The sequence below is a fragment of the Faecalimonas nexilis genome, from assembly GCF_059731825.1.
In genome coordinates this window covers 1,499,460-1,614,802 of record NZ_AP029189.1, presented here as the reverse complement: position 1 = coordinate 1,614,802, position 115,343 = coordinate 1,499,460, and the positions used below count along the sequence as shown (strand labels likewise).

At 40.9% G+C, this 115,343-nt stretch carries 115 protein-coding genes and 1 tRNA gene (2 of these 116 cut by a window edge); 15 read left to right on the top strand and 101 right to left on the bottom strand.

Annotation, left to right across the window (positions count from 1 at the left end; genetic code table 11):
• The 3 genes in view from aroC to aroA are tightly spaced (at most 19 nt apart) and all read left to right on the top strand, a layout consistent with a single transcriptional unit that may run on beyond the window.
• A protein-coding gene (aroC, locus tag AC6I5B_RS08100; protein WP_004613834.1) for a chorismate synthase crosses the window boundary here: on the top strand, window positions 1-1,007 show its 3' portion. 115 nt of this gene lie to the left of the window's left edge; the window shows 1,007 of its 1,122 coding nt (coding positions 116-1,122); its start codon lies beyond the left edge, outside the window; it ends in the stop codon at window positions 1,005-1,007.
• Window positions 1,008-1,026: 19 nt separating this feature from the next.
• Window positions 1,027-2,052, top strand: a complete 1,026-nt coding sequence (aroF, locus tag AC6I5B_RS08095) for a 3-deoxy-7-phosphoheptulonate synthase (protein ID WP_004613835.1) — start codon at window positions 1,027-1,029, stop codon at window positions 2,050-2,052.
• The gene (gene aroA, locus AC6I5B_RS08090) at window positions 2,042-3,310 is read left to right on the top strand and encodes a 3-phosphoshikimate 1-carboxyvinyltransferase (RefSeq protein ID WP_004613836.1); all 1,269 of its coding nucleotides are present in this window, start codon (window positions 2,042-2,044) and stop codon (window positions 3,308-3,310) included. Before aroF ends, aroA begins: the two co-directional genes overlap by 11 nt.
• Window positions 3,311-3,345: 35 nt before the next feature.
• Here aroA and AC6I5B_RS08085 read toward each other — a convergent pair whose 3' ends face one another.
• The 31 genes from AC6I5B_RS08085 to AC6I5B_RS07935 all read right to left on the bottom strand — a co-directional run bounded on the left by AC6I5B_RS08085 (window position 3,346) and on the right by AC6I5B_RS07935 (window position 36,735).
• On the bottom strand, window positions 3,346-6,966 hold the full coding sequence (locus tag AC6I5B_RS08085) for a LamG-like jellyroll fold domain-containing protein (protein WP_497773727.1): 3,621 nt from the start codon (window positions 6,964-6,966) through the stop codon (window positions 3,346-3,348).
• A gap of 206 nt (window positions 6,967-7,172) precedes the next feature.
• On the bottom strand, window positions 7,173-7,301 hold the full coding sequence (locus AC6I5B_RS08080; RefSeq protein WP_270651081.1) for a hypothetical protein: 129 nt from the start codon (window positions 7,299-7,301) through the stop codon (window positions 7,173-7,175).
• Between the two features lie 81 nt (window positions 7,302-7,382).
• Window positions 7,383-8,891 (bottom strand): 4Fe-4S dicluster domain-containing protein, encoded by a 1,509-nt coding sequence (locus AC6I5B_RS08075; protein ID WP_004613839.1) that lies wholly within the window; start codon window positions 8,889-8,891, stop codon window positions 7,383-7,385.
• 52 nt (window positions 8,892-8,943) lie between these two features.
• Window positions 8,944-11,337: a homocysteine S-methyltransferase family protein gene (locus AC6I5B_RS08070; protein ID WP_004613840.1), complete on the bottom strand. Its 2,394-nt coding sequence runs from the start codon at window positions 11,335-11,337 to the stop codon at window positions 8,944-8,946.
• A gap of 1 nt (window position 11,338) precedes the next feature.
• Window positions 11,339-11,983, bottom strand: a complete 645-nt coding sequence (locus AC6I5B_RS08065) for a vitamin B12 dependent-methionine synthase activation domain-containing protein (protein WP_004613841.1) — start codon at window positions 11,981-11,983, stop codon at window positions 11,339-11,341.
• An 18-nt stretch (window positions 11,984-12,001) separates the two neighbouring features.
• Window positions 12,002-12,868, bottom strand: coding sequence for a methylenetetrahydrofolate reductase [NAD(P)H] (gene metF / locus AC6I5B_RS08060; protein ID WP_004613842.1), 867 nt, complete (start codon window positions 12,866-12,868; stop codon window positions 12,002-12,004).
• Between the two features lie 29 nt (window positions 12,869-12,897).
• Window positions 12,898-14,334 carry a glycogen synthase GlgA gene (gene glgA, locus AC6I5B_RS08055; RefSeq protein ID WP_044987726.1) on the bottom strand — a complete coding sequence of 479 codons (1,437 nt, stop codon included), beginning with the start codon at window positions 14,332-14,334 and terminating at the stop codon, window positions 12,898-12,900.
• Window positions 14,335-14,418: 84 nt separating this feature from the next.
• Window positions 14,419-15,210 (bottom strand): sporulation transcription factor Spo0A, encoded by a 792-nt coding sequence (spo0A, locus tag AC6I5B_RS08050; protein WP_022250941.1) that lies wholly within the window; start codon window positions 15,208-15,210, stop codon window positions 14,419-14,421.
• A gap of 112 nt (window positions 15,211-15,322) precedes the next feature.
• The gene (spoIVB, locus tag AC6I5B_RS08045) at window positions 15,323-16,387 is read right to left on the bottom strand and encodes a SpoIVB peptidase (protein WP_004613845.1); all 1,065 of its coding nucleotides are present in this window, start codon (window positions 16,385-16,387) and stop codon (window positions 15,323-15,325) included.
• Window positions 16,388-16,468: 81 nt separating this feature from the next.
• Window positions 16,469-18,145 (bottom strand): DNA repair protein RecN, encoded by a 1,677-nt coding sequence (recN, locus tag AC6I5B_RS08040; protein ID WP_117787197.1) that lies wholly within the window; start codon window positions 18,143-18,145, stop codon window positions 16,469-16,471.
• A gap of 37 nt (window positions 18,146-18,182) precedes the next feature.
• The gene (gene argR / locus AC6I5B_RS08035) at window positions 18,183-18,632 is read right to left on the bottom strand and encodes an arginine repressor (RefSeq protein ID WP_004613847.1); all 450 of its coding nucleotides are present in this window, start codon (window positions 18,630-18,632) and stop codon (window positions 18,183-18,185) included.
• Between the two features lie 4 nt (window positions 18,633-18,636).
• Window positions 18,637-19,449 carry an NAD(+)/NADH kinase gene (locus AC6I5B_RS08030; protein ID WP_144166741.1) on the bottom strand — a complete coding sequence of 271 codons (813 nt, stop codon included), beginning with the start codon at window positions 19,447-19,449 and terminating at the stop codon, window positions 18,637-18,639.
• A 16-nt stretch (window positions 19,450-19,465) separates the two neighbouring features.
• The gene (locus tag AC6I5B_RS08025; protein ID WP_004613849.1) at window positions 19,466-20,275 is read right to left on the bottom strand and encodes a TlyA family RNA methyltransferase; all 810 of its coding nucleotides are present in this window, start codon (window positions 20,273-20,275) and stop codon (window positions 19,466-19,468) included.
• Window positions 20,276-20,294: 19 nt separating this feature from the next.
• Window positions 20,295-22,163 carry a 1-deoxy-D-xylulose-5-phosphate synthase gene (dxs, locus tag AC6I5B_RS08020; RefSeq protein ID WP_118208357.1) on the bottom strand — a complete coding sequence of 623 codons (1,869 nt, stop codon included), beginning with the start codon at window positions 22,161-22,163 and terminating at the stop codon, window positions 20,295-20,297.
• A 13-nt stretch (window positions 22,164-22,176) separates the two neighbouring features.
• Complete coding sequence (locus tag AC6I5B_RS08015) at window positions 22,177-23,067, bottom strand: polyprenyl synthetase family protein (protein ID WP_004613851.1); 891 nt, start codon at window positions 23,065-23,067, stop codon at window positions 22,177-22,179.
• Window positions 23,057-23,275: an exodeoxyribonuclease VII small subunit gene (gene xseB, locus AC6I5B_RS08010; protein WP_004613852.1), complete on the bottom strand. Its 219-nt coding sequence runs from the start codon at window positions 23,273-23,275 to the stop codon at window positions 23,057-23,059. The genes AC6I5B_RS08015 and xseB overlap by 11 nt, the downstream gene beginning before the upstream one ends.
• Window positions 23,259-24,479, bottom strand: a complete 1,221-nt coding sequence (gene xseA / locus AC6I5B_RS08005) for an exodeoxyribonuclease VII large subunit (RefSeq protein ID WP_044987730.1) — start codon at window positions 24,477-24,479, stop codon at window positions 23,259-23,261. The genes xseB and xseA overlap by 17 nt, the downstream gene beginning before the upstream one ends.
• 9 nt (window positions 24,480-24,488) lie before the next feature.
• On the bottom strand, window positions 24,489-24,887 hold the full coding sequence (gene nusB / locus AC6I5B_RS08000) for a transcription antitermination factor NusB (protein WP_004613854.1): 399 nt from the start codon (window positions 24,885-24,887) through the stop codon (window positions 24,489-24,491).
• A 135-nt stretch (window positions 24,888-25,022) separates the two neighbouring features.
• On the bottom strand, window positions 25,023-25,400 hold the full coding sequence (locus tag AC6I5B_RS07995; RefSeq protein WP_004613855.1) for an Asp23/Gls24 family envelope stress response protein: 378 nt from the start codon (window positions 25,398-25,400) through the stop codon (window positions 25,023-25,025).
• Between the two features lie 106 nt (window positions 25,401-25,506).
• Window positions 25,507-27,096, bottom strand: a complete 1,590-nt coding sequence (locus AC6I5B_RS07990) for a peptide chain release factor 3 (protein WP_004613856.1) — start codon at window positions 27,094-27,096, stop codon at window positions 25,507-25,509.
• Between the two features lie 77 nt (window positions 27,097-27,173).
• Window positions 27,174-27,845 (bottom strand): SpoIIIAH-like family protein, encoded by a 672-nt coding sequence (locus AC6I5B_RS07985; protein ID WP_004613857.1) that lies wholly within the window; start codon window positions 27,843-27,845, stop codon window positions 27,174-27,176.
• Window positions 27,846-27,858: 13 nt separating this feature from the next.
• Window positions 27,859-28,416 (bottom strand): SpoIIIAG-related protein, encoded by a 558-nt coding sequence (locus AC6I5B_RS07980; RefSeq protein ID WP_004613858.1) that lies wholly within the window; start codon window positions 28,414-28,416, stop codon window positions 27,859-27,861.
• The gene (locus AC6I5B_RS07975; protein ID WP_004613859.1) at window positions 28,406-28,735 is read right to left on the bottom strand and encodes a stage III sporulation protein AF; all 330 of its coding nucleotides are present in this window, start codon (window positions 28,733-28,735) and stop codon (window positions 28,406-28,408) included. Before AC6I5B_RS07975 ends, AC6I5B_RS07980 begins: the two co-directional genes overlap by 11 nt.
• Window positions 28,736-28,745: 10 nt before the next feature.
• The gene (locus AC6I5B_RS07970) at window positions 28,746-29,921 is read right to left on the bottom strand and encodes a stage III sporulation protein AE (protein ID WP_173690940.1); all 1,176 of its coding nucleotides are present in this window, start codon (window positions 29,919-29,921) and stop codon (window positions 28,746-28,748) included.
• Window positions 29,918-30,304, bottom strand: a complete 387-nt coding sequence (spoIIIAD, locus tag AC6I5B_RS07965; protein ID WP_004613861.1) for a stage III sporulation protein AD — start codon at window positions 30,302-30,304, stop codon at window positions 29,918-29,920. The genes AC6I5B_RS07970 and spoIIIAD overlap by 4 nt, the downstream gene beginning before the upstream one ends.
• 11 nt (window positions 30,305-30,315) lie before the next feature.
• Complete coding sequence (gene spoIIIAC / locus AC6I5B_RS07960) at window positions 30,316-30,510, bottom strand: stage III sporulation protein AC (RefSeq protein ID WP_022250933.1); 195 nt, start codon at window positions 30,508-30,510, stop codon at window positions 30,316-30,318.
• A 12-nt stretch (window positions 30,511-30,522) separates the two neighbouring features.
• Window positions 30,523-31,041, bottom strand: coding sequence for a stage III sporulation protein AB (locus tag AC6I5B_RS07955; protein ID WP_227038921.1), 519 nt, complete (start codon window positions 31,039-31,041; stop codon window positions 30,523-30,525).
• 20 nt (window positions 31,042-31,061) lie between these two features.
• Window positions 31,062-32,015, bottom strand: a complete 954-nt coding sequence (gene spoIIIAA, locus AC6I5B_RS07950) for a stage III sporulation protein AA (protein ID WP_022250931.1) — start codon at window positions 32,013-32,015, stop codon at window positions 31,062-31,064.
• A gap of 92 nt (window positions 32,016-32,107) precedes the next feature.
• Entirely contained in the window at window positions 32,108-34,198 is a 2,091-nt protein-coding gene (locus AC6I5B_RS07945; RefSeq protein WP_071144264.1) for a polyribonucleotide nucleotidyltransferase, read from the bottom strand.
• A 208-nt stretch (window positions 34,199-34,406) separates the two neighbouring features.
• Window positions 34,407-35,843 (bottom strand): pyruvate kinase, encoded by a 1,437-nt coding sequence (gene pyk, locus AC6I5B_RS07940; protein WP_118208356.1) that lies wholly within the window; start codon window positions 35,841-35,843, stop codon window positions 34,407-34,409.
• A gap of 25 nt (window positions 35,844-35,868) precedes the next feature.
• On the bottom strand, window positions 35,869-36,735 hold the full coding sequence (locus AC6I5B_RS07935; protein ID WP_004613867.1) for a rhomboid family intramembrane serine protease: 867 nt from the start codon (window positions 36,733-36,735) through the stop codon (window positions 35,869-35,871).
• Window positions 36,736-36,992: 257 nt separating this feature from the next.
• Here AC6I5B_RS07935 and AC6I5B_RS07930 point away from each other — a divergent pair, with 257 nt between their 5' ends.
• The gene (locus tag AC6I5B_RS07930; RefSeq protein ID WP_117787206.1) at window positions 36,993-41,240 is read left to right on the top strand and encodes a 2-hydroxyacyl-CoA dehydratase; all 4,248 of its coding nucleotides are present in this window, start codon (window positions 36,993-36,995) and stop codon (window positions 41,238-41,240) included.
• 86 nt (window positions 41,241-41,326) lie between these two features.
• Here the strand turns inward: AC6I5B_RS07930 and gpmI are convergent, their stop codons facing one another.
• From gpmI to AC6I5B_RS07880, 10 genes are all read right to left on the bottom strand, one after another.
• On the bottom strand, window positions 41,327-42,865 hold the full coding sequence (gene gpmI / locus AC6I5B_RS07925; RefSeq protein WP_004613869.1) for a 2,3-bisphosphoglycerate-independent phosphoglycerate mutase: 1,539 nt from the start codon (window positions 42,863-42,865) through the stop codon (window positions 41,327-41,329).
• Between the two features lie 103 nt (window positions 42,866-42,968).
• A complete protein-coding gene (locus AC6I5B_RS07920) occupies window positions 42,969-43,598 on the bottom strand; it encodes an NUDIX hydrolase (protein ID WP_044987823.1) in 630 nt (209 codons plus the stop codon).
• Window positions 43,599-43,707: 109 nt separating this feature from the next.
• On the bottom strand, window positions 43,708-44,457 hold the full coding sequence (gene tpiA / locus AC6I5B_RS07915) for a triose-phosphate isomerase (RefSeq protein ID WP_004613871.1): 750 nt from the start codon (window positions 44,455-44,457) through the stop codon (window positions 43,708-43,710).
• Window positions 44,458-44,576: 119 nt separating this feature from the next.
• The gene (locus AC6I5B_RS07910; protein WP_004613872.1) at window positions 44,577-45,770 is read right to left on the bottom strand and encodes a phosphoglycerate kinase; all 1,194 of its coding nucleotides are present in this window, start codon (window positions 45,768-45,770) and stop codon (window positions 44,577-44,579) included.
• A gap of 139 nt (window positions 45,771-45,909) precedes the next feature.
• On the bottom strand, window positions 45,910-46,923 hold the full coding sequence (gene gap / locus AC6I5B_RS07905; protein ID WP_004613873.1) for a type I glyceraldehyde-3-phosphate dehydrogenase: 1,014 nt from the start codon (window positions 46,921-46,923) through the stop codon (window positions 45,910-45,912).
• A gap of 143 nt (window positions 46,924-47,066) precedes the next feature.
• Window positions 47,067-47,867 carry a histidinol-phosphatase HisJ family protein gene (locus AC6I5B_RS07900; protein WP_497773726.1) on the bottom strand — a complete coding sequence of 267 codons (801 nt, stop codon included), beginning with the start codon at window positions 47,865-47,867 and terminating at the stop codon, window positions 47,067-47,069.
• 3 nt (window positions 47,868-47,870) lie between these two features.
• On the bottom strand, window positions 47,871-48,959 hold the full coding sequence (mnmA, locus tag AC6I5B_RS07895; protein WP_004613875.1) for a tRNA 2-thiouridine(34) synthase MnmA: 1,089 nt from the start codon (window positions 48,957-48,959) through the stop codon (window positions 47,871-47,873).
• A 22-nt stretch (window positions 48,960-48,981) separates the two neighbouring features.
• Window positions 48,982-49,422, bottom strand: a complete 441-nt coding sequence (gene nifU, locus AC6I5B_RS07890; RefSeq protein WP_004613876.1) for a Fe-S cluster assembly scaffold protein NifU — start codon at window positions 49,420-49,422, stop codon at window positions 48,982-48,984.
• Between the two features lie 31 nt (window positions 49,423-49,453).
• Window positions 49,454-50,635: a cysteine desulfurase NifS gene (nifS, locus tag AC6I5B_RS07885; RefSeq protein WP_004613877.1), complete on the bottom strand. Its 1,182-nt coding sequence runs from the start codon at window positions 50,633-50,635 to the stop codon at window positions 49,454-49,456.
• 11 nt (window positions 50,636-50,646) lie between these two features.
• Window positions 50,647-51,102, bottom strand: coding sequence for an RrF2 family transcriptional regulator (locus AC6I5B_RS07880; protein ID WP_004613878.1), 456 nt, complete (start codon window positions 51,100-51,102; stop codon window positions 50,647-50,649).
• A gap of 136 nt (window positions 51,103-51,238) precedes the next feature.
• Between AC6I5B_RS07880 and AC6I5B_RS07875 the strand changes: the two genes are divergently transcribed.
• Window positions 51,239-52,570, top strand: coding sequence for a putative polysaccharide biosynthesis protein (locus tag AC6I5B_RS07875; RefSeq protein WP_044987736.1), 1,332 nt, complete (start codon window positions 51,239-51,241; stop codon window positions 52,568-52,570).
• A gap of 14 nt (window positions 52,571-52,584) precedes the next feature.
• Here the strand turns inward: AC6I5B_RS07875 and AC6I5B_RS07870 are convergent, their stop codons facing one another.
• The 14 genes from AC6I5B_RS07870 to AC6I5B_RS07805 form a co-directional block, all read right to left on the bottom strand.
• Window positions 52,585-53,127, bottom strand: a complete 543-nt coding sequence (locus AC6I5B_RS07870; RefSeq protein WP_022250922.1) for a hypothetical protein — start codon at window positions 53,125-53,127, stop codon at window positions 52,585-52,587.
• A gap of 64 nt (window positions 53,128-53,191) precedes the next feature.
• Window positions 53,192-53,728, bottom strand: coding sequence for an NUDIX hydrolase (locus AC6I5B_RS07865; RefSeq protein WP_004613881.1), 537 nt, complete (start codon window positions 53,726-53,728; stop codon window positions 53,192-53,194).
• A 73-nt stretch (window positions 53,729-53,801) separates the two neighbouring features.
• The gene (gene rny, locus AC6I5B_RS07860) at window positions 53,802-55,355 is read right to left on the bottom strand and encodes a ribonuclease Y (protein ID WP_004613882.1); all 1,554 of its coding nucleotides are present in this window, start codon (window positions 55,353-55,355) and stop codon (window positions 53,802-53,804) included.
• 72 nt (window positions 55,356-55,427) lie between these two features.
• Complete coding sequence (locus AC6I5B_RS07855; RefSeq protein WP_004613883.1) at window positions 55,428-56,042, bottom strand: regulatory protein RecX; 615 nt, start codon at window positions 56,040-56,042, stop codon at window positions 55,428-55,430.
• Window position 56,043: 1 nt separating this feature from the next.
• Entirely contained in the window at window positions 56,044-57,066 is a 1,023-nt protein-coding gene (recA, locus tag AC6I5B_RS07850; RefSeq protein ID WP_022250921.1) for a recombinase RecA, read from the bottom strand.
• Between the two features lie 232 nt (window positions 57,067-57,298).
• Entirely contained in the window at window positions 57,299-58,849 is a 1,551-nt protein-coding gene (locus tag AC6I5B_RS07845; protein WP_004613885.1) for a sodium:solute symporter family protein, read from the bottom strand.
• Window positions 58,850-58,959: 110 nt separating this feature from the next.
• Window positions 58,960-59,439 (bottom strand): methylglyoxal synthase, encoded by a 480-nt coding sequence (locus tag AC6I5B_RS07840; protein ID WP_004613886.1) that lies wholly within the window; start codon window positions 59,437-59,439, stop codon window positions 58,960-58,962.
• 18 nt (window positions 59,440-59,457) lie between these two features.
• Entirely contained in the window at window positions 59,458-61,026 is a 1,569-nt protein-coding gene (locus tag AC6I5B_RS07835; protein ID WP_117787208.1) for a putative ABC exporter domain-containing protein, read from the bottom strand.
• Window positions 61,026-61,721: an ABC transporter ATP-binding protein gene (locus tag AC6I5B_RS07830; RefSeq protein ID WP_022250919.1), complete on the bottom strand. Its 696-nt coding sequence runs from the start codon at window positions 61,719-61,721 to the stop codon at window positions 61,026-61,028. Before AC6I5B_RS07830 ends, AC6I5B_RS07835 begins: the two co-directional genes overlap by 1 nt.
• A gap of 88 nt (window positions 61,722-61,809) precedes the next feature.
• Window positions 61,810-62,481, bottom strand: coding sequence for an acyltransferase (locus tag AC6I5B_RS07825; protein WP_004613889.1), 672 nt, complete (start codon window positions 62,479-62,481; stop codon window positions 61,810-61,812).
• Between the two features lie 6 nt (window positions 62,482-62,487).
• Entirely contained in the window at window positions 62,488-64,488 is a 2,001-nt protein-coding gene (topB, locus tag AC6I5B_RS07820) for a DNA topoisomerase III (RefSeq protein ID WP_022250918.1), read from the bottom strand.
• A gap of 96 nt (window positions 64,489-64,584) precedes the next feature.
• Window positions 64,585-65,670, bottom strand: coding sequence for an aspartate-semialdehyde dehydrogenase (asd, locus tag AC6I5B_RS07815; protein WP_497773725.1), 1,086 nt, complete (start codon window positions 65,668-65,670; stop codon window positions 64,585-64,587).
• A gap of 79 nt (window positions 65,671-65,749) precedes the next feature.
• The gene (gene argH, locus AC6I5B_RS07810) at window positions 65,750-67,144 is read right to left on the bottom strand and encodes an argininosuccinate lyase (RefSeq protein WP_004613894.1); all 1,395 of its coding nucleotides are present in this window, start codon (window positions 67,142-67,144) and stop codon (window positions 65,750-65,752) included.
• An 18-nt stretch (window positions 67,145-67,162) separates the two neighbouring features.
• Window positions 67,163-67,798: an epoxyqueuosine reductase QueH gene (locus AC6I5B_RS07805; RefSeq protein ID WP_044987825.1), complete on the bottom strand. Its 636-nt coding sequence runs from the start codon at window positions 67,796-67,798 to the stop codon at window positions 67,163-67,165.
• Between the two features lie 118 nt (window positions 67,799-67,916).
• On the opposite strand from AC6I5B_RS07805, the gene AC6I5B_RS07800 reads away from it, so the two are divergent.
• Both AC6I5B_RS07800 and AC6I5B_RS07795 read left to right on the top strand, forming a co-directional pair.
• The gene (locus tag AC6I5B_RS07800; protein WP_022250915.1) at window positions 67,917-68,684 is read left to right on the top strand and encodes an ABC transporter ATP-binding protein; all 768 of its coding nucleotides are present in this window, start codon (window positions 67,917-67,919) and stop codon (window positions 68,682-68,684) included.
• Window positions 68,677-69,474: an ABC transporter permease gene (locus AC6I5B_RS07795; protein ID WP_004613897.1), complete on the top strand. Its 798-nt coding sequence runs from the start codon at window positions 68,677-68,679 to the stop codon at window positions 69,472-69,474. Before AC6I5B_RS07800 ends, AC6I5B_RS07795 begins: the two co-directional genes overlap by 8 nt.
• 65 nt (window positions 69,475-69,539) lie before the next feature.
• On the opposite strand, the gene AC6I5B_RS07790 is transcribed toward AC6I5B_RS07795, so the two are convergent.
• The 18 genes from AC6I5B_RS07790 to AC6I5B_RS07705 form a co-directional block, all read right to left on the bottom strand.
• Window positions 69,540-70,331: an HAD family hydrolase gene (locus AC6I5B_RS07790; protein WP_497773724.1), complete on the bottom strand. Its 792-nt coding sequence runs from the start codon at window positions 70,329-70,331 to the stop codon at window positions 69,540-69,542.
• A 105-nt stretch (window positions 70,332-70,436) separates the two neighbouring features.
• Window positions 70,437-70,509: transfer RNA gene (locus AC6I5B_RS07785), tRNA-Thr, on the bottom strand.
• Window positions 70,510-70,580: 71 nt separating this feature from the next.
• Window positions 70,581-71,495, bottom strand: a complete 915-nt coding sequence (locus AC6I5B_RS07780; protein WP_004613899.1) for a mechanosensitive ion channel family protein — start codon at window positions 71,493-71,495, stop codon at window positions 70,581-70,583.
• A gap of 9 nt (window positions 71,496-71,504) precedes the next feature.
• The gene (pgeF, locus tag AC6I5B_RS07775) at window positions 71,505-72,356 is read right to left on the bottom strand and encodes a peptidoglycan editing factor PgeF (protein WP_004613900.1); all 852 of its coding nucleotides are present in this window, start codon (window positions 72,354-72,356) and stop codon (window positions 71,505-71,507) included.
• A gap of 10 nt (window positions 72,357-72,366) precedes the next feature.
• Window positions 72,367-72,720 carry a YraN family protein gene (locus AC6I5B_RS07770; RefSeq protein ID WP_004613901.1) on the bottom strand — a complete coding sequence of 118 codons (354 nt, stop codon included), beginning with the start codon at window positions 72,718-72,720 and terminating at the stop codon, window positions 72,367-72,369.
• A gap of 36 nt (window positions 72,721-72,756) precedes the next feature.
• Window positions 72,757-73,515 (bottom strand): ribonuclease HII, encoded by a 759-nt coding sequence (gene rnhB / locus AC6I5B_RS07765; RefSeq protein WP_004613902.1) that lies wholly within the window; start codon window positions 73,513-73,515, stop codon window positions 72,757-72,759.
• Window positions 73,508-74,053, bottom strand: coding sequence for a signal peptidase I (gene lepB / locus AC6I5B_RS07760; protein WP_004613903.1), 546 nt, complete (start codon window positions 74,051-74,053; stop codon window positions 73,508-73,510). The genes rnhB and lepB (AC6I5B_RS07760) overlap by 8 nt, the downstream gene beginning before the upstream one ends.
• A 25-nt stretch (window positions 74,054-74,078) precedes the next feature.
• Entirely contained in the window at window positions 74,079-74,930 is an 852-nt protein-coding gene (gene ylqF, locus AC6I5B_RS07755) for a ribosome biogenesis GTPase YlqF (RefSeq protein ID WP_004613904.1), read from the bottom strand.
• Window positions 74,931-74,941: 11 nt separating this feature from the next.
• Entirely contained in the window at window positions 74,942-75,514 is a 573-nt protein-coding gene (gene lepB, locus AC6I5B_RS07750) for a signal peptidase I (protein WP_004613905.1), read from the bottom strand.
• Between the two features lie 64 nt (window positions 75,515-75,578).
• Window positions 75,579-75,926 carry a 50S ribosomal protein L19 gene (gene rplS / locus AC6I5B_RS07745; RefSeq protein ID WP_004613906.1) on the bottom strand — a complete coding sequence of 116 codons (348 nt, stop codon included), beginning with the start codon at window positions 75,924-75,926 and terminating at the stop codon, window positions 75,579-75,581.
• A 96-nt stretch (window positions 75,927-76,022) separates the two neighbouring features.
• Window positions 76,023-76,757, bottom strand: coding sequence for a tRNA (guanosine(37)-N1)-methyltransferase TrmD (trmD, locus tag AC6I5B_RS07740; protein WP_004613907.1), 735 nt, complete (start codon window positions 76,755-76,757; stop codon window positions 76,023-76,025).
• A gap of 3 nt (window positions 76,758-76,760) precedes the next feature.
• Window positions 76,761-77,267 (bottom strand): ribosome maturation factor RimM, encoded by a 507-nt coding sequence (rimM, locus tag AC6I5B_RS07735; protein WP_004613908.1) that lies wholly within the window; start codon window positions 77,265-77,267, stop codon window positions 76,761-76,763.
• A gap of 48 nt (window positions 77,268-77,315) precedes the next feature.
• A complete protein-coding gene (locus tag AC6I5B_RS07730; protein WP_004613909.1) occupies window positions 77,316-77,543 on the bottom strand; it encodes a KH domain-containing protein in 228 nt (75 codons plus the stop codon).
• Between the two features lie 23 nt (window positions 77,544-77,566).
• Entirely contained in the window at window positions 77,567-77,812 is a 246-nt protein-coding gene (gene rpsP, locus AC6I5B_RS07725) for a 30S ribosomal protein S16 (protein WP_004613910.1), read from the bottom strand.
• Window positions 77,813-77,860: 48 nt separating this feature from the next.
• Window positions 77,861-79,210 (bottom strand): signal recognition particle protein, encoded by a 1,350-nt coding sequence (gene ffh / locus AC6I5B_RS07720; protein ID WP_004613911.1) that lies wholly within the window; start codon window positions 79,208-79,210, stop codon window positions 77,861-77,863.
• A 1-nt stretch (window position 79,211) separates the two neighbouring features.
• On the bottom strand, window positions 79,212-79,562 hold the full coding sequence (gene ylxM / locus AC6I5B_RS07715; RefSeq protein ID WP_022250909.1) for a YlxM family DNA-binding protein: 351 nt from the start codon (window positions 79,560-79,562) through the stop codon (window positions 79,212-79,214).
• A 71-nt stretch (window positions 79,563-79,633) separates the two neighbouring features.
• Window positions 79,634-80,209, bottom strand: coding sequence for a xanthine phosphoribosyltransferase (locus tag AC6I5B_RS07710; RefSeq protein WP_004613913.1), 576 nt, complete (start codon window positions 80,207-80,209; stop codon window positions 79,634-79,636).
• Between the two features lie 102 nt (window positions 80,210-80,311).
• The gene (locus AC6I5B_RS07705; protein ID WP_117787212.1) at window positions 80,312-81,223 is read right to left on the bottom strand and encodes a S8 family peptidase; all 912 of its coding nucleotides are present in this window, start codon (window positions 81,221-81,223) and stop codon (window positions 80,312-80,314) included.
• Window positions 81,224-81,372: 149 nt separating this feature from the next.
• On the opposite strand from AC6I5B_RS07705, the gene AC6I5B_RS07700 reads away from it, so the two are divergent.
• The gene (locus tag AC6I5B_RS07700) at window positions 81,373-81,633 is read left to right on the top strand and encodes a chorion class high-cysteine HCB protein 13 (protein WP_083382817.1); all 261 of its coding nucleotides are present in this window, start codon (window positions 81,373-81,375) and stop codon (window positions 81,631-81,633) included.
• A 42-nt stretch (window positions 81,634-81,675) separates the two neighbouring features.
• Here AC6I5B_RS07700 and AC6I5B_RS07695 read toward each other — a convergent pair whose 3' ends face one another.
• Entirely contained in the window at window positions 81,676-81,801 is a 126-nt protein-coding gene (locus AC6I5B_RS07695; protein ID WP_004613916.1) for a hypothetical protein, read from the bottom strand.
• Between the two features lie 100 nt (window positions 81,802-81,901).
• Between AC6I5B_RS07695 and AC6I5B_RS07690 the strand changes: the two genes are divergently transcribed.
• Both AC6I5B_RS07690 and AC6I5B_RS07685 read left to right on the top strand, forming a co-directional pair.
• The gene (locus tag AC6I5B_RS07690; protein ID WP_004613917.1) at window positions 81,902-82,426 is read left to right on the top strand and encodes a hypothetical protein; all 525 of its coding nucleotides are present in this window, start codon (window positions 81,902-81,904) and stop codon (window positions 82,424-82,426) included.
• Complete coding sequence (locus tag AC6I5B_RS07685) at window positions 82,419-82,703, top strand: hypothetical protein (RefSeq protein ID WP_004613918.1); 285 nt, start codon at window positions 82,419-82,421, stop codon at window positions 82,701-82,703. The genes AC6I5B_RS07690 and AC6I5B_RS07685 overlap by 8 nt, the downstream gene beginning before the upstream one ends.
• A gap of 54 nt (window positions 82,704-82,757) precedes the next feature.
• Here the strand turns inward: AC6I5B_RS07685 and AC6I5B_RS07680 are convergent, their stop codons facing one another.
• On the bottom strand, window positions 82,758-83,234 hold the full coding sequence (locus tag AC6I5B_RS07680) for an acyl-CoA thioesterase (RefSeq protein ID WP_004613919.1): 477 nt from the start codon (window positions 83,232-83,234) through the stop codon (window positions 82,758-82,760).
• Window positions 83,235-83,320: 86 nt separating this feature from the next.
• Here AC6I5B_RS07680 and truA point away from each other — a divergent pair, with 86 nt between their 5' ends.
• Window positions 83,321-84,064, top strand: coding sequence for a tRNA pseudouridine(38-40) synthase TruA (truA, locus tag AC6I5B_RS07675; RefSeq protein ID WP_022250905.1), 744 nt, complete (start codon window positions 83,321-83,323; stop codon window positions 84,062-84,064).
• A 51-nt stretch (window positions 84,065-84,115) separates the two neighbouring features.
• Here truA and AC6I5B_RS07670 read toward each other — a convergent pair whose 3' ends face one another.
• Window positions 84,116-84,973: a patatin-like phospholipase family protein gene (locus AC6I5B_RS07670; protein ID WP_004613921.1), complete on the bottom strand. Its 858-nt coding sequence runs from the start codon at window positions 84,971-84,973 to the stop codon at window positions 84,116-84,118.
• Window positions 84,974-85,140: 167 nt separating this feature from the next.
• Between AC6I5B_RS07670 and AC6I5B_RS07665 the strand changes: the two genes are divergently transcribed.
• Window positions 85,141-86,778 carry an ABC-F family ATP-binding cassette domain-containing protein gene (locus AC6I5B_RS07665; protein WP_004613922.1) on the top strand — a complete coding sequence of 546 codons (1,638 nt, stop codon included), beginning with the start codon at window positions 85,141-85,143 and terminating at the stop codon, window positions 86,776-86,778.
• Window positions 86,779-86,850: 72 nt separating this feature from the next.
• Here the strand turns inward: AC6I5B_RS07665 and AC6I5B_RS07660 are convergent, their stop codons facing one another.
• From AC6I5B_RS07660 to AC6I5B_RS07650, 3 genes are all read right to left on the bottom strand, one after another.
• The gene (locus AC6I5B_RS07660) at window positions 86,851-88,161 is read right to left on the bottom strand and encodes a hemolysin family protein (RefSeq protein ID WP_022250904.1); all 1,311 of its coding nucleotides are present in this window, start codon (window positions 88,159-88,161) and stop codon (window positions 86,851-86,853) included.
• Between the two features lie 103 nt (window positions 88,162-88,264).
• Window positions 88,265-89,269 carry a tryptophan--tRNA ligase gene (gene trpS / locus AC6I5B_RS07655; RefSeq protein ID WP_004613925.1) on the bottom strand — a complete coding sequence of 335 codons (1,005 nt, stop codon included), beginning with the start codon at window positions 89,267-89,269 and terminating at the stop codon, window positions 88,265-88,267.
• 81 nt (window positions 89,270-89,350) lie between these two features.
• Complete coding sequence (locus AC6I5B_RS07650; RefSeq protein WP_004613926.1) at window positions 89,351-89,974, bottom strand: histidine phosphatase family protein; 624 nt, start codon at window positions 89,972-89,974, stop codon at window positions 89,351-89,353.
• A 96-nt stretch (window positions 89,975-90,070) separates the two neighbouring features.
• Here AC6I5B_RS07650 and AC6I5B_RS07645 point away from each other — a divergent pair, with 96 nt between their 5' ends.
• A complete protein-coding gene (locus AC6I5B_RS07645; RefSeq protein WP_004613927.1) occupies window positions 90,071-90,550 on the top strand; it encodes an S-ribosylhomocysteine lyase in 480 nt (159 codons plus the stop codon).
• A gap of 25 nt (window positions 90,551-90,575) precedes the next feature.
• Here the strand turns inward: AC6I5B_RS07645 and AC6I5B_RS07640 are convergent, their stop codons facing one another.
• Genes AC6I5B_RS07640 through AC6I5B_RS07625 form a run of 4 tightly spaced genes read right to left on the bottom strand, consistent with a single transcriptional unit; the run spans window position 90,576 to window position 94,477 of the window.
• Window positions 90,576-91,106: a DUF5662 family protein gene (locus tag AC6I5B_RS07640; RefSeq protein WP_004613928.1), complete on the bottom strand. Its 531-nt coding sequence runs from the start codon at window positions 91,104-91,106 to the stop codon at window positions 90,576-90,578.
• A 16-nt stretch (window positions 91,107-91,122) separates the two neighbouring features.
• Complete coding sequence (locus tag AC6I5B_RS07635) at window positions 91,123-91,785, bottom strand: TraX family protein (protein WP_004613929.1); 663 nt, start codon at window positions 91,783-91,785, stop codon at window positions 91,123-91,125.
• Between the two features lie 3 nt (window positions 91,786-91,788).
• A complete protein-coding gene (locus AC6I5B_RS07630) occupies window positions 91,789-93,456 on the bottom strand; it encodes an alpha-amylase family glycosyl hydrolase (RefSeq protein ID WP_004613930.1) in 1,668 nt (555 codons plus the stop codon).
• Between the two features lie 28 nt (window positions 93,457-93,484).
• On the bottom strand, window positions 93,485-94,477 hold the full coding sequence (locus tag AC6I5B_RS07625) for a sugar ABC transporter substrate-binding protein (protein ID WP_004613931.1): 993 nt from the start codon (window positions 94,475-94,477) through the stop codon (window positions 93,485-93,487).
• Between the two features lie 143 nt (window positions 94,478-94,620).
• Here AC6I5B_RS07625 and AC6I5B_RS07620 point away from each other — a divergent pair, with 143 nt between their 5' ends.
• Window positions 94,621-94,956, top strand: coding sequence for a DUF1292 domain-containing protein (locus tag AC6I5B_RS07620; RefSeq protein ID WP_004613932.1), 336 nt, complete (start codon window positions 94,621-94,623; stop codon window positions 94,954-94,956).
• 72 nt (window positions 94,957-95,028) lie between these two features.
• On the opposite strand, the gene AC6I5B_RS07615 is transcribed toward AC6I5B_RS07620, so the two are convergent.
• From AC6I5B_RS07615 to AC6I5B_RS07540, 16 genes are all read right to left on the bottom strand, one after another.
• Window positions 95,029-96,861: an ATP-dependent helicase gene (locus tag AC6I5B_RS07615; protein ID WP_004613933.1), complete on the bottom strand. Its 1,833-nt coding sequence runs from the start codon at window positions 96,859-96,861 to the stop codon at window positions 95,029-95,031.
• Window positions 96,862-96,916: 55 nt separating this feature from the next.
• Window positions 96,917-98,374, bottom strand: coding sequence for a glutamate--tRNA ligase (gltX, locus tag AC6I5B_RS07610; RefSeq protein ID WP_004613934.1), 1,458 nt, complete (start codon window positions 98,372-98,374; stop codon window positions 96,917-96,919).
• A 72-nt stretch (window positions 98,375-98,446) separates the two neighbouring features.
• Entirely contained in the window at window positions 98,447-98,887 is a 441-nt protein-coding gene (locus AC6I5B_RS07605; protein WP_004613935.1) for a threonine/serine exporter family protein, read from the bottom strand.
• Entirely contained in the window at window positions 98,884-99,705 is an 822-nt protein-coding gene (locus tag AC6I5B_RS07600) for a threonine/serine exporter family protein (protein ID WP_022250900.1), read from the bottom strand. The genes AC6I5B_RS07605 and AC6I5B_RS07600 overlap by 4 nt, the downstream gene beginning before the upstream one ends.
• Before the next feature lie 66 nt (window positions 99,706-99,771).
• Window positions 99,772-100,464: an LrgB family protein gene (locus AC6I5B_RS07595; RefSeq protein WP_004613937.1), complete on the bottom strand. Its 693-nt coding sequence runs from the start codon at window positions 100,462-100,464 to the stop codon at window positions 99,772-99,774.
• Window positions 100,445-100,828 (bottom strand): CidA/LrgA family protein, encoded by a 384-nt coding sequence (locus AC6I5B_RS07590; RefSeq protein WP_004613938.1) that lies wholly within the window; start codon window positions 100,826-100,828, stop codon window positions 100,445-100,447. Before AC6I5B_RS07590 ends, AC6I5B_RS07595 begins: the two co-directional genes overlap by 20 nt.
• Window positions 100,829-100,893: 65 nt before the next feature.
• Window positions 100,894-102,186, bottom strand: coding sequence for an aspartate aminotransferase type Ic (locus AC6I5B_RS07585; protein WP_004613939.1), 1,293 nt, complete (start codon window positions 102,184-102,186; stop codon window positions 100,894-100,896).
• A gap of 129 nt (window positions 102,187-102,315) precedes the next feature.
• A complete protein-coding gene (locus tag AC6I5B_RS07580; RefSeq protein WP_004613940.1) occupies window positions 102,316-102,786 on the bottom strand; it encodes a threonine/serine exporter family protein in 471 nt (156 codons plus the stop codon).
• Window positions 102,783-103,559, bottom strand: a complete 777-nt coding sequence (locus tag AC6I5B_RS07575) for a threonine/serine exporter family protein (protein WP_004613941.1) — start codon at window positions 103,557-103,559, stop codon at window positions 102,783-102,785. The genes AC6I5B_RS07580 and AC6I5B_RS07575 overlap by 4 nt, the downstream gene beginning before the upstream one ends.
• Window positions 103,549-104,313, bottom strand: a complete 765-nt coding sequence (locus AC6I5B_RS07570) for an amino acid ABC transporter ATP-binding protein (RefSeq protein ID WP_004613942.1) — start codon at window positions 104,311-104,313, stop codon at window positions 103,549-103,551. The genes AC6I5B_RS07575 and AC6I5B_RS07570 overlap by 11 nt, the downstream gene beginning before the upstream one ends.
• A 12-nt stretch (window positions 104,314-104,325) precedes the next feature.
• Window positions 104,326-104,976 (bottom strand): amino acid ABC transporter permease, encoded by a 651-nt coding sequence (locus tag AC6I5B_RS07565; protein WP_004613943.1) that lies wholly within the window; start codon window positions 104,974-104,976, stop codon window positions 104,326-104,328.
• Window positions 104,977-105,055: 79 nt separating this feature from the next.
• Window positions 105,056-105,862 carry an amino acid ABC transporter substrate-binding protein gene (locus AC6I5B_RS07560; protein WP_004613944.1) on the bottom strand — a complete coding sequence of 269 codons (807 nt, stop codon included), beginning with the start codon at window positions 105,860-105,862 and terminating at the stop codon, window positions 105,056-105,058.
• A gap of 312 nt (window positions 105,863-106,174) precedes the next feature.
• Window positions 106,175-107,476: an IS4 family transposase gene (locus AC6I5B_RS07555; protein WP_497773723.1), complete on the bottom strand. Its 1,302-nt coding sequence runs from the start codon at window positions 107,474-107,476 to the stop codon at window positions 106,175-106,177.
• 153 nt (window positions 107,477-107,629) lie between these two features.
• Window positions 107,630-108,406 carry a hypothetical protein gene (locus tag AC6I5B_RS07550; RefSeq protein ID WP_022250898.1) on the bottom strand — a complete coding sequence of 259 codons (777 nt, stop codon included), beginning with the start codon at window positions 108,404-108,406 and terminating at the stop codon, window positions 107,630-107,632.
• On the bottom strand, window positions 108,381-109,676 hold the full coding sequence (locus AC6I5B_RS07545) for a DUF5716 family protein (RefSeq protein WP_004613946.1): 1,296 nt from the start codon (window positions 109,674-109,676) through the stop codon (window positions 108,381-108,383). The genes AC6I5B_RS07550 and AC6I5B_RS07545 overlap by 26 nt, the downstream gene beginning before the upstream one ends.
• Window positions 109,677-112,967, bottom strand: coding sequence for a DUF5717 family protein (locus tag AC6I5B_RS07540; protein ID WP_004613947.1), 3,291 nt, complete (start codon window positions 112,965-112,967; stop codon window positions 109,677-109,679).
• A gap of 108 nt (window positions 112,968-113,075) precedes the next feature.
• On the opposite strand from AC6I5B_RS07540, the gene AC6I5B_RS07535 reads away from it, so the two are divergent.
• Entirely contained in the window at window positions 113,076-114,176 is a 1,101-nt protein-coding gene (locus AC6I5B_RS07535; RefSeq protein ID WP_497773722.1) for a pyridoxal phosphate-dependent aminotransferase, read from the top strand.
• 64 nt (window positions 114,177-114,240) lie between these two features.
• Here the strand turns inward: AC6I5B_RS07535 and AC6I5B_RS07530 are convergent, their stop codons facing one another.
• Together AC6I5B_RS07530 and AC6I5B_RS07525 are read right to left on the bottom strand one after the other, a co-directional pair.
• On the bottom strand, window positions 114,241-114,585 hold the full coding sequence (locus tag AC6I5B_RS07530; RefSeq protein WP_022250894.1) for a cupin domain-containing protein: 345 nt from the start codon (window positions 114,583-114,585) through the stop codon (window positions 114,241-114,243).
• 124 nt (window positions 114,586-114,709) lie between these two features.
• Window positions 114,710-115,343, bottom strand: partial view of an FtsX-like permease family protein gene (locus AC6I5B_RS07525; RefSeq protein ID WP_497773721.1) — the 3' portion only. It continues 1,343 nt past the right edge of the window; the window shows 634 of its 1,977 coding nt (coding positions 1,344-1,977); its start codon lies off the right edge, out of view — the gene reads right to left on this strand; it ends in the stop codon at window positions 114,710-114,712.

Below are 115,343 nucleotides of genomic sequence, written 5' to 3'. Positions count from 1 at the left end.
TTATCAAAAAACAGCTGGACAAGCGGAAACCAAAGGGAAAGATTTCTACAGCACGTGTCGAGAGTGACCGGGTTCAAATTATAAGCGGCGTCTTTGAAGACTATTCCTGCGGAACACCGATCTGCCTTCTGATTCAAAATCAGAACCAGCACTCTAAAGATTACAGCAAAACAAAAGCGCTCGCCCGCCCATCTCATGCAGACTACAGTGGAGATTGCAAATACCTCGGATTTCAGGATTACCGCGGAGGAGGACATTTCTCCGGAAGGCTGACGACACCGCTTGTCGCGGTCGGCGCCATCTGCCTTGATATGCTTGCAAGCAAGGGTATTTATGTTGCCTCCCATTTAAAAAGCATTAAGGATATCGAAGATGTTTCTTTTTCTTCCGATGAAGAACTGCTGAAACAACAGATGGACAAAGTCAACGACGAATATTTTGCAACGATTGATGATGCCGTCAAAGAACCGATGAATCGAGTGATTGAAGATGCCTTTCACAGTCTGGACTCTGTCGGCGGCACGATTGAGACGGCAATTATCAATATGCCTGCCGGCGTAGGTGAGCCGTATTTTGACTCCGTTGAGAGTATTCTCTCCCACGCACTCTATTCTGTAGGTGCCGTAAAGGGAGTTCAATTTGGAACCGGATTCCCAATCAGCCGGATGTACGGCTCAGAGGCGAATGACAGCTTCCGCATGAAAGATGGGAAAGTCATCACTTCAACTAACCACAATGGCGGTATCAACGGCGGTATTACGAACGGAATGCCAATTATCATCACAACGGCAATCAAACCAACGCCTTCTATTTATCAAAAGCAGGATACCATCAATTTCCGTGAACGTTCCGATGAGGAGATCTGTATCGAGGGAAGACATGATCCTTGTATCGCTCACCGTGCGCGTGTAGTCATCGACAGCGTGGTAGCAATTGGACTGGTCGATCTTCTTCTGACCAGATACGGACAACTCTATTTCCAGAGCGAACCAAAAGAAAATTTTTAATAGAAAGTAGGGAAAGACAATGATTATTACACTGAAAAAAAACACACCAAATCAAGAAGTAGACCACTTAATTCAGCAATTTGAATCACAAAACCTGAAAGTAAGCCTGATTACCGGAGAAAATTACAATGTATTTGGTTTGGTCGGCGACACTGCACAATTAGATGAAAGAAGAATCCTTGCAAATGAATGGGTAGAAAATGTACAGAGAATCGCTGCTCCATATAAGATGGCAAACAGAATGTTTCATCATGAAGATTCTATTATTGATGTGGGCGGCATCAAAGTCGGCGGACAGGAACCGATTGTCATCATCGGTGGACCATGCTCTGTGGAAGGCAGAGAAATGATGGAAGAAATTGCAGTCGATGTCAAAAACGCCGGTGGCTCTATGCTCCGCGGCGGCGCTTACAAACCCAGAACATCTCCTTATGCTTTTCAGGGAATGGGATATGACGGAATCATGTGCATGGTAAATGCCCGCAGCAAAACCGGACTTCCGATTGTCTCTGAGCTTATGAGCGCAGACAAAATCGAAGAATTTGAAGAACACGTAGATCTGGTTCAGATTGGCGCACGCAATATGCAAAACTTTGATCTGTTAAAAGCAGTTGGTAAAATGTCAAAACCAATCTTATTAAAACGCGGTTTGAGTGCAACAATCGAAGAATGGATCATGTCAGCAGAATACATTATGGCAAGCGGAAACCCAAATGTCATCTTCTGCGAACGTGGTATCCGTACTTTTGAAAAATATACGAGAAATACTTTGGATTTGAGTGTGATTCCTATTCTGAAAGAAAAAACTCACCTTCCGGTGATCATCGATCCATCCCACGCAACCGGAGACTGGAAACTTGTAGAATCTATGTCTCTTGCCGCAATCGCAGCAGGCGCCGACGGTCTTATCATCGAAGTACACAATAATCCAGAATGTGCATGGAGCGACGGCATGCAGTCTCTAAAACCAGAGAAATTCAAGAATGTAATTGAGAAAGCCAAGCTGGTTGCCCAGTCTGTAGGAAGAAGTGTCTATGAGGGCTAGAATCACCCCTGCAAAGATAGACTCAGGAAATATCACTATTCCGCCGAGCAAGTCTTTGGCGCACCGTGCAATTATCTGCGCCTGCCTTGCTCCTGGCAGAAGTGTAATCTCCAACATTGATTATAGCGTAGATATTCGGGCAACCATAGAGGGCATGCGCCATCTTGGTGCCAGTATCAAAGAAGACAAAGATACGCTTTTCATCGACGGCATTGAGACATTCCAATATGATGGAGACGTTGTAAATTGCCATGAATCCGGCTCCACACTTCGCTTCTTCCTTCCGCTCTTCTCTCTAACCGGAAAGAGAGCAACTTTTTCAGGGAGCAAACGTCTCATCGAACGCCCGCAAAACGTCTACGAGATGTTATTTCAAGAACAGGGGATTGACTTTGTACGGACATATCCCAATATTATAATCGACGGGAGACTAAAACCGGGAGAGCTGACTTTAAAAGGAAATGTTTCTTCGCAATTTATAACAGGACTTTTATTTGCCCTCCCACTTTTGGAAGCAGACTCAAAAATTCATATTGAGCCGCCATTTGAATCTCGCTCTTATGTTGATCTTACTATCCAAATGTTGAAACGTTTCCAAATTATTGTGGAATACGAAGATGCATACACATTAGCGATCAAAGGAAACCAACAGTACCAGCCGACAGATGTACTTGTAGAAGGAGACTACTCTCAGCTTGTATTCTGGGCATCTCTCGGCGTTTTGAACCATTCTGTCGAGACACATGGATTAGATTTACATTCCCTGCAGGGTGACAAAAAAACAATCGACATCTTCCAAAGCATGAACGCCGGCATTAAAGTTTTAGATGACGGATATCAGTTCTGTCCTGGCACATTAAATGGCACAGTCATCGACCTCAATGACTGTCCGGACCTCGGACCGATGCTTTTTGCACTTGCAACACAGGCAAATGGAAAAACGACTTTCCAAAATGCCGGAAGACTCCGCATCAAAGAATCTGATCGGATAGAGGCAATGGAAACAGAACTCAAAAAACTTGGCTGCTCCATCTCTTCTACCTTTGGCACAGTCACAATAACCGGTCCTGTCAAACTTCAAGGAAATGTAACACTTCACGGACACAACGATCACCGGATTGTAATGGCTCTTTCTATACTTGCCACAATTGCTGACGAACCAATAACAATTGATGACGCACAGGCAATCAGCAAAAGTTATCCGGGATTTTTTAAAGATTTAGCTTCCTGTGGAATCTTTATAGAATTTGCAAATTAAAAACGGAGAAGATTTTTCATCTTCTCCGCCTTTTTTTATGAATTTCTTCTTCTCTTCTTATCTGCGATTAAAATAGTACCGCCTGATACAACTACCAACATGATCATCAATAAAATCATTGTTCCGTCTCCTGTTGTAACACTATTGTTAGGTTTGTTATCAGGAGTTGGCTGCACGTTGGCTTTCTTTTTCAAATTATCAATTGCCTTTTGGATTGCTTCAGCCATCTTATCTACTTCTGCCTGCTTTGTAATATCCAAATCACGTACAACTGCTTCTTTTGCTTCTTCTAATTTCGCCACAGATTCTTTTGTGTAAATGCTTAAGTCTTTTGGAATATTTCCAAGTGCTGCATCTACTTTGCTGTAATCTGCTTTTTTCAGCTGAAGAGCTTCGATTGCATTCTGGATCGCTTCTGCCATCTTGTCTACTTCTGCCTGTTTTGTAATATCCAAATCACGTACAACTGCATCTTTCGCTGCATTTAAGTTTGCTACAGACTCTTCTGTGTAAACGCTTAAGTCTTTTGGAATATTTCCAAGTGCTGCATCTACTTTACTGTAATCTGCTTTTTTCAACTGAAGAGCTTTGATTGCATTCTGGATCGCTTCTGCCATCTTGTCTACTTCTGCCTGTTTTGTGATATCTAAATCACGTATAACTGCTTCTTTTGCTGCATTTAAGTTTGCTACAGACTCTTCTGTGTAAATACTTAAGTCGCTTGGAATTGCTGAAATTGCCGCATCTACTTTACTGTAATCTGCCTTTTCCACTACCTGTTCTTCAGTTAAAATCTTAACAATAGCAAAAGAATGTTTTTTCAAGTTGATAATCTGTCCTTTTGGCATCTTTGTTTTCTCTGTCTGAACAGTTACTTTATTTGGTGTTTCTAATGTATTTTCATCTGTAATCGCTTCAGACTCTAATCTCTGAATCTCAATATCTCGTCCGCTTACATCTACACCTTTTACATCTAACATTACATTTTGATCTTTTTCACGATCCACATTCACAATGGCAACATACATATTTCCCTTTTTATCTACACTTGCAAGTGATGATAATGTTTTTACCCCATTGCTCATTGCAGGCTCTTTCTCAAATGTTGCTTCTACAACATTTTCTCCAAATCCCGCATTCAACATTTGGAATACACGTGCGGATGGTGTTGAGAAAAATGCAAAGTTTCCTTCTCCCGTTGTTGTGTCTGCACCATTTTGTTTTACAACCTGTATCACAGCCTGCTGTGTTGGTCCCAAAGAGTCTGCACCTGCACTGTACCAGTCAGATAAACAGTGTTTCTGGATATATGGGCTTCCAAGTTTTACATATTCCATGATTACTTTCGCAATGTAAAGCGCATGTGTCTGAGAACGCACCTGAGATTCTGTATTTCTAAAAATACCATACTCGCTGATGACCGGAACTTTTCCTTCCGGCAATTGTTCTACATATTCTCTCACTTTCTGAATCCCAACATTCTCCGCTTTCTTCATTGCATCATCATAAAATGTATCTGCATTCGTTCCGCCGCTCACACTTCCTGAATACGGATGAATGGTCATGCCATCATACCATTTATTTGCATCAAGATCACTCATTCGTTTAATAAATCCGCTTGATTCAAAACTCGTGTATACATTTGCTTCGTAATTTGTCTTCTCTATTTCATTGATTTTCTCTGTTGTCTGCTTAATTGCTTTTGATACATCAATAAATCCTTCTCTGTCTACTGTGTAAGTTGCATAAATATTTTTTCCTTTTTCTGGAATCATGCCATGTATCCCATCACCAAAAGTAATGCTTCCTGTACTATAGTCAACTACACAATGTTTGTCAGTTGCTTTTGAGTTTTCAAAATCAGATACCACTGTCCATTCGTCTAACTTTCCATCTGTACCAACATACACTTTTACACCATCATTAACTGCTTTATAACTTGGATCTTCTACAATTTTTCCATCAACCAGTTTTCCTGGATTTTGGTTCGCATAGCGCAAATAACGCACTAAGTTCGGCTTTCCATCACTCTGCGATGCCTTCTTATTCCAGTCTTCTTCTGCTACAGCATATTTCTGTACGAATTTTGCCTGTCCACCTTCTGTGTATGCTTTCTCTGCACCAGCGTCACCATCCACATATGTTGTCCAATAGCCTTGAGAAGCTGTACCATCAGAACCTCCCCATGCCTGTTGCATCTCATTTCCGATTTCAAAATATCTTACATGATAAGGCTCTTTATGTCCGTTATCCGCACGAACTTGTGCCCAATCAATTCCGCCATTTGGATTCGTTCCAACTTTTGCATTCAGAAATTCCACCAAATCTGCTGCGTCTTGTGCATTTCCACGTCCAAGGCTATACACATACACGATTTCTGAATCTACCTGATCTGCAAAATCTGCAATTTCTTTAATTCCAAAATTAGGCTCAATACCTCCTTGTCCATCATTATTATAGAAACCATGAATTTGTTTTTTTCTATCCTTTTTATCTCCCAATGTTGTCTTCCAGTTAAACAAATTAGAAATCGTTCCTCCCGGATAGCGTATAGAACCAAATCCTGCTTTTTCATACAACGCTGTGAAATCATCTTTCATCTTCATCTCTTTTGAATCAAATGTGCCATATCCATTGAATGCATAGCGATGATTAATTCCGAAAATAGAATCCGGTTCGATTGTTTGTATTGTTTTCTCGGTATCTATCGATAGTTTTACTGGAACTTCTGCTTCATACTCTGCAATTGCTTTTTCAAGAGCCGTATACGCTGCTTTCATTTCATCTAAAGTCGTAGCATCCTCTGCTTTTTTGAGTGCTTCTTTTAATTGTTTTGCTTTTTCATTATCTTCCGGAAGTTTCTGATTCTCTATAACCTCTTTTCCTTCTTTAACCAGTTTTTTCAATTCCTGATTGTACAACTCAGTAGCTTTATCTTCGTAGATTGCTTTCGCCTCATCTGCTGTCAATGCCTTTTCATACACATAAAATTCATCTACATCTCCGCGCATTGGGTGTGGATCTGTATTTCCGGCTGTCTTATGAGCTCCAAGACGAAGAGATAATTTTTTATTTACTTTTGAAGTTCCCATATTTTTTGTGCTGTCCAATTCTCCATTGATATAATAGGTTACTTCATTTTTTGCCTGGTCAAACACTACCGTAACATGCTGCCAGTCACCTTTTTGAACCGCCTTGTTACTAGCCACATTCTGTGCATTAATATAAGTATTATATTGTCCACTTGCCTGCAATGTAAGCAACGAACGTCCATCGTCTTCATGTTGAAGCAATACTGCTGACTTATCAGCTCCATCTCCTGTAATTTTTGTGTCGTAACGATACCACATAGAGAATGAAGTCGCATCCTTACCGGTATTGATATAATTTTCCAGTTTCAAATATTTGTCTGTTCCGCCTCCAAAACTTAAAACATTTCCGAATACCGGATTTTTGCTGTCGACAATACTAATACCATTTAATGTAGCTGTCGTCTTTTCACCCTGATCGCTTTGTAATGAATCAAAATTCCAATGATCTTTCATGTCGGTCTTCCAACTCGGCTCTTCTGCCGCCCGCACTGGATCGATAACAGATGCCAGCATCACGGCGGACATGATCGAGCATAACGCCATTTTTAATGTTTTCTTTTTCATTTTCCCCATCCTTTTTGTTTATTTTTACAATATGTATATTGACACTTTATCATTGTTTTGTTTTTTTTGCAACATTAATCGGTTTAATCTTTTCAATTCTTAGTTTAAAATACGATATTTTTCCGATACTAATTGATTGAACATTGTATCAACCTTTCTTTTCAGAACAAAAATGAGGTAAGATTCTTCATCTTACCCCACTACTTCTAGGCATTCGCCTCTTTATCATCTTTTCGTTTTCGCAAATAACGTCCAAACTTAATTCCGCCAAACGCAAATGCACCGACAATCACCATCTTTATAATCGTTTGAACAAATGCTGCAAAAAATCCCATATACATACCTCCGCACACATATTCTTTTATCTTAGCTTATAGTACATCATATCATAGAATTTATGTATCGTAAAGGTAGCATTATTTTAATTCAATCTCTTCTAATTCTTTTGGCGGCAGCATCTTTGAAGAATGTGCCACAAAATCCTTCAATTCTTTCTGTGCTTTTTGAATCGGGATATTCGTTCCGGCTCCGGCAATACAACCTCCCGGGCATCCCATCCCCTCAATCAGGCATCCATTTTTCTTTCCAATCTTCGCAAGTGTCAGCATCTTCTTACATTCCGCAAGACCTTCCGCATGCTCAATCTTCACTTCCACATCCGGATAATATTCATTGACACATTTTTCGATGGCATTCGCAACACCGCCTGCCGCAGCATATCCACGCCCTGCACCGGTTGCGTCATGGAACGATGACTCAGCCTCATATTCTGTCAGATCGATCTCTCTGGCATCAAACATTGCCTGTAATTCTTCAAACGTAATGACAAAATCTACATCACTTCTCACAGTTCTTCTGGAAGCTTCCAGCTTTTTCGATGCACATGGTCCGATAAATACCACTTTTGCATTCGGATGCTCTAATTTGATTGTTCTTGCTGTTGCAACCATCGGTGTCAATTCCTGTGATACCTGATCTGCAAGATCCGGAAAATATTTTTTAGCAAGCATTGACCATGCCGGGCAACAAGAAGTCAGTAAAAACGGAAGTTCCCCGGTAACTACTTTTTCTACATAATGATGTGCCTCCGCAATCGCGCCGATATCTGCACCCAACGCCACCTCATACACTTCCGCGAATCCAAGTTCCTGCAGTGCAGCCTTGATATGTCTCGGTGTAATATTCGGTCCGAACTGTCCTACAAATGCAGGTGCGATCTCAGCTATAATCTCCCCACCTTCTTTCAACGCTCTTCCAAGCTGAAAGATCTGGGATTTGTCCGAAATTGCTCCAAACGGACAGCTTACCATACACATTCCGCAAGATACACATTTATCATTGTCAATATGAGCTCTTCCCATCTTATCCGAACCAATCGCATTCACCCCGCATGCTTTCGCACATGGACGCTCTTTTTTTGAAATTGCATCATATGGACAGACAGATTTGCATTTCCCACACTTAATACATTTTTCCTGATCAATGTAGGAACGTCCCTTTTTCATGGAAATAGCTCCCACCGGACAGACTTCGCGGCAAGGATGTGCCACACAGCCTTTACACATGTCACTCACTTCATATCCCTTTTCCTCGCATGCCGCACAGGCAGATGGGATAACCTGCATAAGCGGTGGCTCATAATATTTTTCTGAAATATTACTTTCTTCAATCCCAGCTGTCAGATGTACCGGCTTATCCTCCGGGCGAAGTGACATTCCCATCGCAAGGCGCATACGCTCCCTTACAATTGCACGCGAACGGTAAATACTCTCTCTGTATTTCTCCGTATCCTCATTAATCAGTTCATAAGGAACAGCCTCAATATCGTCGATCAGCGTCTCCGGAGTCGATTCAAATGCCAGCTTTGCTACCTTTGTGAACACTTGTCTTCTGATTCTTCTAATTGGTGTTTCCAATCCTCTCATGGCTTTTTCTCCTTTATCTCTGTAAAATGCATTCTCTATTTATCATAGAAACCTATCTGTGATTTGTCAATATTTTTTGTGCGTAATAGACGGATTGCATTGCATCTTTTCCATAGAAATCCGCTCCGATCATATCCGCATATTCCTGATTCAAAACAGCTCCGCCGACCATAACTTTACAATCCGGCGCTTTTTCTCTAAGCTGTCTGATCGTCTCTTCCATGCTTACGACAGTAGTCGTCATCAGAGCACTTAACCCTACAAGCTTCACCTCTTTTTCAAGCACCGTCTCAACAATACATTCTGGCGCCACATCTTTTCCCAGATCGATTACTTCAAAACTGTAATTTTCTAAAAGTACTTTCACAATATTCTTTCCGATATCGTGAATATCCCCTTTCACGGTTGCAAGAATGACTTTTTCTTTCTCTTTTTCCTCTCCGCCGTTCTTTTCAAGCTCCTCTTTTAAGACCGCAAAAGAACTTTTTGCCGCATCTGCACTCATCAGTAGCTGAGGAAGAAATACAGTTCCCTTTTCAAAACCTTTTCCGACCGTGTCAAGCGCCGGAATCAGATAGGTATTAATGATCTCAAGCGGTTCCTTTGTTTTTACAAGTGCAACCGTTGTCTGGTATGCATCTTCTTTCAATCCTTTTTCAATAGCTGTCTTCAGATCAATTTGCTGCCCTGCCGGCACTGTTGTTTTCGCCGGTTCCTGATTGCCGTAATGTGCAATATAGTTCTCGCAGTTTGTGTCATAATTCATCAGTGCACAGTAGGAATGATACGAGCGCATCATATCCTCTGAAGACGGATTGATAATCCCCGCCGTCAATCCATTTTGCATTGCCATAGTATAGAAATTCGCATTGATGACCGGACGACTTGGAAGTCCAAAAGAGATATTAGACACACCAAGAGCAGTCCGGACTCCATATGTATCCCGTACCATTTTCAACGCTTCCAATGTTGTCTTTGCTCCGTTTGGCTCTGAGCTGATTGTCATGGTAAGCACATCAATGACAATATCCTTTTTGTCAATACCATATTTTTTTGCTTCCTCGATAATCTTGCCTGCAACCTCAAGACGCCCTTTTGCTGTCTTTGGAATCCCATTTTCATCCAGCGTAAGTCCAATAACAACTCCACCATACTTTTGAATCAACGGGAAAACTGCATTCATGGATTCCTGTTTTCCGCTGACTGAATTTACCATTGGCTTTCCATTGTAAATACGCATCGCCTGCTCCATTGCCTCTGTGTCGACTGTGTCAATCTGAAGAGGGAGACTTGTCACACTTTGAAGTTCTCTGACCACCTCTTTCATCATTACAACCTCATCGATATCCGGAAGTCCCACATTCACATCTAAAATATGTGCCCCCTTATCCTGCTGTGTAATTCCTTCTTTTAAAATATAGTCCAGGTTATGTTCCTTTAAAGCCTGCTTAAACTTACTCTTTCCTGTCGGATTGATACGCTCTCCAATAATAACAGGCATATCTCCAAGTTCCACTGCTTTTCCATAGGAGGAGACAATCGTGTGATTCTTGAAGGTTGGCTTTGTCATCTCCAAGTCTTTACAAGCTGAAATCATCGCGCGGATATGCTTTGGAGTTGTACCACAGCATCCGCCGATCACACAGGCACCTGCTTTTACAATCTCCTGGAGCTGTTTGGCAAAAACATCCGGTGTGACATCATAGTAGGTCTGTCCGTCTCTTTGCTTTGGAAGTCCCGCATTCGGCTTTACAATGATTGGCAGTGAAGTATATTGCGCAATCTGCTGCAAAATAGGGAGCATCTGTTTTGGTCCCATTCCACAGTTAATCCCAAGTGCATCCACTCTGAGACCTTCCAAAAGCGCCACTACAGACGGCACATCTCCTCCTGTCAGAAGCTTTCCTTTGTCATCAAATATCATCGTTGCAAATACAGGGAGATTTGTGTTTTCTTTTGCTGCAAGGACTGCCGCTTTCACCTCGTAAGTATCACTCATTGTCTCGATATGAATCAAATCTGCCCCTGCTTTCTCCCCATACTGCACAACTTCTTTGAATGCTTCATAGGCGTCTTCAAAAGACAGGTCTCCCAAAGGTTTTAACAATTTTCCAGTCGGTCCGATATCCAAAGCAACATAATAGTCTCGCCCATCTCTGATCCCCGCCTTTGCTCCAAATCTGACATTTTCAACTGCCGCATCAATGATAGCCTTTAAGGAACAATTTTCGTCATGAAACTTCAATGCGTTCGCTCCAAATGTGTTCGTAAGCACAATATCACTTCCAGCCTCAAAATATGACTGATGAATTTTTCGTATCGTTTCTTTTCGCTCTATATTCCAGGTCTCAGGGAGTTCGCCAGGCTGAAGTCCTTCTGCCTGCAACAGCGTCCCCATCCCTCCGTCAAAAAATAAGAGCTCTTTTCCTAATCTTTCCAGTAACATATTAACTCCTTCTGTATATACAATCTAATTTCTGACATTCTTCGCAGCCTTTGATATGGCATGGCTCCTGTGTGCTGCTGATCCCAATCACAGCCGTCACAGACTTTGTCGGGGTAAGCATATAACTCTCTGTCATCGTCAGTCCTATCGTCTTTGCAGCATCAAGCATGCGTAAGATATCATCCTGATGTAAAATGGAGTAATCTCCATACCCCGGACTGAATCTTGGGCGAAGATATAACTGCTCCTTGCGCAGACTTTCGGCAATTTCATTTTGTGCCTTATCACAATATTCCTCCAGCATCGCAGCTGCACACGCCTGCAGAACAACTGCCTTCGCCATATCCGTCAGACTGTATCGTTTCATAAGCACATCCACACCGGTCCCGAGTGTCGCTCCAAATACGACTGCCTGAGAACAGCCCTTCAAGTTCTTATATAGATTTTTACTTTTAATTTTCATTTTTCCTATGCTAAGCTCATTCGTATCCGGAAAAGTAGTTTCAAAAATGCGATAGGTGAATTTTGCATTTACGATGTGTTCCAATTCTTTGAAAGAATCTTCCACCAGCTGTAATGTTCGTTCATCTATCGCATGTCTTCCATATCCAAGATACCGAACGGCTTCTCTCGTTCGTATATCCATAATACCCTCTAATTTCGTTTATTTGATAATCTCTGATAAGTTTGTCATGATTGCAGCTGCAATTTCCGGCTTATTCATAGAATAAATATGAATATTCTGAATACCATTTGCAATCAGATCGATAATCTGATCTGTCGCATAGGCAATTCCCGCCTGCTGCATCGCTTTTGGATCATCTCCGAACCGGTCTACTATGGCACGAAATCTTTCAGGAAGGATTGTTCCCGAAAGTTCACAGATACGAGCGATCTGCTTTCCATTCGTGACAGGCATAATTCCTGGAAGAACAGGAACTGTGATTCCTTTCTCTCGAATCCGGTACAGGAAATTGTATAAAATCGAATTGTCAAAAAACATCTGTGTCGTCAGAAAATCTACGCCGACATCCACTTTTTCTTTCAAGTGCGCAATATCCTCTGATTTGTGCTCGCTCTCCACATGTCCTTCCGGATAACATGCTGCCCCGATACAAAAATCTCCCTGTGATTTGATATCTGCAATCAGCTCACTTGCATATTTATAGTGGTTGGGAATCGGAAAAGCTCCATCTTTTGGGATATCTCCGCGAAGTGCCAGTATATTTTGAATTCCCTGTTCCTTTAACTGCTCAATGACTTGTCTTACTTCTTCTTTTGTGGAAGAAGCGCAAGTCAGATGCGCAAGACTTGCCACCCCAAGATCATTCTGGATATGAGATGCAATCTTGACTGTATTCTTGCTTGTCCCGCCGCCGGCTCCATAAGTCACACTGATAAAGGAAGGCTTTAAAGCCGCAATCTCTTCTGTTGCTTCCAATACTTTTCCGTATCCGGCATCTGTTTTTGGGGGAAATACTTCAAACGAAATATTCACTCTGTTTTCTGATAATCTGTCTTTAATTTTCATGTCCAATCTCCTCCGGTCTCTTCTTTTGTCTATAAAGTGTTGTATAAATCCTCATATTGTTTTGCAGAATTTTTCCATGAGAAATCTTTCTGCATCGCCCGCTCTGCAATCTTATTCCAGTCGCGTTTTTTATCGTAATAAATCTGCTCTGCATACCGCACAGTATGCATCATCTCATGCGCATTATAATTGCAGAAACTGAATCCTGTTCCCGTCTTTTCATATTCATTATAAGCTTCAACTGTATCCTTTAATCCTCCGGTCTCTCTCACGATCGGAACTGTTCCATATCGAAGGCTCATCAGCTGACTAAGTCCACAAGGCTCAAATAAGGACGGCATTAAAAATGCATCACAGGCAGCGTAAATCATATGAGACATTGGTTCAGAATAATAAATCTGAGCCGATACTTTTCCCGGATATTTCCATGCGAAATGCCGGAACATGTTCTCATATCTCTCCTCACCGGTTCCAAGTACAACGATCTGAATCTCGTCCTGACACAATTCGTCTAACACATATGCGATCAGGTCAAATCCTTTCTGGTCAGTCAATCTGGAGACAATACCGATCATCATCTTCTTTGCATCAACTTCCAGCCCAAGCTGCTCTTGAAGTGCAAGTTTATTTTTCACCTTTTCTTTTCTAAAGTTCTCTACTGTATAATTTCTTGCAATATGGATATCCGTGCCAGGATTATATTCTTCATAGTCAATACCATTGACAATTCCGGACAGACTGTTACTTCTTGCATTCATAAGTCCGTCCAGTTTTTCTCCGTAAAATGGTGTCTTAATCTCTTCGGCATAAGAATTGCTCACTGTCGTCACGCGGTCTGCATATACAATACCTCCCTTCAACAGATTTGCATCTTTATATGCCTCCATCTTGTCCGGCACAAAATAATAATCCGGAAGCCCTGTAATCTCTTTTACTTTATCGGTTCCCCACACGCCTTGGAATTTCAGATTATGTATCGTCATAACAGTCTTAATCCCCCGATAAAATTCTCCACCATAACGGAAATTGTCAAGATATACCGGAATCAACCCAGTCTGCCAGTCATGGCAGTGAATGATATCTGGTCTGAAATCTATCAACGGTAAGATGCTGAGCACTGCCTTTGAGAAGAACGCAAATTTTTCAATGTCCCAAAGCATATCACCATAAGGCTTGAACCCCGCAAAATATTCCTCATTATCTACAAAATAGAATGTCACTCCGTCCAATTCAAGCTCCAGAACACCTACATAACGGCTCTGCCAGTAAAAATCCATGTAAAAATGTGTCTTGTACTGCAACTGATTCTTCCATTCTTCTTTTATACACATGTATTTTGGCAGTATTACTCTGACATCATACTGTTCTTTGTCAAAATTTTTGGGCAAGGATCCGACAACATCGGCTAACCCACCGGTTTTAATAAACGGCACTGATTCTGAAGCGGCAAATAATATTTTTTTCATGACCTTCCCTCCACTCATTTTTATAGCACTTTCTTTCTATTATACCGAGTGCAGCCCAAAGGGTCAATAAAAACTCCTGTATATTTATGCGTGCTTTTTTTCTAATCGGATTGTATCGGATACCAAAGCGATAAATTCTGAGTTCGTCGGCTTTCCTTTTCCATTGCTGACAGTATATCCAAACAAGTCATCTAAAATATCTAGTTTTCCTCTGCTCCAAGCCACCTCAATCGCATGTCGAATTGCACGTTCTACTCTGCTTGATGTTGTACGATATTTCTTCGCCACTGTCGGATACAGTATTTTCGTGATCGCGTTCAGTACATCCATATCTTCCACAGCCATCATAATCGCATCACGCAAATAGTGATATCCTTTGATATGTGCCGGTATTCCGATTTCATGAATCATATTTGTCACACGACTCTCCAAACTTTCTTCGTCAATCTCTCTTCTGCATTCGGAAATATTTCCCACGGGCGTCTTTTCATATTGTATTTCTCTGTGTGTATGTTTGATTCTGTTTAATACCATTTCATTGTTAAACGGTTTCATGATGTAGTAGCTTGCCCCTCTTTTAAAGGCGTCTTCTGTAATTCGTTCCTGTCCAATTGCTGTTATGATAATAAAATCTGGCATTTTTTTTAAGTTTCTATCCTCCTGTACAAGTTCCATGACACTTAAACCGTCCATTTTCGGCATGATCAGATCTAATAATACGACATCCGGCTCCTTATTTTTTATGATATGATACATATCTTCTCCATTATCAGCCTTTCCGACAAGTGTCAATTCCTCGTCATTATTTACAATTTCCTCCAAAATGTTCAAAATCCGCTCATTATCATCAGCAATTGCCACGTTTAACCGTCCCACTTTATTGTCCTCCTACACTCTTAATCTCTGTTTTCAATCACAAATCCTATTATATCTTCCGTCATTTTGGCGTGCAAGCGAATGTCGTCGTAATATTTCGACATTTCTCTTTCTATTCTATATTTTTCAACATATTCTCTATAAATATTCCGTATCCTTTTGTCGCATCTTGTACAAACACGTGAGTTACTGCTCCGACAAGTTTTCCGTTCTGTATGATTGGGCTGCCACTCATTCCCTGAACAATTCCCCCAGTCAGATCCAACAATTCAGGGTCTGTGACTTCCAGCACAATTCCCTTGTTCACTTCCTTACAAAATAAGTCTACTTTTGTAATTTTTATCTGATAATCTCTCACAGTTCCATCCACCGCACAGCGAATAAAGGCATCCCCTGTCTGTATCTCTTCTTTCTTTCCAATTGTCATCGGTGTCTGTTCGGCAAACAGAGCGTCAATCTTATCTACGGTTCCATAAATTCCCGCCTCTGTGTTTTTTGCAATTTTCCCTAATATATTATAGCGGTTATAGACGATAATCCCTTCCATGCCGCCCGGATTTCCACTTTCTCCCTTTTGAATATCTTTTATACTCGTCTCGTATAATGTGCCATCCGTAATATCGAGCAGCTCATTTGTATCCACATCATGAATTCCGTGTCCCAATGCTCCAAATTCGCTGTTTCCAGTCAAAAATGTGATGGTGCCAAGTCCCTGCGCGTTATCTCTTACCCAAATTCCGAGCTTATATTCTTTTTCAGTCACTTTTACCGGTTTCATCTTTACCTCAATTACTTCCTCTTTTCTTCGCACTTTCAGTATCACTTCCTCAGATGTAAGATTCTTTATTTCCTCCAGCAATTCTTTTTTATTTGCAACCGGCTTTTCATTGATACCAACAATGTAATCCCCTGCCTTTACCAGATGTTTGGCCGGTTCATAATTCAATCCGTCAAGCCCTTCAAGCGCTTCTGTTCCAAGAACCATTACACCATCTGTCTCCATATAAATGCCAATGGGCATTCCACCCGGTATCAACAGATCACCGGATGCCGCTTTTGCGCTGACTTCTTCCTTAGAATACATCTGTTTTGCATTCCGTATACTAAATCCGCCTCCCACAAACAGGCCAAACAACAATACCATTATTAAAAATCTTCTATACCAGCGTTTTTTCATATCACATGTCCTCCTGCTAAAAAAACAGATGCAAAATGCATCTGTTTTAGTATGTGATATTCTCTTTTTTTCACTCTGGTATTATTTTGTACGTTCTGCCAATTCTTTCATCTCAGCTGCACTTTGCATAACAGTATCTGTAATCTTTGCACCTCCAAGAATTCTGGCAAGCTCTTCAATTTCCTGTTCTTTACTTAATCGGAAAATTTTACTTTTTGTGACACCATCCTCCACCTGCTTTTCAATCGCGTAATGTGCATCCGCCATCGCTGCAATCTGCGCAAGATGGGTAATGCAGATCACCTGATGATTTCGTCCGATAAAAGACATCTTTTCAGAAACCTTCTGAGCGGTTCTTCCGCTGATTCCCACATCAATCTCATCAAAGATCAATGTCTCTATCTGGTCTTTCTCAGCCATCACACTTTTAATTGCGAGCATGATTCTTGACAGCTCTCCTCCCGATGCAACATCGCCGAGCGCTCTCACCGGTTCTCCGGGATTCATGGAAATCATAAATTCAACTTCATCTGTCCCCTGAACTGTATAAGTCCCAAGCTCACGAAACACAATTTCAAACTGCGTATCTAAAAAATTCAGATCTCGAAGCCCTTTTCGAATCGCTTCTGCAAGCTTTACGGCTTCTTCTTTCCGCAGTAAAGACAACTGGTTAGAATAGTGTTTTACTTCTGCTTCGGTCTCTTCCACTTTTTTTTGTAACTGCGCCAGATACGCATCATAATCCTGCAGTTTTAATAGCCTTTCCTCTTTTTTATCACAATATTCTAAAATCTCTTCAATAGAATTTCCATATTTTGCCTTCAAACGATTGATCTCATTCAATCGTGTCTCCACTTCAAAAAACGTCTCTTCCGAAAAATCAAAGGACATTTTGTAGTCTGACAATTCTCGGTTAAAATCATTCAAAAGACTATCTATCTCCGCAAGCTGCTGAAACATATCCTGTGCCTGCTCATCGCAGCCTGCCGCCTCCTGCATACAACGAAGCGCCCTGCTGATTGCCTCGCTTGCCGTCTCTGAGTTCGTTCCACCGGTGTACTCATATGCCTCTTCCAAATTTCCCACGATTTTCTTTCCATTCGTCATCCGGCGATATGTTTCCTCCAGTGTCTCATCCTCCTGTCTTGAAAGCTTCGCCTGTCTGATCTCCTGAATTTCAAACTCTAAGAACCCGATCTCCTTATTGCGTTCCTTTTCATCTGTCAACGCCTCTTCAAGCTCTTCTTTCTGCTCTTTGTAAATCAAATAAGCCTTTGCAAGCTTTTCTTTCACCTGCTTAATGTTCTCTTTTGCAAATGCATCTAAAATTGTCAGATGATTTTTTTTATAGAGCAGGGACTGGTGCTCATGCTGTCCATGAATATCGATTAAAATCGACGCTGCTTCTTTTAAAAGCGCAATCGGAACCGTCTCGCCATTGATCTTACTGATACTTCTCTTACTCATAAGTTTTCTGCTAAGAACAACGACTCCATCTTCCGGGAAAATATCTTTTCTTTTCAGCGCCTCCGCCTGTGTCTTATTTTCCACAAAAAATGTTAGTTCCACATATCCATATTCTGCACTCTTTCGTATGATATCAGCGGAATATTTTCCTCCCAATGCAAGATTGACAGAACCAAGAATAATTGATTTCCCGGCGCCTGTCTCCCCTGTCAAAATATTCAGCCCCTTTGTAAATTCCACTTCAATCTCATCAATCAATGCAAGATTTTTCACATACAAATTATGTAACATATTCTTTCTCCCAGACTCTCTTTTGACACATCTTGTCTTACATTACAATTTTTCTGATTTTGTCCATCACGTTCACTGTATCATCTGTCGTCCGTATTGCACACATAATCGTGTCATCTCCTGCAATACAACCGACCACTTCATTCCAATTCATCGCGTCAATTGCCGCCGCCACTGCCATTGCCATGCCGGAAACAGTTTTGATCACCAGTATATTTTGAGCCATGTCCATGGAAACATATCCGTCCTTTAAAACCCTCATATATTTCTCGCTCATCGCCGTTTCAGGTGTCTTCAAAATCGTATATTTCTGTCTTCCGCCCTCAGTTGGAACCTTTGTCAGCTTCAGGTCTCTGATATCTCTGGAAACTGTTGCCTGTGTCACCTGAAATCCTTCCTGATTCAAGCGCTCTGCCAGCTCCTCCTGTGTCTCTATATTATGCTTATTGATGAGCTCAACTACTTTTGCATGTCTTTTTCCCTTCATTTTTTCAGCTTCCTTTCATCTTTTTCCTCAACGTCTCTAAAAAGCTTATTTTGCTCAGCTTAAAAAGTTTCGTGGTATCTTCCGCCCTTCTTATGACAATCTGATCCCCTGTATATATTTCAATTGTCTGTTCTCCATCAAACGAAACTGCTGCAATCTCTGTCCGGTTATCTCTTCCTTTTTCAATCTCCACAACAATCTCATCCTCAGCCGACAGCACAATACTTCTTGTATTTAAGGCGTGAGAGCAGATTGGTGTCACAACAATCATAGATGCGGTAGGCTCTACAATCGGACCACCGGCAGACAAATTATATCCGGTCGAGCCGGTTGGGGTAGAAATAATCACTCCATCCGCCTGATATGAATTCAAAAGTTCTCCATTCACGTAAATATTAAAATGAATGATCCGAAGAGCTCCTGCTCTTCCCACAACAATATCATTGAGCGCTACATCTTCCTGACCTTTATTCAGAACTCCTTTGAGCATCATTCTTGCCTCAATCTCCGGAGTCTCTTCAAAAAGCTGCTCCAGTGCCTGCTCAATATTTTGCACTTCCACTTCCGTCAAATACCCAAGCGTTCCCAAATTAATCCCAAGAAGCGGTGCTTTGCAGGTACGCAATTCTCTTGCAGCACGAATTAAAGTTCCATCGCCGCCAAGTACCAGGACGCATTCCGTATCCTTTGGCACACTCTTACCATCTGACGCTACAATACACTGTCTGCCATGCTGTTCGATATATCGTTGAATCCGATGTGTTGTCACAAGCTCCCTGTCTTTGCTTTGGTTTGTAATGATATAAAACTTATCCATCTTCTATCCTCTATTTTTATTTTGCCAATGTGGAAAAGGCATTCTCCACAATCTGCTTCCAGTCAATCTCCACGTGTTCGATTGTATCTGTCTGTTCTGTTTTCTGCAAATGCACAAGATATTCGATATTTCCTTCCGGACCTTTGATTGGAGAAAAGTCAAGATTTAGCACTGAAAATCCGATAGACAGTGCATAGGACAGCACCATCTCAATCACTTCATAGTGCGTACTTTTTTCACGTACTACACCCTTCTTTCCTACCTTTTCTCTTCCAGCCTCAAACTGCGGCTTGATCAGTGCCACGATCTGACCATCCTCTTTCAGATAATTCCGAATCGGAAGCAATACCTTTGTAAGTGAAATAAAGGAGACATCAATCGAAGAAAAATCAATTTCTTCTCCCAGATCCTCCGGTGTCACATAACGGATATTTGTCTTCTCCATGCAGATAACACGATCATCCTGTCTTAATTTCCACGCAAGCTGTCCTTTTCCGACATCAATGGCAAACACTTTTCTTGCCCCGTTTTGCAGCATACAGTCTGTAAAACCACCAGTCGAAGCGCCCACGTCCGTGCAGACTTTCCCTTCCAGACAGACGTCAAAATTGGCAACTGCCTTTTCAAGCTTCAAGCCTCCACGGCTGACATACGGAAGCGTATGCCCTTTAATCTCAATCTGCACTTCATCCGAAAATGTTGTCCCTGCTTTATCCTCTCTTTGTCCTTCCACAAACACATTACCGGACATAATGATCGCCTTTGCCTTTTCTCTGGACTCTGCTAAATTCCTTTTTACCAGTAATACATCTAATCGTTCTTTCATATACTCTCCTAAATCATCTTCATTTCAATGCGTCATATGTTGCAACAATTTTCTCAACAATCGAATCCGCATCCAGATGCACTTCTTTTCTCAACAACTCCACATTACCATGTTCCACATATTCATCCTGAATACCATTTTGCAATACGCAGACATCCATTCTTTCTCTTGCAGCATAATTGGCAATTTTCTCGCCATATCCGCCATCTAAAAGGCCTTCCTCAATCGACACAAAAAGTCTGTGTGCTCTGCTCATCTGTTTCAGGATATCCTGATCAAATGGTTTGACAAAGCGCACATTGATCAGACTGCAATGATATCCTCTTTCTCTTAGCTGCGCACACACTGCCTCCGCAGTCTCCATCATATGCCCAACAGCAAAAACTGCGATGTCCTGTTCCTCATAAATAACTTCACTTTTCCCATATACGATCGGCTCCCGGAATTCCTGCAGTCCGTCATACGCCGCTCCCCTTGGATATCTGATGGCGATCGGTCCGTGAAATTCGATTGCAAACCGGATCATATCCGCAAACTCCCATTTATTTTTCGGGGACATCACTGTCATATTCGGGATTCCGCTTAAATATGCAAGATCAAACAGTCCCTGATGTGTCTCCCCGTCATTTCCGACAAGTCCCGCCCGATCTACCGCAAAGACGACCGGCAAATTTTGCAGACAGACATCATGTATCATTTGATCATACCCTCTCTGTAAAAAGGAAGAATATACAGCAAATACAGGTTTTAGCCCTGCTGCTGCAAGTCCTGCTGCAAAAGTAACCGCATGCTCTTCTGCAATTCCGACATCAAAAAATCTGTCCGGATATTTCTTTGCAAACGGTGTCAGACCCGTCCCGTCTTTCATTGCTGCAGTGATTGCAACAAGCTTTGGCTCCTCTTTTCCCATCCTGTACATCACCTTTGCAAAAACATCGGTATATGTGTCTTTGTCACCAGAAGATTTCTGCTGTCCAGTGGCAATATCAAACGGACCTGTCCCATGAAATTTGGAAGGCATCTTTTCCGCCGGAAGATATCCTTTTCCTTTTTCTGTCAAGACATGGACAAGCACAGCATGGTCAATCTTCTTTGCTTCCTGAAAAATTTTATATAATTTTTTGATATCATGACCGTCGACAGGACCCAGATAAGTGATTCCCATATCTTCAAACAACATCCCAGGTACAAGCAATTGCTTGATACTGTTTTTTGTCTTTCGAATATGTGACACGATCTGATCTCCAACACACGGCACTTTCTGTAATGTCTTTTCTACATTTTTCTTCAAATCTGTATAGGCATGTGCTGTGCGGATTCCATCCAGATAGTTCGACATTCCTCCGACATTTTCAGAAATCGACATCCGATTATCGTTTAATACAATAATAAAATTGCTCTTCAGATGAGAGGCGTTATTCAACGCTTCATAAGCCATACCTCCGGTCAGAGAACCGTCTCCGATCACTGAGATGACCTGATAATCTTCTTTCAGTATCTCTCTTGCCTCCACATATCCCAGTCCTGCCGAGATTGAAGTAGAACTGTGTCCCGTATCAAATGCATCACATGCACTTTCTTTTCGTTTCGGGAAACCGCTCATCCCCCCGTACTTACGCAGATCATCAAATCCTGCTTTTCTTCCTGTTAAAATCTTATGTGTATATGCCTGATGTCCCACATCCCATATAATTTTATCTTTCGGAAGTGAAAACGCCAAATGCATCGCCATCGTCAGTTCCACTACACCTAGATTGGAAGCCAGATGTCCTCCCGTTTTACTGATCTTTTCAACCAAAAACTGACGAATCTCTTCTGCCAGCGTATCTAATTCACTTTCCTTTAGTTTTTTAATATCATCTTCTTTTTGAATTCGCTCCAATACCATAAGAGCACCCCTTTTATTTTTCTCTGTAAATTAATTCTTTTAAAAGCATCTCCAAAAACTGATTTTCCCCTGAAATGCTGTGTAATAAATGAATCGCTTCCATGGAAAGGCTCTCCACAGCCTCCTTTGCGTTTTCAATTCCAAGCAACGTCACATATGTCGTCTTTTCATTCTTTTCATCGCTGTGAATTGGCTTTCCAAGCACTTCCACCGTGCTTGTCACATCCAAAATATCATCCTGTATCTGAAAAGCGACTCCCACATATTTTGCAATCTGTTCTATCTTTTGCACTTCTGTCTCAGAAGCGCCGGCAAGCACCGCTCCGATCATCATAGCACACTCGATCAGAGCACTTGTCTTCAGCTCATAAATAAAATCCAACACTTCTTTGGAAACAGCTTGTCCTGCACTCTTGACATCGACTACCTGTCCCCCGATCATGCCGTAAATTCCAGCTTTCTCAGAAAGGATTCTCATCGCCTGACCAATCTCTATGCTCTTTTGCGGACACATTGCAAACGCCTTTACAGCCGTCTCAAAGGCAAAATTAAGAAGTGCATCTCCCGCCAGAATCCCCATTGCCTCACCGTACACAACATGTGTAGTCTTTCTCCCTCTGCGGTAGTCATCATTGTCCATCGCCGGAAGATCATCATGTACAAGTGAATACGTGTGAATCATCTCAATCGCTGCCATAAACGGCTCAATAAGTTCCTCATCACCGCCAAACAATACATATGTCTCTCTCATCAGCATCGGCCGGAGACGTTTTCCACCGGCTAGAAGACTATACTCCATCGCCTCCATGATCTCTTTTTGGAGACCTTCTTTGACCGGCAGATATTTTTTTAAAATCTGTTCTATCGCTGTTATTTTTCCGATTCTTTCTTCCTTAAAATTCATGCTCTTCACCATCTTTATCCAATATCATTACTTTTTTCTCAATCGTCTCAATCTTATCATTACATATCTTCAGCAATTCCATTCCTTCATGATACAATTGAAAAGAATCCTCAAGCGAAACAGCTTCTCCCTCTAATTTTTTTACTACTTCATCTAACTGTTCAAATACGTCCTCCAGAGTCTGATCTTTTTTATTTTCTGCTTCCACAATGTTCCTCCTTATGCGTATCTTCTACTCTTGCTTTGATCACACCGTCTGTCACATATACATTCAGTGTCTCTCCATTTGCCGTATCTGCGATTGTCTTCACCACTTTGCCATTTTCCGTTGATACATAAGCAAATCCCTGATTCAGCTTTGCCAGCGGCGAAAGTCCTTTCATACGTTCGATATAAAAACCAAATCGGCGTTTTTTATCGTCAATCTTTCTTTCCATTGTCTGTCTGAGCCGCTCTTCCAATTCCACCGTTCTTTGCTGTTTGTCCCGCAGTTTATTTTGCGGATGCAGATACTTTAATTTCAATGCATACTGCCCGGTTTTTATCTTTTCCCATTCTGCTTTCTGATGTATTGCTTTACGTATCTTTATTCGATATTCTTCAACTCCGTTTAAAAATGTCTCATATTCAAACACCGCAAGTTCAGCCGCCGCAGAAGGCGTTGGCGCCCGCAAATCTGCCACATAATCTGCGATAGTTGTGTCCGTCTCATGCCCCACCGCTGAAATAACCGGAATCCGGCATTCAAAAATAGCTCTCGCAACAATTTCTTCATTAAACGCCCAAAGATCTTCTATAGAACCGCCGCCGCGCCCTACAATGATCAAATCTACTCCTTTTTTTTCAAGCGCCGCAATTCCTTCTACAATACTTGCAGCCGCCCCTTCTCCCTGAACCAATGCAGGGTATAAGAGTAACTGCACATACGGGTTTCTTCTGCCTGCAACATTGATAATATCCCGAATCGCCGCGCCTGTAGGCGCCGTCACAACGCCGATTGTTCTTGCAAACTTCGGAATCGGCTGCTTGTACTCCTCGGCAAACATTCCCATCTCGCCCAGTTCCTGTTTCAATGCCTCGAATCTCTCATAAAGTGCTCCGGCTCCATCTAGAATAATCTCTTTTGCATAGAGCTGATATTTCCCATCCCTCTCGTATGTGGTTATATTGCCAAGCACAATTACCTGCTGTCCTTCCCGCATCCGAAACGGCAAACCGCCTCTCTGTCCTGCAAACATAATACATGCGATCATCCCGGACTCATCTTTCAGTGAAAAGTAAATATGCCCGGACGTATGATATTTACAATTTGACACTTCCCCTTTCACATAAATCCGGTTCAGCATAAAATCCTGTGTAAACATATTCTTGATATAGGCATTGACCTGTCCAACAGAATACACATTGCGCATCATATCACCTTATTCCGCCAGCTTTGCCAGCACACCATTGACAAACGAAGGACCTTCATCACTGCTGTATTTCTTCGCGAGTTCTACCGCCTCATTGATTGCCACACCGGTCGGAACTTCCTCATCCCATTTCATCTCATAAACCGCAAGTCTTAAAATTGTCAGATCTACCCGATTCATACGAGATGTCTTCCAGCCTGTTGTATACTCATTCAAAAGTCCATCAATCTCTTCTTTTTTGTCGACAACAGCTTTATATTTATTCAAAATATAAGTCTTATCCTGTTCGTCAGTCTCGCCAAGCAATTCAAAGTAGAGGTCTTCTTGTTCTTTCATCTCTTCTTCGCTGTTAAATTCTATACGGAATAACATTCTAAAAATATGTTCTCTAAGTTCTGATCTATTCATTTTTCTACCTCTTTATTCTTTGGATTTTTCTATTTTTTTGCATTATTGATTATTATACTACATGTGATTCCCTCTTGGCAACCAAAAAGAGTGGAGCTAAAACTCCACTCTGATTCCCATTCTGTCTTCACAGATCTAGTTTTCCATGTCCACTCCAGCTACACGAATATTCACATCTGCAACTGTCAAACCTGTCATATTCTCAATCGAAGCTTTTACTTTCTCCTGTACCTTGGCAGAAACATCCATGATGCTGTAGCCATACTTCAAATTCAGCGCCAGCGCAACTGTCACTACACCTTCAAGCACATCTACTTTCACACCTTTGGATAAAGATTTCATTCCAAGCTTGCTGATCAGTTCTCTCGTTGCATTCCCTGCCATCGAAGCGACACCTTCCACTTCCATAGCTGCAAGCCCTGCAATGATTGCAACAACCTCATCTGCAATCTGTACTTCTCCAAGATTATCATCTGCCTTTATTGTATAACTATTTCTTTCGTCTTTTCCCATGATTCAAAACCTCCTAGTCTGGATTGCCGTCTCTTGCCAAGAGATGGAATTATCTCCTGTTATTATAACAAATTTATATCCGTTTGCAAATAGGGAAATTTGTAAACTATTTTCCGAACTCAGATAACTCCAGCCCTTCGTTGCGCTCCAGTGTCATACGTATGCTCCAGCTGTTCACAAACAATAAAAGCGGTCTGTCTTTTAAGTCCTTAATCTTCTTCATATCAGAAGTACCCACAATTTTATCTAAGTCAATTTCTTTATTCTCGATCCAGCGGATATGTTCATATGGCAGCGTATCCATTCGAATCTCCACATTGTATTCATTTTCCAAACGGTATTTTAACACATCAAATTGCAGGACACCTACCACACCTACTATAATTTCCTCCATACCGGTATTATATTCCTGAAAAATTTGGATTGCACCTTCCTGTGCGATCTGATTGATTCCCTTGATGAACTGCTTACGTTTCATCGTATCCACCTGGCGAACTCTGGCAAAGTGCTCCGGTGCAAAAGTCGGAATTCCTTCGTATGCAAATTTCTCAGGAGAATTGGTAAGCGTATCTCCAATTGAAAAAATTCCCGGGTCGAACACACCAATGATATCTCCACCGTATGCTTTTTCGATCATTTTTCTTTCACTTGCCATCATCTGCTGTGGCTGAGAAAGTCTCACTTTTTTCCCACCCTGAATATGAAACACATCCATTCCAGCTTCGAATTCTCCGGAACATATTCTCATAAACGCGATTCTGTCACGGTGAGCCTTATTCATATTTGCCTGAATCTTAAATACAAATGCGGAAAATTCCTTTTCTGTCATAGGATCAATAACTCCTTTATCCGAGATTCTCGGAAGGGGAGAGCTTGTCATCTGAAGAAAATGCTGAAGAAATGTCTCCACACCAAAGTTTGTAAGAGCCGATCCAAAAAATACCGGCGACAATTCTCCTTTGCTCACAAGTTCCATATCAAATTCCGCACTTGCACCATCTAACAGTTCCACTTCATCCGTAAGCTGAGCCAGCTGTTCTTCACTGATCATTGTCTCCACCGACGGGTCATCCAATGCGATCTTTTTTACTTCCCCAATAGAAGTTCCTTTTTGCGTATCGGAAAATAACTCTATCTCCCGGTGTTCCCTGTCATATACACCTCTAAATTCTTTTCCGGAACCAATCGGCCAATTGACTGGACATGTCGCAATTCCAAGTTCCTTTTCAATCTCGTCCAACAGATCAAACGTATCTCTTGCCTCACGGTCCATTTTATTGATAAATGTAAAAATCGGAATATGACGCATCACACATACTTTGAACAATTTTCTCGTCTGCGCCTCCACACCTTTCGATGCATCAATAACCATGACGGCAGAATCTGCCGCCATCAATGTACGATAAGTATCTTCCGAGAAATCCTGATGTCCCGGCGTATCCAAAATATTGATGCAATATCCATCATAGTTGAATTGGAGCACGGAGGAAGTGACCGAGATACCTCTTTCTTTTTCAATCTCCATCCAGTCCGACACCGCATGCTTGGCAGTCGCTTTTCCTTTCACTGAACCTGCCTGATTGATTGCACCACCATATAATAAAAACTTTTCCGTCAACGTTGTCTTTCCTGCATCGGGATGCGATATGATCGCAAATGTTCTTCTTTTCTTTATCTCATCTGTAATTCCTGACATAATAATCTCCTGTTTTTTATTATTCTATACATACTTATTTAGTCTATCACAAGTAATATCTCTCTGCAAACAAAAATCTATTCATTCTCAGAATTTTTCTCTGTCTCTTTTTGCGCACTGTCTTTACTGTATATCGGTGTGATGACAATATTTTCCGGAGCGATTTCTGCTTTTCTTGTGATAATGTCCTCAATCTGGGCACGGTTAGCATCTGTCAGTTCCGCACTGTTTACTACCACGTCAGCTGTCTCCGCCGTCAGACTTACCACGGTATCTGAAAACCCTTTCGATGCAAGCATCGTCTCAACCGCAGCCTCTTTTTCCGCAAGTTCCGTCATCGCAATCATCTGGTTGATCGCATCTTGTTTCTGTTCATCTGACAAATTTGTGTTATCTATAATCTCAAGCAAAGTTTCTTTATTTTTTGCACGCACCTGCTCTCTTGTCACCTTCGCTTCCGCAACAACTCCTGTCACATCTCCATTGGTAAGCACTGCTTCTCCCGGCGTTCCTTCCACCGTTCCGTCTGCCACTTCCTGATCCTGACTTTCAATATCACCGGCAGTTTCTTGCGCTCCGTCTTCCGAAGTAATGTCAAGCAGCTCCTGATTTGCAAGTTCACCATTTGTCGCCTCTGCTTTTCCTGACTCGCCAAAAATGCGACCGGAATAGTTCAGGTATCCGGCAACCGCAATCATAATCGCGAGTGTTGTGATAATAATCTGGTTTTTCTTGAATAGACGTTTCAAAATGTAACTCCTCCTAATTTGTTTGATTTCGTTTCATTACTTTAATTTTATGCGTGTCTACATCAAATAATGCTTGGATTGCTTCTGTAATATTTTTTATGACTACTGCATTTCCACCCCCTTCTGCAATGACGACAACCCCTTCCACTTTTGGGTTGACTTCTTTTGTTACATACGGTGTCTGCTCACCTCCGGACGTGCTGTTGTACACTGTCGCCTCACTGTCCTGCGCTTCCTTTGTTTCGCGTTTTCCTCCCTGTTTGTCGCTCTCTGTTACAGTCTGACTGTTTGTCGCCTGATCCTTTTCAATAATTTTTTCCGATGAAGACTGAAACGTCACCATCACCTTTACGTTTCCCACCCCCTCTACTTCCCGCAACACCTCTTCTAGTTTCCTCTCCACCGCTTCTTCGTACTCATCTTCATAACTGTTTTCTGTTCCCGCCTCGACAGGCACATCTTTTGTCTTTGTCTTTTTTACCGGCATTGCAATGACAATCAGAAGAATCCCCACCAAAAGCGTGAGCATCAATTGATTTTTTTTTAGTTTCCATTCAAACTTAGTTTTCAATCTGAATCTCCTCCACCTCGATTTCATCTGTCTCTTCTTTTCCTACATCTTCAAGCGACATTCCCTCCAGATACTTGGTCGCCTCTTCGATTTCCCTGATCTTTTGCTGATATGAGGCATTATGATACAATTCCGAAAATGTCGTCTGCATTCCGATTGCCTTCATGATTGGTTCTGAAAGCATCACGATCAGAATCAATCCGGTAAAAAAACGAATATACTTTTTGTAGCTGTGATTCGGAATAATTTGAATGATGGCTGTAATCAAAATCAGATAAAACGCAATATTCTGCAGCCATTGATAAAAAAACGCAATCAATTTTTCCCTCCTAACCTGCCATAGTGGTCGCTGTCACTACTGCGATTGTCAATAAAAAAAGCACCCCCGTCGTAAATATAATACGAAGCAGCATCTGAGATCCATCTGCGATGCTGCTGATACAGCCTACTATTCTCTTATCCGAAACAGGTTGTATCATTGCGGCAATCAATTTATAGAGCAGGGTCACTACTGCCATCTGTATAATCGGAACCAGACAGATTCCAATACAGACCAATGCTCCTGCAACTCCGATTCCATTCTTAATCAATACTGCGGTCCCTAGCATCACCTCCGTCACCCCTCCGATTGCATCACCTACAACCGGTATCGCCTCCGCGCTTCTTCCCACCACACTTCTTTTCAGTGAGTCAATTGCCGGACTTAAAAGTCCCTGTATAATGTTTACCCCTGTCACTCCCGCAAGCAGTGTCTTTAACGTCCATGCGATCACCGTCTCGCAAAGCTCTGCAAATTTAGAAAGATAGTCTTCCTCCGACAAATTATTCATAACTTTTACCACAATGTAGACTTGTACAAATGGAATCAAAAAATTCAAAATAACAAGCTCAACCAGATAAATCAAGAGCAATACCAGGTTGTAAAACAAAATGGAAGTGCTGCTTCCTGCCGCAAAAGCGACCGCCAGAAAGTAGACAGGTCCAAGCACTTTCATAAACCCGATCAGGCGCTCCAGATTCTCACTTGCCGACACGATCAAAATACGAAACGAATTAAGCCCGATTGTGATCAAAAGCAGATATAATACGTAAAAGCTGATTTCTGATATCTGTTTATTCTGAAATACATTGGAAAAATTAGTAAATACTGCCGCCACAATCACAATCAGGAGAATGTGTACCATTCCCGCTTTGCTGCTCTTCCATTCGTAAAAAAATTGATCCGATATCATTTCACCAATCACTTGCAGCGAAGGTTCAGTCTGTCCACTTAACATCTTTTTTATCAAATCTTGGAAGTCTGTTTTCTTCTCCGGGAAAATATCATCCAGCAAATCTTCAATCTCTGAGAATTCAAATTCTTTCCAAATTGTTTCCTCCGCCTCTTTCTGAAGTTCAGCTTGCTCGTCCTTGTCTCGGATTTCTGTCGCATAGACCGTTCGCGGAGAAAAAAAGCAACCCAAAATCACTATAAAAATACAGAGTATTATTCCTTTCCCTCTCATGACAAAAATTCCTGTATCGTCTGAAGCAGGGCAAGTAAAACAGGAAGACTCATGACCAGAATGGTCAGTTTTCCAAAAATCTCAATCTGAGAAGCAATTGTCTGATATCCGGTATCCCGACAGATCCCCGAAGCAAATTCTGCGATATAAGTAACACCGAGCATCTTGATCAAGGTTGCAATATAAGAGGTATCCATGTTAATGTGCCCACTAATCTGCCTTATGGTATTAATAATCTCTTCCAATCGTCCGACAATGCTCAAAAAAATAAAAACACTGATTGCCACACTCATATAAATTCCATATTCTGTTTTTCCATTTTTGAATTGGACTGCAAGAAGCGCACCCATCACTCCAAGAACCCCGGCTTGTACAATACTCATTAAAAACACCCCTATAATGAAAACAGTCTCTTGATCGATTCAAATAGTTCATAAATATAAGGAACAATCCAAAACAGCACGAGTAAAAGTCCTGCAAAGCTTGTCAAAAATGCCTGTTCTTCTCTCCCACTATGTTTTAATACCTGACTCAGAACCGAGACTAATATTCCCACAGCAGCAATTTTAAAAATTAAATTTACACTCATCTTCGCCTCCACTTATATCAGAATAATTACAAGGAAAATTCCCCCCATCACACCAAGACAGTTACATAGTCGCTTTTTCATAACCAGTTCCTCTCTCGTCTTTTGAATTACGAACGAAAGCTGTTCCAAATACAAATCAATTGTCCCCAGCTGCATCTGCTCATCTAAATACCCCATCTGCATTCCGATTGCTTTCAGTTCTTCCTTATCCTTGTTTTTTAACTGCGACTTTATCAGACAACGGTCAATTGACTCTGTCCACAACTCAAAGAAGGTAGCTCCTGCTTTTTCTTCTATCTGCTTTGCCAAATAGAGCAGCCATTCGCCTTGCGCTCCTTCCATGCGCCTTCCAATGTGAGAAAACGCTTCCGAAAAAGGGGCTTTCGTATATTGGATTTCTCTTTTCAGCATCCAAAACAACTGCTTTAGCAGTTCCAGTTCTCTCAAATACTTTTGTAGCTCAAGTCCTTTTGTCACTCCGATTCCTCCACTTGCCAGAATGATCAAGATTGCTCCAATAATTTTTTGCACAAAGCCTCCTCCTTCTAAGCTCACGCTTCTCGATAAATTAAATCTCCGTTTTCATCATAGACCGCCTCAATCCCTCCAAGTCTGTATCGGTTGCTTAAGATGACATAGCGCTCAAATCTTTTTTCCCTGATCAATTTTTCAAAAATAGGTTTTTTGCAAATTTCTTCCATAGAATCCCCATGTGCTGTCGCCAACATTTTGCACCCACAGTGCATTGCATACTCAATCGCATGCACATCTTCCTTCGCACCGATTTCGTCTACAGCCACCACCTGTGGCGCCATTGAACGAATCAGCATGATCATACCATCCGCTTTCGGACACCTGTCTAAAATATCCGTCCTCATCCCAAGATTATTCTGTATGACTCCAAGATAACAGCCGCCAAGCTCCGAACGCTCATCTACCACTCCGACTGTACAGCCTTTAATCCAACGGTTTCCATCAGAAATCTGCCGTATCACATCTCTTAGCAGTGTTGTCTTACCACATCTTGGCGGTGATATAATCAATGTATGATACATCTGTTTATTATATGTAATATAGGGAAATATCTTGTTTGCGCAGTCCAAAACCTCATGTGATACTCGAATATTAATCGAAGAAATATACTTCATGTTCTTTATTTTTCCCCCTTCCATAATTACCTGTCCCGCCATTCCCACTCTGTGTCCTCCTTCAATCGTGATAAATCCCTGTTTTAATTCATGCTCATACGCATAAAGTGAATAATTACTGATATGCTCTATCGTCTCTTTCATTTCCTGTTTCCCGAGCCTTTTTTTCTCGGAATACATCGTCGGTAAAATCAGTTCCTCATTTTGATACAGCACAGTCACAGGCTGTCCTATCCTCAAACGTATCTCCTGTAGTTCTGAAAAGTCCATTCTTTCCTGCTCAATAATCTTTTGTACCGATTCCGAAAGCACTCGTATAATCTGCTTTTTTTGATTCTTTTTTTTCATATCCTCCATTCATCTCACCTCTTTAGACAGTATATGAACAAGTTCCAAAATTAGTACAAAAAAAGAGCTTTCATCACTGAAAACTCTTTTTAACTTTTATTCTATTCTTCTACAACGTCTTTCATGCTGAAGCTGATTCTTCCCATCTTATCTTTTCCAAGACAAACCACTTTTACTTTGTCTCCCAGTGTGAGAACATCTTCCACATGTTTGATTCTTTCTTTAGAAATTTTAGAAATATGAACCATTCCTTCTTTTCCCGGTGCAAATTCGATAAATGCGCCAAACTCTTTGATGCTTACAACTTTTCCTTCAAATACCTGTCCAGCCTCAAAATCTGTCACAATCGTTGCAATCATCTTCATCGCCTCGTCCATCTTCTGTGCGTCAACACCACATACAGATACCGAACCTTCATCTGTGATATCAATCTTCACACCTGTCTGCTCAATAATTGCATTGATTGTCTTACCACGCTGTCCGACAACATCACCAATCTTTGCAGGATCAATCTGCATCTGACGGATCTTCGGTGCATACGGTCCAACTTCCGGTCTTGGCTGTTCAATTGTCTTTGCCATTACCTCATCTAAGATATAAGTTCTTGCCTGTTTTGTGCGAGCAATCGCCTCTTCAATAATCGGTCTTGTCAAACCATGAATCTTGATATCCATCTGAATTGCTGTGATACCTTTGTGTGTACCTGCAACCTTAAAGTCCATATCCCCAAAGAAATCTTCTAATCCCTGAATATCTGTAAGCACAAGATAATCATCGTCTGTATCACCTGTTACAAGACCTGCTGAGATACCCGCAACAGCTGATTTGATCGGTACACCTGCCGCCATCAGTGACATACTAGATGCGCAGATACTTGCCTGTGAAGTAGAACCATTTGACTCAAATGTCTCAGAAACAGTACGGATTGCATATGGAAATTCTTCTTCTGTCGGAAGTACCGGCACAAGTGCTCTTTCCGCAAGTGCTCCATGCCCGATCTCACGGCGTCCCGGTCCTCTTGATGGTTTTGTCTCTCCAACTGAGTATGACGGGAAGTTATAGTGGTGCATATATCTTTTTGAAGTCTCTGCCTCATCCAGCCCATCAATTCTCTGAGCCTCTGACAAAGGTGCCAGTGTTGTGATTGTACAAATCTGTGTCTGTCCACGTGTAAACATAGCAGAACCATGTACTCTCGGAATGATATCTGTCTCAGCAGCAAGCGGTCTGATCTGATCGATTGCTCTTCCGTCCGGACGTTTGTGATCTTTTAAGATCATCTTACGAACTGTTTTCTTCTGGTACTGATACAATGCTTCTCCCAAAATTTCAAGCCATTCTTCATTTTCTGCAAATGCTTCTTCTAATTTTTCTCTAATTACACGAAGATTCTCTTCTCTTACTTGTTTTTCATCAGTAAACACTGCAACTTCCATCTCTTCTGGAGTTACAATCTCTTTCATAGCCGCAAACAGCTCTTCCGGTACTGCACAGCTTGTATAAGCATGTTTTTCTTTCCCACATTCCGCAACGATCGTATCGATGAATTTAATCACTTCCTGATTCACTTCATGAGCTGCAAAAATAGCTTCGATCATCTTCGCTTCCGGAACCTCATTTGCTCCTGCCTCAATCATGATTACTTTGTCTCTTGTGGAAGCAACTGTAAGCTGCATATCTGATACTGCTCTCTGAGCGGCATTCGGATTAAATACAAACTCTCCGTCAATCATACCAACCTGTGTAGTGGAAGTCGGTCCGTCAAACGGAATATCCGAAATTGCTGTTGCGATTGCAGATCCTAACATCGCCGTCAGTTCCGGACTGCAATCTGGATCAACAGATAATACCAGGTTGTTCAACGTCACATCATTTCTGTAATCTTTCGGGAACAACGGTCTCATCGGCCTGTCGATGACACGCGAAGTAAGGATTGCATTCTCAGAGGCTTTTCCTTCTCTTTTGTTAAATCCTCCCGGAATCTTTCCTACCGCATATAATTTTTCCTCATATTCAACACTGAGTGGGAAGAAGTCAATTCCTTCTCTCGGTTTTTCTGAAGCTGTCGCTGTTGATAATACAACCGTCTCCCCATAGTGCATCAGTGCTGCACCATTTGCCTGAGCAGCAACTCTTCCCACATCTACACGAAGTGTTCTGCCAGCTAATTCCATCTCAAATTTTTTAAACATATTCTTCTCCTTTTTCTTTACACATTGAACGGGTTTTTCCGAAACTACTGAAAAATATACTTTTTTGTTTTGATAAATATCCTTTTCAGTGGTCTCGGCTAATCTACCCTGTCCGTAATCTGTAATATTGTATCATATAGACAGGGCAAATGTCAATCAGGGACAGGTGTTCTAAAAAACTCCTGTCCCTGTAATACGATCACTTATTCTACTCTACAACGGCAATACGCATCATATTGCTTATTCCCTCTTTTGCCATTCCTTCGCTTCTTGCCGGAATTCCTGCTGTCAATACAACGATGTCTCCCGGTTCCACAATTTGTTTTGCACTTACAAGATTAATAGCCTCTTCACAAATATCTTCTGTCGTCTCCAACTGAATTGATTTGATTGGATATACGCCTCTGTAAAGCTGCATTTTGCGAAGCGTCAGCGCACTTGGGCTCACTCCGATAATAGGTGCTTTCGGTCTGAATTTTGATACCACTCTGGCTGTTGCACCGGATACCGTCGGTGTGACGATACATTTTGCATTCAGGTTTGCTGCTGTTGCAACAGATGAGTAGCCGATCGCACTGGAAATTCCTTTTTTGCGATGTGCCTGTGCTTTTCCAAGAAGTGTCTCATAATCCAAATGCTCTTCTGTATTCTCGATAATGTGAACCATCATCTGAAGTGCTTCTAAAGGATATTTTCCCTGTGCAGTTTCACCTGAGAGCATCACCGCATCTGTTCCATCATATACCGCATTGGCAACATCTGTCACCTCAGCTCTTGTCGGTCTTGGATTTCTCATCATAGAATCCAACATCTGTGTCGCTGTAATAACCGGTTTATAGTTACTGTTACATTTTTGGATCAGCATCTTCTGAAGATATGGAACTTCTTCCGCCGGAATCTCCACTCCCAGGTCTCCACGTGCAACCATGATTCCGTCTGCACAGCGGATAATCTCATCAATATTTTTAATTCCTTCTGCATTCTCAATCTTGGCAATAACCGGAAGATGTGGTGCTCCACACTCTTTTAACAATGCTTTGATCTCAAGAACGCCTTCTGCCGAACGCACAAACGACGCCGCAATAAAGTCAACCCCTTGTTCCACACCAAAAATAATATCCTGACGGTCTTTTTCTGTCAGTGCAGGAAGTCTCACCGGTACATTCGGCACATTCACACCTTTTTTCTGTCCCAGTTCACCACCGTTAATTACACGGCAAATAATATCCGTATCCGTAATATTCTTTACTTCCAGCTCAATCAAGCCGTCATCAATCAAAATTTTCTTTCCGATTTCAACATCTTCTACAAGACCTTCATATGTGATGGAAACTCGATTTGCATCGCCTTCCACGTCTTTTGTAGTTAATGTGAATTTTTGTCCCTCTACAAGTGTCACTTTTTTATCATCTTTTATCACACCTGTACGAATCTCCGGTCCTTTTGTATCCAAAAGAATCGCAATTGGTTTTCCAGCTTCTTCACGAATTGCTTTGAGCATATCCATTCTGCTTTTCTGTTCTTCATGATCTCCATGTGAGAAATTGAAACGGGCAATGTCCATTCCATTTTCGACTAATTTTTTCATTAACTCTCTGTCGTTTGTGTTTGGTCCCATGGTACAAATAATTTTTGTCTTCTTCATCTCGTTCTCTCCTGCCTTTTTATTTCTATTTCACATGTTCATGCGTAAACAAATGGTCCTGACAATATTCGTAGTTCCCATTGCATTTTGAACAATAACGAAATTCCAAATTTTCATCATCAAGTTCCGTGCGTCCGCAGACTGCACATTTATGTTTTGCACCACCTTCATAGTGCTGCTCTCTTTTTGCCTCATATACTGCTTTTTTATAAGCCTTTTTCCTACGAACTTCCTTCGGCGAATACCGTTTCATATTTCTTGTCGAAACATAGAAAATCAGGAAATTCAAAATGGATACCACTGCAGCCAATGCATTTGCCTTATAGACAATTCCAAATACGCTTCCTCCATATGCCGGCAAAAATGCCTGCAGAATCGCATATCCAAAATAAGCCGCATCCAGCCACGCCAGATATTTCACCTTAATCGGAATCACCATAAACAACAGGAACTGTTCGTTCGGATACAGCGCAGCAAACGCAAAAAACAGTGACAAATTCAAGTAAAACGTCCCAAGTGGGAAGGATACTCCCGCTATCACATACACGAGAATCGCTGCCAATATGTGGAACAGTGCTCCCGTAAAGAAATACAGATTAAATCGAAAAGCTCCCCATGCGTATTCAAGCTGACGTCCGATCATATAATATAAATACAATGCAAACACCATAAACAACGCACTCGAATTTGGCGGCTGCATCAAAAATGTAACTAACCTCCAGATCTGCCCGTGAAACACCGCTTCTATGTTCAGTGACAAATACTGATAATAGAATTCCGGAGCAACCAAACTCAGTGCAAAGCCAACGGTATACAACGCAATCACATAAAACATCAGATTCTGAATTGCATATCGTCCAAACTTCCGTTCTAACTTGCTAATCCAATTCATAAAAATATAGCTCCTTTATTATTTTTTTTACTTTCTCAACAACTAGTAGTAATTGTATCCTCACTAATTCGGTTTGTCAATCGGGCTATTTATATTTACATAATTTTAACAATTTCTCAACCCTAAAAGCTTAAAATATTCCACATATTTTCAAATTGTGTTTTTCGACATCTTATCGTATAATGTAGGTTGTCAAAAAAACGAAATCCATTTTAATAAGAAACTATCTGTTTCTTATCCATAAAAAGGAGATAGATATGAGTAACAATAATTTATATACTTTAGGAATTGATATCGGTTCCACTACTGTAAAAATTGCGATTTTGAACGAGCAAAACGAGGTGCTCTTCTCTGACTATGAGCGTCATTTTGCAAATATTCAAGAGACTCTTTCCGATTTGCTCGGACGTGCAATTTACAAACTGGGAGCCATCCACGTATCGCCGGTCATTACCGGTTCCGGCGGACTGACACTTGCAAAACACTTAGAGACACCATTTGTTCAGGAAGTCATTGCAGTATCTACTGCACTTCAAGACTATGCTCCACAGACAGACGTCGCAATCGAACTTGGTGGAGAAGATGCAAAAATCATCTATTTCGAAGGCGGTAATGTAGAGCAGCGCATGAACGGGATTTGTGCCGGAGGTACCGGTTCTTTCATTGACCAGATGGCTTCTCTGTTACAGACAGACGCAACCGGTCTGAATGAATATGCAAAGAACTACAAAGCTCTCTACTCTATTGCTGCACGTTGTGGTGTATTTGCCAAATCTGATATTCAGCCATTGATCAACGAAGGGGCTACCAAAGAAGATTTGTCCGCCTCTATTTTTCAGGCTGTTGTGAATCAGACGATCAGTGGACTCGCCTGCGGGAAGCCAATCCGCGGGCATGTCGCTTTTTTAGGGGGACCTCTTCACTTCCTTTCTGAATTGCGGGAGGCGTTTATCCGAACATTGAAATTAGATGATGAGCATATTATTGCTCCGACACATTCTCATCTGTTTGCTGCAATTGGTTCTGCACTGAACTCCAAGCGAGATCTGAGTGTTTCTCTTCAGGAGTTGCAGGAGCGCCTTGCCGGACATATCCACATGGACTTTGAGGTTGAACGACTCACCCCACTATTTTCGAGCAGAGCAGACTATGATGAGTTTCAAAGCAGACACGCAAAACATCAAGTACCTGTTGCTGATCTCTCCTCTTATAAAGGAAAAGCATTCCTTGGAATTGATGCCGGTTCCACTACTACCAAGGCTGCTTTAGTCGGAGAAGACGGAACTTTACTCTACTCCTTCTATCACAGCAATGATGGAGATCCTCTTGGTACGACAATCACAGCAATCAAAGATATTTACCGTCAGCTTCCAAAAGGAGTCACGATTGCGCACTCCTGCTCTACCGGATATGGCGAAGCACTGATCAAGTCCGCTTTGCTTCTTGATGAAGGCGAAGTGGAAACGGTATCTCATTATTATGCCGCCTCTTTCTTTGAGCCGGATGTAGACTGTATCCTCGACATTGGCGGTCAGGATATGAAATGCATCAAAATTAAGAATCAGACCGTCGACAGCGTTCAACTAAACGAAGCCTGCTCTTCCGGCTGCGGTTCTTTCATTGAGACATTTGCAAAATCATTGAATTACAGCGTGGAAGACTTCGCTCATGAAGCATTGTTCGCCAACCATCCAATCGACCTTGGCACACGCTGTACCGTATTTATGAACTCAAAAGTAAAACAGGCGCAAAAAGAAGGGGCTTCCGTCGCTGATATTTCTGCCGGACTTGCCTACTCTGTTATCAAAAACGCACTGTTTAAAGTTATCAAAGTATCCGATGCTTCTGAACTTGGGAAGCGGATCGTCGTGCAGGGTGGTACATTCTATAATGATGCTGTTCTTCGAAGTTTCGAGACAATCGCCGACTGCCAGGCGGTGCGACCGGATATTGCCGGAATCATGGGGGCATTTGGCGCAGCTCTCATTGCGCGCGAACGTTTCAGCGAATGCAAAGGAACTACGATGCTTTCCATTGAAGAGATTGAGCATCTAGAGTACAGTACCAGCATGGCAAAATGTAAAGGCTGTACGAATAACTGTCGTCTGACGATCAATAAATTCAGCGGCGGACGCAAATTCATTACCGGTAACCGCTGTGAACGCGGTCTCGGAAAAGAAAAATCTGACAACGGTATGCCGAACTTGTTTGCATATAAAATGCAACGTTATTTCAATTATCAGCCGCTTGAGGAATCCGAGGCAGTCCGGGGAACTGTTGGCATTCCACGTGTGCTGAATATGTATGAGAACTATCCGTTCTGGTTTACATTTTTCAACACTTTGAAATTCCGCGTAGTACTTTCTCCGGCTTCCAATCGAAAAATTTACGAACTTGGCATTGAATCAATCCCAAGTGAATCCGAATGTTATCCGGCAAAACTTGCTCACGGACATGTAGAATGGCTCATTCAGCAGGGGATTCCTTTTATCTTCTATCCTTGTATTCCTTATGAACGACAGGAATTTGAAGATGCCAACAACCATTATAACTGTCCGATTGTTACTTCTTATGCCGAAAACATAAAAAACAACATGGATGAGATCACAAACGGAAAGGTTAATTTCAAGAATCCATTTATGTCGTTTAAAAGCGAAGACACCTTATCAACCCGCCTGATTGAAGAGCTTTCTGGAGAATTTTCAATTCCGGCTGATGAGATCCGACAGGCAGTTCACCTCGCTTGGACAGAGCTCGCCAAATGCCGCGAAGACATTCGCAAAAAAGGAGAAGAAACCATTGCATATTTGGATAAGACCGGTCAACGTGGTATCGTCCTGGCAGGGCGCCCATACCACATCGATCCGGAAGTACACCATGGAATTCCGGAACTGATCAATTCTTATGGAATCGCTGTACTGACAGAAGACTCTGTCTCTCACTTACATAAAGTAGAACGTCCGCTTATCGTAATGGATCAATGGATGTACCACTCACGATTGTACGCAGCCGCTAACTATGTAAAGACAAAAGATAATTTAGATCTGATTCAATTAAATTCTTTTGGTTGTGGTTTGGATGCAGTAACAACCGACGCAGTAGCAGATATTTTGACAAAATCCGGCAAAATCTACACTTCACTGAAAATCGACGAGGTGAATAACTTAGGTGCTGCCAGAATCCGTATCCGTTCTCTTCTTTCTGCCATCCGTGTCAGAGAAGAAAAACATACTTCACGCGAGGTTAAGCCATCCTCTATTGTGAAGGTTCCATTTACGAAAGAGATGCGAAAAAACTACACAATACTTTGCCCGCAGATGTCTCCGATTCACTTCGAGCTTGTAGAACCCGCATTCCGCTCTTGCGGCTACAATATTGAAGTGCTTGCAAATGATAATAAATCCGCGGTAAATGTGGGATTAAAATATGTAAACAACGATGCCTGCTACCCTTCCTTGATGGTAGTCGGTCAGATTATGGAGGCCATTCTTTCCGGAAAATATGACACAGATAAGATTGCCGTGATCATTTCCCAGACAGGCGGAGGATGTCGTGCTTCCAACTACATCGGATTTATACGACGTGCATTGGAAAAGGCTGGTTATGCACATATTCCGGTTATCTCCATCAATTTAAGCGGACTGGAAGAAAACCCCGGCTTTAAGATTACGCTTCCACTCGTTTTAAAAGGGATGTATGCGGTTGTATTTGGAGATATTTTCATGAGAGCGCTCTATCGTGTCCGCCCATACGAGGCGGTTCCTGGCTCTGCAAATGCTCTCCATGAAAAATGGAAGAAAAAATGTATTGCATTCGTACAGAAAAAGCATCCTGGCAGACGTGAATTCAACAAAATGTGCAAGGAGATCATTGAGGGCTTTGACAATCTTCCGATGTTAGATATCCAAAAGCCGCGTGTTGGAATCGTTGGTGAGATTCTTGTAAAATTCCTTCCTGCAGCAAACAACTATCTTGTAGAGCTGTTGGAACAAGAAGGTGCCGAAGCAGTCGTTCCTGATCTGCTGGATTTCTTCTTATACTGTTTCTACAATAGTAACTTCAAAGCAGAAAAACTGGGCATGAAAAAAGCAACTGCCTACAAGGCAAACTTGGGAATCAAAGCACTGGAATGGTTCCGCGCCCCTGCCGCAAAAGCATTTGCGCAAAGTAAGCACTTTGATCCGCCGGCGAAGATTACAGACCTTGCAGATATGGCAAAAGATATTGTTTCTCTCGGAAATCAGACCGGAGAAGGCTGGTTCTTAACCGGAGAGATGTTGGAACTCATTCATAACGGCACGACAAACATTGTCTGCACCCAGCCATTTGCCTGCCTTCCAAACCATGTTGTCGGAAAAGGCGTGATTAAAGAACTGAGACGGCGTTATCCGCTCGCAAACGTCGTTGCCATCGACTACGATCCTGGCGCAAGCGAAGTAAACCAGTTGAATCGTATCAAATTGATGCTGTCAACTGCAAATAAAAACTTAAGCAAAAACAACTAATAGGATTCCAAAGGAATTTCCTCTAATTCAAAAAAGACCTTGCCAAAGCTTCACGCTCCATGCAAGGTCTTTTATGTTCTCTATAATTATTTCACAAGAAGTGATGTTCCTGTCATTTCTTTTGGTTGTTCCATTCCCATTAATTCAATCAATGTCGGAGCAATATCTGCCAGACATCCGCCTTCTCTTAATTTGTATGCAGGATCTGCATTTACTAAGATAAACGGAACCGGATTTGTTGTATGAGCTGTAAATGGCTCTCCTGTCTCATAGTCCACCAATTGCTCTGCATTTCCGTGGTCTGCACAAATAAACATCTGTCCGTCTACTTCTTTGATTGCTTCAACAGCTCTTCCCACACATGAGTCCACTGCTTCAATTGCCTTAATTGCTGCATTTTCTACACCAGTGTGTCCTACCATATCCGGATTTGCAAAGTTGATAATGATCACATCATACTTCTCAGATTTGATTGCATCTACTAACTTGTCGCACACTTCAAATGCGCTCATCTCAGGCTGTAAGTCATATGTAGCAACCTTTGGAGATTTCACCAAAATACGGTCTTCTCCCTTATTTGGCTCCTCGACACCGCCGTTGAAGAAGAATGTAACATGCGCATATTTTTCTGTCTCAGCGATTCTTGCCTGTGTCATATTGTTTGCTGCAAGGAACTCACCAAATGTATTTGTAATCTCTGTCTTATGGAAAGCAACTAATTTATTTTCAATTGTCACATCGTACTCTGTAAAGCATATAAATGTTGTCTTAACTCTTTCTCCTCTGTCAAATCCTTCAAAGTTGTCATCACAGAATGTTCTTGTGATTTCTCTTGCTCTGTCCGGTCTGAAGTTGAAGAAGATGATAGAATCGTTATCTTTAATTGTCGCAACAGGCGCTCCATCTTTTACAATCACTGTCGGTAACACAAATTCATCTGTTTTTTCTGCATCATAAGACGCCTGGACTGCGCATGGTCCACACTCTGCAGTCTCACCTTCACCTTTTACCATTGCATTGTATGCCAATTCTACACGGTCCCATCTGTTATCTCTGTCCATCGCATAGTAACGCCCCATTACAGATGCAATCTCACCTACTCCGATTTCTTTCATCTTATCCGCTAATTCCTGTACATAGTCTTTTCCAGATGCCGGCGGTGTATCACGTCCATCCAGGAAACAGTGTACATAAACTTTTGAAAGCCCTTGTTTTTTTGCAAGTTCTAACAATCCATAGATGTGAGAGTTGTGGCTGTGTACTCCACCGTCTGAAACCAGTCCGAACATATGAAGCGCTGAATCATGTTCTTTTGCATTTTTACATGCCGCTAATAATGCTTCATTCTCAAAGAAATCGCCATCCTGAATTGCCTTTGTAATTTTTGTCAGATCCTGATATACGATGCGACCTGCTCCCATATTCAAATGACCAACTTCTGAGTTTCCCATCTGACCTTCCGGAAGTCCGACTGCCATACCGCTGGCATTTCCTTTTACAAACGGATACTCTGCCATCAATTTGTCCATTACAGGGGTCTTACCTTCAAATACCGCATTTGCCTCATGCTTATCATTCAGACCATATCCGTCAAGAATCATTAAAACTGTTGGTTTCTTACTCATCTTTTCATTCTCCTTTATGTTAAACTTTTATCTTTTATCCTACCTGAATTATTTTACATGATTTTCCTTGTCGTTGCAAGTTTTTACCGATGAATTTCTCAGCTCAGATGCGTTCCTGTAAAAAATCAAATACATGTCCTTCTGGTGTATTTAAAAAATGCATCAGCATATATGCACACATAATTGCCACATTCTCTTCCTTTAAGATTCTTCGCACCTCCGCTTTATCTGCAAGCACGATCTCAATCTCCTCATTCTCCTCCTGTCCTTCTTTGGAAGGAACTCCGCTCGCATATCCATACACAGTCCCACAAGATTCATCTGTCATGCCGATCGTCGTAAAATACGGCTTTGTATACATATCCGCCGCATCAATCGGTTGGAAATCAAGTCCGGTCTCCTCTTTTAGCTCCCGCATGCCAGCCATCTTAAAGTCTTCCCCTTCATCCACAAGTCCCGCCGGGAACTCATAGATATAATCATCCAAAGGACATCTATACTGACGAATTAAGACCAGTTTTTCTTTTTTCTCTTTTTCATCTCGATAGACACTATATATAATCACTCCATCTGCCTTGTTTTCTCTTGTCTTAATCTTCAACTCTTCTGTTGTCTTTGCTCTTGATGCCACAAAATAGGTACTGTGCTTCCCTGTATCACTTTTCATATCCAGCTCGTACATGTTCAAAAACTTGTTTTGTGTTGTCTGCTTAATACTTTCTACTCTTCGCATGCTAAACACACTCTCCTCTAAAAATTTGTACCACTCTGTTTCAGGAAACAACAAAGAGTCACCGACCATTCCAGCCAATGACTCCCTGTTAGTTACTAAATTTCAAATACTATTTGTAATTTACGATTTTTCCAAAATCTGGTTTTAACGATGCTCCACCAACAAGTCCACCGTCAATATCTGCCTGAGCAAATAACTCTGGAGCGCTTGCAGCTGAAACAGAACCACCGTACTGAATGCGGATAGCTTCTGCTGTAGCTTCATCATAGATTTCTCCGATGCATTTACGGATTGCTGCACAAACTTCCTGTGCCTGCTCTGTTGTAGCTACTTTTCCTGTTCCAATAGCCCAAATTGGTTCGTAAGCGATTACCGCTGTCTTAGCCTGATCTGCTGTCACATCCAAGAAAGCAATTTTAATCTGCTGACGAATGAAATCAATTGTAACACCCTGTTCTCTCTGTGTTAATGTCTCTCCACAGCAAACGATTGGTGTAATGCCATGTTCGAAAGCTTTTTTTACTTTTTTATTTACAGTTTCATCTGTCTCTGCAAAGTATTCACGTCTCTCAGAATGTCCGATGATAACATATTTCACCCCAGCATCTGTAAGCATATTTGGCGCGATTTCTCCTGTATATGCTCCACTTTCTTCGAAGTACATATTTTCAGCACCGATTTCGATATTGCTTCCTTTTGCCGCTTCGATTGCTGGAATAATGCTGATTGCAGGTACACAAAATACTACGTCAGCATCTTCTGTAGCTACTAAAGGTTTTAATTCGTTGATCAATGCAACTGCTTCACTTGGAGTTTTGTTCATTTTCCAGTTTCCTGCAATAATTTTTCTTCTTGCCATTTTTATCGTCTCCCAATTACTATTTCATTTATTATTTGTAACTGTTCAATGCGGCGCCGTCGTACAAAAAGTACGTCAAGCCGCATCTAACGCAGTCATTTTGTCATATATGCATGCTATTACTTATCGTTAGCAGCTGCTACCCCAGGTAACTCCTTACCTTCTAAGAATTCAAGAGAGGCTCCACCACCAGTAGAGATGTGTGTCATCTTATCACCGTATCCTAATTGGTTAACTGCTGCCGCTGAATCTCCACCACCGATGATTGTCACTGCATCTGTCTCAGCCAATGCTTTTGCTACTGCTTCTGTACCTTTTGCAAAGTTTGGCATCTCGAAGCATCCCATTGGTCCATTCCATACAACTGTTTTTGCTGTCTTTACAGCTTCAGCATACAATTTTGCTGTCTCTGGCCCGATATCAAGACCTTCCCATCCATCCGGGATTTCTCCTCTGCTCACAACCTGAATATTTGCATCGTTAGAGAAATCATCCGCAACAACATGGTCTACTGGAAGTAATAATTTTACGCCTTTTTCTTCTGCTTTTTTCAACATGTTTAAAGCAAAATCGCAGTAATCTTCTTCTAACAAAGAGATACCTACTTTTCCTCCCATAGCTTTGCTGAATGTATAAGACATTCCACCGCCGATGATCAATGTGTCTACTTTGTCAAGTAAGTTTTCGATTACAGAAATCTTGCTTGATACTTTCGCTCCACCTAAGATTGCAACGAATGGTCTTTCCGGATTATTTACTGCATTTCCTAAGAAATCAATTTCTTTTTGCATCAGGTAACCAACAACTGCTGTATCTACATATTTTGTAACACCTACATTTGAGCAGTGTGCTCTGTGAGCTGTACCAAATGCATCATTTACAAATACATCACATAAAGAAGCTAACTCTTTGCTGAATTCTTCTCCATTTTTTGTTTCTTCTGCTCTGTAACGAGTATTTTCAAGAAGGATAACATCTCCATCATTCATTGCTGCAACTGCGGCTTTCGCATTCTCACCAACAACAGTTGCATCTGCTGCAAATTTTACTTCTTGTCCCAATAACTCAGATAATCTCACTGCAACTGGCGCCAATGATAATTCTGGTTTTGGCTCTCCCTTTGGTTTTCCAAGATGTGAACAAAGAATAACCTTTCCACCGTCTGCAATTAATTTTTTAATTGTAGGAAGAGCAGCTACAAGACGGTTCTCATCTGTGATTTTTCCATCAATCAATGGCACATTAAAGTCACATCTTACAAGAACTCTTTTCCCTTTTACATTGATATCATCTACTGATTTTTTGTTAAGCATAGTATTGCCTCCTTAAAAATATGATTTTATCATTGAAATAACTATACATATATGTACCATTATTTCTAAAAAAAGAGCCCGGTCCCCAATAAGACCGGACCCCTTTTTTGGATCTTAAATAATTCTGAATAGAATAAGATTATGCTAATTCAGAGAAGTATTTGATTGTTCTTACCATCTGGCTTGTGTAAGAATTTTCATTGTCATACCAAGAAACAACCTGTACTTCTGTTGTACCATTGTCTAATGGAAGAGCCATTGTCTGTGTAGCATCGAATAAAGAACCATATCTCATACCAACGATATCGCTTGAAACGATTTCATCTTCGTTGTATCCGTAAGATTCGTTAGCTGCTGCTTTCATAGCTGCATTGATTTCATCAACTGTTACGTTTCCTTCAACAACTGCTGTTAAGATTGTTGTAGATCCTGTTGGTGTTGGAACACGCTGAGCAGATCCGATTAATTTTCCGTTTAATTCTGGAATAACTAAACCGATTGCTTTTGCTGCACCTGTGCTGTTAGGTACGATATTAACAGCTGCTGCACGAGATCTTCTTAAATCACCTTTTCTCTGTGGTCCATCAAGTGTCATCTGATCACCTGTGTAAGCATGAATTGTGCACATGATACCAGATTTGATTGTAGCTAATTTGTTCAATGCATCAGCCATTGGTGCTAAGCAGTTTGTTGTACAAGAAGCTGCTGAAATTACTGTATCTTCTGGTTTTAATGTGTCATGGTTTACATTGTAAACGATTGTTGGAAGGTCATTTCCTGCTGGAGCTGAGATAACAACTTTTCTTGCACCTGCTTTGATATGAGCTTCTGCTTTTGCTTTTGATGTATAGAATCCTGTACATTCTAATACAACGTCAACACCGATTTCTCCCCATGGAAGTTCTTCAGCGTTTGCTTTTGCATAAATTTTGATTTCTTTTCCATCTACTGTGATAGAATCTTCACCTGCTGTTACTTTATCAGCTAAAGCGTATTTTCCCTGAGATGAATCGTATTTTAATAAGTGAGCTAACATTTTTGGAGATGTTAAGTCGTTGATTGCAACTACTTCATATCCTTCTGCTCCGAACATTTGTCTGAATGCAAGACGTCCAATACGTCCAAATCCATTAATCGCTACTTTTACTGCCATGATTAATTCCTCCTAAAGTTTAATTAATTATTAATTACTGTTTCACAGCGTCTATAGTGATATTCTTTACTATGTTAAAGAATCATCAACCTATTTAAGATTGTACTAAAGATAGTACAAAAATTCAAGTCTATTTTTGAATTTTATGGAAGTTGCTTAAAAACTGGCTTTCTTTCTTTAAATTCTGTATAATATTTGAATCCACATTCTCTCAGGATCGGAGCCACCTTTTCAAAATCATATGCAATATGTTCAGGCTTATGTCCATCTGCCCCGATTGTGATGATCTCTCCTCCAAGCTCACAGTATCTTTTTAAAATGTCAGGATGCGGATGACAAAAGCCCAATCCATATTTAAACCCTGCTGTATTGAGTTCAATCCCTTTTCCATGTGCGATCAAATATTTTAAAATTTCGTCAATTTCATCCGAAAATTTTGTATAAGAATAATATTTTTCTTTTCCGCATCGGACAATATAGTCAATGTGTCCCAGTACATCAAAATCTTTAATTGCCCGAATGTCCGTCAGTGTCTCCAAAAATGCCTGACGGTAAGCTTCTGCATCTGTCTTATCTTCAAAAAACTCTCCGTAATACGGATCCATCCGATTCACAACGTGTACAGATCCAATCACAAAGTCAAACGGATACGACGAAACATACTCTTTATATGCATTCCCCAAATGCGGTTGAAGTCCAATCTCCACACCAATTCGAATATCAATCTTGTCCTGATACATTTCCCGTAGTTTTTTCATTTTCCGAAAATAGGTATCAGTATCAAATAAGAAGAGAGTTTCTTCTCCCGGAAAGTCAAAATCCTGATGATCCGTAAAACAGATTGTCTTAAGTCCCATTCTTATTGCCTCTTCAACCATTTTTTCCGGCATCGTCTCCGAATCAGACGAAAACGATGTGTGCATATGAAAATCTGCTTTTATCATATTCTATTCTCCTATAATCGTACCCCCGCCAAGAACATAATCTCCATCGTAAAAAACAACAGCCTGCCCCGGTGTCACAGCCCTTTGCTGTTCTTCAAATGTACAACGTACCTCATCCTCTCCAATACGTTCCACTTCGCACCAAGCACCTTTGTGATTATAGCGTATTTTGGCAAATACACGGATTTTCTCTCCCTCTTTCAGATCTTCAATGGACATAAAATTCAATTGATTTGCCCGCAATGTATACGTAAGTGATTCCTCATTGCTGCCAATCACAACTTCATTCGTCTCCGGGCGGATCTCCAAGACAAAAACAGGATGTCCAAGCGACAGACCAAGTCCCTTCCTCTGTCCAACTGTGTAATGGGTAATTCCTTTATGTCTTCCGACAACAGTTCCATCCGACAACACAAAATTTCCTTCCGGAATCTTTTTCTCAATTGTCTCCTCGATAAATTCCGCATAATTTCCGTCGGGCACAAAACAAATATCCTGACTGTCTGGTTTGTTCGCCACTCGAAGCCCAATTTTTTCTGCAATTTCCCGTACTTCCTCTTTCGCATAAGCGCCGACCGGCATCAGTGTTCTCTTCAACTGCTCCTGTGTCAGATTGTAAAGCGCATATGTCTGATCCTTTGCAAGTGTGGCTGAACGTCTCAGGCTATATCTTCCATTGGGAAGTTTTTCAATTCTGGCGTAATGACCTGTTGCAATATAATCTGCTCCGATATCCATACTTCTTTTCAGGAGCGACTCCCACTTCACATAGCGGTTACATGCAATACATGGATTTGGTGTCCTTCCATTTAAATATTCATCAACAAAATAGTCAATTACATTTTCTTTGAACTCCTTCTTAAAATTCATAACATAATAAGGAATCCCCAGATCACTCGCAACTCTTCTGGCATCATCTACCGCTGTCAAGCCACAGCATCCTCCATTTTCTTCCTGTATGGCTCTGTCTTCATCCTGCCAAATCTGCATCGTCACACCAATCACATCATATCCTTCTTCTTTTAAAAGATACGCCGCAACCGATGAGTCTACACCGCCCGACATCCCGACAACTACTTTCTTCTTTTCCATTTGGCTCCCTCTGTTCTACCTCTTAGTATTCTTCTTCCTCTTCTTCATCTTCATGAATATCTGATTTTGGTTTTTCCAAACCTTCAATCTTAATTCCGTGTTTTTCGGCATAATCCCAAAGCGCAGCATGGATTGCTTCCTCTGCAAGCAGTGAACAATGTACTTTTACAGGCGGAAGTCCGTCCAGCGCTTCCATAACCGCCTTGTTTGTGACTTGAAGTGCGTCGTAGATGCTTTTTCCTTTTACAAGTTCTGTCGCCATACTGCTTGTAGCAACAGCTGCTCCACAGCCAAATGTTTTGAATTTCACATCTTGAATGATCTGGTTATCATCAATGTCAAGATAGATTCTCATAATATCTCCACATTTTGCATTCCCTACTGTACCAACGCCACTGGCGTTTTCAATTTCTCCTACGTTTCTTGGGTTTTGGAAATGATCCATTACTTTTTCTGTATACATATCTGATTCTCCTTTTATTCATTTCTATTATTTATTTCTGTTTTTTCACAAAATCTTCATACAGTGGCGACATGCTGCGAAGTTGCGCCACAATTTCTTTCAGACAATCTACCACATAGTCAATCTCTTCTTTTGTTGTCTCTTCGCTCAACGTCAGTCTTAACGATCCATGTGCGATTTCGTGTGGCAAACCGATTGCCAAAAGAACATGCGAAGGATCCAAAGACCCTGATGTACAGGCTGATCCACTGGAACCGCAAATTCCTTTCATATCGAGCATAATCAAAAGCGATTCCCCTTCAATAAACTGAAAACTGAAATTTACATTGTTCGGAAGGCGATCTGTTCTATGTCCATTCAGCCTGCAGTACGGAATCTCTGCAAGCACACGTTCAATCAAATGATCTCTCAATTCAATCTCTTTCGATGTACGCTCTTTCATTGTGCGCACCGCTCTTTCAACCGCTGTTCCAAGTCCGATAATTCCAGGTACGTTCTCTGTTCCTGCACGACGTTTTCTTTCCTGTGCTCCTCCGTGCACAAAAGAACGGATCTTTACTCCTTTTCGGATATACAAAAATCCAATCCCTTTTGGACCGTTTAACTTATGTCCACTTGCGCTCAGCATATCAACGTGACATTCGTCTACATTAATCGGTACTTGCCCGAATGCCTGCACCGCATCTGTGTGGAATAAAATTCCGTGTTCATGTGCAATCTCACCGATCTCTTTGATTGGCTGAATCGTTCCAATCTCATTATTAGCATACATCACAGAAATCAAAATAGTCGTAGGTCTGATTGCAGCTTTCAGTTCTTCCAGTTTTACCACGCCATTCTCATCCACATCCAAATATGTCACTTCATATCCGTTTTTCTCCAGGTAATCGCCTGTGTGAAGAATTGCATGATGTTCAATCTTTGTTGTGATAATATGATTTCCTTTATTTTTGTAAGCCTCTGCTGTTGCTTTCAGCGCCCAGTTATCTGATTCGGAACCGCCTGCAGTAAAATAAATTTCATTTGCGTTTGCACCCAGTGCGTCTGCAATAATCTCGCGTTGTTTTGTAATCGCATCCTTATTCTTTGCTGCAAAACTGTAAACGCTGGATGGATTCCCATAATTTTCTGTAAAATACGGAAGCATCGCCTCTACTACTTCCGGTGCTGTTTTTGTTGTCGCCGCATTATCTAAATAAATAAGTCTGTCCATGTTCTTTCCTCCTAATTATTGCAATTTTTCTGTATGGTCAAATTCTGTTGAATCTGCTTACTTTCTTCTACGAGCTGCTTTAAATCAATCTCATCGACTGTTCGATTAATGCTTTCATTGATCTTCTTCCAAACATACTTTGTGACACAGCCTCCTGCTGCCTCGCATGATTCTTCTTCGTGAAAAGCCGCACACTCTACCGGCTCCAAATTTCCTTCCAACGCTCTTAATACATCTCCGACTGAAATCTCACTGACATCTTTCGCAAGCACATAGCCTCCGCCGGCTCCCCGTATGCTTTTAATCAATCCGGCTCTCTTCAGCAAAGCCATCAGCTGCTCCAAATATCGCTCGGATATGTCCTGTCTCGCCGAAATACTGCTGATTGGAACGGGCTCTATCTCACTATATTGAGCAATATCAATCAAAGCACGAAGACCGTAGCGCCCTTTTGTTGATATTTTCAAAACTTCACCTTCTTTGGTCTATTTAATTCCTAGTGAATTACTAGGGTTTATTTCTTTTGTAGAATATCACTCTCTTCAAGTTCTGTCAAGGGCATTCTGGGAATATGTTATAAAGACAAAAAATTCAGGAGAAGACATGTCTGAAAAACACACTATTTTGAAAGGTACATTCATTCTCACTGCCACTGGCTTTCTAAGCCGTTTCATTGGCTTTTTTTACCGTATGTTCTTAAGCCATACTTTCGGGGAGGAAAGCGTGGGACTCTACCAACTGATTTTCCCCATCTACGCACTTTGCTTTTCGCTCACCACAGCCGGAATCGAAGTTGCTCTTTCCCGGTGCGTCGCAAGAAAAGTAGCTCTTTCCAGACACAAAGAAGCAAGACAACTTTTGTATGTCGGGCTTTTCCTTTCCATTGCGCTCTCTACGGTCACCGCAGCTATATTACAGACAAATGCCTCTGCTTTTTCCATCTATATCCTTGGCGATATACGCTGTGAACCATTACTCATTGCGATCTCTTATTCGCTTCCTTTCGCATCTGTCCACAGTTGTATCTGCGGATACTATCTCGGGCGAAAGCAGACAAAAATTCCGGCACTCGCACAACTTATCGAACAAATTGCACGAGTCTTCAGTGTATATGTCATATATATGATTGCACTAAAAAAAGAGCAACCAGTCACAATACTGTTTGCGGTAATCGGTCTTGTCATTGGAGAAATCGTTTCTTCACTCTTTTGTATACAATGTTTTACATACGGAAAAGTCTTTGCCCGTATTCACTTTATCTTAAAAAACAATTTTTCTCACTTAAAAGAACTTCTAAAACTTTCCGTGCCTCTCACTGCCAACCGTATTCTTCTGAATATTTTACAGAGCATCGAGGCAATTTCCATTCCCATACGTTTACAACAGTATGGGTACACTTCCTCTGATGCACTCAGTGCCTATGGAGTTCTCACTGGAATGGCTTTGCCGTGTATTCTGTTTCCATCCGCAATTACAAACGCTGTCTCTACGATGCTTCTTCCTACAGTTACAGAGATTCAAACTTCAAACAACTGGAAACAGCTAAAGAAACTCATCCAAAAGGTTATACTTTATTGTTTTTCTCTTGGTTTTTTTTGCTGTATACTCTTTCTCCTATTCGGGAACTGGATTGGAACCATCTTATTCCACAGTCAGCTTGCCGGAAATTTTTTACTGACCCTTTCCTGGATTTGTCCATTTCTATATGCAAATTCTACGCTCATCAGTATCATAAACGGACTTGGAAATACAACAATCTCTTTTCTGATAAATACTTTTGGACTCTTCATACGCATTATCGGAGTGATTGTTTTTATCCCACAGATTGGATTGAATGGTTATCTTTGGGGACTCCTTGCAAGTCAACTTTCTGTCAGTATTCTAAGCATCCTGTATTTAAGCTGTCATTTAAAAAAACGAGAGTTTGCAACCTAAGGCAAACTCTCGTTTCACAATAATCCAATAACTAATTTCATTAATATGGGATTCGTATACACTTCTAAAATCATCCCAACAGCCATAGAAATTCCTGCTGCTGCCGTCTTTTTTATATTCCATCTCCCGTTCGGATATGTGTACAGATACCATAGCAGAATCACGTATGCGAACCCATAAAAAAGAATCTGCGGCAACATTCCCACAATACACAATAGAATTCCTTTCATTCCAAGAGAAATTACAGAAGAAACTGCTACAACGCCACCTGAAAAGCCTGTCCAGCCAATGCACAGTCCAACAACTGTTTTCTTCCATTTCATACATCCTAAAATACATATCACACAAAAAGGGACAAGTCTTGCTCGCAGGATATACCACAAATATTCTTCTGCCACAATATCGGTTTTAGCATATTGCTTCAAGAAACCGTCATCGAAAATTCCGCCCGACATAATATACCTGTCAGAAATCAAATTCGCATACAAAATACCAATTAAAAAACCACCCAGCAGAAACATTGCAAAAAATTGATTTTTACTTCTGTATGACCTCACATATCTACCTCCCGTCTTTCACACTTCAACTTAGGATATTTCATTATATGCAAGGTCCATCCGTTTATGCTTTTATTTTTACTGCATATGACATCAGCGAAGCAATCGTCTTAGAATCTTCAATCTCTCCGGAAAAAATTTTCTCTTTTAACTCCTCCATTGTGTAAGCCTCTACGTCAATCGACTCATCTTCATCTAAATTCTGCTTGGATGGTATCAAATTTTTTGCGACGTATACTTCCACTCTCTCATTACAAAACGCCACCGCTGTTCTCAATGTAATCAGCCATTCCAAATCTTCTGAGCGAAATCCCGTCTCCTCCTCCAATTCCCTTGCCGCACACTCTTTGCCGGGTTCCCCCTGTGTATCCAAAGCTCCGGCCGGAATCTCCAATGTATACCTGTCCAACGCATTTCGATACTGTCTTACCATCAAAATCTTTCCTTCTTTTGTAACAGGAATCACCGCAGCTGCACCTTTATGCTGCAGATAGTCCCATTTTGCAATATGTCCGTTCACCTCAACATGATCACAATACATATCCAATATCGTTCCTCTGTATTTCAGTTCTCGTTTAATCCTTTTTACTTTTTCACCCATCTCATATCCCTCCAATATATAGAAATTCCCATATATCAACTTGATATATGGGAATCGTTTTCATTTATTGTGACTATTTTGCATAGTCTGTAACACGTGATTCACGAATCACATTCACTTTAACCTGTCCAGGATATTCCAATTCAAACTCAATTTGTTTTGAAATATTTCTAGCCATCAGTACCATGTCTGCATCAGACACTTGTTCTGGAACTACCATGACACGAATCTCTCTACCTGCCTGAATAGCAAAAGATTTATCGACACCTTTAAATTGGTTGGCGATATCTTCTAATTGTTTTAATCTGTTTGTATATGTTTCCAATGTCTCTCTTCTTGCGCCAGGTCTTGCTGCAGAAATTGTATCTGCCGCCTGAACGATACATGCAATTAACGATTCCGGCTCTACATCACCATGATGCGCTTCTACCGCGTTAATCACAACCGGCGACTCTTTGTATTTTCTACAAAGATCCACACCAATCTGAATATGGGAGCCTTCCACATCGTGATCGATTGATTTTCCGATATCATGTAAAAGACCAGCTCTCTTCGCAACCCTGACATCCAAACCAATCTCACTTGCGAGAAGTCCGGATAACTGCGCTACTTCCATGGAATGCTTCAATGCATTCTGCCCATAGCTGGTTCTAAATTTCATTCTTCCTAACAGACGAATCAGTTCTGGATGAATACCATGTACTCCAACTTCTAAAGCTGCTGCCTCTCCCTCTTCACGAATCATCAATTCCACATCTTTTTGTGCTTTCTCTACCATTTCTTCAATTCTTGCGGGATGAATTCTTCCATCTACAATCAATCTCTCGAGAGCAATTCTCGCAACTTCTCTTCTGATCGGATCAAATCCTGATAAAACGACAGCTTCCGGAGTATCATCTATAATCAATTCTACTCCTGTCATTGTCTCGAGTGTACGAATGTTTCGTCCCTCTCTACCAATAATTCTTCCCTTCATCTCATCACTTGGAAGTTGTACAACCGAAATTGTAGTCTCCGCAACATGATCTGCCGCACACTTCTGAATCGCTGTTACGACATACTCTCTTGCCTTTTTGGCAGCTTCCTCTTTTGCCTGCGTTTCCAATTCTTTGATCATCCTCGCAGTGTCATGTTTGACATCATCTTCAACAGTTTTTAACAAATAATCCTTTGCTTGTTCGGAGGTTAATCCTGAGATTCTTTCTAGTTCCTGTACTCTTTGCTGATTAAGCTCTTCTACTTTCGCTTCACGCTGCTTAATTTGCTCTTCTCTCGCCGTAAAGTTTGCTTCACGCTGCTCAATTGCTTCTGATCTTTTGTCTAAAGCTTCTTCCTTGGATAACACTCTTTTCTCATAGCGTTGTAATTCAGATCGTCTTTCCTTTGTCTCTTTTTCGAGTTCATTCTTTGTCTTGATAGACTCTTCTTTTACTTCCAAGAGCGCTTCTTTTTTCGTTGTCTCAGCAGTTTTCAATGCATCATCAATAATTTCTCTCGCCCGAGTCTCCGCACTTCCGATCTTCGAATCTGCGTCTTTTGTCAGGCTTGAAATCGTCAGGAAACGAGTGATGACCGCTGCAACAATGAATGCAACTACAGCAATAATTATAGTAATTATTGTTGGCACAGGAGCACCTCCTTATTTAATTTTCATTGTACAAATACAACACTTAAATTTTATACTCTTTTCACAATTATGTCAAGTATTCCATTCAGAAACTTGTATTACTTGACGGATGTCCTCGTAACGGAAACCTTTTCTTAGCAGATACCCGCAAATCTTCGCTTTTTCTGCTTCTGTCGCCTTCTCTGCACAAAATCTCTTTTTTTCAAGAATTTTTTGAATTGCTCCCCGTTCCTCTTCCATCTCATAACACTCTTCCATGACTTTGTCAATCGTCTCTTTTGCGACACCTTTCTGACAGAGTGATGCATAAATTTCTTTTTTGCTCTTGCTGTTCTGTCTGCTGAGCACAAATCGCCTTGCATAATTTTCGTCTTCCACATATCCAAAGGATTTTACATAAGCCATCGCCTGTTCAATAATATCATCCGGATATAATCCCTGCTTTAATTTCGTGCGAAGTTGCGATTCTGTGCGATCCATGTCTGTCAACAGATGCATTGCCCGCAGCTTGGCACGTTTTAACACAATCTCACTGAGAATCTGACTGACCAGCCTCTCGTCCACCTCTGTGTCCTGCGCGATATGATATCGGGACAGCTCTCCTTTGTATAATACAAAGGCAAACTGTCCGTCTATGAATACCTTATACTTTGTCTTTGTCACTGGCTCAATCTTCGTGACATACATTCTATTCTTCCTCTTCCTTCTCTACGGAACCGTCCAAATGATAATGCGCTCTGATCTTCTCTTCCAACTCTTCCATAATTTCCGGATGCTGTCCAAGATATATCTTCGCATTCTCTCTTCCCTGTCCAATCTTATCTCCATTATAGGCATACCATGCCCCACTCTTATTCACAAGATCAAGTTTTGTTGCAAGATCCAGAATATCTCCTTCTTTGGAAATTCCCTTTCCAAACATGATATCAAATTCTGCTTCCTTGAACGGAGGTGCAATCTTATTCTTCACAATCTTGATACGTGTACGATTTCCCACCATCTCACCATTCTGTTTTAAAGTTTCAATCCTTCTGACATCCATACGCACGGAAGCATAGAATTTTAAAGCTCGTCCACCGGTTGTCGTCTCCGGATTTCCAAACATCACACCAACTTTCTCTCGAAGCTGGTTGATAAAAATCACAACACAGTTTGATTTGCTAATAACAGGAGTCAGCTTTCTGAGTGCCTGCGACATCAAACGCGCTTGCAGACCGACATGACTGTCTCCCATGTCTCCTTCTATCTCCTGTTTCGGAACAAGTGCTGCGACCGAGTCAATTACAATAATATCCATCGCGCCGGAGCGAACCATCGTCTCGGCAATCTCAAGTGCCTGATCTCCACTATCCGGCTGTGAAATGTATAATTCATCAATATTTACACCAATATTTTTTGCATAGACAGGATCAAGCGCATGCTCTGCATCAATAAATCCCGCAATTCCGCCTCTTTTTTGTACCTCTGCAATCATATGTAACGTAACCGTCGTCTTACCACTTGACTCAGGACCATATACCTCAATTACTCTTCCCTTCGGTACACCCCCAAGACCAAGTGCAATATCAAGACTTAAAGAACCTGTCGGCACCGTCTCCACAGAGACATTCGCCCCTGCATCACCAAGCTTCATCACCGTACCTTTTCCAAAATCCTTCTCCAACTTTAAAATCGCTGCATCCAGCGCTTTTTGTTTATCTTCATTTGCCATATTACGTATCTCCTTCTTCACACCGCGAACTTATGTTCGTTTTTCTAATTAATATACTATTATACTTGTCTCAAAATGTCAATACTTTTATTCTCACCTCCTGCTTACAAATTTCCATGTGGGTAATTTCAGCGAATCTGCCAATGAATGTATATAATGAGCGAACGCTCTATTGAATGAACACTTTTAGAATATCATAATTCTCATCTTTGCACAAGAAAAGAATCCATTTTCAGGATTCTTTTCTTTCTCTATTTCCGGCTTCTAACGAATGTTTTTTGCTGATAACTACTTTTTCATCATAGCATGCAAATAACTGCTTTAACGTATCTTTCTCCATTTTGGGAGTCAGGACACTGACAATCGGGACGATGACAAGACCTGCTGCCATAGCAATTGCTCCCGCATTGATTGGTGATGAGATATATTGAAAGAACATATTAGATACTGTAATTCCAATTCCAGAAAAAAAGCTTGTCCACACCGCAGCCTTTGTGACTCCTTTCCAATACAACCCATATAAAAACGGAGCTAGAAATGCTCCAGCGAGCGCTCCCCAGGAGATGCCCATCAACTGCGCAATAAAAGTCGGTGGATCAAGTGCAAGCAGCACTGAAACGACAATAAAAAACACAATCAGAATCTGCATGGTAATAACTTGCTTTTTCTCACTCATATTTTTTATGATATTATCTTTCAGAAAGTCCAAAGTCAATGTTGAACTGGATGTTAGTACGAGTGAGGACAGTGTAGACATCGATGCCGACAGGACAAGCACGACGACAATTCCTATCAGAATATCAGGTAAAGAAGATAACATATGTGGAATAATGCTGTCAAACACAATCATTCCGGATTCATCGTATAATTCTTTTCCATCAAACAAACGTCCAAAACCTCCAAGAAAATAGCATCCTCCCGATACCACAATGGCGAAGATTGTCGAAATTACCGTTCCTGTATTAATCGATTTTTCATCTTTAATAGCATAAAATTTATGTATCATCTGGGGCAATCCCCAGGTTCCAAGAGAGGTCAGTACCACAACTCCCAAAAGGTTCATTGGATCTGGTCCGAAGAAGGATGTAAATGCACCAGGTTGTCCGGCTGTCAATGCCACATCACTTTCAATCTGTGCAAGCTTTCTAATCGCCTCTACAAATCCTCCCTGATTGTTTAACACTGCCACAATAACTGCTACAATCCCTATCAACATAATGATTCCCTGGATAAAGTCATTGATCGCAGTTGCCATATACCCTCCAAGAATTACATATATAGCGGTAAATGCTGCCATAGTCACTACACACCATGTATACGGGACATGAAATGCCATCTCAAACAAACGGGACAGACCGTTGTAAATGGATGCGGTATATGGAACCAAAAATACAAACACAATGACCGATGCCACAATCTTCAGACTCTTGCTCTGATATCTCTCACCAAAAAAATCCGGCATCGTCTTTGACCGTAAATGTTGACTCATAACCCTTGTCCTTCTCCCTAGCACAACCCAGGCCAAAAGACTTCCAAGAACTGCATTCCCAATTCCAATCCATGTGGATGCAATTCCGTATTTCCATCCAAACTGACCCGCATATCCGACAAATACAACCGCCGAAAAATAAGAAGTCCCATACGCAAATGCAGTGAGCCAGGGTCCAACGGAACGTCCACCCAGCACAAACGCGTCTACACTTTTTGTATGTCTCCGAGAATAAATCCCAACCACTGCCATCACTGCAAAAAAAATCACCAGCAGAATTACTTTTACACCCATCTTCTTCCCCCTTCTTTTAAATTAGCAGTTTAAAGTGTTACGCTTTAAACTGCTAAAGTTTCTTAATAATTAAAGAATAGCACACGCGAATATGGATGTCAACAAATAGTTTATTCTTTCATCTTTTCTACACGTTCCTGAATTGTTTTATTAAAATTTTCTACTTTTCTGCAGTATGGCTCACTCATATATTTAGAATGCAGCATAAAATCTGCCGTTGCCAGATTGTTTGCAATCGGAATATCATACACGACTGCAATTCGAAGCAAGGCTTTCACATCCGGATCATGTGGCTGTGCTTCTAATGGATCCCATAAAAAGATCATAAAATCAATCTGTCCTTCCACAATCTTTGCTCCGATCTGCTGATCTCCTCCAAGCGGTCCGCTGTTATAACCTTTTACAGGTAACCCTGTTTTTTCCGCAATCAGTCGGGATGTCGTTCCTGTTCCACATAAAAAGTGACTTTTTAAAATCTCCTTGTTCTGATCACACCACTCTACCAGCTCTTTCTTCTTTCCGTCATGAGCAACCAGTGCAATATGCTTTGCTTTTCCAATTTCAAATGTAACATAATTATCTTGTAACACAATGATCCCTTCTTTCTTTTAATCATATTGTTCCATGATGGCGAACCTTGACACTGTCAACAGTCCAATCACCACTGCCATTATCATACCATAAATTAAAATTACGAAAAAGGCAAAATTGAAATTCTGTAAGACAACTGCAACCACAGCAAGGAGCACTCCGATCCCTATAATTCCCCCTTGGACTCCCAATCGAACTAGCTGCTTTACTGTTTCTCCCAAAGAGTTTCTCAAAAACGAATCGATCAGTACCTTTGTATATAACTTAATTGCCTGAAGGAACACATAGATCAGCCAGCAGCTGACTATGTGAAACGGATGAACTTTCCATGCAATCCCAAGCGGAAGCACCAAAATCGCTCCATCAATCGCCGCTTTCACATGTTCCATCACAGTCGCGTACCACATTTTCTTTGCCGGAGAATCTGGGAGTAGAAACAGATACGGATTTTTCAATTCTTTATCCCATTTCCCAAGATATCCTCCTGTCAAAATGGCAAGATAGGCCACAATTCCCAAAAGAACTGCACTTTTTGATCCAAATTCCGAAACATCAATCACCTTTAAAAACAAAATATCCGCACCAATGCAAAACAATGTCATATATGAAAAGATAAACCATTTTTCTTTTTTATACTCCAATAACTGTCTGTAAAAAATAGCCTTTGCTCCGGACGCTTTATATTCGACTGAGGCTCTTTTGAATTTCTTCTTTTTGCCGATGGACATAACCATCTCACCATTATTTTTTCGCGCTTTCATCTCTGCATAATCATCCGCAAATTTTGCCGCATCTTCATAATATCCACCATTGCATTTCATTTTGACTGCCACTACAGCCATAACAATTACAGTCAAAAGATACAAACCACTGCATACAAGATTAAGAGTTGTAGGTCCAAGCAAAATCAGTCGAAAAACTGCAATATTCCATCCAATGATCGGCAGCATCTGCAATCCCGGAAAATCAATCAGATTGATAATACTTTCCAGCGAAAATCCTTTTGTTCGAAAATACCAAATTCCAAACAGCGTAATACCTGCAAGTAAAACATAGATCATGCGCGTAAGCATAACAGTCGTCTTTTGCGAAAATCGTTCATTGGCATATAAACCAATAATAATACTGCCTTCCAGTACCGACTCAACCCCTGCAAGAACTATAAACAGTGATACGATTTTCCAAAGCGGAAGATGAAATCCAAGAATTGCAGCAAGTACAAATGCCATACTCACAATCAAAGTCATCAAAAAATTATATCCTGCGCCATAGAGCAAGATTATTTTGGGGCGAATCGGCGCCGTAAAAATAAAATGTGCATGGCTTGGATAGAAAATGACACCTTTTCGTTTTGCATAAGTCGCAAAGTTAATAAAAAAATTGTAAAGTCCCCATACCGTCAATGCCGCCAGCAGCCAATATGGTGTTTGAAAATCTGCTTTTACTAAAGCCGTAACTGAAACTGTGATCAAAAAAATAAAATAGGCTACCAAAACAATGCTAAGTATCAGGTTCACCGGCTTTTTCTTTAGCTGCTTTAATTTGTTGATCCATTTTCTTTTTGACATATACAATAATGCTTTCATTATTTTTCACCACCCGTCAATTCAAAGAACAGAGCATCGAGTTCTTTATCTCCAACTTCTTCTTTGCTGTAAGAACCAATAATATGGCCTTTTTCCATCACAAACATCACATCCCAAATATTCTCTACCATCTCCAGCATATGAGTACTGATCAATATCGTAACTCCGTTTTCTTTCAATTCTAAAATCACTTCTTTTAATTCTTTGATCGCTTTTGGATCGAGTCCAACCATCGGCTCATCTAAAAGAATCACCTGTGGCTTGATACACAGCGCACAGCAAATACTAACTTTCTGCATCATTCCTTTTGAAAGCTCATTCCCTAATTTGTCCTGTTTATCCTCCAACTCAAATCGTGTCAGAATTGCTTCCACCTCTTGGTCTGTTATGTTGCTGTCATATGCTTTTCTTACATACTCAATATGCTCTCTTACAGTCAATGCATCGAACATTGCCGGCAATTCCGGAACATAGGCGAAAATCTTTTTCGCCTCCATGCTATGTGCTTCCATCTTCTGAATTCCGATTCCACCTTCATACCTGAGCAAACCTGCAATACTTTTGATAATCGTAGATTTTCCTGCTCCGTTTGGTCCCAGCAAAATTCCTATCTTTCCCGTCGGCACCGTGAAACTGACATGATCCACCGCCAGATAATCACCATATTTTTTACTCAGTCCTTGTATCTCAAGCATCTTCATTCCTCCTCATCAAAAATAGTCTTGTATATCTGTACTATAGATTTAATACAATGATACACAAGACTATTCCGACTGTCAATATTTATTTTTCGTATTTCTCGATTACTTCTCCACGTTTTTTATAAATGCTGCCTGCAGGTACAAATTCTCTGACCATAGACAACGGATAAATATTTGTATGACTTCCCACAACTGTTCCCGGATTCAATACACTTCCACATCCCACTTCGACTTCATCGCCAAGCATGGCACCAAATTTCTTAAGTCCGGTCTCAATCGCTCCTTTTGGTGTCTTTACCGTCACCAATGTCTTATCCGATTTCACATTAGAAGTAATCGAGCCAGCCCCCATATGAGACTTATATCCAAGCACAGAGTCCCCTACATAATTATAATGTGGAACCTGAACTTTATTAAACAGAATTACATTCTTAAGCTCTGTAGAATTTCCTACCACAGCTCCTTCCCCAACAATTGCATTACCGCGGATAAACGCACAATGTCTCACTTCTGCGTCTTTCCCAATAATTGCCGGTCCATTGATGTAAGCTGTCGGCGCTACTGTCGCCGATTTTGCAATCCATACATTCTCACCGACTTTTTCATACTCCTCTTCCGATAACGTCTCTCCTAGTTCTAAAATAAAAGAACTGATTTTCGGAAGAACCTCCCATGGATAAGTCACTCCTTCAAAAATATCTCTCGCAATTGTCTCCTTCAAATTATAAAGTGATTTTACTGTTAATTGTTCCATTTCAATTTACCCCTTCTTTGTCTGTTTTTCTTTTTTATAAAATATTGCCGCCTTATCGTAACAGCCTCTCAGCTGATACTGATTACTCAACCGCAAAACACCTTGCGTACGACTGTTAATAAAATGTTCCAGCTTCATCATATACTCATCCGATGTAATCTCGCCGTCTGCCACATAGGTGAGTCCTTTTTCCCAACTTGCAGTAAGTTCCGGGTTCAAAAGTGAGCGGATTGAATGTTCCACTACATCAAAAACCATTTCTCCAAGCAGCGTCGGTGTAATGATCTGTGTTTTTTTATTTAACATCAAATATTTAATATGAATCAGCTTTTTCAGAATCTCTGCCCTGGTTGCACTCGTTCCGATACCACTTCCTTTAATCTGGGCGCGCAAATCCTCATCTTCAATGAGCTGCCCCGCATTCTCCATCGCAAGAATAATCGACCCCGAATTGTATCTCTTCGGTGGCGAAGTCTCTCCTTCTTTGATTGTCAATTCCTTTACCGGTAACACCGTTCCTTTTTTCACTGTCTGAAGCAGTTCAAAAAAGTTCATGTCCATGTCACTTTCCGAATCCTGTTTACCCGCATTTCCGGTCCCGACCACTTTCAGATATCCTTCCTCTGCCAAAACCTTGAAATTGGAGAAAAAGCTTTCCTCTTTGATCTTGGTTGTAATACTGACTTTCTGATAAACAGCCGGAGGATAGAAAATACTCAAAAACCTTCTGACAATCGTGTCGTATACCTGCCTTGCAGTATGTGATACACTATTCAATGCCTGCAGCCCCTGACCGGTCGGTATGATTGCATAGTGATCTGTGATCTGCTTGTCATTGACATACCTTGTTTTTTCTAAGCCTTTATGACTTCCAAACGCAACAATATCTTTCAGATAAGGAGATGCCATATCATATTTGGACAGACCGTTCAGATTTTTGTGAATCTCTTTTGCCACTGCTGTCGAAAGCACTCTGGCATCCGTTCTCGGATACGTCACCAGTTTCTTTTCATACAGTTCCTGGACGATCCGAAGTGTCTCATCCGGACTGATCTTAAATCGTTTGGAACATTCATTCTGAAGCTCTGCCAGATTATAAAGGAGTGGCGGATTCTTTTTTTCTTTCTTTTTTTCAATTGCAGTGACTGTGCAAGTAAGCGGTTCTCCATCGCTTAAATAGGCAATCAGTTCTTCTGCCTTCACCTTCTCTTTAAAGCCATTTTCCTTATAAAGATCCAATGACTCAAAATATTTAGAACCCTTCACTGCCTTCCATTCACCATCAAAATTCTTTTCTTCCAGTGAAATGCTGCTGAGCACTCTGTAAAACGGCGTCTTTACAAATTCCCGAATTTCCCGCTCTCTTCTCACTACCATACCGAGTACGCATGTCATAACACGCCCGACAGAAAGGACTGTGTATTTGTGACCAAGATAATTTGAGATACTATTGCCGTATTTCAGCGTCAGAAGTCTAGAGAAATTAATTCCCATCAGGTAATCTTCTTTTGCCCGCAGATACGCTGATGCGGATAAGTTATCATATTCCTCCAGATCTTTCGCTTCACGGATTCCACGAAGAATCTCTTCTTCTGTCTGGGAATCAATCCACACACGTTTTCTTTTCTTTCCTTTCACCTCTGCCATCTGTTCCACCAGACGGTAAATATATTCCCCCTCACGCCCGGAGTCAGTGCACACATAAATCGTATCCACATCCTGTCGATTCAACACGCCACTCACAATTTGGAACTGCTTTTTTACGTTCGGAATCACCTCGTATTTGAACTCTTTTGGCATAAACGGCAACGTCTCAAGACTCCATCTTTTATATTTCTCATCATACACCTCCGGATAACTCATTGTCACAAGATGTCCAACACACCATGTGACAATCGCCTCATCAGATTCCAGATATCCGTCTTTTTTTCTCGTATTCAATTTTAATGCTTTTGCGAATTCCTGTGCCACGCTTGGCTTCTCCGCTATGTATACTGATTTTCCCATCCTGGTTTCCTTTCTCTGCCGTCAATGCCTCTCCCGTGGATAAAAAGAGAAACAAGGCAGGGAAGAACCTTCTTCCCCGCCAAATGTTATTTTTATTTATTTTGCTTTGATATATCCTTTTGCAGTCAGTGTCTCTGCACAGAGGATTGCACCACCTGCTGCGCCACGTACTGTGTTATGAGAAAGTCCGACAAATTTAAAATCGTATACACTGTCTTCTCTCAAACGTCCTACCGAAATTCCCATACCATTTTCAAAATTGACATCCAATTGTACCTGTGGACGATTATCTTCCTCTAAGTATTGAATAAACTGCTTCGGCGCACTTGGAAGCTCCAATTCCTGCGTCAGTCCCTTAAAGTTCACAAGCTTTTCAATCAGCTGCTCTTTCGTTGGCTTCTTTGCAAATCTCACAAATACAGCTGCTGTATGTCCGTCCAAAACCGGTACGCGGATACACTGAGTTGTAATTACCGGTCCATCCGCTTTTACAATCTCTCCATCAACTACTTTTCCCCAGATACGAAGTGGTTCTTGTTCACTTTTTTCTTCTTCACCACCGATAAACGGAATAATATTTTCTACCATCTCTGGCCAGTCTTTGAATGTCTTTCCTGCCCCTGAGATTGCCTGATATGTAGTTGCCACTACTTCTGTCGGCTCAAATTCTTTCCATGCTGTCAGAACCGGAGCATAGCTTTGAATCGAACAGTTTGGTTTTACCGCCACAAATCCTCTTTCTGTTCCAAGACGTTTTTTCTGAGCTTCTATTACTTCAAAATGTTCTGGATTAATCTCTGGAACTACCATCGGCACATCCTTTGTCCAACGGTGCGCACTATTGTTTGAAACAACCGGTGTCTCTGTCTTTGCATATGCATCTTCAATCGCTTTGATCTCTTCTTTTGTCATATCCACCGCACTGAACACAAAGTCAACATCTGCAGCCACTTTCTCTACTTCATTTACATTGGCAACAACTAATTTTTTCACTGCCTCCGGCATTGGTGTCTTCATTTTCCAACGATCCCCAACCGCTTCTTCGTAAGTCTTTCCTGCTGATCTCGGGCTCGCTGCCACTGTCACGACTTCATACCACGGATGATTTTCCAACAGAGAAATAAAACGTTGTCCAACCATACCTGTTGCTCCTAAAATTCCAACTCTCAATTTCTGTTCCATAATTATCTCCTCATTTCCAAAAGTCTTTCTCACGCAAACAAATGTGTTTACTCGAAATATACTATCGCATTTTAATTGATTATGCAAGTGTTTTTTCGCATTCCTGCAAATATTTTGCATAGATGGCAATTACCTTTTCCATCGCTTCTTTTCCAGGCGCGCCAATCGTCATACGTTTATTGACGCATGTCTCCATGCTGATTGCCTCATAGATATCCGCCTCAAAAACCGGTGAAATCGCCTTAAATTCTTCTAGTGTCATGTCATCCAACGCGATATCCTTTTCCAGGCAGTACAGCACAAGCTGTCCTACAATTCCGTGTGCATCGCGGAATGCAACACCATGATTTACCAGATAGTCCGCTGCATCTGTCGCATTGGTAAACCCATTCTTTGCACTGTTTTCCATATTCTCCTTGCGGAATTTCATCGTTCGAAGCATCCCTGTAAACAATGCAAGGCATCCTTTTGCTGTGTCAATCGCATCAAATGCCAACTCTTTATCTTCCTGCATATCTTTATTATAAGCAAGCGGAATTCCTTTCATCGTTGTCAAAATCGACATTAATGCCCCATAGACACGTCCTGTCTTTCCTCGAACCAATTCTGCGATATCCGGATTCTTTTTCTGTGGCATAATGCTGCTTCCCGTACTGTAGGCATCATCAATATCCACAAACTGATATTCGTTCGAATTCCAAATAATCACCTCTTCCGAAAAACGGCTCAAATGCATCATGATCGTAGACAATGCTGACATCAGCTCAATTACATAATCTCTGTCCGCAACAGAATCCATGCTGTTCAATGTAGGTCCGGCAAATCCCAAAAGTTCGGCAGTATACTCTCTGTCAAGAGGGTATGTCGTTCCGGCGAGTGCTCCCGAACCAAGCGGACAATAATTCATCCTTTGGTAAATATCGTATAGTTTGGAACGATCACGTCGGAACATCTCAAAATATGCCCCCATATGATGCGCAAGTGTAATCGGCTGTGCTTTTTGAAGATGTGTGAATCCCGGCATAAATGTCTCGGTGTTTTCTTCCATGATATGAAGAAGAACTTCCAGTAATTCTTTTAAAAGTCCATCCAACACCTGAATCTCATCCCTTGTGTACAGTTTCATATCCAGTGCAACCTGATCATTCCGGCTTCTTCCTGTATGCAGTTTCTTGCCCGGTTCTCCAATACGATCAATAAGTGTTGCCTCCACAAAGCTGTGAATATCCTCATATTTATCCGAAATTTCAAGTACGCCTCGTTCCACATCACTCAAAATCCCTTCGATTCCCGCAATGATCTGATCTCGCTCATCCTCGGTCAAAATCCCTTGTTTTGCGAGCATCTTCACATGCGCAATACTTCCTCTCATATCCTGTGCATAGAATTTCTGATCAAACGAAATCGATGCATTGAAATTGTAAACCAGCTGATCCGTCTCCTTTGTAAAACGACCGCCCCATAACTGTGCCATATTGTCCCCTTCTTTCGTTTATTTTTTCTTGATTCCGGTGCTTTCTTGTTTCCTGTCTCTGACAGAAAACTCGCACCCACAGTAATCTTGTCTGTAAAGTCCAAATTCATTGGAAAGCTCAATGGAACGTTTGTATCCATTCTTCTTTTTAAAATCTGACTGTAAATACTTCACGCCATATTTTTCACCTATTTTTGCGCCAATCGTATTCAGCTTTTCCGCATTTTTCATTGGACTGATTGTAAGCGTCGTCGTAAAGTAATCAAATTCCGCTTCCTTTGCCATTCTCGCTGTCTCTTCCAATCGGAGCGCATAGCACTTAAAACACCGCTCTCCGCCTTCTTTCAAGTGTTCCAAGCCTTTTGCGAGCTCATAAAACTTCTCCCTGTCATAATTGCCCGCAACAAAAGAGATTGGATGCTTTCCTTTCATCTCTCCGATCAGCATCTGCTGTTCTAAAATCCTTTTTGTATATTCACTTTCCGGAAAAATATTAGGATTATAATAGAAAACAGTAATGTCAAAATAATTGCTCAAATACTCTAAGACATAACTGCTACATGGTGCACAGCAGCTGTGCAGCAAAAGCCTCGGCACTTTTTCTTCTTTTTCAAGCTTTACAATCAGCTTTTCCAGTTCTTTTTGATAATTCATCTTTTTCACCTTTTCCACGTAACCTCACAGGCTTGATTATACTATTTTCTCTTACTTCTAGCAAGCACCCTTTTCCCCTTTTCACATAAAATAGATATATATGAAATGGAGGCGCATTATGGAACATGTTCTTGAACTGAAAAACATCAGTCATTCTTATCATAATACAGAAGGAGAAACACCTGCACTAAAAGACCTTTCTTTCTTCCTGAAAAAGGGGGAATTCATAAGCATTGTCGGTCCTTCAGGCTGTGGAAAATCCACGTTGCTGTCACTCATTGCAGGATTGCTCGTTCCGGAAAGCGGAACAATACTAATCAATGGAAAACAATTAAAAGAAAGCACTACAAATATTGGATACATGTTACAAAGAGATCATCTGTTTGAATGGCGAACGATTTATAACAATGTCATTCTAGGTTTAGAAATCCAGCATATGCTCACCGCCCGCACACGCAGAAAAGCACATCAGTTGTTGGAACAATATGGTCTGGAATCTTTCGCAAACGCAAGACCATCTGAACTGTCCGGAGGCATGAGACAGCGCGCTGCTTTAATCCGTACTCTCGTGTTGGAACCGGATCTTCTTCTATTAGATGAGCCCTTCTCAGCTCTTGATTATCAGACTCGGCTCACTGTAGGAGATGACATTGGACAGATTATCAAAAAAGAACAAAAAACAGCCATCCTCGTCACACATGATCTTTCCGAGGCAATCAGCCTGGGAGACCGGGTAATCGTTCTCTCCGAAAGACCTGCCACCGTACAACAGACAATCCCTTTGTCCTTCTCTCTCGAAGAAGACACGCCGCTCCACAGACGAAATGCACCCGAATTCAAAACCTATTTTAATCTCATTTGGAAGGAGTTGAACCGCAATGAGTGAGACTTCTGTCTCCCAACAAAATTTTCTGCAAAAAAAGAGACAGCATAAGCGCATTGTTCACAGTTCCCGTTTTCTCATTCTCATCTTGTTTTTGGGAATTTGGGAATTCACTGCCTCAAAAGGATTTATTGATTCCTTTATTTTCAGCAGTCCTTCAAAAGTGGCAGCCTGTTTTTGGTCTATGGTCTGTGATAAAAGTATTTTTCTGCACATCACAGTCACACTTTACGAGACACTTGTCAGCTTTTTTCTCGTCATTTTGTGCAGTCTTCTTGTGACAATTCTTTTATGGTTCAGTCCAAAACTCTCCGAAATATTAGAACCGTTTCTTGTCGTTTTAAACAGTCTGCCAAAATCTGCGCTTGCACCACTTTTAATTGTGTGGCTTGGTGCAACTCGCACTACAATCATTGTCGCCGGCATGTCTGTCGCAATTTTTGGAAGCATCCTGAACCTATACACAACATTTATCAACGCTGACAAAGAAAAAATCAAACTGATCTACACGCTCCACGGGAACAGATTCCATGCACTGATGAAAGTAGTACTGCCAAGCTCCATTCCCGCTATCATCAGCAATATGAAAGTCAATATCGGTCTATGTCTTGTGGGTGTCATTATCGGAGAATTTCTGGCGGCAAGAAATGGTCTCGGATACCTGATTATCTACTCCAGTCAGGTCTTTAAGCTAGACTGGCTACTCATGTCAATTGTACTTTTGTGTATTATGGCTATGGGGCTGTATGCTTTGATTAATCTGTTGGAAAAATGGTATTTAAAAAAGTTCTAACTATCAAAATAGAGTGCAAGAAGTATTTCTGCAACTTCTTGCACTCTGTTTTTTCATCTTATTTTTTAAATAATTCCATAATGTCTTAATGCCTTTTCGATCCCGTCATCTTCCAAATCTGCAGTCCGGTACGCACAATATGGAAAAATCTCTTTCATGCTATTCCCCATCGCAACACTGTTTGGTACAAACTGAAGCATCTGAAGATCGTTCGTGCTGTCTCCAAACGCATAGCAATCTTCCAGCAAAATTCCATAATAATCCATAAGCATCTGAATACCGGACGCTTTCGAAATCCCCTTTGGAACAATCTCATACATTCCAGCGCCTCTGTCTATACAATCAAATTTCTCTGAAATATAGTTGTAGAACATCTTATAGTCACTCACTGTATTCACCCATACTACAAATTTATCAAATAAAATTTCTCCATCTTCCAGCGACTTTGGAATATCAAATGCTTTCGTACCGAACCTTGCTCTTAAATCATGAAGAATTTTATGATCTGGAAGCTCTTCATCAAAGAACACACGATTTTCCTCCTCAAACACCGCTGTGATATTGCATGTTCTTAACATCTTAATAATTTCCCTACAATATTCTTTTGTAAGTGTATTTTTAAAAATCGTCTTTTCTCCAACATAAATTGCCGTTCCGCATCCACAGACATAACCATCAAAACCTATCTCTTCTAAAAAATCATCAATACTAAATCTCGTTCGTCCCGTATTGATAAACACCAAATGCCCATTTTCTCTTGCCTTGCGAATTGCATTCACCGCACTTTGTGGAAGGTAATGTGTTCCCTCTGCCACAAGTGTTCCGTCAATGTCAAAAAAAAGCATTTTTCGACTCATATTGTTTGCCTCCTTCTCCATTCATGTAAACATTTAAACAAAAAAGTACCGCACCCTCTTGGAAATACTGATTTCCCTTGAAGTTACGGTACTTCTAATCTAGTCAGCTGAAAATCGGACTTGAACCGACGACCCCTTCATTACGAGTGAAGTGCTCTACCAACTGAGCTATTTCAGCAAGTGATTAAAACAAATCACAAGCTTTATTATATCGCATTTTCAAAAATATGCAACACTTTTTTCAAAAATTTACTGTTTAGCCTCTTCTTTCGGTAAATGCACAGTCATCTGCTGATAAGGTATTTCAATACCATTTTCGTCCATTGTCAGCTTAATTCTTTCTAGCAGCCTCCATCTCGTCGGCCAATACTCCTCCGTCTTCACCCATGATCTTGTTCCAATCACTACAGAACTTGCCCCAAGACTATCTACAAACACTAACACTTCTTCCTCTTTTAATACCGCTTCCTCTTCCATTAGGATCTGCTCAATCAACTGTTTTGCCTTTCTAAGATCTGCTTCGTAGGATATGTCTATCAAAAGATCCATTCTCCGCTCATTCTTTGCAGTCACATTGGTAAGACTGTTATTTGCCAATGCACCATTCGGAATTACAATAGTCTTGTTGTCAACAGTGGAAAGTTTTGTATAAAAAATTTGGATTTCTTTTACAGTACCTTCACACTTATTCGTGTCTTCAATAATATAATCTCCCACTACAAATGGTTTCAAAATCAAAATCAAAACACCGCCTGCAAAGTTCGATAGTGCGCCTTGCAGAGCAAGACCAATTGCCACACCTCCGGATGCCAGCAATGCCGCTACCGATGTCGTGTCGATGCCAAAATTACTTCCAATTGAAAAAATCAAAATAATATACAATACAAACTTTAACATCGAATCGACAAACTGCTCTACTCCTTTGTCTACCGTTGATTTTTGTAAAGAGCGTCTGACAATCTTCCGAAGCAGCTTGATAATTTTTGTTCCAATAAAAAATACAACCAGCGCAAGAAGCACGCGCACTCCAAAACCAATCAGTTCCGGAATATTATCATTCACATATTCCGCAAACTTTCCGACTTCTTGTACTGCCTCCGATGTAGCTTCCGTCACTTCTTTTGTAACTGCCCCATCTCCTACTGTATCTGCCAGTAATATCATATATACCTCCTATTTCAATGCCAAAAATGCTGCTAAATTTCCCCTCTTTCCATTGGATGCCCGATGTGAAAACAACAGTTCATGGTTGCAGCACGTGCACAAGTTCGTCACAGCCAAATGTGTTTTCAAAATCCCAGCTTCCTCCAATATCAACTCATTTGCTTTCCAAAGATTCAGTTGATATTTGCCATTTGTTTTCCTATAAAACAGTTTCTCCCAGTACTGCTGGTGAAAATTTTGTCTAAACGCATCAATGACGTCCTCGCTTACTTCATAACACGTCTGACAGATAGACGGTCCGATTGCCGCCAAGATATCTTCTGGATGACATCCATATTCGCTTCGCATCACTTCCACTGTCTTTTTCCCTATTTTCCCGACAGTTCCTCTCCAACCGGAATGACTTAGACCGATCACTTTTTTCACCGGATCCAAGAAAAACAAAGGGACACAATCCGCATAGAATGTTGTCAGACAAAGTCCCGGTTCATCTGTCACAAGACCATCCACATCCGAATAGTCAAGCGGTGTAGTCAAGCCTTTTCCCTTGTCTTTTGACGTGACAACGCGAATATTTGTCGTGTGTGTCTGCATGGAAAACACAAAACTATCATCCTCTACACCGATTGCATTTGCCATCCTCCGATAGTTTTCCCGGACAGCCGACTCGTCATCCCCTCTTGAAAAGCTTAAATTCATCGTACTGCAAACACCTTCGCTGACGCCCCCAAGTCTTGTCGAAAATCCATGACGGACCAATCCGGTGTCTGCCAGAAGTGGGTATTCCAAATACGGAACACCATTTTCTACTTTTTCCGTAAAAATTTTTTCATCGTTTTTATATGAAAACCCTATACTCATATTCTATCTTTCACTCCACAAAATCAAATGCATTCTTTAAAAGCTGTACTTCTGTTCCCAAAATACCTACCACATCAAAACGGCACGGCATCTCATGCCACTGATTTTTATAAACGTAATACTGTGCACACTTTGAAATTCTTCGCCGCTTCGCCAGTGATACTGCTTCCATCGGGTAACCTGCTCTCGCCGTCCTTCTGTATTTCACTTCACAAAAGACAAGATACTCCTGATCTTTTGCAATGATGTCAATTTCCCCTGCATTGCATTTGAAATTATATTCTATAATCTGATATCCGTGTGCTTCCAGATATTTTCCTGCAAGCCTCTCATAGTTCGTTCCTATTTTTCGTCTATTTTCCACTATATATCTCTTCTATTATAACTTAACACTTCAGTCTCAAACAAAATTTTTAATAAAGCTCATTCTATGAATCGGTGTAGCTCCAAGCGTTTTCAACGCCGTGATATGTTCCGCAGAACCATATCCTTTGTTACTCGCAAATCCATATCCAGGCAGCACATCATCATACTGAACCATAAGACGGTCTCTTGTAACCTTTGCAATGATACTTGCCGCTGCAATAGAAACACTTTTCGCATCACCCTTGATAATTGGCACCTGATCAATCGTCACTCCCGGAATCGTCACAGCATCATTCAACAACAGATCAGGCTCTGTCTCTAATTGTTGAATCGCTATACGCATTGCCTCATAAGTCGCCTGCAGTATATTGATCTCATCAATTCGTGCCGGACTCACAATGCCAATTCCTGTCGCAATCGCTTTTTCCATAATCTCATCATACAACTCTTCTCGTCTCTTTTCCGAAAGCTTTTTCGAGTCATTCAGATAAAGAATCTCACAATCTTTCGGCAAAATCACCGCACCGGCAACCACCGGTCCCGCAAGCGGTCCTCTCCCCACTTCGTCAATGCCGCATATATATGAAAAATGTGCGTATTTTCTTTCGTAAATACGCATATTCTCAATTCGTTCTCGCTCCATACAAAGTTTTTGTTCCTGTTTTTTATATTTTTGAATCAGATTGACTACTCCTGTACGCTCATCCTTCTCATATTTTGCATACAACTCGTTCAGCATCACTTTATCTGTAGCTTCAAATTCTGCTTTGATTTCACTAATTTTTTTATTCATGAGGAATCACCCCAATACTGTCTAATGGCCAGATCCGAATCCATGCCCTTCCAATCAACTCATCTATGTGAAGAATTCCAACGCTTGGATCACGGCTGTCTGAGCTATGATTTCTGTTATCGCCAAGCACAAAATATTCATCCTCACCAAGTTCAATCGGCTCTGCCGCAATCCCGGCATCTTCCATCACTTCCAGCCCATAATTTTCATCCAGCTTCTCTCCGTCAATATAAACATATCCGTCCTTCACCTGAACTGTTTCTCCCGGAAGCCCTATGATTCTCTTGATATAATATGTATTTTCTTTATGTCTATATGGGAATACAATAATTTCAAATCGCTTCGGATCCCGGAAACGGTAAGACAGCTTATCCACAATGAGATTATCCCCATCATGTAAAGTTGCCTCCATAGAGTGCCCGCTTACTCGTGTACGCTGCCCTACAAACGTTATAATCAGCCATGTCAACCCGATAATAACCGCGATATACACAATCCAACCTAATAATTCTTTTAAGATTCCCTTTGGTTCTTCCATCTAATACTCCTCTTTTCTGACTGTCCTATTCATAATCTTCCGGAAATTCCAGTGTAATCTTTCCCAGTCTTCCGTTTCTGAAATCATCAATCAAAAGCATTGCTGCTTTATTCGTGTCCAGCTCGCTTCCCCTCAACAGGCAATGTCTGTTTTTCGCAATATCAGTCAGACATGCATACGGATCTTCGACCTCGGTAATAGCATATTTTTCTGCCAAAACACCCGCATAATGCTTTTTCATAAACTGAATCAGTTCTGCTGCCAACTCCTCGGTATTTAAAATCTCATCTTTAATAGAGCCGATAAATGCAAGTCGCAGTCCTACTGTCTGATCTTCAAATTTCGGCCACAAAATTCCAGGTGTATCCAATAATTCTACATTCTTATTCAAACGGATCCACTGTTTCCCTTTTGTAACTCCCGGTTTATTTCCAGTCTTTGCACACGCCTTCCCCGCCAACGAGTTGATAAATGTAGACTTTCCTACGTTCGGAATTCCAACAACCATGGCGCGCACCGGACGGTTCAAGATACCGCGTTTTCGGTCTCTTTCCATCTTTTCTTTACAGGCTTCCTGAATCACTCCCTGAATGGATTTGATTCCACCGCCCTTCTTAGAATTTACTTTTACAACTGCAAATCCCTTTTTCTTAAAGTATTCTGCCCATGCGTCATTCTGTTTATCTTCTGCCAGATCCGATTTATTCAGCAAAATTAATCTTGCCTTATTTTTTCCCAATTCATCAATATCTGGATTTCTGCTGCTGATCGGCACTCTTGCATCCACAAGTTCAATCACAAGATCGATCAGCTTTATATTTTCCTGCATCATACGCTTTGCTTTAGTCATATGACCCGGATACCACTGAAAATGCATATTATCCTCCTCTATTTCACAAAACCAAAGTGATCCTTTGGCGCTATTACAAACCACACTTTTCCTTCAATCTCTGTTCTTTTCACATTGCCAATATCCGCCATACGGCTATCTTCACTATTCTGTCTGTCATCTCCCAAAACAAAAAATTCATCACCGCCCAATGTAATTGGCTCTTCTACAATTCCCGGATCATCGATTTTCGTCGTCTTATAGTCTTCCTCAATCTTTTCTCCGTTAATCAGAATCTCTCCGTCCTTAATCTCTACCGTCTCCCCCGGAAGCCCAATGATTCGCTTGATATAATAATGCGAATTTTCATTTCCATTCGGTTTAAACGCAATAATGTCCCCTCGTTTCGGACTGCTTGCATTATATATAATCCGATTGATGAGTGTGATATCTCCATTTTCTAATACCGGTTTCATAGAATCTCCGATCGTACTCACTCTCTGTCCAAAATACCACACAAATACAAAGGCGATCAGACATACAACTGCAATCTGAAAAGTCCATATTCCCACTACACGAAGCAGATCAAAATTCACTCTCTTCTTTTCTTTTCCAAATTTTAAACGACCCATCTATTCTCCCTAATAACACAAAAGGGACAATATACAGTATGTACTTGTCCCTTCCTCACATTTACTATTTTACTAATTCTTTTACTTTAGCTCTCTTACCAACGCGTCCTCTTAAGTAGTTCAGTTTTGCTCTTCTTACTTTACCTTTACGAACAACTTCTACTTTTTCTACGTTTGGTGAGTGTAATGGCCAAGTCTTTTCAACACCAACTCCGTTAGAATTCTTTCTAACTGTAAATGTTGCTCTTGTGCTTCCACCTTGTTTCTTAAGCACTGTACCTTCGAAAACCTGAATTCTTTCACGGTTTCCTTCTTTGATTTTACCGTAAACTTTTACAGTATCACCAACGTTAAATTCTGGTACTTCAGCTTTTAATTGTTCAGCTTCAATTTTTTTAATAATATCGTTCATCTTGTGTGACCTCCTTATAATTTGGACGTTCTTAATACATATTCTGTATCAGAGGACCATCTCTTTCTTCTCACAACGCTCTTTATTCTACCATACTTAGTTTTCCTTGACAAGTGTTTTTACTAATTCTTTTTCTTTTTGTGTCAAATCTGCTTTTTCTAACAAATCAGGCCTTCTTTCCGCTGTACGAATCACAGATTGTTCTCTTCTCCACTTCTCAATATTTGCATGATGTCCGGAAAGCAGAATCTCCGGCACTTTCTTTCCATGCCATTCTTCTGGTCTTGTATACTGCGGATATTCCAACAGATTGTCCTGAAAGCTTTCAAATTCCGCAGATGTATCATTATGGAGCACCCCGGGAATCAATCGTGATACCGCATCGATCATTACCATCGCCGGAAGTTCCCCTCCTGTCAGCACATAGTCCCCGATTGATACATAGTCTGTTACTATTTCTTCCAGAACGCGTTCATCAATCCCCTCATAATGTCCACACAAAAAGATAAGCTCTTCTTCTTGCGCGAATTCTTCCGCCATACTCTGCGAAAATGTCTGTCCCTGTGGTGAAAGATAAATCACTCTGGGCTTACTCTTTGCCTTTTCTGCCACTGACCGATAAGCGCCGTAGACAGGTCCTGCCTGCATAAGCATTCCCGCTCCTCCACCGTATGTGTAATCGTCCACACGATTATGTTTGTTTTCTGCAAAATCTCGGATGTTCACTGCTTCAATCGTCAAAAGCTCATTTGCCATTGCTCTCCCGATAATACTCGTGCTCAATCCGTTCATCACCATATCCGGAAATAATGTTAATATATGAAAATGCATCCTCTATACCAGCCCTTCCAGTAAATGAATTACCATCTTTCTATTCTCAATATCTACATCTAAAATACACTGCTTGATTGCAGGGACAAGAACTTCTTTGCCATCTGACATCTCGATGATATAGACATCATTTGCTCCTGTTTCCATCACATCCTTCAGCGCTCCAAACAGTTCTCCATCTTCCGTGAATACGTCCATCCCAATCATATCAGCAATAAAATATTCATCTTTTTTTAATTTCACTGCATGTTCACGGTCAACCAAAAGACGCTTCCCTTTATATTTTTCAATATCATTTATATTATCAATCCCTCTGAATTTCAGGATTACAAATTGTTTAAAAAATTTAACTCCTTCAATTTCCAACGGCAATTGTTCTTTTCCTGTATCCAAAATTACTTTTTTTAACTTTTTAAATCGTTTCACATCGTCAGTTGTCGGAAATACTTTTACTTCTCCACGCACACCGTGTGTGGAGGAAATCACTCCCACCTGCAATAACTGCTCCATGAAATTCTCCTTTCCACTCTACGTTTTATGATAAAATAGACACCGCAATTACGCGATGTCTACGATTACTTTTTTATCTTCTTTAGCAGCCGCTGCCTTTACGACGGAGCGAATTGCTTTCGCGATTCTTCCTTGCTTGCCGATTACTTTTCCCATGTCAGAATCTGCCACACGCACTTCAACGATAATAGTTTTTCCTTCCACTTTTTCCGTAACGACAACGCTTTCCGGATCATCTACTAATGCTTTTGTAATTACTTCTACTAATTCCTTCATTACACCCACCTCCGTGGTACAGCCTATTTTTCAATACCAGCTGCTTTGAAAATCTTACCAACCATTTCTGTTGGCTGAGCTCCGTTGTTTAACCATTTTTTAGCTGCTTCTTCGTCTACTTTGAATACGCTTGGTTCCTGGTTTGGATCGTAAGTACCGATTTCTTCGATAAATTTACCATCTCTTGGAGATCTTGCATCTGCAACAACGATTCTGTAAAAAGGAGCTTTTTTCTGTCCCATTCTTTTTAATCTAATTTTTACTGCCATTTGTAGTCACCTCTTCTTTTAACTTTCTTTTTCTTTTTTATCTATGTGTTAAAAAGGAAGTCTGAACTTTCCTTTTTTACCACCAATGCCACCCATCATACCCGGAAGCTGTTTCATCATCTTCTTAGACTGCTCAAACTGCTTCACGAGCCGGTTCACTTCACTGATGTCCACCCCTGCGCCTTTCGCAATTCTGCGCTTTCTGGATGGATTTAAAATATCCGGATTCCGGCGTTCTTTGATCGTCATCGAGTAGATAATGGACTCAATCTGCGCCATCTTTTTCTCACTCTCTTCTGAATCAATGTCTTTCATCTTAGCTCCGCCAAGTCCCGGCATCATACTCATGATGTTCGCAAGGCCACCCATCTTCTTCATTTGCTTCATACTCTCAAGGTAATCTTCAAAATCGAACTGTGCTTTTTTCAACTTCTGCGACATCTCTTTGGCTTTCTCTTCGTCAATATCTTCTCCGACCTTCTCGATCAGACTCAAGACATCTCCCATACCCAATATACGGGAAGCCATTCTATCTGGATAAAACTGTTCCAAATCGGAAAGCTTTTCACCCATACCAACATAAAGAATCGGTTTTCCGGTAACTGCTTTGATGGAAAGTGCAGCACCACCTCTTGTATCACCATCTAGCTTTGTAACAATCACACCGTCAATTCCGATTTTCTCATTGAAACTGCTCGCCACATTGACCGCATCTTGTCCGGTCATGGCATCCACAACTAAAATCGTCTGATGCACCGTCACAGTTTCTTTAATCTCCTGCAGCTCTGCCATCATATCTTCATCAATATGAAGTCGACCCGCCGTATCTAAAATTACTATATTGTTACCATTCTTCGCCGCATGTTCCAAAGCTGCCTTGGCGATATTCGCCGGTTTGTGATTTTCTCCCATAGAGAATACTTCCACACCCTGCTTCTCACCGTTAATCTGCAGCTGCTTGATCGCAGCCGGTCTGTACACATCACACGCTACCAACAATGGCTTTTTCCCTTTTAATTTTAACTTTCCGGCAATCTTAGCAGTTGTTGTCGTCTTACCGGCACCTTGCAGACCCGCCATCATAATCACGGTTGTCGCCTGTCCAGGTTCCAGCTTAATCTCTGTCGTCTCAGAGCCCATCAGCTTGATCAACTCTTCATTTACGATCTTGATTACCATCTGCCCCGGATTCAGTCCATTCATAACGTCCTGTCCTATTGCACGTTCCTGAACATCCTTCACAAAGCCTTTCACTACTTTAAAGTTAACATCTGCTTCTAAGAGAGCCATCTTCACTTCTTTGAGCGCCGCCTTGACATCATTCTCCGTCAAACGTCCCTTGCTCCGAAGATTTTTGAATACATTCTGTAGTTTTTCTGATAAACTGTCAAATGCCATATTATAACTCCTCTATTATCTCTCCTGAAATCTTTCTGATTTCCTGTATCAATTGGTCTTCCCCGCTGTTTCTCACATCTTCCTTTTCCAAAAGCTCATTCATGCGGTGAACCTTTTCTTTGATTGACAGGAACTTTTCTACCAAATGCAGTTTTGCTTCATAACCTTCCAACGTCTTGTTGCAACGTTTAATCAGGTCATGCACACCCTGTCTGCTGATTCCTGCATCTTCCGCAATCTCACTCAGAGATAAATCCTCCAATACGAATTGCTCGTATATTTCTTTTTGGTGACTGGTAAGCAGTTCACCATAAAAATCATATAATAGTGCCTGTTCTAGAATCTCATTCATTTTCATCACCTTTGCTATCATAAACGATTTTAAATAAGGTGTCAAGCTTTTTTTCTTGACACCTTTACTTTTTAACGAAATGTAATCGTTTTATTTACACAATCCATATCTTCTATGATTGCAAGCGATTCCAAATGCAGCCCTTTGCTTCGAATCATATCCCCGCCTTTTTGCTGTCCTTTTTCAATCACAATTCCAATTCCCTCAACAGTCGCTCCTGCACTTTGTACCAGGTCAATCAACCCCTCCATTGCACACCCATTTGCAAGGAAATCATCAATGATTAAAATATGATCTTCCGGACCAATGTATTTTTTTGATACGATGACATCATATACTTTTTTATGCGTGAACGATTCAATCTTTGTAGAATACACTTCTCCGTCAATATTGATGCTCTGTGTCTTTTTTGCAAACACAACAGGAACACCAAAATGCTGTGCTACTACACAGGCAATCCCAATTCCCGAAGCCTCAATTGTCAAAATTTTGTTGATTGGTTTGTCTGCAAACAGACGTTTAAACTCTTTTCCCATCTCATTGAACAAATCAATATCCATCTGATGGTTCAAAAAGCTGTCTACTTTCAGAACATTTCCTTCCTTTATTATTCCATCCTTTTTGATTCTTTCTTCTAATAGTTTCATATCGGATACCTTCCTCGACCTGTCTTTTTATTCGCTTACTTTCTTTAAGTATTTCTATCTATCATATAAAAAAATGTTTTTACTGTCAATTTAAAACTGGAATTATTCTAAAAGTTTTTTTATATTTAGTTGCCCCCACCCCTGACGATTGTAATCTGCCCCCATATCACTGCTGCTCTCGCGAAGTTTGAGCTTGACTTCCACATTGGACATCTCCGGATATTTACTCAATAAATCCGCAATCGCACCGGATACAATTGGTGTTGCCATCGATGTGCCGCTTTTCACCACATACGGCTGTCCTCTCTGCCTCGCAAATTTCGCATTGCAGGAGCGAATATAGGAGCCTGGCGCTACAACATCCGGCTTACATACACATTCTTTTGTGGGTCCTCTCCCGGAATAGTGTTTCTTCGTGCTTCCCCTTTGGTCTATATAATACTGGTCATCAGAAGATCCAACCGTGATAATCTTTTTGCTGTCCCCCGGTGTTGTAATCGTCCCCTCCTTCGGTCCTAAGTTTCCCGCAGCAGCCACGACAACCAACCCCGCATCCCAAAGCGCCTCCACGCCATTGATTAATCTTTCTTCTTCTCTCTCGTCTGATTGCGGCAGCATTCCCACAGAAATATTTACAATACGTATATGATATCTTTTTTGATTTTCTAAGAGCCATCGAAACGCCTTCATCACTTCCGTCACATTACCATTTCCTTTTTGATCTAATACCTTTAAGACGATCAAATCACACTCCGGAGCAATTCCCCCGTATATTCCCTCAGAGGAATTTCCATTCCCAGCCAGGACTCCGCACACATGCGTCCCATGACCATTGTCATCATAGATGACTTCCTGTCCATTTACAAAATCTCGAAATGCCAGCACTTTATTCTGAAAATCCGGATGGGGAGCAATCCCTGTATCCAGCACTACTGCCACCACCCCTTTCCCAAGATATTTTCCCTTTATAACATCATCACACCAATATTGAACGATTTGCTTTACCCGTTTCATAAGGATCTGTTTCCTTTTTAATTTAAAATATGAAACAGTCCTTTTTTTGTTCGTTTTCTTTCCCCTCTAAATATTTTCTTTTTTCAGGAAACATAAATAAGCCCTGCTACATATTATGAAGTGTAAACAAATTATATGGAGGCTCAATTATGAGTGATTTAAGTGCAACAAACTGTGGATGTGGCTGTGAAAGAAACGAAAGATCTGGATTTGGAAACAATTCCTGCTTATGGATTATTTTACTTTTATTCTGCTGCGGCGGATGCGGCAACGGATTTAGCGGCAACAACAACGGCTGTGGAGACAGCTGTATCTGGATTATCCTTCTGTTATTCTGCTGTGGCGGATTTGGAAGCGGATCCAACAACGGTTGTGGCTGTGGCAATGGATTCGGAGATGGCTGCTGCTAATCCTTCCAAAAAATTCCGGCTGGTTTAAACCCGGCCGGAATTTTATTTTTTCGTCTCCCTATTTTTGTCCTTGTTTGTTTTCACAGTTTTTTTTCCTGCTTTTTTTGCTGCACATTTCAAATCCAGTTCATAAACTGCATTTCCATCTATAATGAGCTTATGTTTCATTTGCCTATACCTCCAGTTATTCTATGTTATATTATATGTTCATTTCATAATTTCGCCCTTCTCCTCATATATATTTACAACGTTAGATTTAGGAGTGACTATGGAAGATCATGATTTTGAAAAAATGACCCCTTTTGATCAACTGATTTCCACACAAAGTCTGCAAATCCTGAAGCTGCTGATTCCATATACCCCTCCGGAAAACCAACGCTTTCTAGCTGTATACACAAAATTTTTGGAACTGCAGCACACCATAGATTTTTTTCAACGCTTTCACAGCGATGTCTACTCACAGGATTTTAAAAAGAAAACATTCTCTCCTTTTCATATCATTCAGGAAATCCGACCTTATATTCCTGCACAGTTTGGAGAAACATTTGACATGCTCATGAATATGATGGATATGATGGAGGTGTTTCAAAATATGAATGAAACTGCAGATTCTGATGGGAACACAGACCCGGACTTTGATCCGATGGCCATGATGAAAAATATGCTTGCGCCAGAACAGCAGGCTATGTTTGATATGTACAACACAATGTCTTCACAAGAAACCCAAAGCGAAACTGAAACAGAACCTCAAAACGAAACCCAAAACAAAGAAGGAGAACAAGAACATGATTGATTGGTTAAATGACCCTATGCTAAAAAATATGGATCCGATAAAGGTAGAGTTGATCAAGACAGCTGCCGCCCAGACGTCCGGAAAATCCGGTCGTGCACTCGCCCCTGTTTTGATGACACTTATCACAAACGCAAATAAAAAAGGAATCCGGTTTTCCCCTGATGAAATTTCATTGATTCTAGAATTGATAAAAGAGGGGAAAACGCAGAAAGAAAAGGAACAGATTGACCGGACGATTCAAATGGTAATGTCCATGCTGAAAAAACAGAATCCCTAAGATTCCTCACAGCGCATGTTTAAATGAGGACACAAGCCAGGCTCGTGTCCTCGTTTAAAATCCTTCCATTTTTCGAATATTTCTCATCTGTCGCCTTCTTTTTCCACTCTCCCATTCTGCCTTTTCCGATTCCGTCTCCAAAATCAATCCCGGCACTTTAACCGGCTTATCATTTTCATCCAATGCCACCATACAAAAATATGCTCTGTTGATTGGACGACGGATACCTTCTGCATCCTCGACATAAGTGTCCACCCGCACTTCCATAGAAGTAGTTCCAACATACGTAAGTTTTCCTATCAAAACAATCACTTCATTTTGATAAGCCCCCTTCAGGAACCTCAAGTTATCTACAGATGCAGTTATCACATTCGTTTTGGCATGTCTTTTTGCGACAAGTCCCGCAACCTCATCAATCCACTGCATCAAAATTCCGCCAAACAGACGGTTTGCTCCATTCAAATGATTTGGTCTTACAATGTGCACTGTCTCCACTCTAGAATCTTCTACTTTTTTCTTTTCTATACTCATCCTGATTCCTTTCTTGCAAACGTCTTTTCTTCTTTCTTATTTTTTGCTATACTGAACAAAACATAGTATAACACAAGGAGAACATTATGCGAAATATAAAATTGACAATCGAATATGACGGAAGCCGTTATCAAGGCTGGCAGCGCCTTGGCAAAGACGAATCAACCAACACTATTGCGAACAAGATTACAGAAGTGATCAAAAAGATGACAAACGAAGATATCGAGCTTTTCTGTGGATCAAGAACTGAAGTTGGCGTGCATGCGTACGGTCAGGTCGCAAGTTTTAAGACTACAACAGATATGACCCTGATCGAGATTCAGCATTACTTGAACCGCTATCTTCCGATGGATATTGCGATTACTGATATTGAGGAGAAACCTGAGCGCTTTCATGCGAGCCTGAATGCAACTTCCAAAATATACATGTACCGCATCTCTGTCAGCGAAGTTCCAAGTGTATTCGAACGCAAATACGTTTATCACTCTTTCAAAAGACCTGATGTGGATCTGATGAAACAGGCAGCAATTCTGCTTGTTGGGAAACATGATTTCAAAAAATTTTCTACGGTAAAGAAAAATAAATCTACTGTCAAAGAAATTTATGACATTGACGTTTACGATGACGGAGAGGAACTTCAGATCACGCTGCACGGCAATGATTTTCTCCATAACATGGCGCGTATGATACTTGGCACACTTCTCGATATCGGTGTCGGCAATCGAAAAAAAGAAGATATTGAACTGATTTTTGATTCAAACTCAGACGTGGCAGCAAGTGCACCTGCTGACCCGAAAGGATTATACCTTCAGGAAGTACTCTATCAATAGGGACAGTCAAGAAGGACAGGACTATGTTTTTTCATAATCCCATCCTTCTTTTTATTTTTCCAAATATTCCATCAGTGCATCATACTGTCGTTCCATCAGATGATATCCATGCTCATAAAAGTTCATCAGAGAATCATAGTTCTTTTCCAACCGAGATACCGGTTTGATCTGAGGACGCAGCACAAAAATTTTTCCTCTCTTTTCCAAACTTTCCACCCAATCCATCGTCCGGTTGTACACAATCGGTCTTCTTCGAATACTTTCCACCAGTTTCGGATATTTTTTATATGCAGACTGATACAGGCGATGTTCCCCTCTTGTCATCAGTTTCTTTCGGTATTTCATATTTCTTGTAAGTATCAGCACAACCTTTTTATTGCCAAGCTTTGTTGCTCTGTTGATCGGAATGGAATCTGCAAGTCCTCCGTCCAGATACGGAACTCCATCTACATTGACGATTGGGGAGACAAGTGGCATACTGCTGGATGCACGGCAGATCTTCATCAGTCGTTCCTTATCACTTTTTTCCTTCATATATTCTGCCTTTCCAGTAATACAATTCGTCGTCACAACTTCAAACTCCATATCTGACGCAAAATACGTATCATAGTCAAATGGAAAAATCTCATTCGGATACTTATCAAAAATCATATCCATGTTCAGCAAGCTTTTTTCTTTGATAAATTTTCGGATTCCCATATAATAATCATACTCTTTTTCTTTGTGAATCATACAGTCTCTTGTTCTTCCTATCTGTTTCGAGACATAATCGACTCCATTGCAGGATCCGGCAGATACCCCAATCACATGTGACAGGTACACATTTTTCTCCATCAGATAATCCAACGCTCCTGATGTAAACACTCCTCTTGTTGCTCCGCCTTCTAAAACTAAACTAGCCTTTGTCATACTGTTTCCCTCGCTTTCCGTTCTTTATTATATACCTATTTTCCGCAAATTAACAGATTAAGATGTTCTCGTCTTGCCATTTTCCCTTTCCCGTGGTAAGATAGGCGGTGGAAAACACCGAAAACTTATTAAAATAAGAAAAGAAATCTCATGGAGGGAATGCATATATGATTAGCACAAGTAATATTACATTGCGTGTCGGCAAAAAGGCATTGTTTGAAGATGTAAATGTAAAATTTACAGAAGGCAACTGCTATGGTTTGATTGGTGCCAACGGCGCCGGTAAATCCACATTTTTAAAAATCTTATCCGGACAGTTAGAGCCGACAAAAGGAGAGGTTATCATCACTCCCGGAGAACGTCTCTCATTTTTGCAACAGGATCACTTCAAATATGACGAATACCTTGTTTTAGATACCGTTATTATGGGAAACCAGAGACTGTATGAAATCATGAAAGAAAAAGAAGCGTTATATGCAAAAGAAGATTTCACTGACGAGGACGGAATCAAAGCAAGTGAATTAGAAGGCGAATTTGCCACAATGAACGGTTGGGAGGCAGAGTCTGATGCCGCTACATTATTGAATGGTCTCGGAATTGATACCGAGCTGCATTACAAATACTTAAAAGATCTGACTGGTTCAGAAAAAGTCAAAGTACTTCTTGCACAGGCTTTATTTGGAAATCCGGATATTCTTCTTCTGGACGAGCCTACAAACCACTTGGATTTAGATGCCATCGCATGGCTGGAAGAATTTTTGATCAACTTTGATAACACAGTAATTGTCGTATCCCACGACCGTTACTTCCTGAATAAAGTATGTACACAGATTGCAGATATTGATTACGGAAAGATTCAGTTATTCGCCGGAAATTATGACTTCTGGTATGAGTCAAGCCAGCTTATCATTCGTCAAATGAAAGAAGCGAACCGCAAAAAAGAAGAAAAAATCAAAGAGCTGCAGGACTTTATTTCTCGATTCAGCGCCAACGCTTCCAAATCAAAACAGGCAACTTCTCGTAAACGTGCCCTTGAAAAAATCGAGTTAGATGATATCCGACCATCAAGCAGAAAATACCCATACATCGATTTCCGTCCAAACCGTACAATCGGAAACGAAGTGCTTTCTGTGGAAGGTTTATCTAAGACAATCGACGGTGTAAAAGTGTTAGACAACCTTTCTTTCACAATCAACCGTGAAGACAAAGTCGCTTTTGTCGGAGGCAATGAACTTGCAAAGACAACTTTATTTAAAATCTTAATGGGCGAAATGGAGCCGGACGAAGGAACATACAAATGGGGAGTGACAACTTCTCAGGCATATTTCCCGAAAGACAGTACTCGTGAATTTGACAATGACGATACAATCGTTGAATGGCTGACACAGTATTCCGAAGAGAAAGATGTCACTTATGTACGTGGTTTCCTCGGCAGAATGTTATTTGCCGGAGACGACGGTGTCAAAAAAGTAAAAGTACTCTCCGGTGGAGAAAAAGTACGTTGTCTTTTATCTAAAATGATGATCTCAGGCGCTAACGTATTGGTACTTGACGAGCCTACTGACCATCTTGATATGGAATCTATCACTGCACTGAACAACGGATTGATCAAATTCCCAGGGGTACTTTTATTCGCATCCCGTGACCATCAGGTTGTACAGACAACTGCAAACCGTATCATGGAGATTGTTCCGGGCGGAAAATTAATTGATAAGATTACAACTTACGATGAATATTTAGAGAGTGATGAGATGGCTAGAAAACGTCAGACTTACACTATGGACAATTCAGAGGAAGACAACTAAAAACAGAGCTGGTGCTCTGCGGATATTTTTTATCCGCATTGCATCAGCTCCATTATTTATTTGGGATCATCTCTATTCAATTGTCAGCAATACTTTTGAGATGCGGTTATCTTTTAGCTCTCGAATTTCAAAAGAAACATTCTCCACAACAACCTTTTCATGTTTTAAGCTTTCCGGAATATATCCCAAAATTTCAATCAAAAATCCGGAAACGGTATCATAATTCTCTGTCTTCAGATTCAAATCTAGTTTTTCATTCAAATCTTCAATCAGCATTGTTCCATCTACCATATATCTCTTCTCTTCAATCTGCACAATCTCCGGTGTCACACAGTCATGCTCTTCATTAATCTCTCCTACAATCTCTTCAACCAAATCTTCCACAGTGACAATTCCTGAAAATCCTCCATACTCATCAATCAAAACTGCCATATGATTCTGTGTTCTTTGCAATTCCCGAAACAATTCATCAGCATCCTTGCTATCTGGCACAAAAAATGGCTTTTCCAAAAACGGTCGTATATCTTCTTGATCCACAAGCTTTTTCTGCATTGCGATCATAAGATCTTTCATATGTAAAATTCCGATAATATTATCTATACTTTCTTCATAAACAGGAATTCTAGAATGTCTTGACTCTAAAACCGCCTCAATATTGTCTTCAAACGAATCAGCGATATCTATCGTAAACACTTCTCTTCTCGGTGTCATTACATCTCTTGCACTCTTATCATCAAAAGAGAATACCGAATTGATCATCTCATACTCGTGTTCCTCAAAAATCCCACGGCTGTTTCCCATCTCCAGCAAAGCTTTAATCTCTTCTTCTGAGACCGCCTCCTCTAAATCCTCCGTCTTCATACCAATTAAATGTAAAAATGCATTGGTTGATACAGAAAGTAACTTAATAAACGGCGATAATATTTTTGAAACCGTATAAATCGGCTGTACCGTAAAAAAACAGAAAGCCTCCGCTTTTTGCAGTGCGATCCGCTTCGGCACCAGTTCACCAAATACAAGATTAAAATACATTAATAAGATTGTCACTCCAAAAAAAGAAATCGTTCCGGAATACGGAATCTGAAACTGTTCCAGCCAGCGACTTAACACTTGCGATATTCCGGTTGCAGCCGATGCACTTGAGAAAAATCCCGCACATGTGATTGCCACCTGTATCGTCGACAAGAACTTTGTAGAATCCTCAAAAAGAGATTGAATGAGTAACGCCTTTTTATTTCCTTCCTCAGCCAGCACCTTGACTCTGTTCTTATTGACAGAGACAACTGCCATCTCGGCTCCGGCAAAAAAAGCATTCACCAGTGTCAGAAGCACCAGTATGAATAGTTGCATTAAAATCTGTGTCCCGTCAGGGTCTGTTTCCATAGTAAAAATAATCCTCCTTTAATCTATGCCTTTTGACATAATTTTAGGAGGATTATATCATCTTTTGCTTCTACTTACAAGATACTTTATAATTATTTTATATTTAGCGGATACGATCCGGAAATCCCACTTTTCTCTGCACCTTTCTCAAGGTCTTTGTCGCATAATAATTCGCCTTTTCTGCATTGTTCTTGATGATAGAATCAATATATGCCTTATCTTTTTCCAGTCTGGCAACTTCATCCTGCAATGGTTTCAGCACTGAGATAACTGCCTCTCCGACTGCCGTTTTAAAATCTCCATATCCTTTTCCATCGAATTCTTTGACAACATCCTGCGGTGTCACATTCATACATGCACTGTAGATATCAATCAGATTCTTCACTCCGGGTTGCTCTTCACGATATAAAATCTGTGCTTCCGAATCTGTAACTGCACGCTTGCATTTTCTCATAATCGTGTCAGGATCATCCATCAGATAAATACTTCCATTTACATTCTCATCTGATTTTGACATCTTCTTTGCAGGATCCTGAAGACTCATGATCTTCGCTCCCACTTTTCCGATATATGCTTCCGGAATTGTAAATACATCCCCATAGACACCATTAAATCGCTGTGCAATGTCACGTGTCAGTTCTAAATGCTGCATCTGGTCTATTCCTACAGGAACAACGTCTGACTGGAATAACAAAATATCTGCCGCCATCAATACCGGATAAGTAAACAATCCTGCGTTGATATTGTCCGCATGTTTTGCAGACTTGTCTTTGAACTGTGTCATACGATTCAGTTCACCCATATATGTATAGCAATTCAAAATCCATGCCAGCTCCGCATGTCCTGAGACATGAGACTGATAATAAATACAATTTTTTTCCGGATCAAGTCCTGCCGCAATATATAATGTCAATAATGCTCTTGCACGTTTTCTCAATGTGGCCGGATCCTGCCTCACTGTAATCGAGTGCATATCGACCACACTGTAAAAGCACTCATATTCATCACTCAGTGTAATCCAGTTCTTTAATGCCCCAAGATAGTTTCCAAGTGTCAAATTTCCCGTTGCCTGCATCCCACTGAATAATACTTTTTTATCATTGATCATGATTCCATTCCTCCAAGTCTAATCTTCTTTCTAGTGTATCACTTCTACATCTTTCCCGTCAAGATAACGATTTTTCTTTTCCTATTTGTTTTCCGGATACAATACAATTGCCTCTTTTAAGATCTCTGCTTTTCCATCTTTTATCTCTACAATTGAAAGCCCACAATTCTTATGAAGTCCTCCTGCCCAAAACTGATCGATCGTACTGTCCTTGATCACATTTAAGAGTGCGCACAAACAGGCACCATGTGTAGAAACAAGAATCGTGCTATCCTCATATTCTTCTTTTTTGCTCAATTCTTTCAAAAAAGATGCTGCACGTGCACGAAGCTGTTCAAAACTCTCCCCATCTGCTGCCGGTTGATATACCTCGGGCTTTTCGAAGAAATTCATAAAATGCGGATCTGGTATATTATAATTTTCTTCTGCATAACAAAGTCCCTCATAAGACCCAAAACCAATCTCAATAATCCTTTCATCTTCTATCAACTTAACCTCCTGTCCTTCAAGAAGAATCTGAGCCGTCTTTTTCGCCCTCTTAAGCGGACTTGTAAATGCTATATCAAACCTTACCCCCAAAAGTCCGTCCCGTGTCTCCTCTGCCAGCTGTATTCCATATGCATTAAGAGGAATATCCGCTCTTCCCTGCAACCTTTTTTCTTTATTCCATTCTGTCTGTCCATGTCGAATCATATATAACTTCATACCTAAAACCTCCTACATTTATTTTACCACACTTTGGCTTGTTTTTTGAAACGAAAATCAGTATAATGAATGCATAGTTTTTAGGAGGAGAAGAAAATGGAGAAAATCACTAGTTTTACAATAGACCACATCAGATTGGTTCCTGGCGTGTATGTTTCCAGAAAAGATCCGATCGGCAATGAAATCATCACAACCTTCGATCTTCGCATGACAAGCCCGAATGACGAACCAGTTATGAACACCGCAGAGATGCATGCGATTGAACATCTCGCCGCCACATTTTTACGGAATCATCCTGTATTTGGAAATAAGATCATCTACTTTGGACCAATGGGATGTCGCACCGGATTTTATTTGTTATTGGCGGGTGACTACTGCTCAGAAGATATCATCGAGCTTTTGAAAGAATTATTTACATTTATCGCAGAATTCAATGATGAGATTCCTGGTGCTTCTGCAAAAGACTGTGGCAATTATCTGGATATGAATCTTCCAATGGCAAGATACCTTGCAAAAAAATATCTAAACGATGTCCTTTTAGATATCAAAAAAAATCAACTCTATTATCCGGACTAAAAAGAAGTTCCCACGGGAACTTCTTTTATCGTTTTAAAACTTCTTTTTTTATATATGAAAAGGTTGCGTTCTCACCCTTTTCAGCCAACATATATAACAGGGTCTCCAACAGCGCCTTGGAATCTTTATGTAAAATCGTATATGGAAGCCCTCTCTGATAATACGCAAGTGGCTGACCGTCATCATACATCTCCTTCATATAGATCTTAGACGCCGCAATTCGATCAATAAACATCTCAACCACATACTTTTTTGGCATGCACATCCCAATCAGTCCTTTTTGTTCGCCCAGTCCATAGTCAATCCAATACTCATAGTGATGCTTATTGCGTCCCTTATGATGAAGCCATGCAGACGAATATCCAAGCTTTTCACGCTCGGCGTTGTTCGGACTTCTCGTCCCTTGATAGTACTTTGCCCCGACACGAAACTCTGTCCATCCATATTTCGACAAATCATGCATCAATCCCTGTCTGTACAACCCTACTCGGAAACATCCTTTCATAACAAGAATTTTATGATGTGTAATCGTACAAAAATGCTGCCACGCTTTCATTCGCTTCTCCTTTTACCTAACTCAAAATCATTTTTATTAAAAACAAGGCAAGCAGATGCACCGGATAAAATCCGTAAAAAAGCCACTTCATCTTCTTTCCCTGTGTGCCATTGTAAAGATAGATCGGAATCAATGCCAGTACCCCAAACACTTGAACTCCGCCCATCAAGGCAATATTAACAAATAAGACACTGATCGTTTTCCAAAGCATATCATCCCGGAACAGATAAAAACATAATATCATCAGAACTCCTACTCCACCATAATCTGTTCTCAGTAAATCAGCAATTAAAAACGATACCAAAGATACTGTCACCATCTCAAATTTTCCTGATGATTTCATCAAAAAATACATCATTACAAGACCGATAAACAAAGTAAAAAATATATTCTGGTGTCCGAATTCCAAAATCTTTCCACTGACAGTAAGGTCGAATGGAATCTCTGATAATAATGCTAAAATACCAATCCGGCACATATATTTTTTGATATCATGTGTGTAGAAGAAACCTTCCACCAATGTATATGCAAAAATTGGAAACGCCAGTCGCCCAATCACACGAAATAAAATCTGCTCAGGAAACAAAACTGCTCCAATATGATCTGCCAGCATCGACAGCATCGCTATCATCTTTAGTGTAAAAGAATCTATCTTTATCTTTTCTGCTATTCTTTCCATCTTCTACCTTCCTAAAAACATTATGATCGTTCTCTCATTGACAACAGTCTCTTTCTGATTTTCCACAAGCATTTCTTCTTTCAACTCTTCTTCCGTCGAAAAAACGCGATACCATCTCTTTCCTTTCGAAAGTGCAGGAAGTGCAAATTTATGCTCTGTCCAATGCATATTATATGCAATAAAGCAGTCACCTTCACTCTCGCCTTCCCCGTGATAATATACACCAAGCTGTCTGCTCGCCACATTTTGCGGGATCTGCCATGCACTCTCTCCGTGATAGGAGACATCCGGTACCCCACAGCTCATCTCATCTCTTCCAAGCAAAGGCTTTTCGGAGTGCAAAATAGGCAGACGCTTACGCAGCGCGATCAGATTCCTCACATAATCAAATAATTCTTTTTCTTTTTCAAGTTGCTTCCAGTTCAGCCATGCTGTCTCATTATCCTGACAATACACATTATTATTTCCCTTTTGAGAATTTGCGAACTCATCTCCTGCCAGCAGGCATGGTGTCCCCTGCGCCATCAGCAACAGAAAGAATGCGTTCCTCATCTGTTTCTTCCGAAGTTCCAAAACAGCTTTTCTGCGAGTCGCTCCTTCTGCACCACAGTTCCAGCTGTAATTGTAATCCGGACCGTCCTGATTATTTTCACCGTTTGCCTCATTATGTTTTCCATCATATGACACGAGATCTGCCAGAGTGAATCCATTATGGCTCGTAATATAATTACAGCTTCTTTGTTCCTTTGACTGCTGTTTCAGCCACCACATCACTCCTGGCACCATCCCTTCGTCTCCTTTCAGGAAACGTCTCATCGTAATCTGAAAATCTTCTTTGTTTTGCAAGATTTTTGTTCGCTTTAAAAGTGGATCTGCCAAAATTGCTTCCATTGGAGCAAGCACCGGATTTAAAATAAATCCGTCAATATGATATTCCAGCACATAATAACGGAGGCACTCCTCCATCATCTGCGGCATAATGTGTTCCGAAAATGGAAGATTTAAAACCACTTCTATCCCCGCACGATGGCATGCCTTCACCATATCTTTAAGTTCTTTCCCCGTATTTTCTTGAGATGCATAAAGTCTTTTTGGTGCAAAGCAATAGGCATCTCCATATCCCCAGTAATTCGTATATTTTTTATTATCCAAAAAGTCATATACCGGCATACACTGGATCTGATTCACACCCAATTCTTTGAGATACGGAATCTTTTCCATCACACCCGCAAATGTTCCTCTTTTTTTTACTTTCGAACTGCTGTGTTTTGTAAATCCTCGAACATGGAGACTGTAGGCAATCACCTCATGATAGGGAATCTCAAGCGGTGTATCTTCTTCCCAATCATATGCTTCCATGGAAATTCTTCCTCGTTCGCTGCCATCTGCTTGTAATACCAGTTCTTTCACATAAGGGTCTGTCACAACCTTACCTTCTATTTCATAGTTATACTCACAATTCTCAATCGTGCTTTTTTGTAATGCAAGAAATCGAACTTCTCCCACCGCGTCTTTCTCTAAAAACTCGATTCTTTGGCAAGGCAGCTTAGCCCCCTTCTCATATATCAACAAAAAACAGCGTTTTCCTTGCTCTACAGCTACAGAAAAATTCACATACCCATTATTTTCTGTCACTCCAAGCGGCAATGGATGCCCCTTTTTTTCTCTCATGCCTTCAATCTCCTAATCTTCTCTTTTCCTACTGCCAGCCATCTACACCATACATCTCGAGATTATCTTTATTGATCAAAAATGTCTCTTCATATGTAATTCTTGCATATTTCTCTTTGTTCAGAACACTTAACGCCACTTTTGCAGACTCTTTTCCAATCTCAATCGGAGACTGTCCTCCGGTTGCCGCTATGAGAGAGTTCTCCTTTTCCAACTCTTTTTTAATCTCCGGTGAACCATCCACGCCATAGATATAGACGTTCTGTAATTGAGCCGCATTCGCTGCGACAAGTGCGCCAAGCGCTGTCGGATCGTTGCCGCACATAATTGCTGACACATCCGGATGCTCCTTCAAAAGTGTCTCAGCCGCACTCAGCGCCGTATTTAAATCTCCTTTTGTATCACTTCGTCCGACAACCTCAAATCCTTTATCCGCAATTGCCTCCTCAAATCCCGTAATGCGCTCATTGATAGAATTCATTGTTGGACACTCCAATATCAATACTTTTCCGCCTTCCGGAAGTTTTTCAACAAGGTCTTTTCCACATAAATATCCTGCATTCTTATTATCAGATCCAATATATGCATCCACATAGTCAAATTCTTTTACCTGTGTATCCACATTGATAATCTTCACATCTGCCTCTTTCAATTCTTCCAATGCAGGTGTGATTGCCTCCCAGTCAACCGGTGTCAGAAAAATTGCATCGATTCCCTGATCGATCATATCTTCAATCTGCTCAACCTGTACATCCGGATCCTGCTTTGGATCTTCTGTAATCAATGTATGTCCATCCTTTTCAAGCGTCTCACGAATTGACGACTCAAGCGTAATAAAATATGGATTCTCCATCGTAATTCCGCTGAATCCAAATGTATATTTTTCCTGCTCTTCTTCGTCCGTTTCCTCTTTCACCTGTGGATTATCCTCCGGTGTCCCTACATTTTTTTTACATGCCGATATGCCAAATACACAGACCAGCAGCAACGCTGTTAATGCTAATACTCTTTTTTTCTTCATCTGCTTCCTCCATAATCTGTTTTCTTATGAATTCCATCCCTTTATTTTAGCCCTTTTTCTAATAATGTCAATAGTTTTCCCTCTTGCAATTCTTGCCACAGTCTGATAGAGTTAGTATATCAATAAAAAAGGAGATAAAAACTATGAGTGAACATAATCATGATTGTGGCTGCGGACATGACGACTGTAACTGCGGCGAAGAAAACCTTACTGTAACATTGACACTTGATAACGACGAGGTACTGGAATGTGCAGTTCTCACAATTTTCTCAGCTGGTGACAGACAGTATATCGCATTGCTTCCATTAGAGGATGCAGAAGACACAGAGGAAGGTGACGTATTCATCTACCGTTTTGAAGAAGATGAAAACGGCGAACCAACTTTAGACAACATCGAAGATGACGATGAGTACGAGTTGGCTGCCGATGCTTTCGACGAATGGCTGGACGAACAAGACTTTGAAGAATTAGAAGACTAATCTAACAGACCTTAAATTGGCAGTGACGTAATGTTGCTGCCTGTTTTTTATTACATAGGAAATTGAATGACCTTACCCTCTTGTCAACAGCTCCCCCACAAACCGGGATTGTGCCATCGACTTCCCATTACGTTCTTTTGTATAAGAGATAATCAATTTCTTTCGTGCTCTCGTCATAGCCACATAGAACATCCTGCGCTCTTCTTCCACTTCTTCTTTTGTCTCCGCCTTTTTATATGGGGTAATCGTCTCATTCGCCCCGATAATAAATACCAGATCAAACTCCAATCCTTTCGATCCATGCATTGTCATAAACGTGATTGCCTCCGGATCTGTCTCTTTTTGCTGCGACTGTCTCTTTAATTCCTCTGAATATTCTTCAATATGTGTAAACCACTCTTCAATCGTACGAAAGGCTTTTGCCCGCTCTTCAATCTCTCTCAGTACTTCTTTTAAATCTTCCATGTTGATTTTTCGAAATGCCGCATATTCTTTTAAAAATTCATCGTATCCGATATGTTTTCGAATATACTGGATTGCCCCGTACGGCGCCATATTTTTTAATATTCTAAAATCCACCTCAAGCTGATCGATCCGGTCGAGCATCCAGTCTTTGTCACAATAGAATTTTCGCAAACTCTCAAATGAAATCGTGGTTCCTTCCACACTGTCTCGCCCGATATAGCGGTTCGGACGATTCATAATCGCCAAAAATGATTTTCGCGAACGGTCTCCTAACGCCATCTTCAAATACGTAGTCAAATCCTGTGCAATAAAATGTTCATACAGATTCGGCATGCGTTCTTTCATCCGAAACGGCATGTTGTATTCCATAAATGTCTCCGCCAATGCACGTGCCTCCACATTTGTGCGAAACAGAACCGCAATCTCCGAAGACGGGATACCTCTTTTTTTCGCCTCCTGAATCTGACTGACCACATACTTGCTTTCTTCAATCGGATGTCTGACCTCCTGAATGTGGACGGTCTCTCCCTGCTCGTTCGTTGTGATAATCTGCTTTGGATAACGGTTTACATTGTGCCGGATCACCCGTGCCGCCCCATTTACAATCGCTTTTGTAGAGCGATAATTCACATCCAGCAAAATCTCCTTTGTATCAGGGTAATCTTTCTTAAACCCAAGCATGATATCCGGTCTTGCGCCGCGGAATCGATAAATTGACTGATCATCATCTCCAACAATGAATAAGTTGTTTTCCGGCGCCGCCAGCATTCGAATCACATCATACTGTACCTGATTGATGTCTTGAAACTCATCAATTAAAATATACCGGAATTTTCTCTGCCACATGCTCAAAATATCCGGTCTCTTTTTGAACAACTCATAGACAAGCACAAGCATATCATCAAAATCGATTTTCTTTAACCGCTTCCGTTCTTTCTCATACTGCTCGAAAATTTCCCGAAAAACCTCTTCTGAACAGTTCAAAGACTCATATTCCGCCAATGGAATCTGATTATTTTTGATATTTCCAATCTCCCCTGCAATCCCTTGCAAAAAATCTTTCTCATCATCAATATCAATCTCCATTCTGCCAATGACCTGTTTTAACAGCTGGTATTTTTGTTCCTCGGAAAGAATATTTGACGCATTCATCCTATATGCCCATTTTAAAATACCATAATAAATACCATGAAACGTTCCAAATGTGACAGGACCTGCTTTCTGTCCGCACAAACGCACAAAACGCTCTTTCATCTCAATTGATGCCGCTTTTGTAAATGTAATCACAAGAATCTCTTCCGGACTCACGTGATGCTTTCCAATCAGATATTCAATTCGTTTCGTGATTGTGAGTGTTTTCCCGGAACCGGGACCTGCGAGAACCATACATGGACCATCCTTGTGGATGACTGCCTGAACTTGAGACGGATTCAAACTCATACGTTTTCTCCTTTCCAGATAAGTGAAGGACGGGCAGATTCCCGTCCCTCTCCCACTATTTACTTAACAATTCAATTCCCTTGCGAATACGTGCTAAAGACTCTTCTTTTCCCAAAATCTCCATAATCTCCGTTGCACCGCCAGGTGTATTCTGCTTTCCGGATACAGCTGTTCTCACCGGCCACATTGCGTAACCGTTCTTGTATCCTTTTTCTTCTACATAGCCTTTCAGCACAGCATACAGCGCATCATTGCTGTAATCTTCCTGCGCCTCAAAAAGAGGAAGAATCTCTTTTAACACCTCAAGAGAAGTCTCCTCATTCGTCTTCATCTTCTTGTGTGTATACATTGCAGTATCATACTCCGGAAGTTCTTCAAAGAAATCAATATGTTCTTTGATGTCTGGGAAAATCTCGATTCTTGTCTTCACAAGCGCTGCAATTTTTTTCAGGTCATAATCTTTTGTAATCACTTCTTTGATGTATGGCTTTGCCAATTCATAGAATTTTTCAAAGTCCATTGCTTTGAGATATTCGCCGTTCATCCATTTTAATTTTACTGTGTCAAACACTGCAGGCGACTTACTCATGTGATGATAATCAAATGCTTTCACCAATTCTTCCAAAGAGAAAATCTCTCTGTTATCTGTAGGACTCCATCCAAGTAATGCCACGTAATTCACAACTGCTTCTGTCAAAAATCCCTGTTCGATGAGATCCTCATAAGAAGAATGTCCGCATCGCTTGCTCAGTTTTTTGTGTGTCTCATCTGTGATCAACGGACAGTGTACATAAGTCGGCACTTCCCATCCGAACGCTTCATACAGACGATTGTACTTCGGCGCAGATGACAAATATTCATTACCGCGAACTACATGTGTGATTCCCTGTAAATGGTCATCGATTACATTGGCAAAATTATAGGTCGGATATCCATCTGATTTGATCAAAATCATGTCATCCAACTCCGCATTCGGAACTGTGATATCTCCGTAAATCTCATCGTGGAATGTCGTTGTACCTTCTGTCGGCATATTAATACGAATAACATATGGCTTTCCTGCCGCCAGATTTGCCTCAATCTCTTCCTTGCTCAGATGCAGACAGTGCTTGTCATATACTACGATCTCTGCTCCTCCCTCTGTCACTTCAGTTTTCAAAGATTCCAGTCTTTCTTTGTCACAGAAACAGTAATAAGCATCTCCCTGCTCGATCAGCTGTTTTGCATATTTCAGATACAATCCCATCTGTTGTCTCTCGCTTTGCACATATGGACCGACTCCGCCGTCTTTGTCAGGACCTTCATCGTGAATCAGTCCTGTCTTTTCCAAAGTGCGGTATATAATCTCAAGTGCACCCTCGACAAAACGTTCCTGATCTGTATCCTCGATACGAAGAAGAAAATCGCCGTCTTCATGTTTTGCGATCAAATATGCATATAACGCTGTACGCAGATTTCCGACGTGCATTCTTCCAGTTGGACTTGGTGCAAATCTTGTTCTTACTTTACTCATATTCTAACACTCCTATTCTCTTTTGCTTTCGCTAAATTTTATTATATAACAAGTTGCAGTGTATTTACAACTCTATTTTCTCTTATTCTTCCAGTAACTTACTTGAAACCATTGTTTTGGAATTGATACCACAAATACAATTCCAAGCACGATGGCAAACGCCATCTTCAATGACTCGATTCCTTTCTGAGATGCAAGCCTCAGACTGTCTGTAACAAAATAATACGCCGTATAATAGACACCGGCTCCCGGCACAAGCGGGAATATCCCGGATACTAAAAATACCGTGATCGGACATTTCTTCCACACAGCGAAAATCCGCGACAGCAGCACAACAACAATCGTGCCCGCAAAGCATGCCATCGGCGCAGACCCAAGCGGTGCGAGCGCACAGTAACAAAGCCACCCAGCCATACCGGTCAGTCCGCAGCAAAAATAAAACCGCTTATGTACGTTGAACAGAATGGAAAATGCGACCGTTCCCCAAAACGAACACAACATATTTGCAATCATAATGCCATACCTCCTAAAATACTATTATAGGCCGACAACACTGTTCCTACACCGATTGCAATATATACGAACACAAGCAGCGCATCGATCATTCTGACCGTTCCGGAAATAAAATCACTGTTGGCAATATCTCTAATCGCATTGGTAAACGCAACTCCGGGTACCAAAGGCAGAATCGAGCCAATGATCACCTTATCAAGACTCACCGCAAAAGGAAAATTAATATTCGAGGCAATCAGTGCCAGTATCGTAATAAATCCTCCGCCCACGATATTAATGATAATCTTTGACATCGTGTGTTTCTGTGCAAAAATCACCAGCACATACAAAAGCGTCCCTATGACAAATGCAATTAAGCTCTCCCATATATTCGCTTTCAGCAGATAGCAAAAAGAACCGCTTCCAAGCCCAGCCGCCAAAACGAGGTACAAGCTTTTTTTTGGAGGGAGTTTCTCAATCTCTTCCAGACGCCGGAAAGCTTCATCAATCCCAACTCTTCCCGCTGAGATCTCTCTCGACAAATCGTTGACTTCCGTGACAATCCCAAGGTGTATCCCTGCCATTGGCACATGCTTCACCTTGGCAAAGTTCTCTTTTCCTTTGCTGTATGCTGTCAAAAAAATTCCATTACTCAGTACAAAGGAATCCACTGCTTCCACACCAAATCTTTTGCAAATATGTTCTATTGTCTCTTCTACACGGAAAATCTCTGCTCCGTTTCTCAACAAAATACGCCCTGCTTCTAACGCAAGTTCCAATACTCTGTGCATCTCAGGATATTCTTCCTGATCTACCTGTGTTACTTCCACTTCAGACATCTTCTCTGCCTCCCCTTTGTATCGTAATGCTATGATACTATTCCCTCTGTCCACTTGTCAATCATACTACATAAAATTTGCAAATACCGATGCGCCGACCACCGTGATCAGACCTGCAACTGCAATAGAAAGACTGCTCATCGCTCCTTGTACTTCACCAAGCTCCAAAGCTTTTGTTGTTCCTATCGCATGCGCCGACGTACCAAGCGCCAAGCCTACTGCGACAGGTTCCTGTATCCGAAATATTTTACAAATCTGCTCTCCTATCACATTTCCAAGTACTCCGGTCACGATGATCACTGCTACAGTAATGGTTGTAAACCCTCCGAGTTCCTCCGAAACTCCAATTCCGATTGCTGTTGTGATTGATTTTGGGAGTAATGTAACATATTCCTTATGGCTAAGTCCAAACAGATATGCCATTCCAAATACACTCCCAAGGCTTGAGAACACTCCTGCCACAATTCCTAAAACCACTGCTGTCAAATTCTTTTTCAACAACTCAATCTGCTGATAGAGCGGAATTGCAAGACAGACCGTTGCAGGTGTCAGCAGATAACTCAAATACTTTGCCGTCTCATCATAGACTTCATAATCTATTCCAAACACCTGCAATACAATAATCACAAAAATAATAGCAAGTAAAAGCGGATTTAAAAATCCCCACTTAAATTTTCTTTTTAAAAACAATCCAATCCCATACCCTGCAATACTGACTGTCACCCCAAAATAAAGCGAACTATTTAATAACTCTTTCATCTTTCATTTCTCCTGTCTTTTGTTTTCGTCGAATCAATGTCTGTGTCACCTTTCCGGTACATACCATCACAATCACCGTCGACAGGCAGGTGATCACGACAACCGGAATCAAAATCTCTTTCAGATCCCCCCAAACAACAATCAAACCAACCGCCGCCGGAATAAACATTGGCGGCATAATATCAATCAAAAAATCAGCGGCAATTTTCACCTGACTTAGTTTCACAACTTTTGTTCCAAGACAAATAAGCATCACTATAAGTCCATAAATACTTGCGGGAATAGGCAGTGGGAGCAGAGCATACAATAGTTCCCCCACAAAAGTAACCGCTAAAATCACACCAAACTGATACAACAATTTCATTTTTCTTTTCCTCCCGTTTTACGGCATAGAAAAGCGTGACCCAAAATCCGGTCACGCTTGTGTTACTATGCTGATTTCTCTTCTAATAATTTATCAATACTTACTAATTTTACACTAAGTACAAAAATATCTGCTGCAACTGCAAGTTCTTCCGGTGTCGGATACGATGGTGCAATACGGATGTTGCTGTCTTTTGGGTCTTTTCCATATGGGAATGTTGCCCCCGCTCCGGTCATTACAAGACCTGCCTCTTTTGCTTTCGCCACGATTGCTTTCGCACAGCCCTCCATCGCATCAAACGAGATGAAATAGCCACCTCTTGGGCGAATCCAGCTTCCGATTTCCAAACCACCCAATTCTTTTTCTAACACATTCAAAACTGTCTCAAATTTTGGTCTTAAAATATCTGCATGCTTCTTCATATGCTGAACCATTCCATGAATATCTTTATAATAGCGCGCATGACGAAGCTGATTCAGTTTATCGTGTCCGATTGTCTGTATCTGCATCTGTTCTCTAATAGCAACCAGATTCTCTGTTGATGCCGCAATAGCTGCAACTCCGGAACCCGGAAAACTTACTTTTGAAGTAGAACAGAATTTGTATACCATATCCGGATTTCCCTCTTTTTTACACTCCATGAAAATCTCCACCAGGGAATCTTGCTTATCTTCATATAAATGGTGGATTCCATAAGCATTATCCCAATAAATACGGAAGTCTTCTGCAGCCGGCTTTAATCTTGCAAACCTTCTCACCGTTTCGTCAGAGTATGTAATTCCCTGTGGGTTGGAATATTTCGGTACACACCAAATTCCCTTCACTGCCGGATCTGTGTTTACCAGCTGTTCTACCATATCCATATCCGGTCCGTCATCATGCATTGGGATATTGATCATCTCAATTCCGAAATGTTCTGTGATTGCAAAATGTCTGTCATATCCCGGTACCGGACATAAAAATTTCACCTTGTCAAGTTTGCACCAAGGAGTGCTGCCCATAACACCATGTGTCATAGAACGTGCCACAGTATCGTACATAATATTCAGACTTGAATTACCAAAAATAACAACATTGTCAATCGGTACTTCCATCATGTCTGCAAGAAGCTGTTTTGCTTCACGGATTCCATCAAGCACACCATAATTTCTGCAATCCACACCTTCTTCGCATTTCAAATCAGAATCGCTTCTCAAAACATCCATCATCCCCATCGCTAAATCAAGCTGCGCTGCGGATGGTTTCCCTCTGGACATATCTAATTTCAGTCCTTTTGATTTCACATCCTCAAAACGTGTCTCCAATTCATTTTTGATTTCTAATAATTCATCTCTGCTTAAGTCTTTGTACGCCGCCATCTGCAAAACCTCCTGTTATTTTCATCACTATCTGCTATTCTATACGATTTTTGATTTTTCTTCAATGCTTTCTTGCATTTTTTTGTGTTTTTCCTATTTTTTAGTAGTTTTTAATTGTATTTATGAATTTCACTTTTTCTTTTCATTCATTTTTATACTATATTTCAAAGAATTTTGTTTCCATCCTTTCTGAAAAAGACGAAACAACGTGTCCATAATAAAGATTGCAATCGCAATCACTCCGGCAAGTTCCAGCGTATTTGTCAGATAATAGCTGGACATCGCACGATCTCCCTGAATAATGTAATATACAATCCGATACATGCCTGCTCCCGGCACCGTCGGAAGAATACCTGCAATCAAAAACACCGTAACCGGTGCTTTAAAAATTCTTGCAAAGGTGTGGGAGATTAAGGTAATCGTCATCGCCGATATAAAGGTGGCAAGAACTGTATCCGCTCCCGCATGTTCGCTCAAAAGATACGCCAGCCAGCCAACTGCACCTACGATTCCCGCACAGCCAAGATATTTTTTTGGTGTCTCCTGCAGAACTGCAAATGTAAAAATTGCAATAAATGCCCCTAATACTCGTACAATCATAAGAAACTCCTTCCCGCAACTGCTCCAAATAACGCCATACCGATTCCCACTCCAAGGGCTATCGATGCCGCTTTTAAAAAGGCCTCCAAAACACGAGCCCCTCCTGAAAGATAATCCCCCTGCAAGGTATCACGGATCGCATTCGTAATCGCCACCCCCGGAACAAGAGGCATAATTGCACTGATGATTACAGTGTCCATGTTGATCTCTTTCATTCCATATGTTTTCATTGCAATTGCAAGTATCGCAATTCCTATCGAAGACAAAATATCGATGATAATCACATTCATCTTCACTTTCTCTCCAAGCGTGATGATCGCGGCCAAAAGAACTCCCACCACAGCAGTAGCCGCGACATCTAGAAAACTTCCCCCAAACATCATTGCAAATCCTGCTGCGACTCCTACCAGTGCGGCATTGCAAAGTGTCCGATTATACTGCATCCCGCCTATCTTTCTCAGAGCCTGGTAGGTCTCCTCCAATGTAAGTTCCCCGCCACAATATCTTCGTGAAATATCATTGACCTGAATGACATGATTCAGATTAGTCGTTCTGTTATTGACCGCCTTTATAACCGTCATGGGCTGTTCCATATCCGGACTGTTAATCGTTGCCATGATTCCTGTCATCAGTGCCAACGCCTCAATCGACTCCGCCTTTGAGGTCTTCAAAATATGATACATCGTATCTTCCACGCGATAAGTCTCCGCACCGCTGCACAGCATAATCTCTCCCGCCAGCACAGCCGTATCCAATAGTAATTTATGATTCATTTGATAACTTTCCTAAAAATTCCTTCATCCTCGTATTTTGCGAGCCAAACACCTCATCCGGTGTCCCTTGCTCCACAATATATCCATTATCCATAAAAATGATCTTGTCTGCAACATTTTTTGCAAAATTCATCTCATGAGTTACAATAACCATTGTCATATGTTCTGCCGCAAGGTTGCGAATAACCTTTAAAATCTCTCCTGTCAGCTCCGGATCAAGCGCAGAAGTCGGTTCATCAAAAAACAGAATCTCCGGATTCATAGCCAACGCTCTCGCAATGGATACTCTCTGCTGTTGCCCGCCGGATAACTGATATGGATAGGCGTCTCCTCGTCCTTCCAGCCCCATCTTCAAAAGCAGTTCATTTGCCTTGGCAAACACTTCTTCCTTTTTTCTTTTCTGTACCTTAATCGGTGCATCTGTAATATTTTTCATCACCGAATAGTGCGGGAACAGATTAAAGTTTTGAAACACCAGCCCAAAATAACTTTTGATTTTTTTCAGCTGATCGGCTTTTGCATAGACTGATTTTCCATCATTTCCTATAGAAACTGCTTTTTCCCCCATATAACTCATCTCGCCACTGTCCATCGTCTCAAGCATTGTCGCACACCGGAGAAGCGTGGATTTCCCCGAACCGGAAGGTCCTATGATTGCGACGACTTCTCCTTTTTTTACTGTCAAAGAGATATCTTTTAACACTTCCAAATCTCCAAAGCTTTTTCTGATATGATTCATCTCCAATAAATTCATCTGCTCTTCCCCCTAACGATAATAGTCCATCTTCTTTTCAATGCGCTCCATCACAAATGCCACGATAAAGTTAAACACATAGTAAAATACTGCCGCTATAATCAGCGGGGACACACTTGCCTGAGACGCCGAGATTGCCTTTGCCACCGTGAACATCTCCTGCACACTCAATACATAAGCAATGGATGTATCTTTCACTAACGTGATCACCTCATTCGTAATCGATGGCAAAATCCGTTTCATCACCTGTGGAAAAATAATTTTCACAAATGTCTGTACTTTTGTATATCCAAGAATCTCAGCCGCTTCATACTGCCCAATCGGCATAGATTCAATTCCGCCACGATAAATTTCCGCAAAATAAGCGGCATAATTTAACACAAATCCAAGGATTACTGCGGTGTTCATCCACTCCGGTGTCATCTGCATCTTCAGTACATAATATCTTCCAAAATAAATAAACATCAGTTGTAAGATCAACGGTGTCCCTCTCATGATCGATATGTACACTTTCACAATCGTGCGAATCACCACGTTTTTTGACATTCGTCCAAAGGACACAACAATTCCAAGCGGCAGCGAAAGAATCAGTGTGAATGCAAAGATCCAAAACGACTTTATCATCCCCTGCGCCATCATGCTGAGCATCATTCCTATACTCATAATCTAAAACCTCTCTTTTCTCGTATTCTATCTGCTAAAGAAGAGGACCATCATGTTTGACAGCCCTCTATCTTTTTTATTATTTTCCGATTGTCGTGATATCTTCCTGAAACCATTTTTCGGAAATCTTCTTTATTGTACCATCTTCTGCCATCTCTTCTAATGTCTTTTGTACTTTGTCTCGCAGTTCATCATTGCCCTTCAAAAATCCGACTGCATATTCCTCTGATGCCAATGCATCGTCCAAAAGTACAAAGTCTGCTTTTCTCTGTTCAATCTGGTATTTTGCGACGACAATATCCATCGCGATCGCATCAACTGCCCCTGATTCCAGATCCATAAACGCAGTGTTATAGTCTGCGACAATCTTCAGTTCCTTAAAACTCTTCTGAAGCTTTTCCTGTTGTTCCAGTGCTTTTTGAGCCGAAGAATCTGTCTGTACATCGACAACCTTCCCCGCAAGATCTGCCTGTGTTTTAATTCCGGAATCTTTCTTTACAACAAACACCTGCTCATTATTGAGATACGGCTCACTCCATGTATACTTATCTTCACGTCCGGTCATTGTAAATCCATTCCAAATACAGTCAATTCCTCCTGAGCTCAATTCCATATCTTTTGCATCCCAGGAAATCGGCTTCGGAACAAATTTCATATCGAGCCTGTCTGCAACTTCCTTTGCCAGATCCAAATCGAATCCGGTGTATTCTCCGTCATCTCCAACGAATCCCATCGGCGGAAAATCCTGATCAAACCCAACCGTAAATGTCTTCTGCGTACCACTCCCACTCTCTCTTTGCTTCTGATCGTCCTTTGCTCCACATCCTGCAAATACTGTTGTCACAGAAAGCGCAAGAGCCATTATCAGTGCTATTTTCTTTTTCATAATTTATATCCTCCCATTCACTTTATCATATTATTACTCTACCACACTAAATTACTTTGTAATGATAGCACAGAAAACAATACGTGTCAACGAGAAATTCCTGCACACAAAAAAAGACGGAAGTTAAATCTCTCAATGTCATTAAGTTAAAATGATGTAAATGGCAATCCAAAACAAAAATATACAAATCAGAGTATATCTAATTCGGATATGCTCTGATTTTGTATTACAAGAAAAATTTCGTTTGATTTTTTGATAGCACAATAGCTCCTTCGGAATCGGAGGAGTAAAAAAGATTGAATTATTTCTGATTTATGCTAATCTATAATTGAATGAAACCACACATGTACTGACAGAAACTCGCTGTCGTTTTCGGTTGGGTCTTATTGGGAGTAAGAATCGTTGAATTGTGGCTTCAATATCATAAGGAGGCTCCTTTCCTTTGTACCTGAAAAAGTTCAAACAGATTTTGGCAGCCTGCGTGAAATTGATCTGTAGTTTATACTTCAGATCTTTTTCTTTTGGTTTTACATGTTGAGCAATCAACATGCTAAAGTTGTACATAACTAATCTTGCGTATATTTCCTGTAAAATAGAATTCTCCTGTTTAGAATGAAATGCTGACAATCCAAGAATATATTTCAATTCTCTGAAGCCAGTTTCTATTCCCCATCTTTGATGATAGATTTCTTTCAAATCTTCCATTGAAAATATTTCTTCTGGAAGGCTCGTTGCAATAACTTCATATGTATTGTCATCTAAAAGGAACCTGACAAACCGTATTGTTATCTCATAATCAGGACTTTTGCTATTTTCAATATAATCAAACCGGGACTTCTTTGAAAGATACTTATATTTTTCTGTGTTAATCGCAGCTGGACCAGAGAAATGTCTGGTTAATACCACCCGTTTTGTAATATCATATTCCTCTGTTTTAGGAAGATTTAACCCAGAAACCATACAGGAATTATCAGAATCTCTGACTCTTACAACATAATCAAAAAGTCTCTCTTCAATATGAGCGAAAAGATTATAGTTCTCATAACCACGGTCTGCCATGATTATAACAGGATGTTTTTCACTGATTCGATCCACAAGTTCACATGCTGCACCTGTTTCGTTTTCATGCAATCCCTTTTGAACAATGACATCCAAAAAGCTTTTACTACAAACATCAAAAAGTGCATTCAAATGGAGGGTCGAAAAATGATTATCCCCCATAACATTATCTTCTTGAGAGTTGTAAGGTAGTGAAAAATCACTTCCATCAATTGCAAGTAAACGATAATTTTTATAAAGGACAGGTTTTTTAAATGTACATTCATTAAAGCGATAAAACAAATGTTCTAAGGCAGTGTAACTGAGTTTTTTTCTTTGTTGGACAAATGCTGACACAGTTGGAAACCCTTTCCTATATTCAAAAAATTCTCCTATCTCATGTCCAAGACTGTTGCTTCCAAAAGAAAGAATAAATTGAATCAACGTAGAAAAGTTAAATTTACTTTTACGACAAAAAGCCGGTTTTCCTGAAAGATTAAAGATGTCAGAAGAAAGCGCCATTTCATCAATAATCTTTAGTAAACAATTTTTAAGTTCATTAGCGAGTGTATTCACGACGTCACCTCCTATAAACAAGGGGCTTCGCCGCAATTTTTTGGTATTTGTCAACCATTTTTTTTAAATCACAAAAAAAGAGCAGGGTACATTTTTCTATATACCTTGCTCTATAAGAGAATACATTTTTAATATCTTAACTTAATGACATTGTTAAATCTCTCCCGTCCCAAGTCTTCTGTATTGTTCTTTCCATTCCCCCAGCATCTCTTCGCTCAATATCGGTCTTGACTGTTTTTTCAGCTCTTCTATCTCATTGCGCAGTTCCTGATCGACCAATTGATAGATTTCATTTTTTTCAAGCAGCTTTGCATACTTCTCACTGCTCATAGATTTTTTACAGCAATAAAGATATGCCCTGCGCATTGATTCTTCCTCACAAATCTGAAATGCTGCCTCATACATCTTAGCGGCCTCTTCATATAAAAATATTTTTCCATACGCAGCTCCCAGGCAGCCATATACTCTTCCGTAAAATTTTCCATCCACACTGTCATCATGAGCGCCGTGTATGATGGACTGATAGATCAGGATTGCCGGTTTCACTGCGCCGCTCTCTAAAAGATTATCTGCTTTATATTTCTTTCTCTCAATCTCTTTTTGGTTCTTCAACTGTTCTAACACATTTTGAATCCGTCGAAGTTCTGTAGTTGTATAAATGGAAGCATAAGCGAGAATTGTCACGACAAACTGCTCCACAGACCCATGCTGTTTTAAGGATTGTCTTAAATTCTGGGCAAGTTCCGTCAATGACAGTTCTTCTTCCAGCCAGTCGCAAAGCTGTTCATTCATAATCGTATAATCGATGAGATACAAATTATTACACAGATAATAACACAATTCTTCGATTGTATAAATTTTCCGATGTATCCTTGTAATCTCATATGGTTGCTTCGCTTTCTTTTTATAACAAAGAATTAAACTGCCCATCATTTCCTCCTAAATGTATCTCTTTTTCTTCATAAAAATCTGTCGCCGGGAAAAATTCTCCAAATCCGATGTCCTGGAAACTGATCTTACATGTCTTTTCATTCAGGAACACCGTCTTGACCTGAAGCCTCAATGCATAATCTTTTCTCTTTGGCAGCCCTGCCATTGATATCGTCTCCACACGCATCTGATTCCCCGTAAGTGATTCGATATGCATCTCAATATCGTCCGCATCTTCCAAAAGCACTTCAAACTGTATATCAGCCTCATACCATCTCGTCCCCCACGGAACGATCGGATACCATTCATCCTGTCCGTTGATACGCATCTTCAAACAGATCTGCTCCGTCATCTTTGTATCATCCAGATATATCGGACCTTCTTTATAATCCAAACTCTTTCTGTATGCGGTATAACATGCTCCCTTGCTATAAAGATTGTTTCCTAAAAACGCCCTTCTTCCATTGCACAGTACTTTCAAAGAGAGCGGATACCAATTGTTTTCAAATCCCTCTCCGGTCAAGAACACAGAAGAAACAAGCTTTTTATCAAACACTCCCTGCACAAACTGTTTAAATCGATTGTCTGCTGCCTTTGCCCGATCTACATTCAGAACCGGATACACCGCTGCCAGCTCTTTCATCTGTGCGCTTGCCACTTCATCCACCGTCACAAACGTATCTGCTCCTTTTCCAATCCCCATGCGGAGCTTTCGAAGCATATACGCTCTCACCTCATGGCGGTCACAGTGAAACAAAGCAGCCTCATAATGCCATAATTCCTTTGGCTGATAGAGCATATAATTACAAAAGCTTTCTTTATAGTCCTGCACATAAATACAGTCTTTTGCCACGCCGATGCGCTGTCCGATTCCTTTTAAGATCTTTCCGATATCCACGCTCATACGCGGAACCGTAAACACAATCTGCTCAATGTGTTCAAACTTGTCCAACGACAGCTCTATGAATTTTGCCAAAAGCCAGACTGCCTCATAAGTTTCCTCATCCAGCAAAACTTTTTCTTTTGCAAGCGACCTCACAAGCAGATTGGACACTGTATGTCCTTCTTTTAACACGTCGGGACGCTTGGCATCATTTCCAAAGAGCCACACATCTCCCTTCCGCCCAAGCACAAGTGGAATCTGGTAGTTATCTGCCACAAGCTCCATCGTCTGCGGTTCCTGCTGTGCTTCACTGTAAAAACTGATCTGGCAGTTCTTTTCATTTAAATCATACCCTAAAATATTTCCTGTCACGCTGTCATCCCCCATTTAATATGCCTGAAATATCTGCCCGGCAATCTCTTCTTCCTGCTGATATGCTTCCATTGCCCTTTTCTTTTCTTCCTCGTTCAAATCAAGTATAGCATTCAACTGTCCGAACTTCCCAACCGGACAAACGTCTCTTTCCAGCTTTACATTCATTTTTTCACTTACGATTTTTCTGTCTTTTCGTGTCTCTTTGAAATAGTATCTCAATGTCTCATCTTTATATAAAATGAATTCTTTTGCAAAGACAGTGTCATACATCGGAAGAAGTGATTCACTCTGATAGTCCAGTTTCTCCATCTCTCCTCGATTGATCTGATATGCAATCTTTACCTTGCTGTTCGGTGCTGCATGATATTCTACAATCACCTTATCATACAACTGCACCTCCCGAAGCCAGCTTTCCGGATACGACAGATAAAACGAAAATACCAGTCGCTTTTCGCACATCTCTCTCAAAAATTCTCGGAGTATCTCCTCATATTCCATATGATCAGGAAGTCTGTCGGCATAAAATTTCAGCACTGCCACTTTACAAATATCCGCAAGATATTCTTTTTCCTGATATTCCTTCATAATAATTGCAAGTACATTTTGTCCTGTCACTCGATCATGCACCACAAATTCTTTTGCCACATAGGCAAGATATGCCTGTTTTAAGCGGAAATACGGATTTCCTTCGTAATAATCCTGAAAAATCGCTTCCTCCGAAAACAACATCTCCGAAAACAGCATCTGAGAAATAATTCGTTCGGAAAGCGCATGTGTCTCCACCTCATATTCTTTCGCCCGTTTCCAGACTAATTTCATGTCGCGCGTTGCCCCGCAATAAAAAGTTGCAAGGTAGGTCAAAAGCGCTTTGTCATAATATCCTCGTTTCATCACCTCAAAGGTAAGATACAGAAGGAAATCATCTTCCGTCTGCCCCTCTTCACGAATTTTCTTCGTACACATCAGGAATACTTCCTGCTCGTCAAACGCCTCAATCCCATATGTCCTCAAATTTTCAAAAGTAACTGGTATGGATCTCTTTTCCTGCTCTTTCTGTGTTCTGTCCGTCATGCGTTTCTTACACATCTCCAGAAAACGGATCTCATAGAACATACGTCTCGCATCATACGGAATCGACTCTGTATAGTGTCGTCCATTCTTTGCTTCCCACACAATCCGTGCGTTCTCATCATAAAGATAAATCTTAGCTCCTTTTTTGGAATACGCAACTCGCTGTCTAATCGAACCATCCTCTTCAATGACAAGTACATATTTGACTCCGGATTTTTTTACTCTCACCCAGTATGCATGGCAAATATCATATAATGCATCTAATCGCTCCGGTGTCATCTTCTCTTCCACCAAAAAGCGATTGTAGATAATTCTCAACTCCTCGCTGATCTGTCTTTTTATAAGCTGATCCCACGCAAATGTCTCCATCTCCTCTTGATAGTGCCTGTAAATCTCACTCTGCTCATCCTCATAGGTTAAAATATTTGCATACAAAATCGCTGCTTTTTGCTCATCCAAAGTATTTCCGTGCATAAAATACAGATATACAATTCTCGGCAGTGCCTTTCGCAGCCTTCTTCCATCAATCGACATCATATAATACTCATAAAGCTGTGCGATCTTCAGTTCCTGTTTCACCGCTTTTTCATACCATTTAAAGCAGGAAATTCCCGTCTGGTTTCCTTTGATCAGCTGCATGCAGATTGCATTCAGCACCTTCTGATCTGCATAAGTTTTATAAAGCCGCTCCAAAATATAGTACAGACGTTTATCATAATCTTTCTGATGGCTAATCAGTTCCGCCGCATACTCTGCAAGCTCTCGTGTGATCAGCTTATACTTGATTGCAAAATTCAGCACCTGTATCTCAAAATCTCCCAGTTTTCTGAGGAGAATCACTTGGTTTTTCAGGCAGAGATATGCCTCTGCATAAAACAGGACATGGTTCGTTCCATTATAGAACTGTCTTTCCAGCATCCGGAACCGTTCACTGTCACTTTTGTATTTCGGATCTAAATTCACCAGCATACAGAGAAGCTGCCAGGAATACGGATATTTAATGTAGAGTCGGTTCAATTCTTCCAGCACTCGGTTCGTATGACTTGTATCCTCTCTGAGCAATGCAGTCAAGAAAAGGTAGTAAGCACTGATCTCCGGTTTCTTTCCAATTGCAAATCGATTGTAATTGAAATTCTCCAAAATCCATCTTGCTTCTTCTTTTTTCTCTCCATATAAATAAATATGAGCCTGTATCAACAGGTAGTATTCGTTCTCAGGTTCCAAATCCCGAAGCTGCTTTGCTTTCTCAATCTCCTTTTCCACCCACTCATTTCGGTCAAGTTTTCCTGAAATGTACGCAAGATATTCTTTTAATCCCTGTGCCTCCAGTAATTCTTTTTCTCTTCCCGCACCACTGTTCGAAATATGCTGGTATACCAAAACATCCACATGCAAAACTTCATATGGTGTCTCTATAAAAATACGTCCATAATTCTTTCCTGCATGTAGTTTTTTCTCTTTTATACTGTATTCAAGCCGGTAACTGTCCCCCACAAAGTCATCCGTTGTAATCTCCTCATCTCGAATCTGAATAAATGCTCCATCTGCCCAAATTCGGATTGGAACAAAGCCCCACGTGTTTTTCGTGATCTCAATCCAGTCTTTCTTTTCTTCCAAAACATCATGTAACTGGCGTTCTTCATCGGAAAGTGTAAGGAAGATCTTTTCTTTCTGCTTGATCCCGACAAGAAATTCTTCTAATGCCTCCTCATCGAGCGCCCATTTGCGCATATTGTCATAAAGATTCTTAATTCTCAATTCTTCATACTTTAATACGTCATAAAATTGTCTCGTACGGAACAGCCTTCTTGCCTCTGAAAAGTCTTTCATCGCAAGCCGCTTAAAGTCTTCCACATTCTGTATCTTTCCATAGGAAGTCATAATAAACGGCTTCTCAATCATCGCCGTGAACGTAAGATCATATTCTCCGCCGTTACACATCACAGTAAATTTCCCATGTTCTGTCTGCCCCGGCTTTAATCCGGCAGAATCGTATGTAAAATTCACTTTCACCGGATTCCCCTCAAATCCTTGTTCACTGCACTGAATACGAAAAGAAGACGGATAGACAATCCCTCGGATATCCCCCTCTTTTTGATTCTGTATCATAAAACTTCCGCTGTAAACTTCCCCTTCTCCAATCATCATGCGGATATGAGTCTCCGGGAAGACGATCTCCGGACACTCGGTTCGAAAATCTCCTTTCGAAAATTTCTTTATCTTGTTCTTCATCTAGTCACCTGCTTTATGTTTCTTTCGTTGCATTTTCTCCAAATATCATTATAATAAATTATAGCATCATTCTACTATTTCTGGCAAGCGAATATAAAGGAGGGTTTTATGAAGAAACATGCACAATTTCACGGAAGTGATCTAGAAGAAATAGAAAAAATTTACCATATACCAAAAGAAGAGATTGTCTGTTTTGGTGCTAATGTCAATCCGCTTGGATTGTCCGCACAAGTAAAAAAACAACTTTCCGAGCACCTTGATATCATCACCGCTTACCCTGACAGGAAGTACAGTTCTCTTCGTCAGGCAATCGGGCAATACTGTGACATCGATCCGAACTATATCGTAGTCGGAAATGGCTCCACCGAATTGATTTCTCTTTTGATTCAACATCGCACACCTAAAAGCGCGTTGCTGCTCGGTCCAACCTATTCGGAATACGAACGAGAGCTCTCTCTTTGCGGCGGCAAGCTTTCCTATTATACGCTCTCTGCTGCAAAGGATTTTCAATTGGATGTATCAGATTTTTGTCAAAATCTCAATCATACTATTGATCTGCTGATCATATGCAACCCCAATAACCCTACTTCTTCTGCAATCTCTGTGTCAGATTTGAAAACTATCGTTCAGACCTGTCAGAAGTTGGATATCTTTGTGATGATCGATGAAACTTATATTGAATTTGCCTCCTCCATTCCAGCGCTCAGCGCTGTCTGCCTTGTCCCTGATTACGATAACCTGATGGTATTAAGAGGTGTGTCCAAGTTCTTTGCGGCACCGGGCTTAAGACTTGGATATGGCATGACAAGCAATGAAGATTTTCGCAACATTCTGAAAGAGTATCAGAATCCGTGGTCGTTAAACAGCATCGGGGCATTCGCGGGAGAATTGTTCTTACAAGACACCGACTATATTCAAAAGACAAGACAATTAATCGAAACAGAACGGACAAGAATATATGAAACCTTGCAGACGATACCAGAACTGAAAGCATTCAAACCTTCGGCAAATTTTGTTCTGGTGCAGATTTTAAAGGAAGGCGTAACTTCATTTGATGTGTTCGACAATCTGATCCGTCAAAAATTAATGATTCGAGATTGTTCTTCTTTCCAACAGTTAGATGGCGAATTTATCCGCTTCTGTATCATGAGTCCTGAAGAGAATACACGACTGCTGCATGCACTCAAGACATTTTTTTCGGAAAACTAAGTAATACAAAAAGGCCGGATATGTGCATCTCGTTATAAAACGGCTGCGTATCCGGTCTTTTCTCCTATTTTTTTAAGATCAGTGCAACAAACACCAAATCTCTTTCCCCTGTATTTTTCAATCCATGTCCATCACCATCTTTACAGAAAAATACATCTCCTTCTTTCGCCGGAATCTCTTCTCCATTGTCTACATACACCCCGTTTCCGGAAAGGATATAATATGTCTCAGTCTCTCCATGATGCTCATGATATCCAAGTACCGCTCCTGGTTCCAGCGTCACCTCTCCGAACAATCCACAGTGTTCTCCCATCTGTTCCTTGTCAATGAGAACTTCTTTTCTGAGAATACCTTTTCCACCGCTTGCACCTTCAATTCGTTCTACAATTCTTTCCTCTTTTGTCGTCATAACTGTTCCCTCCATTTCATTTCACTACTTGCTATCATAGCACCCTCCAGCCAATTTGACAATGTCTTTGCGCAGAGAAGACGCAGCAAAACCTCTTTCATTTCACTGCGCCTTTTCACAATATTTATTTTACAATCCGGTAATATTCTTTTGCGGTAATCGCAAATACAATCGCATAAAATACTGCAAACACAATCACTGTAATAATCGTGGATGTCATAAACAATGACACATTTGTCAAATTCATCAGTGAAAGAAGTTTTGTGATTACTTTAAACGCCACCGCTATATGCACAACCGCAACTACAAGCGGAAGGAAGAATACGATCATTACCTGACTTCGGATCGACTGTTTTACCTCACGTCTGCTCATACCGACTTTCTGCATGATCGCAAATCGCTCTTTATCGTCATATCCTTCTGAAATCTGTTTGTAGTAGATAATCAGTACCATCGCCATCAGGAACAGTGCTCCTAAAAAGATGCCAAGGAATAAGAAAGATCCATAAAATGAATACATCATGTCGCGCTCTAATTCCCTGCATTCTACCGGGGATAATGCATCGATTTTTCCCAATGAATTACGAATCTCTTCCAATGCCGGAAGCTGGTCTTTCACACTCTCACGAAAATCAATATTTCGATAATAACGATTTCCCATATTGTCTGCGTAAGTTTCTGAGAGATGATCGATTATCGACTGGTTTGGTACTATCAAATAATAGATATCAATCATCATATATGTTTCTTTATCCACC

Bases quoted from the DNA above. Each gene is read 5' to 3' on its own strand.
- aroF (WP_004613835.1), top strand. From the start codon at position 1,027: ATGATTATTACACTGAAAAAAAACACACCAAATCAAGAAGTAGACCAC.
- aroA (WP_004613836.1), top strand. From the start codon at position 2,042: ATGAGGGCTAGAATCACCCCTGCAAAGATAGACTCAGGAAATATCACT.
- AC6I5B_RS08085 (WP_497773727.1), bottom strand. From the start codon at position 6,966: ATGAAAAAGAAAACATTAAAAATGGCGTTATGCTCGATCATGTCCGCC.
- AC6I5B_RS08080 (WP_270651081.1), bottom strand. From the start codon at position 7,301: ATGGGATTTTTTGCAGCATTTGTTCAAACGATTATAAAGATGGTGATT.
- AC6I5B_RS08075 (WP_004613839.1), bottom strand. From the start codon at position 8,891: ATGAGAGGATTGGAAACACCAATTAGAAGAATCAGAAGACAAGTGTTC.
- AC6I5B_RS08070 (WP_004613840.1), bottom strand. From the start codon at position 11,337: ATGTTACTGGAAAGATTAGGAAAAGAGCTCTTATTTTTTGACGGAGGG.
- AC6I5B_RS08065 (WP_004613841.1), bottom strand. From the start codon at position 11,983: ATGGATATACGAACGAGAGAAGCCGTTCGGTATCTTGGATATGGAAGA.
- metF (WP_004613842.1), bottom strand. From the start codon at position 12,868: ATGAAAATTAAAGACAGATTATCAGAAAACAGAGTGAATATTTCGTTT.
- glgA (WP_044987726.1), bottom strand. From the start codon at position 14,334: ATGAAAAAAATATTATTTGCCGCTTCAGAATCAGTGCCGTTTATTAAA.
- spoIVB (WP_004613845.1), bottom strand. From the start codon at position 16,387: ATGAAAAAACGCTGGTATAGAAGATTTTTAATAATGGTATTGTTGTTT.
- recN (WP_117787197.1), bottom strand. From the start codon at position 18,145: ATGTTACATAATTTGTATGTGAAAAATCTTGCATTGATTGATGAGATT.
- argR (WP_004613847.1), bottom strand. From the start codon at position 18,632: ATGAAGGGAAAAAGACATGCAAAAGTAGTTGAGCTCATCAATAAGCAT.
- AC6I5B_RS08030 (WP_144166741.1), bottom strand. From the start codon at position 19,449: ATGGATAAGTTTTATATCATTACAAACCAAAGCAAAGACAGGGAGCTT.
- AC6I5B_RS08025 (WP_004613849.1), bottom strand. From the start codon at position 20,275: ATGAAAGAACGATTAGATGTATTACTGGTAAAAAGGAATTTAGCAGAG.
- dxs (WP_118208357.1), bottom strand. From the start codon at position 22,163: ATGGTATTGGAGCGAATTCAAAAAGAAGATGATATTAAAAAACTAAAG.
- AC6I5B_RS08015 (WP_004613851.1), bottom strand. From the start codon at position 23,067: ATGAATTTTAAGGAAGAAAGAATCGGAAAAATAACAGCGATAGAACAG.
- xseA (WP_044987730.1), bottom strand. From the start codon at position 24,479: ATGCGCAATGTGTATTCTGTTGGACAGGTCAATGCCTATATCAAGAAT.
- nusB (WP_004613854.1), bottom strand. From the start codon at position 24,887: ATGAATAGATCAGAACTTAGAGAACATATTTTTAGAATGTTATTCCGT.
- AC6I5B_RS07995 (WP_004613855.1), bottom strand. From the start codon at position 25,400: ATGGGAAAAGACGAAAGAAATAGTTATACAATAAAGGCAGATGATAAT.
- AC6I5B_RS07990 (WP_004613856.1), bottom strand. From the start codon at position 27,096: ATGTCAGGAATTACAGATGAGATAAAGAAAAGAAGAACATTTGCGATC.
- AC6I5B_RS07970 (WP_173690940.1), bottom strand. From the start codon at position 29,921: ATGAGAGGGAAAGGAATAATACTCTGTATTTTTATAGTGATTTTGGGT.
- spoIIIAD (WP_004613861.1), bottom strand. From the start codon at position 30,304: ATGAGTATTGTACAAGCCGGGGTTCTTGGAGTGATGGGTGCGCTTCTT.
- spoIIIAC (WP_022250933.1), bottom strand. From the start codon at position 30,510: ATGAGTGTAAATTTAATTTTTAAAATTGCTGCTGTGGGAATATTAGTC.
- spoIIIAA (WP_022250931.1), bottom strand. From the start codon at position 32,015: ATGGAGGATATGAAAAAAAAGAATCAAAAAAAGCAGATTATACGAGTG.
- AC6I5B_RS07945 (WP_071144264.1), bottom strand. From the start codon at position 34,198: ATGTTTAAAAAATTTGAGATGGAATTAGCTGGCAGAACACTTCGTGTA.
- pyk (WP_118208356.1), bottom strand. From the start codon at position 35,843: ATGAAGAAGACAAAAATTATTTGTACCATGGGACCAAACACAAACGAC.
- AC6I5B_RS07935 (WP_004613867.1), bottom strand. From the start codon at position 36,735: ATGAATTGGATTAGCAAGTTAGAACGGAAGTTTGGACGATATGCAATT.
- AC6I5B_RS07930 (WP_117787206.1), top strand. From the start codon at position 36,993: ATGAGTAACAATAATTTATATACTTTAGGAATTGATATCGGTTCCACT.
- gpmI (WP_004613869.1), bottom strand. From the start codon at position 42,865: ATGAGTAAGAAACCAACAGTTTTAATGATTCTTGACGGATATGGTCTG.
- AC6I5B_RS07920 (WP_044987823.1), bottom strand. From the start codon at position 43,598: ATGCGAAGAGTAGAAAGTATTAAGCAGACAACACAAAACAAGTTTTTG.
- tpiA (WP_004613871.1), bottom strand. From the start codon at position 44,457: ATGGCAAGAAGAAAAATTATTGCAGGAAACTGGAAAATGAACAAAACT.
- AC6I5B_RS07910 (WP_004613872.1), bottom strand. From the start codon at position 45,770: ATGCTTAACAAAAAATCAGTAGATGATATCAATGTAAAAGGGAAAAGA.
- gap (WP_004613873.1), bottom strand. From the start codon at position 46,923: ATGGCAGTAAAAGTAGCGATTAATGGATTTGGACGTATTGGACGTCTT.
- AC6I5B_RS07900 (WP_497773726.1), bottom strand. From the start codon at position 47,867: ATGATAAAAGCAGATTTTCATATGCACACATCGTTTTCGTCTGATTCG.
- mnmA (WP_004613875.1), bottom strand. From the start codon at position 48,959: ATGGAAAAGAAGAAAGTAGTTGTCGGGATGTCGGGCGGTGTAGACTCA.
- nifU (WP_004613876.1), bottom strand. From the start codon at position 49,422: ATGTATACAGAAAAAGTAATGGATCATTTCCAAAACCCAAGAAACGTA.
- nifS (WP_004613877.1), bottom strand. From the start codon at position 50,635: ATGGACAGACTTATTTATTTAGATAATGCGGCGACAACAAAAACAGCA.
- AC6I5B_RS07875 (WP_044987736.1), top strand. From the start codon at position 51,239: ATGTCTGAAAAACACACTATTTTGAAAGGTACATTCATTCTCACTGCC.
- AC6I5B_RS07865 (WP_004613881.1), bottom strand. From the start codon at position 53,728: ATGGGTGAAAAAGTAAAAAGGATTAAACGAGAACTGAAATACAGAGGA.
- AC6I5B_RS07855 (WP_004613883.1), bottom strand. From the start codon at position 56,042: ATGTATGTCACGAAGATTGAGCCAGTGACAAAGACAAAGTATAAGGTA.
- recA (WP_022250921.1), bottom strand. From the start codon at position 57,066: ATGGCAAATGAAGATAAACAAAAAGCGCTGGATGCAGCGATTTTAAAG.
- AC6I5B_RS07845 (WP_004613885.1), bottom strand. From the start codon at position 58,849: ATGGGTGTAAAAGTAATTCTGCTGGTGATTTTTTTTGCAGTGATGGCA.
- AC6I5B_RS07835 (WP_117787208.1), bottom strand. From the start codon at position 61,026: ATGAAAGCATTATTGTATATGTCAAAAAGAAAATGGATCAACAAATTA.
- AC6I5B_RS07830 (WP_022250919.1), bottom strand. From the start codon at position 61,721: ATGCTTGAGATACAAGGACTGAGTAAAAAATATGGTGATTATCTGGCG.
- AC6I5B_RS07825 (WP_004613889.1), bottom strand. From the start codon at position 62,481: ATGGAACAATTAACAGTAAAATCACTTTATAATTTGAAGGAGACAATT.
- topB (WP_022250918.1), bottom strand. From the start codon at position 64,488: ATGGGAAAATCAGTATACATAGCGGAGAAGCCAAGCGTGGCACAGGAA.
- asd (WP_497773725.1), bottom strand. From the start codon at position 65,670: ATGGAACAGAAATTGAGAGTTGGAATTTTAGGAGCAACAGGTATGGTT.
- argH (WP_004613894.1), bottom strand. From the start codon at position 67,144: ATGGCACAGTTATGGGGCGGTCGTTTTACAAAGGAGACGGATCAGCTG.
- AC6I5B_RS07805 (WP_044987825.1), bottom strand. From the start codon at position 67,798: ATGAATTATCAAAAAGAACTGGAAAAGCTGATTGTAAAGCTTGAAAAA.
- AC6I5B_RS07800 (WP_022250915.1), top strand. From the start codon at position 67,917: ATGGAACATGTTCTTGAACTGAAAAACATCAGTCATTCTTATCATAAT.
- AC6I5B_RS07795 (WP_004613897.1), top strand. From the start codon at position 68,677: ATGAGTGAGACTTCTGTCTCCCAACAAAATTTTCTGCAAAAAAAGAGA.
- AC6I5B_RS07790 (WP_497773724.1), bottom strand. From the start codon at position 70,331: ATGAGTCGAAAAATGCTTTTTTTTGACATTGACGGAACACTTGTGGCA.
- AC6I5B_RS07780 (WP_004613899.1), bottom strand. From the start codon at position 71,495: ATGATATTACTGGCAGATACAGTAGGAGATGGGGCAGTTACAAAAGAA.
- pgeF (WP_004613900.1), bottom strand. From the start codon at position 72,356: ATGAGTATAGGGTTTTCATATAAAAACGATGAAAAAATTTTTACGGAA.
- rnhB (WP_004613902.1), bottom strand. From the start codon at position 73,515: ATGAATAAAAAAATTAGTGAAATCAAAGCAGAATTTGAAGCTACAGAT.
- lepB (WP_004613903.1), bottom strand. From the start codon at position 74,053: ATGGAAGAACCAAAGGGAATCTTAAAAGAATTATTAGGTTGGATTGTG.
- ylqF (WP_004613904.1), bottom strand. From the start codon at position 74,930: ATGCATTTTCAGTGGTATCCGGGTCATATGACTAAAGCAAAGCGTATG.
- lepB (WP_004613905.1), bottom strand. From the start codon at position 75,514: ATGGGTCGTTTAAAATTTGGAAAAGAAAAGAAGAGAGTGAATTTTGAT.
- rplS (WP_004613906.1), bottom strand. From the start codon at position 75,926: ATGAACGATATTATTAAAAAAATTGAAGCTGAACAATTAAAAGCTGAA.
- trmD (WP_004613907.1), bottom strand. From the start codon at position 76,757: ATGCATTTTCATATATTAACATTATTTCCGGATATGGTGATGAACGGA.
- rimM (WP_004613908.1), bottom strand. From the start codon at position 77,267: ATGGAGCAGTTATTGCAGGTGGGAGTGATTTCCTCCACACACGGTGTG.
- AC6I5B_RS07730 (WP_004613909.1), bottom strand. From the start codon at position 77,543: ATGAAGGAATTAGTAGAAGTAATTACAAAAGCATTAGTAGATGATCCG.
- rpsP (WP_004613910.1), bottom strand. From the start codon at position 77,812: ATGGCAGTAAAAATTAGATTAAAAAGAATGGGACAGAAAAAAGCTCCT.
- ffh (WP_004613911.1), bottom strand. From the start codon at position 79,210: ATGGCATTTGACAGTTTATCAGAAAAACTACAGAATGTATTCAAAAAT.
- ylxM (WP_022250909.1), bottom strand. From the start codon at position 79,562: ATGAATGAGATTCTAGAACAGGCACTATTATATGATTTTTATGGTGAA.
- AC6I5B_RS07710 (WP_004613913.1), bottom strand. From the start codon at position 80,209: ATGAAACTATTAGAAGAAAGAATCAAAAAGGATGGAATAATAAAGGAA.
- AC6I5B_RS07705 (WP_117787212.1), bottom strand. From the start codon at position 81,223: ATGAAACGGGTAAAGCAAATCGTTCAATATTGGTGTGATGATGTTATA.
- AC6I5B_RS07700 (WP_083382817.1), top strand. From the start codon at position 81,373: ATGAGTGATTTAAGTGCAACAAACTGTGGATGTGGCTGTGAAAGAAAC.
- AC6I5B_RS07695 (WP_004613916.1), bottom strand. From the start codon at position 81,801: ATGAAACATAAGCTCATTATAGATGGAAATGCAGTTTATGAACTGGAT.
- AC6I5B_RS07690 (WP_004613917.1), top strand. From the start codon at position 81,902: ATGGAAGATCATGATTTTGAAAAAATGACCCCTTTTGATCAACTGATT.
- AC6I5B_RS07685 (WP_004613918.1), top strand. From the start codon at position 82,419: ATGATTGATTGGTTAAATGACCCTATGCTAAAAAATATGGATCCGATA.
- AC6I5B_RS07680 (WP_004613919.1), bottom strand. From the start codon at position 83,234: ATGAGTATAGAAAAGAAAAAAGTAGAAGATTCTAGAGTGGAGACAGTG.
- truA (WP_022250905.1), top strand. From the start codon at position 83,321: ATGCGAAATATAAAATTGACAATCGAATATGACGGAAGCCGTTATCAA.
- AC6I5B_RS07670 (WP_004613921.1), bottom strand. From the start codon at position 84,973: ATGACAAAGGCTAGTTTAGTTTTAGAAGGCGGAGCAACAAGAGGAGTG.
- AC6I5B_RS07665 (WP_004613922.1), top strand. From the start codon at position 85,141: ATGATTAGCACAAGTAATATTACATTGCGTGTCGGCAAAAAGGCATTG.
- AC6I5B_RS07660 (WP_022250904.1), bottom strand. From the start codon at position 88,161: ATGGAAACAGACCCTGACGGGACACAGATTTTAATGCAACTATTCATA.
- trpS (WP_004613925.1), bottom strand. From the start codon at position 89,269: ATGATCAATGATAAAAAAGTATTATTCAGTGGGATGCAGGCAACGGGA.
- AC6I5B_RS07650 (WP_004613926.1), bottom strand. From the start codon at position 89,974: ATGAAGTTATATATGATTCGACATGGACAGACAGAATGGAATAAAGAA.
- AC6I5B_RS07645 (WP_004613927.1), top strand. From the start codon at position 90,071: ATGGAGAAAATCACTAGTTTTACAATAGACCACATCAGATTGGTTCCT.
- AC6I5B_RS07640 (WP_004613928.1), bottom strand. From the start codon at position 91,106: ATGAAAGCGTGGCAGCATTTTTGTACGATTACACATCATAAAATTCTT.
- AC6I5B_RS07635 (WP_004613929.1), bottom strand. From the start codon at position 91,785: ATGGAAAGAATAGCAGAAAAGATAAAGATAGATTCTTTTACACTAAAG.
- AC6I5B_RS07630 (WP_004613930.1), bottom strand. From the start codon at position 93,456: ATGAGAGAAAAAAAGGGGCATCCATTGCCGCTTGGAGTGACAGAAAAT.
- AC6I5B_RS07625 (WP_004613931.1), bottom strand. From the start codon at position 94,477: ATGAAGAAAAAAAGAGTATTAGCATTAACAGCGTTGCTGCTGGTCTGT.
- AC6I5B_RS07620 (WP_004613932.1), top strand. From the start codon at position 94,621: ATGAGTGAACATAATCATGATTGTGGCTGCGGACATGACGACTGTAAC.
- AC6I5B_RS07615 (WP_004613933.1), bottom strand. From the start codon at position 96,861: ATGAGTTTGAATCCGTCTCAAGTTCAGGCAGTCATCCACAAGGATGGT.
- gltX (WP_004613934.1), bottom strand. From the start codon at position 98,374: ATGAGTAAAGTAAGAACAAGATTTGCACCAAGTCCAACTGGAAGAATG.
- AC6I5B_RS07605 (WP_004613935.1), bottom strand. From the start codon at position 98,887: ATGATTGCAAATATGTTGTGTTCGTTTTGGGGAACGGTCGCATTTTCC.
- AC6I5B_RS07600 (WP_022250900.1), bottom strand. From the start codon at position 99,705: ATGTCTGAAGTGGAAGTAACACAGGTAGATCAGGAAGAATATCCTGAG.
- AC6I5B_RS07595 (WP_004613937.1), bottom strand. From the start codon at position 100,464: ATGAAAGAGTTATTAAATAGTTCGCTTTATTTTGGGGTGACAGTCAGT.
- AC6I5B_RS07590 (WP_004613938.1), bottom strand. From the start codon at position 100,828: ATGAAATTGTTGTATCAGTTTGGTGTGATTTTAGCGGTTACTTTTGTG.
- AC6I5B_RS07585 (WP_004613939.1), bottom strand. From the start codon at position 102,186: ATGGCGGCGTACAAAGACTTAAGCAGAGATGAATTATTAGAAATCAAA.
- AC6I5B_RS07580 (WP_004613940.1), bottom strand. From the start codon at position 102,786: ATGATTGTACGAGTATTAGGGGCATTTATTGCAATTTTTACATTTGCA.
- AC6I5B_RS07575 (WP_004613941.1), bottom strand. From the start codon at position 103,559: ATGAATCATAAATTACTATTGGATACGGCTGTGCTGGCGGGAGAGATT.
- AC6I5B_RS07570 (WP_004613942.1), bottom strand. From the start codon at position 104,313: ATGAATTTATTGGAGATGAATCATATCAGAAAAAGCTTTGGAGATTTG.
- AC6I5B_RS07565 (WP_004613943.1), bottom strand. From the start codon at position 104,976: ATGAGTATAGGAATGATGCTCAGCATGATGGCGCAGGGGATGATAAAG.
- AC6I5B_RS07560 (WP_004613944.1), bottom strand. From the start codon at position 105,862: ATGAAAAAGAAAATAGCACTGATAATGGCTCTTGCGCTTTCTGTGACA.
- AC6I5B_RS07550 (WP_022250898.1), bottom strand. From the start codon at position 108,406: ATGGGCAGTTTAATTCTTTGTTATAAAAAGAAAGCGAAGCAACCATAT.
- AC6I5B_RS07545 (WP_004613946.1), bottom strand. From the start codon at position 109,676: ATGGGGGATGACAGCGTGACAGGAAATATTTTAGGGTATGATTTAAAT.
- AC6I5B_RS07540 (WP_004613947.1), bottom strand. From the start codon at position 112,967: ATGAAGAACAAGATAAAGAAATTTTCGAAAGGAGATTTTCGAACCGAG.
- AC6I5B_RS07535 (WP_497773722.1), top strand. From the start codon at position 113,076: ATGAAGAAACATGCACAATTTCACGGAAGTGATCTAGAAGAAATAGAA.
- AC6I5B_RS07530 (WP_022250894.1), bottom strand. From the start codon at position 114,585: ATGACGACAAAAGAGGAAAGAATTGTAGAACGAATTGAAGGTGCAAGC.